This window comes from Klebsiella sp. CB_Kp196 (assembly GCF_040061575.1).
Taxonomy (GTDB): Bacteria; Pseudomonadota; Gammaproteobacteria; order Enterobacterales; family Enterobacteriaceae; genus Klebsiella; species Klebsiella michiganensis.
In genome coordinates this window covers 115343-229367 of record NZ_JBEAFH010000034.1, presented here as the reverse complement: position 1 = coordinate 229367, position 114025 = coordinate 115343, and the positions used below count along the sequence as shown (strand labels likewise).

The following is a 114025-nucleotide window of genomic DNA, read 5'->3' as shown; positions in this document are numbered from 1 at the left end:
CAGCGGAAGCAGCGTGGAATCGGGCACCACGACCGCTGCCATAAACAGGCTCAACCAGCCATCACGCGTCACTACCAGCGTCAGTCCGAGGATGGCGCAGGAAACGGTGATGGCTGCCGGCACGGCATCCACGTGCGCGTGAAGCATCAGGCCTAGCGCGACGCCGACGAACACCGCCGGAAAAATTCGACCGCCGCGAAAACCACAGGCGGCCGCCAGTACCAGCGCCGCCAGCTTCACCAAAGCAATAAGCATGTAATCGCTGGCGGTTAAGGTCTGGCTGAAGGCTAATTGCTGCATTTCATCCAGGCCTTTAAACAGCGTGATATGCCCGCCGACGACGCCCAGGATCCCCAATAAAAATCCGCCAATACCGAGGGTTAAGATCGGATTTTTCAGCCGCTGCATCAGCGCGTATAGGCGCGGTAGGCACCAAACGCCAACCATGCCGACGGCAATAGCAATCAGCGTCACGATAGCCCCGCTAAAGATATCGACAAGCTGCCACCGCTCGTAGTGCGCAATAGGTAACGAAAAGTTAGGATGGAAAAACAGCCCGGTGGTCAGAGAGCCCGCCGCCGCGGCAAGTAAGGGAGCGAAGAGTCGGTCCCAAAGCGGGACATCGTTACTGCTGTTCAGCGTTTGCGAAAAGATCAGCGCCGCGGCAACAGGCGTGCCAAATAGCGCCCCGATAGTGCCGGAGGACGCCAGGATCGTCCAGTCCAGCGCGCTGACTCGCGGGAAAAGGCGGGAGCCAAGCGCCACCGTGAGGGCGATATTAATCACCATGATAGGATGCTCCGGCCCGAGGCTAACGCCGCCCGCCAGGCCGACGATCAGCGCAGCGAGCAGGCCGGGCAGAGCGCCGGGACTCACCGGTGCGCCAATGAGTGACTCGGTGGCCGGATCGGGTCCGGCGTGACCAGGACTAAAACGTACGACCAGGCCCACGGCGATGCCGGTGCCGGTGAGGATAGCTATCGTCCAGAAAGGGCCGCTGGCGTTCATACCCAGCAATCCTGGCAGGCTACTCCAGAGAATATTCTGCAGCATGGCTGCCGTTTTCATCGCCACAATCAAGACCAGGCTGGCAGCAATACCAATCACGATTGCGGGTATCGATAACAACAGCATCGTTCTGGCGCGCGGGTGCAGCATGAAAATATCCTTCTGAAGGTTTCGACGCACTACTTTGCCCGGGGGCGTTAAGGTCGTTGGCGCAAATGGTGCTGAAACGATAAAGTAAAGAGCTGGCCTGACAATCGGCCGCACAATAATTTCATAAATTACAGCCTAACTGTGACGTAGGTCGCTAAACAAAGGGCGCTTATGCGTTGGTCGTTGTTGTTAGGACGTCATGAATTTAGAGTGTGCCAAAGAATCATTTTGACTTTAGCGGAGCCGTAACGGAATGACAAAATTTGCTTTAGTAGGGGACGTTGGCGGAACGAATGCTCGTCTGGCGTTATGCGATCTGGCAAGCGGGGAGATCTCCCGTGCTAAGACCTATTCCGGGCTCGATTATCCCAGTCTTGAAGCCGTTGTTCAGGTCTATCTGGAAGAGCATAACGTCCAGGTAGAAGACGGCTGTATTGCCATCGCCTGTCCGATTACCGGTGACTGGGTGGCGATGACCAACCACACCTGGGCATTTTCTATCGCTGAGATGAAAAAGAACCTGGGTTTCTCGCATCTGGAAATCATTAACGATTTTACCGCAGTATCGATGGCGATCCCCATGCTAAAAGCTGAACATCTGATTCAGTTTGGCGGCGCGGAACCGGTGGAAGGCAAGCCGATTGCCGTCTACGGCGCCGGTACCGGGCTGGGCGTTGCTCATCTGGTACACGTTGATAAGCGCTGGGTGAGCCTGCCGGGTGAGGGCGGCCATGTGGATTTCGCCCCCAATAGCGAAGAGGAAGGCATTATTCTCGAAGAGCTGCGCAGCGAGCTGGGGCACGTCTCCGCTGAACGCGTCTTATCTGGGCCGGGGTTGGTTAATCTTTACCATGCGATCGTGAAGTCTGACGGGCGTCTACCGGAAAATCTGCAGCCTAAAGATGTGACCGAACGCGCGCTGGCCGATACCTGCATCGATTGCCGCCGCGCGCTGTCGCTGTTTTGCGTCATTATGGGCCGATTTGGCGGTAACCTGGCGCTGACCCTCGGCACCTTTGGCGGCGTGTATATTGCTGGCGGTATCGTGCCGCGCTTCCTTGAATTCTTCAAAGCCTCCGGCTTTCGCGGCGGTTTTGAAGATAAAGGCCGATTTAAAGCCTTCGTCCAGGATATTCCGGTCTATCTGATTGTCCACGACAATCCGGGACTGCTGGGCTCCGGCGCGCACCTGCGTCAGACTCTGGGACAGATTCTGTAAGCCCCGTCTCTTACCCGAATAAAATGATTATTCGGGTAAATCCTCTACAGATGCATGAGCTGGCGAAACTCTTTCACCTTGCTGCGGCTTACCGGAACCTGAAACTCAAGGTCGCGTAGCCGCAGAATATAGGTGTTGTTGAACCAGGGTTCGATTTCGCGAATTTTGTTCAGGTTGACGCAGTACGAGCGGTGACAGCGGAAAAAGTGCGCCGGCGGTAGCTTGTTGCAGAACTCCGTGATATTCATCGGCATCACGAAGGACTCCTTGCGGGTATAAACGAACGTCATCTTTTCATGCGCTTCCGCGTAGTAAATATCGTGGATGCTGGTGACGATAATCCGTTCATCTTTAACCAGATTAATCGTGTCGTTTTCCCTGGCTGGATTGGCCGCTGCCCCGCTACCGGCGCTGACCTGCTGCTGTTGCTGCCAGGCGCCGGTCAGCTTTTGCAGCATGTTGATAATGCGCGATTCCTGGTAGGGCTTGAGAATATAATCAAACGCCTCCAGCTCAAAGGCTTCCACCGCATGCTCTTTCCACGCGGTAATAAAAACGATAAAGGGCTTATGCGCGAACTGGCTGATGTTTTGCGCCAGCAGTACGCCATCCAGAGATGGAATATTGATATCGAGAAAAATGGCGTCGACTTTGTTGTGCTGTAAAAACTTCAGCACATCCAGACCGTCGTCAAAGGTGCCGACAATCTCCATTTCGCTATGGGTGTTAATCAACCAGGTGAGCTCTTGCTGCGCGAGGAACTCATCCTCCACAATGATGACCTTCATTTTATCTCCGCTCATGACAGCAGCGACTCCGTAGCCACCTGGGGCGCGTGTTGGGTTGGCACATAGAAGGCAATTTCGGTCCCCGGCGTCAGGCGTCGGATATGCAGTCCTTCCCCGTACAGTAGCTTGACCCGGTGATGAACATTGAGTAAACCGATTTTATTTCCCGGCATTTCGTCAGCCTCTACCCTCGCTACTACCGCAGGGTCGATACCGTTCCCCGTATCGCGAACGCTAATTCGTACCCGATTCCCGCACTCATTGATGCTAATGGTCACCACGCCTTTTCCTTTGCAGGGCTGAATCCCGTGGACGATAGCATTCTCCACCAGCGGCTGAATTAGCAGGCTGGGGATCATAAAGCTGACTTCATCATCAATATCATAAATCACCGTCAGCTTGTCGCCGAAGCGAGCCTGTTCAATCGCGATGTAATCCTTGATTTGATACAGCTCCCTTTTGATATCTATCTGTTCATCATCTTTTAATTCAATGTTGTAGCGTAAATAGCGCGACAAATTAAAAATTAACTGACGCGCGGTGTCCGGATTCATGCGAATCGACGATGAAATGGCGTTCAGCGCATTAAATAAGAAATGGGGATTGATTTTGCTTTGCAGCGCCCGCAGCTCGGCTTTATTGGCCATTTCACGCAGCTGTTCAGCGCGGGAAACCTCCAGCTGCGTAGAGATGATTTGCGACAGGCCTACCGCCATTTCCTGCAATGAGGAGGTGATGCGGTGTGCGTGGCAGTAATAGATTTTTAGCGTACCGGTGACGACGCCTTTTTCCCACAGCGGAATGACCAGCATAGAGTGTATTTCCGGCGTGCGATGAGCTTCATCATTGTTTTTAATAATGATTTTCCCATAGCGGATCGCCTGTTGCGTCGTTGGGCTGATAAAGTCATCGTTATCGCGGTAGTTGATTTCCCCGACGCCGACGTAGGCCATCACGTGCTGGGTATTGGTAATCGCGACGGCATCGGCACTGATATCGCGGCGGATAATGTCGCATACCTGACGCAGGGACTCGCTGTTGACGTGGCGAAATAGCGGGAGAGTTTTGTTGGCGATGTCGAGCGCCAGTTTTGCCTGACGGGCGGCGCTGGCTTCCTTTTCCCCCTCAACGCTCTGCACCAGCAAAACGATAAAGCCGATACATACGCTGCCAAGGATCATCGGAATACCAATCTTAGACACGATGTCTATCCCCAGCGCGAATGAAGGCGCCCACACGATCACGAGAATCATGGTTAAGGTTTCGCATAGCATCCCGGCGAGGATCCCCGCTTTCCAGCGCTGGGCTTTCGGCACTTTACGACCAATAAAACCAGAGAGCAGACCGGCGACAATGCTGGTAATAAAGCAGGGGACGGCGGTGACGCCATCAATATCAATCAGGTAGCGATGTACGCCGGCGATCGCGCCGACAATAGCCCCAACCCACGGGCCGAACAGGATCCCGCCGGACATGACCGCGATAATACGCACGTTGACCAGCGATCCCTCGACCGGTACGCCTGACCAGGTGCTAAAGAGGGCAAAGAGAGAGAAGATCGCGGTAACGGCCAGCAATTCTTTAGGGGTGTGCGCGGATTTATGCAGAAGTTCACGAAACAGGCGCAGGCGAATGAGGAAAAAGAGACAAATCAGCATTAATGCCGCGCGGTCAAAAACCGCCAGCAGCATAGTAAATATTTCGTGCATGTGTGCGCCGTGTTAATCGCGAGAAAGCAACATGATAGAAAACCTCGCGGCAGAAGGCCAGCTGAAGGCATGAATAGGGAAAAGTCTTACAAATAAAAGGGGATTAATAACAAACACCCGCGATTCAATAGCGTCTACGGATGAGCAAGCATTTAAGTAAAATTAAAGATATCAGCATGTTAATTTTGATGTAGTAGGCGAGGAGGGGAAAGAACGTTGCTGCCGTATTTAGTCGTACTGATGCCCGTTTTTATCGCCAGAAATTATTTTTCTCTGCCCCTCTCGACAGCAGGAAAATTTTCGGGTTATTTTCTAAACGTGCTGCACAGGCAGCAGCGTCGCTCGGACGGTCCGGGCGCTAACGTTAATCCGAGGAATCTATGGCTGAATTCAGTCCTGAACGCCGTTTTACGCGTATCGATCGTCTCCCCCCTTACGTTTTTAATATCACTGCTGAACTAAAAATGGCTGCGCGACGCCGCGGCGAAGATATTATTGATTTCAGCATGGGTAACCCCGATGGCGCCACCCCGCCGCATATCGTTGAGAAACTCTGCACCGTTGCCCAGCGTCCCGATACCCACGGCTATTCTACTTCCCGCGGCATTCCGCGCCTGCGCCGGGCGATTTCTCGCTGGTATCAAGAGCGCTATAACGTTGAGATCGATCCGGAATCAGAAGCGATAGTCACCATTGGTTCAAAAGAGGGGCTCGCGCATCTGATGCTGGCGACGCTTGACCATGGCGATACCGTACTGGTGCCAAATCCCAGCTATCCCATCCATATTTACGGTGCGGTGATTGCCGGAGCCCAGGTACGTTCGGTACCTCTGGTCGAAGGCGTGGATTTCTTCAACGAGCTTGAGCGCGCGATTCGTGAGAGTTACCCGAAGCCGAAAATGATGATCCTCGGTTTCCCCTCCAACCCGACCGCACAGTGCGTCGAACTGGAGTTCTTTGAGAAAGTCGTGGCGCTGGCGAAGCGTTATGACGTGCTGGTGGTGCACGATCTGGCCTATGCCGATATTGTTTACGATGGCTGGAAAGCGCCCTCTATCATGCAGGTCCCCGGCGCGCGCGATGTCGCCGTCGAATTCTTTACGCTCTCTAAAAGCTATAATATGGCGGGCTGGCGTATCGGCTTTATGGTCGGTAACAAAACGTTGGTTAATGCGCTGGCGCGCATTAAAAGCTATCACGATTACGGCACTTTCACCCCTCTACAGGTTGCGGCGATTGCCGCGCTTGAAGGCGATCAGCAGTGCGTTCGCGACATTGCCGAGCAGTATAAACGTCGTCGCGATGTGCTGGTGAAAGGGTTGCATGAGGCCGGATGGATGGTGGAATGTCCGAAGGCGTCAATGTATGTCTGGGCGAAGATCCCAGAGCAGTATGCGGCGATGGGCTCACTGGAGTTTGCTAAAAAGCTGCTGCAGGATGCAAAAGTCTGCGTTTCTCCGGGCATTGGCTTTGGAGACTATGGCGATACCCATGTACGCTTCGCGTTAATTGAGAACCGCGATCGTATCCGCCAGGCGGTGCGCGGCATAAAATCGATGTTCCGTGCCGACGGGCTGCTTCCCGCGTCGGCTAAGTTAACCAGCGAAAGCCACGAATAAAAAAAGGAGCCGAGAGGCTCCTTTTTTTAACACCGTTAAAGCTAGATCATCAGGGCGAAAGTACCGGCCCAAACGATGACCATAAAAGAAATGCCCATTAAGAAATATTTCACGACTCATCACTCCGCGCTCTCGGCGAGACGCCTTAAATGAATTTGCTCTTCATTGCCTGCTCAGCTATCGCTCACGAAAACGACGCTTTATCAGCGGGCGGTAGCTGTAAATTCTGAGCGTAAACGGCTCCAGATGGCGCTAATGTACGCCTAAAAAATGAGGGAAACAAGAGCCATTTTTTTATTAATTTTTAGTTACTTACGAGTGTCGTGATTCGGCGACACATTAATTTCATTCGGTATTAAATTTCATTCTGGCGACGGTCATTAACAACAGTTTTTGTACTGATATAGTTGTTTGATTTTGTGCTTTTTTCTGCCTGAATGCGGGAGGAGTTAACTATCCCGCATGAGGAGATAACGGGTTTAGCGAGCGGCTGAATCCTGATGTTGCCACTCTTGCGGGTAGCGTGCGGGAGCGAAACGCAGCGTTATGGCCATTAAGGCCAGGACGCAGGCGTCGTGAAGCATCCAGTCGAGCTGGTAATTGCCGCTTAAACTCCGCAGCAGTCCCGACAGCAAGGGGGAAAGCCCGGCGACAATAAAGCCCACTCCCTGCATAAACGCGACCAGTCGGCCCGCAATGGCGGGGTGCCTGGCGTGATCGAGCGCCAGGACCAGACACAGCGGAAATGCGCCGCCAAGCCCAATACCGCAGCAGATGGCCCAGACAAGCGGTACCTGCTGCGGTAGCCAGATAAAACCGCAGAAGCCGACAAGCTGTAAGGCCAATGCCAGCATCAGAAGCGTCCGTCGATCCTCATGTCTGGCCAGGATGGGCAGCAGGAGCGCTCCGCCGGTCTGGCCGATGGTCATTAACGCCAGCAGGGTACCGCTGAACTGCGCGCTGTAGCCCGACTGCATATAGTAAGGCGGCAGCCAGGCAATCAGGCTGGCATAGCCGCCGTTGATCAAACCAAAATAGAGGCTAAGCGTCCACGCGCGACGATGGCGAAAAAGCGTGACCCGGGTTGTTGATGGCGTCCGGGCGGGTAACGTTCGGCTTAGCGGCCACCAGCAGAGGAGCGCGGCGGCGGCGGGTAACGCCCACCACGCAAGCGCGTGATACCAGATAGCGCTATGCTGCGCCAGCCACGGCGTGAATGCGGCGCCCAGGCCGCCGCCGCCCATCAGCGCCGCGGACCAGAGCCCCATCACCTGCGGCGTCTGACGATGAAAAAGACGCTTTATCACCGCGGGAATGAGCGCCTGAATAATACCAATGCCGATTCCGCCAAGGAGCGCGCTGCTGAGTAATAGCGCGCTCTGCGGCGCCAGTTCGCGAAGTAAAGCCCCGGCGACGATCGTTAACAGGCTGAGGGAGATACTTTGGCGCTCGCTGAAATGACGGTTAATCCAGCCGCCGGCTAGCGCCAGCAGACCCATGGCGATCACCGGTAGCGCGGTGAGCAGAGAGGCAAGCGTGAAGCTCATGCCGCTTGCCTGCTGGATCTGCGGAAGGAGCGGTCCAACGGAGGTCAGCAGCGGACGCATATTGATACCGATAAGCACCAGCACCAGCACCAGCAGCATCGTGCCATTACGTTGCGTCAGGTTCATCGTTGAGTAGCCGGCGTTTGTTTCGCTGTGGGGAAGGTATTGAGGCAACTCATGCCGATCTCCTGTGGCGTTTGGTAAAGAATCGCGAGCAGAGTACGTAACTTATTTCATAAGTTAAAATACTTAATTATGATTGAATTCATTTGAATTTCTTATGGATGAATTCATGCTGCCGCGACACCTCAACTACTTTATTGCCGTTGCTGAACACGGCGGCTTTACGCGAGCGGCAGCCATCCTGCATGTTTCACAGCCGGCTTTGTCGCAGCAGATTCGACAGCTGGAAGAGACGCTGGGAGTACGGCTTTTTGATCGCAGCGGGCGCAACACTTGCCTGACGGACGCCGGCAAGGTCTGGTTAATTTATGCGTGCCGGGCTTTACGGGAACTGGCCGAGGGGCAGCGCGCGCTCCATGACGTTGAAGATTTGCAGCGCGGTACCCTACGTGTAGCGATGATGCCAACCTTTACCCATTATTTTATGGGGCCGCTGGTGGCTTCGTTTTATCAACGTTACCCGAATATAACGCTGGATATACAAGAGCTGGCGCAGAATCGAATGGAGACTCTGCTGCTCAATGATGAGCTGGATATCGGGATCGCTTTCGACGGTAGCGATTCACGGGATATTGTGTCTCAGCCGCTGCTCTCTGAAACCCTGGCGCTGGTGGTTGGCCGCTCTCATCCTCTGGCGGCGACCCGCCGTGTGGCGCTGACGGCGCTCAATCAGGCGTCACTGATTCTGCTAAGCAGCGCTTTTGCTACTCGCGAGCAAATCGATCGCGACTGCCGACAGCGCGGTATTCAACCGAAAGTGCAGATGGAGGCCAACTCGATTAGCGCAGTGCTGACCGTGGTTGAACGCACGTCGTTGGCAACCTTGCTTCCTGCAGCCATTGTTCAGGGGCGTGACGATTTAACCGCGATCGAACTCGCGCCATCATTACTGGAAAGAACCGCGTGTTTGATACAGCGAAAGGGGGCCTGGCAAAGCGCCGCGACCCGAGAGTTTATACTAATGGCACATCAGGCTGCGTCAATATTGAGCGCAGGACAGGAATTTAACGAATCGACTGAGAGAGATTTAACGTTACGTTGATTCGCTGTATATAAAGTATTTCATATACATCAGGAGCGTTTATAGAGAACGATTTTATTATGAAGCCAGATTCATCTCTGAATTCATATTGAAATGCATTTCACATTTGCTACTGCATTGCGCGCCCTGTACCTATGGCGTTGTAATGATTCATTCTGATTTAATTAAATTAAAGAAGTATTATTCGAACGTATATTCTGACGCCGGAAGATTAATGCTGCCGTAGCTGGAAACCACGCCTTCAGACCTGAGTTTATCCATAGCTCTATTAAATATTTTACTTTTTTTGTTTTCAGTCGCGTTAAGCATGTTATCGCCAAAATGGGGATTGGATTGAATGATGTGATTGATAAATTCAATGAGCAACTTATTTTGCATAATCGTTGAGGGCGTCGCTATATCTTGCTCCTCAGATAAATGTAAGGTTTTTTCAGAAAGTTCGAGAGGGCGACTGCTGATGGTATGTTCATAAATTTTCTCAATCGCCTGACTCGTGATGTAAAGCTTACTCAGCGTGATGGTTGGCCTCTCATCCTCGTCGGGTATGAAGTGGCAGAAGAGGACATTGGTGGCCGGTGATATGATGCTTATCCTCTGCTCAGTAATAATGTCTTCAGGTGTTTCTAAGATCTCCATCAAATTTCTCGTGTGGCAGTACCATAAGCCAGAGACGGAAACCCGGAGTTTTAGCTGGGTAACAGGTATACCATATTGGGCTTCCTGATTTGCTTCACTATCATTAAATTTAAAAATTTTGTTAATTTTTGAATGCCGTGACCACGATCTTTCGCTTATGCTCAACTCATCAATATTGGGGGCGTTAAGAAAATAGAGATTATTACTGCTCTGGTCATGTTGGAACGCACCTTTTAATGTTCCGTTAGTTTTACCTACTTTTATGCACAGGCTTATCGCGCCAATATCATGCCAATGAAGCAGATCTTCTATTTCACAATTCAATAGTTTTTTAGCGCGAGATATTGAACAGTATTCCAGGGGGGGAAGATTGTTTAGTTTCCATATGTTTCTTTCTTTTCTTTCCATGGTCTATATCATCTTATGAAAAATAGGGGGTTATGGTTTTCTTAAATTGACCTCTATCGACGCTGCGACGATTTAGATTCATACAAAATATTTATCAAAACAGATATTCTATATCAATTGTTGATAGCGGAGTGCTATGTTGAATCCGGTCAGGATATTATCTCTCCTGTATGCTATCAGCTTTCCTGTAATAATTAAATGTATCGCTGCTAAAAAATTAGCATGCTCATTCATCTTGCTGCGGATTGATTGTTTTTGATTATTTTATTGATGAATTAAATTCGCGGTGATTATGTGAATTACTAATAATTCAGGAGGCGGGTAGTGAATTAATAAGCAGGTGATTTATCGAACGCGAAACCTGCTCGAAAAACGTCTGTTAGCCGATGTGACTGTCGATCGGACAGACGAGGGAGCGCCGCCATGGGTCAGGCTTGTATCGTGTAACTGCTTGTTTTGATGCGGGCTCGTGCGAAAAGAATCCTGCTATATCTGCCATAAGCAAAACAGAATCTGCCCTGCGGGATTCACGCTGGCGTACGGTGGGGAGCATATTTTGAAAGTACGGTGGGGTTATACCCCACCGTACTGTTGTTACTTTTTCACTGCGTTTTTGGCCGCAGTTTTTGCGTTGTCGCATGCAGCCTGGTTTTTAGCACAGGCGTCTTTGGCTGCTTTTGCTTCTTTTTGCGCATCCGCTTTCGCCGTGGATTTTGCCTGGGCGCACTGCGTTGCGTTGTTCTGGCAGGCTGACTTAGCCTTTGAAACGACCTGACCATTTGCCGCGCTGGCAGCGCCACAAGCCATAAGCGCACAGATACCCAGTGCCATTGCGAGTTTTTTCATCATATCTATCCGTATAACCTATTTAGGTAAGGCAACAGGCTGTCCGCAAGTCCTGTACAGAACCCGATTCTTGTCGCAGACATCCTGCCGCAATATGAAGCGGATGGCTGAGAAGATAGCCTTTCATCCGCCATAAACCGCCGGACGCGCTGCTTTTAAGCAACGCTGATACTGAAAGAACAGCAGTTCAGCGCATCCGGCAGCGGCAAGAATACGTGACGGTGGGGATTTATCTACCGGCATTGTTTTGCGAATCGTAACGCAAGGAAACAATCAACAATGATAACTACTGTGAATGATAAGGTTTAATTTATTACATTGATTTTAAATGAATTTATATTTATTGATGGGAAGTCAGGCCAGGCAAAAATATGAAAATCGCTGCGCGAGAAAAATATTCCCCCTCGCTGGCAAGCAATGCCGCGACCCGCGTTGATGCAATTCTGACCAATAATTCAGCCCGGCTGTAGGGCGCATCAGCGTCGGCGAAAAAGATATTGCGGAAGGCGCGCGGTTCACTCAATGGGAGCCTTAAGGTGGATTAACTATAATTATCGACAGCACGGATAGTTCAGAGCGTCAGTGTGTCAAAAGCTTACGCTGGGCTTCGTAGCGAAGGCCACTCGTAATAAACGGGTAGCACAAATGGCGGAAGTGCGGAAATGGAGCGCATATGAAGATAAGAGAAGTACTGATGACTATTGCTGTGCTGTATCCGATAGCGGGGTATTCCGCGAGTTTTGATTGTCAGAAAGCGACGCAGGCGGATGAAAAGGCTATCTGCGCTAACCGGAGCCTGAACGATATGGACGTGGTGATGGCGACGAAGTATCAGTTTCTGCGGGGGCTTTTTCCAATGGGGACGCGTGGCGAGATGATGGATGCACAAAAAACATGGCTCCATAGCCGGCAGAAATGCGGCAGCGACAGCCGTTGTTTGACGAAATCATATGAAGACCGCTTACGGCAACTTGATGAGATCTATGCAGGGATCGATAAACCTCTGTGATTCATCTGCTTCGGGGCTGGCGTTGTTCTGCGGTGGTGATGATTAAACGAATGCTGTAAACGGAGGTGAATAATTTAAAAGTGTCCCCTGCAGGAATCGAACCTGCAACTAGCCCTTAGGAGGGGCTCGTTATATCCATTTAACTAAGGGGACGAAGCGCCGGGATTATAGCGTTATTTTCGGCGCTCGTTAAGCTTGTACGGGCCAACTGCTTAATCTATAGCCATTTAGCGCTTTTTTGCCTCCTCGGCTGCATGAGCCTTCTTCTCGTGACTCATGTCATTGCGAATCTGGGCATGGCTTAATAAAGCGAAAATAAAGGTCCCGCCGCATATGTTGCCGGCAAGCGTTGGCAGAGCAAAAGGCCAGATAAATTCCTGCCACGGTAGCGTCCCGTTAAATACCAGGTAGAAAATCTCGACGCTGCCAACCACAATATGCGTGGTGTCCGCGAGGGCGATAAGCCAGGTCATCAGAATGATGACGACAATCTTTGCAGAACCTGCGGCAGGAAACATCCACACCATGGTGGCGACCAGCCAGCCGGAGATAATCGCATTGGCAAACATCTCCAGCGGCGGGTTTTGCATGACCTTCAGGCTAATTTTAAGAAAGGCTTCGCGAGTGGGCTCATCGAACACAGGCATAACATCGAACGCCCAGGCCGCGATAGCGGTCCCGATTAAGTTACCTGCCAGCACAATCCCCCATAAACGTAACAGCAGGCCGATGTTGCCTGGCGTGGGTTTATGCATGATAGGCAGGACGGCGGTGACGGTGTTCTCGGTAAACAGCTGTTGGCGAGCGAGAATGACGATCACAAAACCAAAGGTATAACCAAGATTTTCCAGCAAGAAGCCGCCGGGAAGTTCGTTCAGATGGACATGGAAGATACCTTTGGCGACCAGCGAGGCCCCCATTGAAAGCCCGGCGGCAATCGCTGACCATAATAGCGCCATGGCATCGCGTTCGAGCTCTTTCTCGCCCTCCTGGCGAATCACTTCATGAGTGGCCATCGCCTGTGAAGGCAGGCGTTCTTCATCAACCTCAATTTCTTCACCATTCTGCTTTTCTTCACTCTCTACTTCAACATCCTCATTATCATGGTGAGTTTGCGGTTTCATAACTTTTCCTCAACGGCGGGTCTTTATTATAATCCTAGAGCGGTTTCGGCTGTTCGGGTCGGATAAGCTCCTAAATTCTTCACAATGACAAGATTAGCAATACGGAAATTGCAAAATGTGTATAGAATCGGGACACCAACAATGATGCTAAAAAAGGCTATGCTGAAAGCAGGCACATGCTTACGGGCGATATCTTTATGGAGGCTGCTGTCCCCCGATAACCCCCAGCGATAGCTTAAATTAACAGGGAGACACCTATGAATTTTCGCCTGTCGGCGCTTGCGCTTGGCGCCACATTGCTGGTGGGATGCGCCAGTTCTAGTTCTGGCGATCGGCCGCAGGGGCGTTCAGATCCGCTTGAAGGCTTTAACCGTACCATGTTCAACTTCAACTTCAACGTTGTCGATCCCTATGTCCTTCGCCCCGTCGCGGTGGCGTGGCGTGATTACGTTCCGCAGCCGGCGCGTAACGGGCTGAGTAATTTTACCAGCAACCTCGAAGAGCCGGCGGTAATGGTGAACTCCTTCCTGAAAGGCGATCCCTATAAAGGAATGGTGCATTTTACGCGTTTCTTCCTGAACACCATCCTTGGTATGGGTGGCCTGGTTGATGTGGCCGGGATGGCGAATCCGAAACTACAGCGCGTTGAGCCTGCCCGCTTCGGTAGCACGCTGGGTCACTATGGCGTCGGCTATGGTCCATATGTGCAACTGCCTTTCTACGGCAGCTTCACCCTGCGTGATGAGGGTGGCGATATGGCTGATGACCTGTATCCGGTTCTTTCCTGGCTGACATGGCCGATGTCTATCGGCAAATGGATGGTTGAGGGCGTTGAAACGCGCGCGCAGCTGCTGGATTCAGACGGCTTGCTCCGTCAGTCCTCCGATCCGTATATCTTAATGCGTGAAGCCTACTTCCAGCGTCACGACTTTATCGCCAACGGCGGTAAACTTTCCCCGAATGAAAACCCGAACGCGCAGGCGATTGAGGGCGATCTCAAAGATATCGATTCACAGTAACAGATGGGTAGAAAGTAAAAAGGGTGAACATGATGTTCACCCTTTTTTGTGGCTTCACATTATCAGAAACGGTAGTTGAAGTTCGCGCCGTACAGCCAGGCTTTACCTTCTGATTTAAAGGTATACGGCCCTTCTGTAAATTCAACGTGCTGACCGTGCATATAAGACACACCGACGTCGACTGAGGCATCTTTATTAAAGGCGTAAGTCGTACCGGCGCTGAGCCACAGGCGATCCTGGTCCGGAATAGAGATAGAGCGATTGGAAGCCGGGACCGGGCTATCATCAAAGGCGATACCGGTACGGAAGGTCCAGTTATCGTCGTGGTAATAGGTCGTACCCAGCGCGATACGGTAGGAATCTTTAAAACCTTCGTCCTTGTAGAACAGCGTTTCCCCACCGCTGGTTTTGGTCGCTTTCAGCTCCTGGAACTGGCTCCAGCTGGTGTATGCCAGGCTGTAGTGAACGGCCCATTTTGGCGCCACGCGGTTATAACCTGATACTTCCCACATTTCTGGCAGATTCAACGTCAGAGAACCGCCAATCGTGGAGCCGCCGGTGCCGTACGGCAGGCCCAGGCCCAGAGCGGAGTTGATGGGGTTGAGGGAAGACGGCAGGCTGCTCTTGTAATCCCCGTCAAAATCAACTTTGACTTCAGAGCGGTAGGTTAAGCCGTAGCGGTTGTTTTTATCGACTTCATATAAAATACCGGCATTCCAGCCAAAGCCCCATTCATCACCCTTCAGACGAGCAATTTGGGTGTCGCGGCTGATACCGCCGGCCTGTTGACCGATGGCCGCAGCCTGAGCCGGGGAGAGTTTGCCGGCTTTCACCATTCCCGGTAGCTGTGCGCCGATAATTTCCGGTAAATCACCCGCATAGCGCTCTAATTTTGCTCGAGCGTACACGGCGTCAAAGCCCAGACCAAAACTCCAGTGGTCGTTGAGACGATAAGCACCGCTCAGGTTCAGGTTGAGCGTTTCGAGATCGGTGGTACCGCCCATCGAGCCCGCGGCAAAATCGTTGTTGAACTCGGTGGCTAAACCATAGTTAGAGGTCAGGGAAGCTCCCCAACCGAACTGGTCGTTAATCGGCGCCACGAAGTGCAGATTTGGCACCCATGCGGTAGGCGCAATATTGTCCTGACTGGCGTCATTACCGATAACTGAACTACCGGTGACGTTGACATCAGGATCGACGAAAATAGCGCCGCCGGAGAAGGTTGGACGGTCGAACATCATGATTAACGCCGGGTTACGACTGGCGTTTCCCGCATCATCAGCAATAGCGCCTTCACCTGAATAGGCGCGACCAAGGCCCGATGAAGAGAATTCGTTTAGCTGAAAGCCTGCTGACCAGGCCTGGGTTGAAACGAGTGCTACAGCCACTGCAAGGGCAGATTGGGTAAGGCGGGTTTTCTGGCTCATGCCCATAACCTCATAGAGTTATTTTTATTTAAACAATGTTACATGCTGTAACAGGAGCGCGAAGTGTAGGGTCTGCTTTACGACAGAGAAATCAGACCAGTGCGCTGAGTATAGGTCTGACCAGATGATATGTTGCAAGTTTGTTTATAAGTTTTTTCAATTGTGATCTAAGAAACGCGATCCAGTTGGCAAATTTGCCCGGGTACCTGTTACCCAAAGTAGGCGCTTTTTGTTTTGGATCATTTTTAAGTGTGATTTCGGTCACTTATCCCGTTTGTCGCCATTAACGACTGGAGGCAGGCATGCCCGGGGCGTAAAATACGCACATTATTTGTCTGGCACCTTGAGTGCATATACAGAGGAAATCTACGATGAGTAAATGCAGTGCTGATGAAACCCCGGTTTGCTGCTGTATGGATGTTGGCACCATTATGGACAACACCGATTGCACCGCCTCTTATAGCCGCGTGTTTGCGAACCGTGCCGAAGCCGAAGAAACGCTCGCCGCATTAAGCGAAAGAGCGCGTAACGTTGAATCAGAGCCGTGCAAAATCACCCCGACCTTTACCGACGTTGATGGCGGCGTGAAGCTGGATATCGATTTCGTGTTCAGCTGTGAAGCTGAAACCCTGATTTTCCAGCTCGGCTTGCGTTAATCCTTCCCTTAATGCCCCTCATGGCAGGGGCGTTACCTTTTCTAATCAATGTGTTTTGGCTCCCACTTTTTCGGTTCCCCGATTGGCTTAATGTAAAATATTAGTTAAAACTGTTATCAGGTCAGACCACTTTGTTTTATCGGTTAACAGGGGAGCGTTATGAGTCAGGCATTACCGCTAGTCACCCGCCAGGGCGATCGTATCGCGATAGTCAGCGGTTTACGTACTCCGTTTGCCCGACAGGCGACGGCTTTTCACGGCGTGCCGGCCGTTGATTTAGGTAAGCTGGTGGTCGGCGAAATGCTGGCTCGCAGCAATATCCCCGCGGACATAATAGACCAGCTGGTATTTGGCCAGGTGGTGCAGATGCCGGAAGCGCCGAACATCGCCCGGGAAATTGTGCTGGGGACCGGCATGAGCGTGCATACCGATGCCTACAGCGTCAGCCGCGCCTGTGCGACCAGCTTTCAGGCGGTGGCCAACGTCGCGGAAAGCCTGATGGCAGGCACTATTCGCGCGGGTATCGCCGGCGGAGCCGACTCCTCTTCCGTATTACCTATTGGCGTCAGCAAAAAACTCGCCCGAACGCTTGTTGATGCCAACAAAGCTCGCACCCTGGGACAGCGTCTGAAGCTATTTTCTCGGCTGCGTTTTCGCGACCTTCTGCCCGTACCGCCAGCGGTTGCCGAATACTCAACCGGCCTGCGGATGGGCGATACCGCCGAGCAGATGGCGAAAACGTGGGCTATCACGCGCGAACGGCAGGATGCGCTGGCGCTGCGTTCACACCAGCTTGCGGCCAGAGCCTGGGAGGAAGGTAAGCTCTCGGCAGAAGTGATGACGGCGTACACGCCGCCGTTCCGTGAGCCGCTGGAACAGGATAATAATATTCGTAAAAATTCAACCCTAGCGGATTACCAAAAGTTACGCCCGGCCTTCGATCGTCAACACGGGAGCGTAACCGCCGCGAACAGTACGCCGCTAACCGATGGGGCGGCGGCGGTGATCCTGATGACCGAATCCCGGGCTAAAGAGCTGGGCCTTGTTCCGCTGGGCTATCTGCGAAGCTACGCTTTCACCGCGATTGATGTTCGCCAGGATATGCTGCTGGGCCCGGCGTGGTCGACGCCGCTGGCGCTGGAAAGAGCGGGGCTGACGCTGGCTGATTTGACCCTGATTGATATGCATGAAGCTTTTGCCGCGCAAACGCTGGCCAACCTGCAATGTATGGCCAGCGATCGCTTTGCCCGCGAAGTGCTTGGCCGCTCTCAGGCTACCGGGGAAGTGGACGAGAGCAAATTTAATGTGCTTGGCGGCTCGATTGCCTACGGTCATCCCTTTGCCGCCACCGGCGCGCGGATGATTACCCAAACGCTGCATGAACTGCGGCGGCGCGGCGGCGGATTTGGTCTGGTCACCGCCTGCGCGGCGGGTGGGTTGGGTTCAGCGATGGTTCTGGAGGCCGAATAATGGAAACCGTATCGGCATTTACGCTTGAGGTTCGCCCGGACAATATCGCCGTCATCACCATTGACGCGCCCGGTGAAAAAATGAATACCCTGAAAGCTGAGTTCGCCAGCGAGGTACGGGGGATCATCCGCCAGATCCGCGACAATAAGGAGCTGCGCGGCGCGGTGTTTATCTCGGCAAAAGCGGATAACTTTATCGCCGGGGCGGATATCAATATGATTGCCCGCTGCCATTCCGCGCAGGAAGCGGAGGCGCTTGCCCGTCAGGGCCAGCAAATCATGGCCGAGATCCACGGTCTGTCGATTCCGGTGATTGCCGCTATCCACGGCGCATGCCTGGGCGGCGGCCTTGAACTGGCGCTGGCCTGCCACGGGCGGGTATGCAGCGATGACGATAAAACCCGGCTTGGCCTCCCGGAAGTACAGCTGGGGCTGCTGCCCGGCTCTGGCGGAACTCAGCGTCTACCACGATTAATTGGCGTCAGCGGCGCGCTGGAGATGATCCTGACCGGTAAGCAGCTTCGCCCGCGTCAGGCCCTGAAGGCAGGGCTGGTTGATGAGGTGGTGCCGCAGACTATCCTGCTGCAAACCGCGATTGAACTGGCGCTCAAAGGTCGCCCGGCAAGCCGCGCTGTTCCGGCGCGCGAACGTATTCTCGCAGGCCCGTTTGGCCGCAGCCTGCTGTTTCGTCTGGTCGCGAAAAAGACGCATCACAAAACCCAGGGGAACTACCCGGCAACTGAGCGCATTCTGCAGGTGATTGAAACCGGACTGGCGCAGGGCTGCAGCAGCGGATACGCCGAGGAGGCCCGCGCTTTTGGCGAGCTGGCGATGACGCCGCAATCGCAGGCGCTACGGTCGATTTTTTTCGCCAGCACCGATCTGAAAAAAGATCGCGGCGCGGATGCTGATCCCGTCGCGCTGCGCAGCGTGGGCATTCTGGGCGGAGGACTTATGGGGGGCGGTATTGCTTACGTCACCGCCTGCAAAGGCGGATTACCGGTACGCATAAAGGACATCCAGCCGCGCGGGATAAATCACGCGCTGAAGTACAGCTGGGAGCTGCTCGATAAACAGGTGCGTCGCCGCTATCTGCGCGCCAGCGAGCGCGATCGCCAGATGGGGTTAATATCCGGTTCGCTGGATTATCAGGGATTCGCACATCGCGATGTGGTGATCGAAGCGGTGTTTGAAGATCTTGCGCTCAAGCAGAAGATGGTCAGCGAAGTTGAACAGCACTGCCGCCCGGAGACGATCTTTGCTTCTAATACGTCGTCTTTACCGATCGGCGAGATCGCGGCGCATGCAAGCAGGCCGCAGCGGGTCATCGGGCTTCACTTCTTTAGCCCGGTAGACAAAATGCCGCTGGTGGAGGTGATTCCGCATAGTGGTACGGATCGGCAAACAATTGCGACGGCGGTTAAGCTGGCGAAACTGCAGGGTAAAACGCCGATTGTCGTCGCCGATAAAGCGGGCTTTTATGTTAACCGCATTCTGGCCCCCTACATAAATGAAGCCATGCGCCTGTTGATGGAAGGCGAGCCGGTAGAGCATATTGATAACGCTTTGGTTAAATTCGGTTTTCCGGTTGGCCCTATTCAGCTCCTTGATGAAGTGGGAATCGATACCGGTACCAAAATTATCCCGGTGCTGGAGGCCGCATGGGGAGATCGTTTTAGCCCGCCTGCAAACATCATTAGTTCGATTCTGAATGACGATCGCAAAGGGAGAAAAAATAACCGGGGTTTCTATCTTTATGCGGCAAAAGGGCGTAAAAGCAAAAAACGGCCCGATCCTGCGATCTACGCTTTACTGGGTATTTCCTCACCGCAGGCGCGCTTGTCCGCGCAGCAGGTGGCGGAACGCTGCGTGATGATGATGCTTAACGAAGCGGCGCGCTGCTTCGATGAGCGAGTGGTTCGCAGCGCCCGCGATGGTGATATCGGCGCCGTATTTGGCATTGGTTTTCCGCCGTTTCTTGGCGGCCCGTTCCGCTATATGGATACCCTGGGAGCGGGGGAGGTCGCCGCGATATTGCAGCGCCTGGCTGCTCAGTACGGCCCGCGCTTTACACCATGTGACACTTTGTTACACATGGCCGAGCAGGGGGCGACCTTTTGGCCCGCTGAGGAACGTACGACCTAAGTTGTGGTCAAAGAAGGTAAATCCGGTAATGAACGGCGCTGCGCTTTGGCGATTTTGTAAGCAATAGTTGACTATACTTACGCCATTGAGGTAAAAAACAGCGTTTCATTCGTTGAATGGATCAGGCACAATGCCCGGCCACCGGGTCACCTGCGTATCGTCTACGTGGGTAAGACCGCGGTGCTTCTGGTTAACAAAAGCGGTGCAATATGCAAGTTTTTATCATGCGTCACGGCGACGCTGCCCTCGATGCAGCCAGTGACTCGGTTCGTCCATTAACCGTCTGCGGTTGCGATGAGTCTCGTCAGATGGCTACCTGGCTGAAAGGTCAAAAAGTGGATATTGAGCGGGTTCTTGTGAGTCCCTACCTGCGTGCAGAACAGACGCTGGAAATTGTTGGGGAGTGCATGAATCTGCCAAAAGATGTCGACGTGATGCCGGAACTCACGCCGTGCGGCGACGTTGGCATGGTTAGCGCTTATCTGCAGGCGCTGGCGAATGAAGGTGTGGCGACGGCGCTGGTCGTGTCTCACCTCCCTCTGGTGGGGTACCTCGTCTCAGAGCTGTGCCCGGGGGAAACTCCCCCGATGTTCACCACTTCGGCGATTGCCTGCGTCACGCTTGATGCCAGCGGCAAAGGCGAATTCAACTGGCAAATGAGCCCCTGCAATTTGAAGATGGCGAAGGCTATCTGATTCCCTCCGGGGCTGACGTTTACGGAAGCTCCGGCGGTTGCCACTCTTCAACTTCAATCAGAACCAGCAGTGCGGCGTCTCCGCCGTACTCTTTTGGTGCCTGATGAAACGCCATAATATGCGGGTGCTGGGCCAGCCACAGCGGCGTTTGCTGTTTGAGAATATGCTTTCCATGCCCGTGCATCACGCAGGCGCAGAATACGTGCTCGCGACGGCAGGCGGCAATCAAGGCTCCCAGTTCCTGCTTGGCCTGCTGCTGGGTTAAACCGTGCAGGTCGAGAAACAGCTCCGGCGAATAATCACCCCGACGCAGTTTTTTCAGCTCAAAATGGCTGACGTCCGAACGCACATACTTAACCGACCCTTCGGTATTCAGCAGCGGCTGAAACTCATCGGAAAAATAGTGGCTGTTATCCGCCTGCTCCTGGAGCAGCCGCTTGGGCGGTACTTCAGCGATTTTTTTACGCTGCGGGCGATGAACGATGGTGTCCTGCTTAATCTGACGCGTGCCGGTCATCAGCTGCCGGAACAATGCCTGATCCTCCTCGCTTAGCGATGTTTTCTTTTTCATTACCTGATCTCATTTTTTCTTTGCCGGTAGTTTACCCGACTCGCCACGCATCCAGGCAAGGAAAACCTATTTTTCCCCCTCAGCCTGACGTAAGAATGCTGATTTATCCCCGTCTTCGTGGCAAACTAGCCGCCGAATTTATAGCAGAGCGTGCCCTGGGGGATAGCGTGGATAAAATTTTTGTTGATGAAGCCGTTAATGAGCTTCATACCATTCAGGACATGCTGCGTTGGGCGGTAAGCCGCTTCAGCGCTGCAAATATCTGGTACGGACACGGCACCGATAACCCGTGGGATGAAGCCGTACAGCTGGTGATGCCTTCACTGTATCTGCCGCTTGATATTCCGGAAGATATGCGTACCGCGCGTCTGACTTCCAGCGAAAAACATCGCATCGTTGAGCGCGTCATTCGTCGTATTAACGAGCGCATTCCGGTCGCTTATTTGACCAACAAAGCCTGGTTCTGCGGCCATGAGTTTTACGTCGATGAACGCGTGCTGGTACCGCGCTCGCCGATTGGCGAACTCATTAACAACCATTTTTCCGGCCTGATTGACCACTATCCGCAGCACATCCTTGATATGTGCACCGGCAGCGGCTGTATCGCTATCGCCTGCGCTTACGCTTTCCCGGAAGCGGAAGTCGATGCGGTGGATATTTCCCCTGACGCACTGGCCGTTACCGAGCAGAACGTGGAAGATCACGGCTTAATTCATAACGTTACGCCGATTCGCTCCGATCTGTTCCGCGATCTGCCGAAGGTGCAATACGATCTGATCGTGACCAATCCGCCGTACGTCGATGAAGAAGATATGTCCGACCTGCCGGGTGAATATCGCCATGAACCGGTCCTGGGGCTGGCTTCCGGTAGCGATGGTCTGAAGTTAACCCGCCGGATCCTCGCCTGCGCGCCGGATTATCTCAGCGATGACGGTATCCTGATTTGTGAAGTCGGTAACAGCATGGTACATCTGATGGAGCAATATCCTGACGTGCCATTTACCTGGCTGGAGTTTGAAAACGGCGGCGATGGCGTCTTTATGCTGACTAAACCGCAGCTGATTGCCGCCCGCGCGCATTTCGGTATTTATAAAGACTAAAACAACACGCAAACATAACGACAAAAACGGAGCCGTGATGGCAGGAAACACAATTGGACAACTCTTTCGCGTCACGACGTTCGGCGAGTCGCATGGCCTGGCGCTGGGCTGCATCGTTGACGGCGTGCCGCCAGGCATTCCGCTAACCGAAGCCGATCTCCAGCACGATCTCGATCGCCGTCGTCCGGGAACCTCACGCTATACCACCCAGCGCCGCGAGCCGGACCAGGTGAAGATCCTTTCCGGCGTATTCGAGGGGGTGACCACCGGGACCAGCATTGGCCTGCTGATTGAGAATACCGACCAGCGTTCTCAGGACTACGGCGCCATTAAGGACGTTTTCCGCCCGGGACACGCTGACTACACCTACGAGCAGAAATATGGCCTGCGCGACTATCGCGGCGGCGGTCGTTCCTCTGCGCGTGAAACCGCCATGCGCGTGGCCGCAGGGGCGATTGCCAAGAAATTCCTCGCCGCGAAATTTGGTATTGTGATTCGCGGTTGCCTGACCCAGATGGGCGATATCCCGCTGGCGATAAAAGCGTGGGATCAGGTAGAGCAGAACCCGTTCTTCTGCCCGGATCCGGACAAAATCGAAGCGCTTGATGAACTGATGCGCGGCCTGAAAAAAGAGGGCGACTCCATCGGGGCGAAGGTCACCGTGGTGGCCGATGGCGTACCGCCGGGACTGGGCGAGCCGGTATTCGACCGTCTCGATGCCGATATCGCGCACGCGCTGATGAGCATCAATGCGGTGAAGGGCGTGGAAATTGGCGATGGTTTTGAGGTGGTGAAGCTGCGCGGCAGCGAAAACCGCGATGAAATTACCAAAGCGGGCTTCCAGAGCAACCACGCGGGCGGCATTCTCGGCGGCATTAGCAGCGGTCAGCAGATCGTGGCGAATATCGCGCTGAAGCCGACCTCCAGCATCACCGTCCCGGGTCACACGATCAATCGCTTTGGCGAAGAAGTTGAGATGATCACCAAAGGGCGTCACGATCCTTGCGTCGGTATTCGTGCGGTACCTATTGCCGAAGCGATGCTGGCGATCGTGTTAATGGATCACTTTATGCGTCAGCGCGCGCAAAATGGCGACGTGACGACATCAATTCCACGCTGGTCATAGATGAAAAACACCGTTATCGCACTGCTGGCGCTCCTCGCCAGCGGTACCAGCCTGGCGGCGACGCCGTGGCAGAAAATCACGCAGCCCGTTAGCGGCAGCCCGCAGTCCATCGGCGCGTTTGCCAATGGCTGTATAGTTGGCGCGCAGGCGCTGCCGTTAAACGCCACCGGCTATCAGGTGATGCGTACCGATCAGAACCGCTACTTCGGCCATCCGGACCTCGTGCAGTTTATTCAGCGTCTGAGCAATCAGGCGCACAATAAAGGCATGGGAACGGTGCTGATTGGCGACATGGGTATGCCGGCCGGTGGACGCTTTAACGGCGGCCACGCCAGCCATCAGTCCGGACTGGACGTCGATATTTTTCTTCAGCTGCCGCAGGCGCGCTGGAGTTCAGCTCAACTGCTGAAGCCGCAGGCGCTGGACCTGGTGGCCCGCGACGGCAAACGCGTAGTGCCGTCGCTGTGGAGCCCGCAAATCAGCCAGCTGATTAAGATGGCGGCGCAAGATAGCGACGTTACGCGTATTTTCGTCAACCCGGCGATTAAGCAGCAGCTGTGCCTGGATGCCGGTAGCGATCGCGACTGGCTACGCAAAGTTCGCCCATGGTTCCAGCACCGAGCGCATATGCACGTGCGCCTGCGCTGCCCGGCCGGCAGCCTCGAGTGTGAAGACCAGGCCCCGCCTCCGGCGGGCGATGGCTGCGGTGCGGAATTGCAAAGCTGGTTTGAACCCCCTAAGCCAGGATCAACCCCTCCTGTGAAGAAGACGCCGCCTCCGCTGCCGCCTTCCTGCCAGGCGCTACTGGATGAGCATATTCTTTAATGGATAGTTTTATCGACGTTTTTATGGTGTCACCGACGGTACTGGTCGTACTGTTTTTCGTGGCCATTCTGGCGGGATTTATCGATTCACTGGCGGGCGGCGGCGGGTTATTGACCGTCCCGGCCCTGATGGCGGCGGGTCTTCCCCCTGCGCAGGCGCTGGCAACGAATAAGCTGCAGGCCTGCGGCGGGTCGCTGTCCGCCTCGCTTTATTTCATCCGCCGCAAGGTGGTGAATCTGGCCGACCAGAAGCTCAATATTCTGATGACCTTTCTCGGCTCGACGGGCGGCGCGCTGCTGGTCCAGCACGTCCAGTCCGATATTCTCAAGCAGATACTGCCAATCCTGGTTATCGGCATTGGCCTCTATTTTCTGCTGATGCCGAAGCTCGGCGAAGAGGACCGGCAGCGACGTCTGTATGGTCTGCCGTTTGCCCTGGTGGCTGGTGGCTGCGTCGGTTTTTACGACGGTTTCTTTGGTCCGGGCGCCGGATCTTTTTACGCGCTGGCTTTCGTCACCCTCGCGGGGTTCAATCTGGCGAAATCGACCGCGCATGCAAAATTGCTTAACGCGACGTCTAACGTTGGCGGCCTGCTGTTGTTTATTATTGGCGGCAAGGTGATATGGGCTACCGGCTTTGTGATGCTGGCCGGGCAATTTATCGGCGCCCGCGCGGGATCGCGGCTGGTACTGAGCAAAGGACAGTCACTGATTCGACCGATGATCGTCGTGGTGTCGGCGGTGATGAGTGCAAAACTGCTTTATGACAGCCATGGACAGGAGTTCCTCCAGTGGCTGGGGATGAACTAATGAACAGCACGCATAAATATGAACAGCTGATCGAAATCTTCGACGGCTGTTTTGCTGAAGATTTTAATACCCGTCTGATTAAAGGCGATGACGAACCGATCTATCTTCCGGCAGATGATGACGTGCCTTACAACCGTATCGTCTTTGCCCACGGCTTTTACGCCAGCGGACTGCACGAGATATCGCACTGGTGCATTGCCGGGAAGGCGCGACGTGAGCTGGTAGATTTCGGTTACTGGTACTGCCCGGACGGTCGCGACGCGATGACCCAGTCTCAATTTGAAGACGTTGAGGTGAAGCCTCAGGCGTTTGACTGGCTGTTTTGCGTGGCGGCGGGATACCCATTTAACGTCAGCTGCGACAACCTGGAAGGGGATTTTGAGCCCGACCGGATCGCTTTTCAGCGGCGCGTGCATGCCCAGGTGATGACCTATCTGGAGCAGGGGATCCCTGAGCGTCCCGCGCGTTTCATTCAGGCGCTGCAAGAATATTACCAAACGCCGCCCTTGACGGCAGAACAGTTCCCGTGGCCGGAAGACCTGCACTAAGGCCACACTTTACATACTATGAGGAAAGAAGATGATCGCGGAGTTTGAATCACGCATTCTGGCGTTAATTGATGATATGGTCGACCACGCCAGTGATGACGAACTGTTTGCCGGCGGTTATCTGCGCGGCCACCTGACGCTGGCGGTGGCCGAGCTGGAAGGAGAGGGCGAGCATACTGCGCAAGCGGTACATGACAAGGTATCCCGGAGCCTGGAAAAAGCCATCAGCGCGGGCGAACTGTCGCCGCCGGATCAGGTTCTGGTGCAGGAAATGTGGAACAGTTTGTACCAGAAGGCGATGCAGAAATAGTTCTGCCCTCCGCCAAAGCCCGGCATTCGCTCAGCCGGGCTCTATTTCCCGCAATTATTTCACCGCTTTCCCTTTCAGCAGTTTTCTTACCCACAGCCGGTTAGGATTCAGCGCCGCCAGCGTTTCTTTATCCATAGGTAATGGCTCATTGCTCATTTGCGACGCCAGAATTTCAGCCGCCAGCGGCGCGGAGCACAGGCCGCGCGAGCCCAGAGCTCCCAGCATATACAGGTTGCGGTAAACCGGCGCTTCTCCGGCCTGCTCCTGACGTTCAGCCAGAGAGGCATATTCGCGTAAGGTGGCCTCATAATCAGGTACGCTGCCGACCATCGGCAAATGATCGCGGGTTGCGCAGCGCACGCCGCTGCGGGCCTGATTAGCGCTCACGTCTACCTCCCGCGTCCATTCCGCCTGCGGGAAACAGTCAATCAGGCGCTGGCGATTCTGCTGCTGATCCTCGGCGCTAAACGCGGCCTCTGCCTGTCCGCGGTGGTAGCTTGCGCCAATGCAGTGTTGCTGATTATGCGGGTTTTGCGGCGTCAGGTAGCCGTTGTAGCACAGGACCTGGCGCAATTTCGATAGCCCTGGCGTCGTCGGAATATGGCTAACCTGACCGGCAACCGGATACATGGGAAGATGCTCCGTCTGGCTAAAGCGGGTCAGCTGATGGCCGTTGGCCAGCACCACGACCTCGTGGTACTGCCGCTGGTTTAATTGCCAGCCGTTGTTGTCTGCGCTGAGCTCCGTGACCGGATAATCGTAGCGCACGCGCAATCCGCGAGTGGCGGCGAGGGCCAGCAGTTCAGCGGTTAACTGCTGCGGACAAAGCCAGCCGCCGGCAGGATAGGCGATGCCCCCGCAGCCGGTTTCCACACCGGTTTGTTGCGCAGTGGTTCGGGCGTCCACGGCGACGGCGATTTCCGGCGGCAGGTTAAGCGCAATCATCTGGGCGATTTTCTGCGCGCTTTTCGTATCCCAGCCCAGCTGCGTCACGCCGCACCAGTCATGATCGAACATCACCGGCAGAGCGTCATACACGCGGCGGGCGAAAGTAAATGCCGCCGGGAAGAAGCGGGCCAGGGCGGGATCGTGCTGGCTGAGCAGCGGATAGAGCGCGCCCTGGCGGTTTCCGGATGCGCCTTCAGCCGGCGCGCTGTCGGCGCAGTATAACGTTACCTGCCATCCGCGGCGCAGCAGCGCCAGCGCGAGCAGGGCGCTGGCGATCCCCCCGCCGATAATCGCGGCATCGCGCTGTTCCGTACCGCTGCGGGCAAACCACGGCGCGCGCGCGGGGATCTCCGGCGTTTCACGCATTTCGCCGGTCAGCATTTCGCGCTTGCGGCCAAAACCCTTGCGCTTCTGCATGCTGAAACCGGCCTCCTGCAGGCCGCGGCGCACAAAGCCGGCGGAGGTGAATGTGGCCAGGGTACCGCCGGGTCTTGCCAGACGAGCCATCGCCGCAAACAGCTCCGCCGTCCACATGTCCGGGTTTTTTGCCGGGGCAAAGCCATCAAGAAACCAGGCGTCCACCTGCTGATTAAGCGAATCATCGAGCTCGTTGGTCAGTTCATTAATATCGCCAAACCACAAATCCAGCGTGACCCGCCCTTCATCCAGCAGCAGACGATGGCAGCCCGCGATGGGCAGAGGCCACTGCGCCTGCAGCTGCTCGGCCCAGGTTGCAAGCTCCGGCCAGCGCTGGTGGGCAAGGCGCAGGTCCTCCGCTTTCAGCGGAAATTTTTCGAAACTGATGAAATGTAATCTTTGCAGGGTAGCTTCTGGATTATCGCGGTGAAAAACGTCAAACGCCTGCCACAGCGTGAGGAAATTCAGGCCGGTACCGAACCCGCTTTCGGCAACCACAAAGAACGGCCGTGCATGCTCAGGGAAGCGTTCCCTGAGCTGGTTTCCGTCGAGGAAAACGTAGCGCGTCTCTTCCAGACCGTTGTCATTGGAAAAGTAGACATCGTCAAAATCTCGGGAAACAGGTGTACCCTCAGCGTTGAATTCCAGGTTGGCGGGTTGTATGGCGTTTTGTTTCACGTAAGTTACTCGAATCACAAGGCGTAGAACGATCTTAACGATGTGTGCCTGAGGGCGCAAATTTATACACAAATTGGCTGATCGGACTTGTTCGGCGTACAAGTGTACGCTATTGTGCGACTCGAAACTTAATATAGTGCGACTTACAGAGGTATTGAATGAAACGTGCAGTGATTACTGGCCTGGGCATCGTTTCCAGTATTGGTAATAACCAGCAGGAAGTCCTGGCATCTCTGCGTGAAGGACGCTCCGGGATCACTTTCTCTGAAGAGTTTAAAGATTCAGGAATGCGCAGCCACGTATGGGGCAACGTCAAACTGGACACCACCGGCTTGATCGACCGTAAAGTGGTTCGTTTCATGAACGATGCCTCTATCTATTCCTATCTTTCCATGCAGCAGGCAATTGAAGATGCTGGCCTGAAAGATGAAGTCTATCAGCAAAACCCGCGCGTGGGCCTGATTGCCGGTTCTGGCGGTTCTTCTAAATCTCAGGTTTTCGGCGCTGATGCAATGCGCAGCCCGCGCGGTCTGAAAGCGGTTGGCCCCTACGTGGTGACCAAAGCGATGGCGTCCGCGGTATCCGCTTGCCTTGCAACACCGTTCAAAATCTACGGCGTGAACTACTCCATCAGCTCCGCCTGTGCGACTTCCGCACACTGCATCGGTAACGCTGTTGAACAAATCCAGCTGGGCAAACAGGACATCGTGTTTGCCGGCGGCGGCGAAGAGCTGTGCTGGGAAATGGCGTGTGAATTCGACGCGATGGGCGCGCTGTCCACCAAATACAACGAAACGCCAGAAAAAGCGTCTCGTACCTATGACACCCACCGTGATGGTTTCGTTATCGCGGGCGGCGGCGGTATGGTTGTGGTTGAAGAGCTGGAACATGCTCTGGCGCGCGGCGCGCACATCTATGCTGAAATCGTTGGCTACGGCGCAACGTCCGATGGCGCAGACATGGTTGCCCCGTCCGGTGAAGGCGCGGTTCGCTGCATGAAGATGGCGATGGACGGCGTTGATACGCCGATTGACTACCTGAACTCCCACGGTACTTCTACCCCGGTAGGCGATGTGAAGGAGCTGGGGGCGATTCGTGAAGTCTTCGGTGATAACAGCCCGGCGATCTCCGCGACCAAAGCGATGACCGGCCACTCCCTGGGCGCCGCTGGCGTACAGGAAGCTATCTACTCCCTGCTGATGCTGGAACACGGCTTTATTGCGCCGAGCATCAACATCGAAGAGATGGACGAGCAGGCAGCCGGCCTGAATATCGTGACCGAGCCGACCGAACGCGCGCTGACGACCGTGATGTCTAACAGCTTCGGCTTTGGCGGGACTAACGCCACGCTGGTCATGCGCAAATACCGCGCATAACGAACACGCTTTACAAGGGGAGCCAACGGGCTCCCTTTTTTGTATTCTTGACAGACCCCCGGGAGAAAAGGCAAACTCCTGGCACAACATTATTCTCTCAGATAATGCGTAAGCGTTTAACGTCATCCAACGCGCCTTAACCCTGATAATCAGGTGGAGAGGGCGTGGTCTCACCTCGCCTTACTCTGCGAACTGGAGTAAAGCATGTCCGCAGTCACTGAAACAAAACGCACTCCTTCAGCGAATGGTTCGCTGTTTCGGATCACGTTCGCCGTTTTTCTCACCTATATGACCGTCGGCCTGCCGCTACCGGTTATCCCTTTGTTTGTCCATCAGGAACTGGGATTTGGCAATACCATGGTTGGCGTCGCCGTCGGTATCCAGTTTCTGGCGACCGTATTAACCCGCGGCTATGCCGGCCGCCTTGCCGATCAGTACGGCGCCAAACGCTCTGTCCTGCAGGGGATGTTGGCCTGCGCGCTGGCGGGGGGCGCCTGGCTGTGCGCCGCGCTGCTGCCGGTGCCGGTCATGGCGAAGTTTGGCCTGCTGGTGCTTGGCCGTCTGATCCTGGGTTTTGGTGAAAGCCAGCTGCTCACCGGTAATTTAAGCTGGGGGATGGGGCTGGTGGGGCCCATGCGCTCCGGTAAAGTCATGTCGTGGAACGGTATGGCGATATACGGCTCTCTGGCGGCCGGGGCGCCGCTGGGGCTGCTGATCTACAGCCATTACGGCGTCGCGGCGCTGGCCTGCGTCACCATGGTGCTGCCGTTAGTGGCCTGGGCGATTAACGGCACGGTGCGTAAAATTCCTGCTCACGGCGGCGAGCGGCCGTCGCTGTGGGGCGTGGTGGGAATGATCTGGCGGCCCGGTATCGGTCTTGGCCTTCAGGGCGTCGGCTTCGCGGTAATTGGCACATTTGTCTCTTTGTATTTCGCCAGCAACGGCTGGGCGATGGCCGGTTTTACGCTGACCGCGTTTGGCGGGGCGTTTGTCCTGATGCGCGTACTGTTTGGCTGGATGCCGGACCGCTTCGGTGGGGTGAAAGTGGCCATCGTTTCGCTGCTGATTGAAGCGATAGGCCTGGCGCTGCTCTGGCAGGCGCCCAATGCCTGGATCGCGCTGGCGGGGGCGGCGCTCACCGGCTGCGGATGCTCGCTTATCTTCCCGGCGCTGGGCGTCGAGGTCGTGAAGCGGGTACCGCCGCAGGTACGAGGAACGGCGCTTGGCGGCTATGCCGCGTTTCAGGATATCTCTTACGGCGTCACCGGCCCGCTTACCGGGCTGCTGGCGACGTCGTTAGGCTACTCTTCCGTCTTCCTGGCCGCGGCAATATGCGCCGTGCTGGGGATCCTGGTTAGCCTGGTGTCGCTGCGTAAGTAGCGCTTCATTCGGCCCGGCATGCGGGCCGATGATATCTCCTTAAATCACCAGCCACAGCAGGGCAAGCACCACGATAGCTGCCAGCGCGATAACCCACGGTTTTTTCAATACCAGCCACGGTGAGGCGGGAGGCGCCTGAACCGGCGGGATCGCCAGCGTCTCCTGGGCTCTGGCGACCCTGAGCACGAAAATTTTGTTGAGCAGCGTCAGCAACTGCGCCGCGCTGAGCGGCGTTTGCGCCGTCGCGTGCCAGTGGGTTTGGGCAAAATCCATCACTCTTTGCCATTCCGCGGCTTCAAGCGGCTGTTTTAATGCGGCCTGCAGCGAGGTTAGCGTCGGTGCAGCCTGCGAACTGAGCGTTTGCCGGGCATGTAGCCAGTACGAGAGGGGAGTGAAGTGGGTCGCCGGGATCAGCTCTCCGCTCTTGACGCCGCTTAGCTCCAGCATGGATTGCCAGATAAGCTTGCTGGACTCGCCGGTGGCCGCCGCGAGTTTGGTCACCTGCTGATTGAGCGTGTTGTGCTCCGCGGGCAGCAGCGGACGATGCGTTGGCGGGCGCTGCTGCGGCTGAGGAATCGAGAGCTGGCCGCTTTGCAGGAGCTGCAGAACATTCTCCAGCTGCGGCTGGGACAAGGCATGCAGGGCGGTTTGACCGTCATGCTGACGAATATAATCGCTGACCGCCTGGCGATTGTTGCCCTGATTCAGCAGCTCGCTCAGCTGCGCCAGGATTTGCCGACGGTGATGATTTTGCTGGGCGAGGATTAGGCGCTGGTTCAGGCTGTTCTCGGCGGCGGCAAAATGGCTTGCCAGCAGCGGCGCGTCGTTTTTCAGGCTCAGATCGTGTTTTACGCAGGCCCACACTTCCGCATTTTGCTGGGATGTTAAAGCCACCAGGCGCGTAATGAGCCGCTCAAGCGCGGTACGCTGCTGAGTGGTGAGCGGAGGTTCGCCTGAGCCCGGAGGGCGATCGGACATACCTGAAACGGGTTGCGTCATGATTAATCCTTTGCGTATTGCTGTACTAAATTACTGTACTAAGGGCCGGGTGGTGATGTTCCTGGCGGGCAGATTATGGCACACTTCCCCGGTTTACTCTCGCTCTCAGACAGGTACTGAACCGTGAAAATCCTCGTTGATGAAAATATGCCCTATGCGCGCGAGCTTTTTAGCCGCCTGGGGGAAGTGAAGGCCGTTGCAGGTCGCCCTGTCCCGGTTGAAGCGCTAAATGACGCCGATGCGCTGATGGTGCGATCCGTCACCAAAGTTAACGAAGCGCTACTTTCTGGCAAAGCGATCAAATTTGTTGGCACCGCGACGGCGGGTACCGATCATGTCGATCAGGCGTGGCTACAGCAGGCGGGAATCGGTTTTTCCGCGGCGCCGGGCTGCAACGCTATCGCGGTGGTGGAATATGTGTTTTCCGCGCTGCTCATGCTGGCCGAGCGTGACGGTTTTGCGCTGGCCGACCGTACCGTCGGGATCGTGGGCGTCGGCAACGTGGGCGGGCGTCTGCAAAAACGCCTTGAGGCGCTGGGAATCAAAACGCTGCTCTGCGATCCGCCGCGCGCCGATCGCGGCGACGAGGGGGATTTCCGCTCTCTTGACGAGCTGGTGCAGGACGCGGACATTTTGACGTTCCATACCCCGCTCTATAAGGAAGGGCAGTACAAGACGCTGCACCTGGCGGATGAGGCGCTGATTCGCCGCCTGAAGCCGGGGACGATTTTAATCAACGCCTGCCGTGGTCCGGTGGTGGATAACGCCGCGCTGCTGCAGCAGCTGCAGGCCGGGCAGGCATTAAGCGTGGTGCTGGATGTCTGGGAGCCGGAGCCGGATCTGAATACCGAATTGCTCAAGCGGGTGGATATTGGTACGCCGCATATTGCCGGCTATACCCTTGAAGGCAAAGCGCGCGGTACGACGCAGGTTTTTGAGGCCTACAGCGCGTTTATTGGTCATCCACAGCAGGTGGCGCTGGACACGTTGCTACCGGCGCCGGAGTTTGGCCGCATTACGCTGCACGGGCCGCTCGATCAGGCAACGCTAAAACGGCTGGCGCATTTGGTGTATGATGTGCGCCGCGATGATGCGCCGCTGCGAAAAGTCGCGGGCGCTGCGGGCGAGTTCGACAAACTGCGCAAAAATTATCAGGAACGCCGTGAATGGTCTTCGCTGTACGTACAGTGCAGCGATGCGCAGGCGGCGACGCTGTTGCGCCAGCTGGGCTTTAACGCCGTTCATCATCCTGTTCGTTAATATCATCTTAATGCTCCTGCTGGATAATCCGGCAGGGCCGCTTTTTTCTGGAGTACACCACCATGTCTGAAGGCTGGAATATTGCCGTACTGGGCGCAACGGGCGCCGTAGGCGAAGCCCTGTTCGAAACGCTTGCCGATCGTCAGTTCCCGGTGGGGGATATTTATGCGCTGGCGCGTAGCGATAGCGCCGGTGAACATCTGCGTTTTTCGGGCAAGTCGGTTATCGTTCAGGATGCGGCGGAATTTGACTGGACCCAGGCCCAGCTGGCCTTTTTTGCCGCCGGTGTAGAGGCCTCCGCCGCGTATATCGAAGACGCCACTAACGCGGGCTGCCTGGTGATTGATTTAAGCGGTCTGTTTGCGCTGGAGCCGGACGTGCCGCTGGTGGTGCCGGATGTTAACCCGTTCGTACTGGCGGATTACCGCAATCGCAACGTTATCTCGGTCGCGAATAGCCTGACCAGCCAGCTGCTGTCGGCGTTGAAACCGTTGATCGATCGGGGCGGCCTGGCGCGTATCAGCGTGACCAGCCTGCTTTCCGCTTCCGCTCACGGTAAAAAAGCGGTCGATGCCCTCGCGGGGCAGAGCGCCAAATTGCTTAACGGTATTCCGATCGACGAAGATGATTTCTTCGGTCGTCAGCTGGCGTTCAATATGCTGCCGCTGCTGCCCGATCGTGAAGGAAGCGTGCGTGAAGAGCGCCGTATCGTCGATGAGGTCCGCAAAATCCTGCAGGATGATGGCCTGATGATCTCCGCAAACGTCGTTCAGTCGCCGGTGTTTTACGGCCATGCGCAGATGGTGAGTTTTGAAGCGCAGCGTCCGCTGGCCGCCGAAGAAGCGCGCGATGCCTTTAGCCTTGGCGAAGATATCGAACTGTCCGAAGAGGGCGAGTTCCCGACGCAGGTCGGCGATGCTTCCGGTAACGCCCGCCTCTCCGTCGGCTGCGTGCATAACGACTACGGTATGCCTGAGCAGGTGCAGTTCTGGTCCGTCGCCGATAACGTCCGTTTTGGCGGCGCGCTGATGGCGGTGAAAATCGCTGAGAAGCTGGTTCAGGAGTATTTGTACTGATGTCTGAGATGGAGCAGCCGCCGGTCTACAAAATCGCGCTGGGCATCGAATACGATGGCAGCAAGTACTACGGCTGGCAGCGGCAGAACGAAGTCCGCAGCGTACAGGAGAAGCTGGAAAAGGCGCTCTCGCAGGTAGCGAACGAGCCTGTTAACGTTTTTTGCGCGGGCCGTACGGATGCCGGCGTTCACGGTACCGGTCAGGTCGTGCATTTTGAAACCCGCGCGCAGCGTCAGGATGCCGCATGGACGCTGGGCGTAAATGCGAATTTGCCCGGCGACATTGCGGTGCGCTGGGTAAAGCCGGTTCCACCGGATTTTCATGCCCGCTTCAGCGCCACGGCGCGTCGCTATCGTTATGTTATCTATAATCATCGTCTGCGGCCGGCGGTATTGAGCCGCGGCGTAACCCATTATTACCTCCCGCTGGATGCGGAGCGGATGCAGCGCGCCGCTCAGTGTCTGCTGGGAGAGAATGATTTCACCTCGTTTCGTGCGGTACAGTGCCAGTCGCGCACGCCGTGGCGCAACGTGATGCATATTAACGTCACCCGTTATGGTGCATATGTGGTGGTGGACATCAAAGCGAATGCCTTTGTACATCATATGGTAAGGAACATTGTCGGCAGTCTGATGGAAGTAGGTGCCGGTAACCAGCCAGAGAGCTGGATTGCAGAACTTCTGGCGGCAAAAGACAGGACGCTTGCCGCCGCAACGGCAAAGGCGGAAGGATTGTATCTGGTGTCGGTGGACTATCCGGCCCGCTACGACCTCCCGGTCATGCCGATGGGCCCGCTGTTTCTGGCGGACTAACCGGGTTATTAAGGGCTAACGCAAACTATGGACCTGATTCACTTTTTAATTGATTTTATCCTGCATATTGATGTGCATCTGGCTGAGCTGGTCGCGGAGTACGGCATTTGGGTATACGCGATTTTATTCTTGATTCTGTTCTGCGAAACCGGCCTGGTGGTCACGCCGTTCCTGCCGGGGGATTCGCTGCTGTTTGTGGCAGGCGCGCTCTCCGCGCTGCCGACCAACGATCTCAACGTGCATTTAATGGTGCTGCTGATGGTCATTGCCGCGATTGTTGGCGATGCCTTGAACTACACGATTGGCCGGCTGTTTGGCGAAAAGCTCTTCAGTAATCCCAATTCGAAAATTTTCCGCCGCAGCTACCTGGATAAGACCCATAGCTTCTACGAACGCCACGGCGGTAAGACCATCATCCTGGCCCGTTTCGTGCCGATCGTCAGAACGTTTGCGCCGTTTGTGGCGGGAATGGGGCATATGTCCTATCGTCATTTTGCGATGTATAACGTTGTTGGCGCGCTGCTGTGGGTACTGTTATTTACCTACGCGGGTTATCTGTTCGGCGATTTGCCGATCGTCCAGGAAAACCTTAAGCTGCTGATCGTGGCGATTATCGTCCTGTCCGTATTGCCGGGCGTGATTGAAGTCATCCGCCACAAGCGGGCGGCGGCGAAACAGGCGAAATAACGCGGCGACGATCTTCGGGCGGTATGCCGCCGCCCGAAGAGTGAAGTGTGAGCGGTTCGACCACTTTTTTATCCCATGTTACGGGATGTTATGATTTAATGTGCAACATTCATGGTCTGTGAGGGGCAAAAATGGCATTATGCGCCCCTTGCGACAAAACTGGCATCGACCAGGTTCAGGTAGAAAGGTTATCAATGAGCTGGATTGAACGAATTAAAAGCAATATAACCCCCACCCGTAAGGCAAGTATCCCTGAAGGTGTATGGACCAAGTGCGACAGCTGCGGTCAGGTATTGTACCGCGCAGAGCTGGAGCGCAACCTGGAGGTTTGCCCTAAGTGCGATCACCACATGCGTATGTCGGCGCGCAACCGCCTGCATAGCCTGCTGGACGAAGGTTCCCTCGTGGAGCTGGGAAGCGAGCTCGAGCCGAAAGATGTGCTGAAGTTCCGCGATTCGAAAAAGTATAAAGACCGTCTGGCGTCCGCCCAGAAAGAGACCGGCGAAAAAGACGCGCTGGTGGTCATGAAAGGCACCCTGCATGATATGCCGGTTGTTGCCGCCGCTTTCGAATTCTCCTTTATGGGTGGGTCGATGGGCTCCGTGGTCGGCGCGCGCTTTGTTCGCGCGGTTGAGCAGGCTCTGGAAGACAACTGCCCGCTGATTTGCTTCTCCGCATCCGGCGGCGCCCGTATGCAGGAAGCGCTGATGTCGCTGATGCAGATGGCGAAAACCTCCGCTGCGCTGGCGAAAATGCAGGAGCGCGGCTTGCCGTATATCTCCGTGCTGACCGACCCAACCATGGGCGGCGTGTCTGCGAGCTTTGCGATGCTGGGCGATCTCAACATCGCTGAGCCAAAAGCGCTGATCGGCTTTGCCGGCCCCCGCGTTATCGAGCAGACCGTTCGCGAGAAGCTGCCGCCGGGATTCCAGCGCAGCGAGTTCCTGATTGAGAAAGGGGCGATCGACATGATCGTACGCCGCCCGGAAATGCGTCTGAAGCTGGCCAGCATTCTGGCGAAGCTGATGAACCTTCCGGCGCCAAATCCGGAACCTGCTCACGAAGGTGAGGTGGTGCCACCGGTACCGGATCAGGAACCAGAGGCCTGATAATGCAGAGGGCAGGCCTGACGGCGCTGCCCTTTTTTTTACGCGTAGTTATCCTAACTCTTGCCGGACATCATGGAAAAACAACCTATTCCTCAGGCCACGTCGCCCCTGGCTACGTGGCTTTCTTATCTGGAACATCTGCACAGCAAAACTATCGATCTCGGGCTGGCGCGCGTCAGCGAGGTCGCGCAGCGGATGGCGGTAATGAAACCTGCGCCGTTTGTCTTTACGGTGGCGGGGACCAACGGCAAAGGCACCACCTGCCGTACCCTGGAGTCGGTGCTGATGGCGGCGGGCTATAAGGTTGGCGTTTACAGTTCGCCGCATCTGGTGCGCTACACAGAGCGGGTGCGGGTGCAGGGCGAAGAACTGGCGGAGCTCGCGCATACGACCTCTTTTGCCGAAATTGAAGCCGCGCGCGGCGAGATTTCCCTGAGCTATTTCGAGTTTGGCACCCTCTCCGCGCTGTGGCTGTTTCAGCAGGCGCGGCTGGATGTGGTGATTCTTGAGGTGGGCCTGGGCGGTCGCCTGGATGCGACCAATATCGTCGATGCTGACGTGGCGGTGGTGACCAGTATTGCCCTCGACCATACCGACTGGCTGGGGCCCGATCGCGAAAGCATCGGCCGCGAAAAGGCGGGGATTTTCCGCCCTGGTAAACCGGCTGTCGTCGGCGAACCCGATATGCCGTTGACCATTGCTGAGGTGGCGAGCGAAAAAGGGGCGCGGCTCCTGCGCCGTGACGTTGACTGGCAGTATGACGCCAGTGAACAAGGCTGGTCTTTCCGCGATCGTCAGGGGGCGTTAAGCGATCTGCCGCTGCCGCAGATCCCGCTGCCGAATGCGGCAACGGCGATTGCGGCCTTGCGCGCCAGCGGGCTTAAGGTAAGCGAGCAGGCGTTGCGCGATGGCGTTCAAAACGCGATGCTGCCGGGGCGTTTCCAGATAATCAGCGATGCTCCCCGGACGATCCTGGATGTTGCCCATAATCCGCATGCGGCGGCCTATCTCGCCGGGCGTCTCAAAACCTTATCGAAAACGGGGCGCGTGCTGGCGGTTATTGGTATGCTGCATGACAAGGATATTGCAGGAACGCTGGCAAATTTGCAGGCCGAAGTTGACGACTGGTACTGCGCGCCGCTGGAAGGGCCGCGCGGAGCCACGGCGGAGCAGCTGCTGGAACATTTGCGCGCAGGTAAAGTCTATACTAGCGTCGCTGAGGCGTGGCATGCCGCGATGGCGGACGCCGGGCCTGAAGATACGGTGCTGGTGTGTGGTTCATTCCATACGGTGGCGCATGTAATGGAAGAAATAGACGCGGGGAGAATCGGTGGCGAGTAAGTTTCAGAACCGTTTAGTCGGGACGATTGTGCTGGTGGCGCTGGGGGTGATTATCCTGCCAGGGCTGCTGGATGGTCAGAAAAAACATTATCAGGATGAGTTTGCCGCCATTCCGCTGGTGCCAAAACCGGGGGATCGCGATGAGCCGGATATGCTGCCAGCGGCGACCCAGGCGCTGCCTTCGCAGCCTCCTGAAGGGGCGGCGGAAGAGGTGAGGGCCGGCGATGCCGCTGCGCCATCGCTGGATCCGTCGCGGATACCGGTGAACAACAACAGTTTTGATGTGGTGCAGGAGCCGGTGGTCGCACCGAAACCACAGCCGAAACCTCAGCCGAAGCCGGTAGAGAAGCCGCAACCGCAACCACAGCAGCAGGTTGCGGCGCAGACGCCGCCGCCTAAACCGCAGCAGCAGGCTGAAATTCCGGCACCGACCGGTAAAGCCTATGTGGTGCAGCTTGGGGCGCTGAAGAACGCCGATAAGGTCAACGAGATTGTCGGTAAGCTGCGCGCTTCCGGCTTTAAAGTTTACACGTCGCCTTCGACGCCGGTGCAGGGTAAAATTACCCGTATTCTCGTGGGGCCGGATACCTCGAAGGATAAGCTGAAAGGTCAGCTTGGTGAGCTGAAGCAGCTTTCGGGACTTAGCGGCGTGGTCATGGGCTACAGCCCGAACTAACTCTCTCTTTTTTAAAGGAGTAGAGTGCTGAAACCCCTGTCTGACGCGCTCTGAAGAGGCGAAAGACAGTATGGCGTTGAATGTTTTTTCAGCGCCATTTTTATTTCTGTAGGGCACGGAAATCCCTACGCAAACGTTTTCTTTTTCTGTTAGAATGCGCCCCGAACCGGACGACAGGGCGTAAAATCGTGGGACGTATATGGTCTGGATTGATTACGCCATAATTGCGGTGATTGGTTTTTCCTCACTGGTTAGCCTGATCCGCGGCTTTGTTCGTGAAGCTTTATCGCTGGTAACCTGGGGATGCGCTTTCTTTGTTGCCAGTCATTACTACACTTACCTGGCTGTCTGGTTCACGGGCTTTGAAGACGAACTGGTCCGAAATGGGATTGCTATCGCGATACTGTTTATCGCAACGCTTATCGTCGGCGCTATCGTTAACTTTGTGATAGGTCAGCTGGTGGAAAAAACCGGCCTGTCGGGAACCGACAGGGTGTTAGGGATCTGCTTTGGCGCCCTGCGCGGGGTGCTAATCGTCTCGGCGATTCTGTTCTTTCTCGATAGCTTTACCGGTATGGCGAAAAGCGAAGACTGGCAAAAGTCTGAGCTTATCCCGCAGTTCAGTTTCGTTATCAGATGGTTCTTTGACTATCTGCAGAGCTCGTCAAGTTTCTTGCCCAAAGCATAAGCGTTGGGATGTAGCTTAACGAGGAAAAGACGTATGTGCGGTATTGTCGGTATCGCCGGTGTTATGCCGGTAAACCAGTCGATTTATGACGCGTTAACGGTGCTTCAGCATCGTGGCCAGGATGCCGCAGGCATCATCACCATTGATGCGAACAACTGTTTCCGTTTGCGTAAGGCGAACGGTCTGGTGAGCGACGTTTTTGAAGCTCGCCATATGCAGCGTATGCAGGGCAATATGGGTATTGGTCACGTTCGTTACCCGACGGCTGGCAGCTCCAGCGCCTCCGAGGCACAGCCTTTCTACGTCAACTCGCCGTACGGCATTACGTTGGCGCACAACGGTAACCTGACTAACGCTCACGAGCTGCGTAAAAAGCTGTTTGAAGAAAAACGCCGCCACATCAACACCACCTCTGATTCCGAAATCCTGCTCAATATCTTCGCCAGCGAGCTGGACAACTTCCGCCACTATCCGCTGGAAGCAGACAACATTTTTGCGGCGATCGCCGCCACCAACCGCCAGATTCGCGGCGCTTATGCCTGCGTGGCGATGATTATCGGTCACGGCATGGTCGCTTTCCGCGACCCGAACGGCATTCGTCCGCTGGTGCTGGGCAAGCGCGATATCGGCGATGGCCGCACCGAGTATATGGTCGCTTCGGAAAGCGTGGCGCTGGATACGCTGGGCTTTGAGTTCCTGCGCGACGTGGCGCCTGGTGAAGCGGTATATATCACCGAAAAAGGCCAGCTGTTTACTCGCCAGTGTGCGGAAAACCCGGTCAGCAACCCGTGCCTGTTCGAGTACGTCTATTTTGCGCGTCCAGACTCCTTCATCGACAAAATTTCCGTTTACAGCGCCCGCGTCAATATGGGCACGAAGCTGGGCGAGAAAATTGCCCGCGAGTGGGAAGATCTGGATATCGATGTGGTCATTCCCATTCCGGAAACCTCCTGCGATATCGCGCTGGAAATTGCCCGCATCCTCGATAAGCCGTATCGCCAGGGGTTTGTTAAAAACCGCTACGTTGGCCGTACCTTTATCATGCCGGGCCAGCAGCTGCGCCGTAAGTCCGTGCGCCGTAAGCTTAACGCCAACCGCGCCGAGTTCCGGGATAAGAACGTGCTGCTGGTGGATGACTCCATCGTGCGCGGCACCACCTCTGAGCAGATTATCGAGATGGCGCGCGAAGCCGGGGCGAAGAAAGTGTATCTGGCCTCCGCTGCGCCGGAAATTCGCTTCCCGAACGTGTATGGCATCGATATGCCAACCGCCAATGAGCTGATAGCCCACGGGCGTGAGGTAGATGAGATCCGCCAGATCATCGGCGCCGATGGCCTGATTTTCCAGGATCTGGACGATCTGATTGACGCGGTGCGCGCGGAGAATCCGGATATTCAGCAGTTTGAATGCTCGGTGTTCAACGGTATCTACGTCACTAAAGATGTCGATCAGCAGTATCTGGACTATCTCGACTCTCTGCGTAACGACGACGCGAAAGCGGTTCAGCTGCAGAATGAAGTTGAAAACTTAGAGATGCACAACGAAGGGTAATCCTCTGTTTTGCTGAGAGCCCGCGGTCTGACGGCCGCGGGCTTTTTTATTTTCTCGCGCCAAATGCGGGTCCGCGGTTGCGTCGGAGACTATAATCCGGCAAAGTCTGCGCCATTGTGTGAAAGGGGCAATCATCGTGAAGCGACTCATTATCGGTATTTCTGGCGCCAGCGGCGCGATTTACGGCGTACGCTTGCTCCAGGTTTTGCGCGAAGTTTCGGATGTCGAAACCCATCTTATTTTAAGCCAGGCCGCGCGCCAGACGCTGGCGCTGGAGACGGATTTCTCCCTGCGCGAGGTGCAGGCGTTAGCCGACGTGGTGCACGATGCCCGCGATATCGCCGCCAGCATCTCTTCCGGCTCTTTTAAAACCGCCGGGATGGTGATTTTGCCATGCTCAATGAAGACCCTCTCCGGCATCGTTCATAGCTATACCGACGGGCTGCTGACCAGGGCGGCGGACGTGGTGCTTAAAGAGCGCCGGCCGCTGGTGCTGTGCGTACGGGAAACGCCGTTCCACCTTGGCCATTTACGGCTGCTGGTCCAGGCGGCGGAAATGGGCGCGGTGATTATGCCGCCGGTTCCGGCGTTTTATCATCGCCCGAAAAGCCTGGACGATGTGATCAATCAGACGGTCAATCGCGTGATCGATCAGTTCGATATCTCTCTTCCGCAAGACCTCTTTTCCCGCTGGCAGGGCGCGTAGGGCGCACTAAGATAGTGCGCTTTGTTCACATCCGCCTCCCTGCAGTGCAATTTTGTCGCCTCGATCAAATCCTCAACATTTAATTTGTTTTTTTGCGCTGCGGCACTGCGGTTTATCCGTTATTGCTGGTATCTTCCCTTTTAAGACAAACTTGCAACCTTTATTTAACATATTTAACGCCATTTCCAGCACGCACTGAGAAAATGGCATAAAACGTGCAAGATTTTGCCGGCAGTACAAATAACAAGATAACGCATCGCATAACAACATCACGACACTTAAGGGTAACCTATGAAGAAGACGGTCCTGGCTCTCTCTTTAATGATGGGAATTTGCAGCGCCTCCAGCGCGTTCGCCGCGCTGCCGCAGAATATCCGCATTGGCACCGATGCCACCTACGCGCCTTTCTCTTCAAAGGATGCGAAAGGGGATTTCGTGGGTTTTGACATTGATTTGGGTAACGAGCTCTGTTCGCGCATCAAAGTAAAATGCACCTGGGTCGGCAGCGATTTCGACTCCCTGATCCCGTCGCTGAAGGCCAAGAAAATCGACGCCATTATCTCTTCGCTGTCGATTACGGAAAAACGCCAGCAGGAAATCGCCTTCTCTGACAAGCTCTACGCGGCCGACTCCCGCCTGATCGCCGCCAAAGGCTCGCCGATTCAACCGACGCTGGAATCCCTCAAAGGCAAGCATGTTGGCGTACTGCAGGGCTCCACCCAGGAGGCCTATGGTAATGAACGCTGGCGCAGCCACGGCGTGGACGTTGTGGCCTATCAGAATCAGGATTTGATCTACTCAGACCTTGCTGCGGGTCGCCTGGACGCCGCGTTGCAGGATGAAGTGGCCGCCAGCGAGGGCTTCCTCAAGCAACCTGCCGGTAAAGATTTTGCCTTTGCCGGTCCTTCCGTTAAAGACAAAAAGTTCTTCGGTGATGGTACCGGCATCGGCCTGCGTAAGGACGATAGCGAGCTGAAGGCCGCGTTTGATAAAGCGCTGGCCGACATGCGTAAAGACGGCACCTACGACAAAATGGCGAAGAAATACTTCGACTTCAACGTTTACGGTGATTAAGACGCCCGCTGGCCCGGACGCCGGGCCATGCGCATCCCTTTCTGTCTGATTTTGGTGCAGCTGCGCTTTTAGCGGATCAATTTGGTGCAGGAAATTGCGCACGCGATGTTAAAAAGTGCATAGTTAAGCGTTTCCGATGCGAAAAAATTTGCTTTCCGGCGCAGAATGCTTTGCCTTACCGGGGCGAATAATGGCACGATAACTGCCGTAAGTACTTCTAATAAATCCGTTAGAATGACAGTCTGTTGAGGATAGTTATGAAAAAACTGGCGTTGTCTCTCTCTTTAGCGCTGGCCCTTTCCAGCGTTTCCACTGTATTCGCAGCCATTCCGCAAAAAGTCCGCATCGGCACCGATCCTACTTATGCCCCGTTCGAATCGAAGAATGCGCAGGGTGAACTGGTGGGTTTTGACATCGATCTGGCAAAAGAGCTCTGTAAGCGTATCAATACGCAATGTACCTTCATTGAGAACCCGCTGGACGCGCTGATCCCTTCTTTAAAAGCGAAGAAAATCGACGCCATCATGTCTTCGCTTTCGATCACCGAAAAACGCCAGCAGGAAATTGCCTTCACCGACAAACTGTACGCGGCTGATTCGCGCCTGGTCGTGAAAAAAGGCAGCGATATTACGCCAGACCTCGCGAAGCTGAAAGGCAAGCGCGTTGGTGTTCTCCAGGGTACCACCCAGGAAACCTACGGCAACGAGCACTGGGCGCCAAAAGGCATTGAAATCGTTTCCTATCAGGGACAGGACAATATTTATTCCGACCTGACTGCCGGACGCATTGACGCGGCGTTTCAGGATGAAGTCGCCGCCAGCGAAGGCTTCCTCAAACAGCCTATCGGCAAGGATTATCAGTTCGGCGGTCCGTCGATTAAAGACGAGAAGCTGTTCGGCGTCGGCACCGGTATGGGGCTGCGCAAAGAGGATAACGAACTACGTGAAGCACTGAATAAAGCCTTTGCCGAGATGCGCCAGGATGGCACCTACGACAAGCTGGCGAAGAAATATTTCGATTTTAACGTGTACGGCGACTAACCATCCCGCGTACCCCGTCGCGCGTTATTTTGCGCGCGATGGTTGATGACAGACAGGGCAGACAGCATGCTGTACGGGTTTTCACAGGTTATTTTTCAGGGCGCGCTGGTCACCCTTGAGCTGGCGTTAAGCTCGGTCGTTCTGGCGGTGCTTATCGGTCTGGCGGGCGCCGGGGCGAAACTTTCCAACAATCGTCCGTTGGCGTTGATTTTTGAAGGCTATACCACCTTAATCCGCGGCGTGCCCGATCTGGTGCTGATGCTGCTGATTTTCTACGGGCTACAGATTGCGCTCAACGGCGTAACCGATGCGCTTGGCCTGGCGCAGTTTGATATCGACCCCATGGTGGCGGGGATCATCACGCTGGGCTTTATTTACGGGGCCTACTTCACCGAAACCTTTCGCGGCGCCTTCCTGGCGGTGCCAAAGGGACATATTGAAGCGGCGACGGCCTTCGGCTTTAGCGGTGGGCAAACCTTTCGTCGTATTCTGTTTCCGGCAATGATGCGCTACGCGCTGCCCGGAATCGGCAACAACTGGCAGGTTATCCTCAAAGCGACCGCGCTGGTCTCACTGCTGGGACTGGAAGATGTGGTCAAGGCAACCCAGCTGGCGGGTAAAAGCACCTGGGAGCCGTTCTACTTTGCCATCGTCTGTGGCCTGATTTATCTGGTATTTACAACGGTTTCCAATGGTGTGCTGCTGATGCTCGAACGCCGTTATTCTGTGGGCGTGAAGAGGGCCGACCTGTGATTGATATTATTCAGGAGTACTGGAAATCCCTGCTGTGGACCGACGGCTATCGCTTTACCGGCGTGGCGATTACGCTCTGGCTGCTGATCTCTTCCGTGGTGATGGGCGGCATCCTGGCGGTTTTCCTCGCCATTGGCCGAGTGTCGAGCAATAAATTTATCCAGTTCCCCATCTGGCTGTTCACCTATATCTTTCGCGGCACGCCGCTGTACGTCCAGCTGCTGGTGTTCTATTCCGGAATGTACACGCTTGAGGTCGTCAAAGGCACAGAACTGCTGAACGCCTTCTTTCGCAGCGGCCTGAACTGTACGGTGCTGGCGCTGACGTTGAATACCTGCGCCTACACCACGGAGATTTTCGCCGGGGCGATTCGTTCAGTGCCGGCAGGCGAGATAGAAGCCGCCCGGGCGTACGGTTTTTCTTCGGTCAAAATGTATCGCTGCATTATTTTGCCTTCCGCGCTGCGTATTGCGCTGCCTGCATACAGCAACGAAGTGATTCTGATGCTGCATTCCACCGCGCTGGCTTTTACCGCCACGGTGCCGGATCTGCTGAAAATTGCCCGCGATATTAACTCGGCAACCTACCAGCCGTTTACCGCCTTCGGTATTGCCGCAGTACTGTATTTAATTATCTCGTATGTGTTGATTAGCCTGTTCCGCAGGGCGGAAAAGCGCTGGCTCCAGCATATCAAACCTTCTTCGACGCACTGAGAACGCCATGTCCGACAATAAATTAAATGTAATCGATCTGCATAAACGTTACGGCGAGCATGAAGTACTGAAGGGCGTCTCACTGCGGGCGAAAGCCGGAGACGTGATCAGTATTATTGGCTCATCCGGTTCCGGGAAAAGTACCTTTTTGCGCTGTATTAACTTTCTTGAGAAGCCCAGCGAAGGGACGATCGTTGTTAACGGGCAAAACATTGGCCTGGTTCGCGATAAAGACGGCCAGTTAAAGGTTTCTGATAAAAATCAGCTACGTTTGCTACGTACTCGCCTGACGATGGTATTCCAGCATTTTAACCTGTGGAGCCATATGACGGTGCTGGAAAACGTGATGGAGGCGCCGATTCAGGTGCTGGGCCTGAGTAAACAGGAAGCGCGCGATCGGGCGGTAAAATACCTGGCGAAAGTCGGTATTGATGAACGCCAGCAGATTAAATATCCGGTTCATCTCTCCGGCGGCCAGCAGCAGCGCGTTTCCATTGCCCGCGCGCTGGCGATGGAGCCCGACGTACTGCTGTTTGATGAACCGACGTCGGCGCTTGACCCTGAACTGGTGGGCGAAGTGCTGCGGATCATGCAGCAGCTGGCGGAAGAGGGGAAAACCATGGTCGTGGTCACCCATGAAATGGGCTTTGCACGCCACGTCTCCTCGCACGTGATCTTCCTGCATCAGGGCAAAATTGAAGAAGAAGGGCATCCTGACGAGGTTTTCGGCAACCCGAAAAGCCAGCGTCTGCAGCAGTTCCTGAAGGGCTCTTTGAAGTAAACACTGTCCAGCCCCCGGCGGAACACTCTCCGTCGGGGCGGCTAACGCTCCAGCCGATACACCCAGTCGTCATAGTCAATGCCGTTCAGATGATACGCTTTTTCGAGCACCTGAATGCGGATAAAGCCGTGTTTTTCCAGCAGACGGGAAGAGCCCGCGTTACTGCCCAGCACCCAGGCATTTATTGCGTGAACGCCGAGCTGCTGAAATCCGTAGTCGCAAATCGCTTTTAGCGCTTCACTGGCGTAACCCTTCCCCTGAGCATCAGGCAGGAGAGCGTATCCGACATCCGCTTCGTGCGGATTTTTACCGCTGATGCGCAGGCCAATATCGCCAACCGCCGCGCCGCTGGCGTCGCGCAGTACGAATACGCCCGGGTCAGCGCAGCGTGATGCAAACAGCGTCCGCAGCGCCGGCTCCTCAAGAATCTCGCCCATATAGCGCATCACTTCCGGGTCTCGCCTTAAGCGCAGGAAAAAAGGCCAGTCGGATGAGTGAAACGGAGAGAGGCGCAGGCGCGGAGTGGTGAGTATTCTCATAAAGCGGTCCATAGCGGTGGATTATTCCGCCACCTTAACATCATAAAGCGCCGGAAGGGCAATGCGTCTAAGCAACCGTCGGACAAGCCCGGGGCTGATTTCCGAAGCCGCGCAGATAGCGCAGCACGGTGGTGCTCTCCGGCGTCGCCCTCAGTTGTAGCGCCAGGTTAAGGTTATCCAGAACTGTCGCGTGGGCGACCAGCGGTGAATCTTCGGCAAGCCGTCCTTCCATCACCAGCCAGCCCACGACGGTTTTCCAGCGCCACAGCGGGGAATTGCCTTTAACCCGCTGTACCGGCCCGGGAAACTGACCTGAGCCTCGTGCGCCATCTTTTAATAAGGCGACGGCCTGTCGCGTCAGGCCGGTAAGTTCGGCAATATCGCTTAAACCGACCAGCGCGGAATCGACGGATTCAACCCGCGCGTTCAGAGCCGATGCGGATTCGATATCGGCAATCGCTGACAGAATAGCCTGCTCAAGAGAGTCTCTTTCGCGATCGAACTCCAGATAGACCGCCGTTCCGTAAAAACAGACCAGGGCGTCAGCGCAGCCTGCGGCATGCAGCGCATCTTCCAGACCCACGGTACGAGCAGTTACGCCGGAGAGGGTGAGCGTAAAATTATACAGCGCCATGGTTTAATCCTTCTTGTGGTTAATCTGACCCGAGGCAGGCGGCTGGCAGCGGTCGACCATTCTGATAATTTGCCTGGCGTGGTTAATGGGTACCGCAGGCGTTGACCAGATGCTCATCATATGTTCCCGGTGCCGGGCTGTCCCACACATCAACCTGCCAAAACAGTGAGCGCTTTTGCCGCCAGTGATAAAAATCCAGTCTCGTGCCAGCGCGTAGTCAATAGCTGCTCTGATATGTTTATCCGGATGTTCCTTCATCAATTCGTCCTGGTAATGCTGAATAAGTTGTTGACGAATGTCAACGGTGTGATGGTGTTAAATTACACACAGGGGTTATGGCAGAGTGAAAGGCATATCACTGGAATGAGATTCACAGTTAAGGCGACACAGGACGGGTGATTTTTGCGCGCTGCGAGGCGGATTCCATAAATTAATCAGGGAGAGCGATACTCTCCCTGATGGACCTGGACTACCGCAGCACGTTGGCCAGCGCTTCTTCCAGATCGTACCAACGAAAGCCAAATCCGGCGGCTTCCAGGCGTTTAGGCAGCGCGCGCTGGCCGCCGAGTACCAGAACGGAAGATTCACCCATCAGCAGGCGAATGGCCGCCGCCGGGACGCGGAAAATGGCAGGGCGATTTAGCGCATGCCCCAGCGCGTGGGCGAACTGCTCGTTGCGCACAGGGTAAGGGGAAACCATATTAAACGGCCCCCGCAGGTCGTTATCCAGCAGCCAGAGAATACCGTTGACCATGTCGTCGATGTGGATCCACGCCAGATATTGCCTTCCGCTACCGATAGGGCCGCCGAGGCCAAGCTTAAAGGCCGGCGTCATTTTGGCCAGAATACCGCCTCGCGGCGCCAGCACCACGCCGGTACGCAGCAGGCAGACGCGGGTGCGATCGCTCTGCGCTTCGCAGGCGATTTGCTCCCAGCGGGCGCAAAGCTTGTGGGTAAACTCGTTGTGCGGCGGCTCCTCTTCGGTTACCACGACTTCACCGAGGTCGCCATAATAACCGGCGGCGGAGCCGCTAATCAGCACCGAGGGCGGCGTATCGCTGGCGTTGAATAGCGTGACCAGCTTTTGGGTGGTATCCCAGCGGCTGTGGCAGAGACGCTGTTTCTGCTCCGCCGTCCAGCGCTTATCGGCGATCGGCTCGCCGGCCAGATTAATGACGGCATCAATGCCGTTGAGGTTCGCCTGATGCTCGAAATCGCGCCACAGGGTGACGCGCGAATCGAGGCGGCTTTTGGCCTTTTCAGGGCTGCGCGTAGAAACCGTTACGTGATGTCCAAGCTCCAGTAGCCGGGGGATCAGATGGCGGCCAATCAGGCCGGTACCGCCAGTAAGCAGAACGTTCATAGCGCCTCCCTAAGATGCGTCTAGCGCCGCCAGCTCATCGTCATGGATACCGAATCGGCGTAGCGCAGCGCATGCAGTTTATCGATCTCTACTTCAGCATATGTGACCCAGTGATGTTCGCGTGCGATGTCGAGCACATCCTGAGTTAATTTTTCCAGCAGAGAGAAGCGGTTATTCTCAATATGGCTAATAATGCGCTTGGTGATGGTGCGGTAGTTCAGCGCATCGTTAATATCTTCGCTGTTGCGTGATTTTTCCGCCGGGTAGTGGATCGCGACGTTAACCACCACGTCCTGGCGGTTGGCGATCTCTTCCTCTTTAATTCCGATAAAAGTACGCAGGCGCAGGTTCTTAATTCGAATAATGGCGTCTGGTTGAGACATGGCAGGCTTCCTCCGTGTAGTAATTTCCGCAATCATACATCAAAGCTTCCCGGGCGAGCAGGGGGTTAATGGGCTTCTGTTTTCAGAAGCGCTTCAACGGTGGCCGGGCGCTGGCGAATGCGTTCAAACCAGTTATGCACCGCCGGGTAATTGGCAAGGTCGATACGCTGGCGCTGATGGGCATTCACCCACGGCCAGCAGGCGATATCGGCGATGCTGTAGTGATTGCCGCCAAGCCAGGGACTCTCGCCAAGGCGCCGATTGAGCACGCCATACAGGCGCTGCGTTTCCACCTGATAGCGCTCAATGGCGTAGGGCACCGCCTGCGGAGCAAAGTGGTTGAAGTGATGATTTTGTCCGAGCATCGGCCCCAACCCGCCGACCTGCCAGAATAACCACTGTAGGGTGACGTGGCGCTCGCGGAGCTCGCCGCTCAGTAATTTTCCAGTTTTTTCAGCCAGATAGAGCAGGATGGCGCCGGATTCAAACAGGCTTAATGGGCCACCACCGTCGGCGGGAGCGTGGTCAACGATCGCTGGGATCTTGTTGTTGGGTGAGATCGCGAGAAACTGCGGATGAAACTGTTCCCCCTTGCCGATATCCACCCGGATGAGGCGATATGCCAGCTGCGCTTCTTCGAGGAATAACGTGATTTTGTGGCCATTAGGAGTGGGTGCGTAGTAAAAATCGATCATGAAAATTCCTCGCCGTCACAGGTCGCAAACTTTTCGAGTATAGGTGAACTGGCATCATCCGACAGGTTTGCCTCATCCTGGATGACTTTCGCCGATCGCGTTCACCCCCTGAGAAGTATGTAAGATCCTCAGCGTGGCGGTCAGTGACATCCTCTGAAAGACAGGATATGTTGGCGTATCGCCCCATTACATTAGCCATTGAGGATGCTATGAGCCAGCCCGCGATTACCCTGTGGTCCGACGCCGATTTTTTCTCGCCATATGTGATGTCCGTATACGTTGCCCTGCAGGAAAAGAGCCTGCCTTTTACCCTGAAAACCGTTAACCTCGACAGCGGCGAACATTTGCAAAGCGGCTGGAAAGGCTACAGCGCGACGCGTCGCGTACCGCTGCTGGAGATCGGGGAATTCTTCCTGAGCGAATCCTCCGCGATTACCGAATATCTGGATGAGCGCTTTGCGCCCCCGGAATGGGAGCGGCTTTACCCGCATGACCTGCAAAAGTGCGCGCGGGCGCGTCAGGTGCAGGCCTGGCTGCGTAGCGATTTAATGCCGATTCGCGAAGAGCGCTCCACGGACGTGGTCTTTGCCGCAGCAAAGAAACCTCCGCTCAGCGAAGCCGGGAAAAAAAGCGCCGACAAGCTGTTTGCAACGGCTGGCGTTCTGCTGTCCCATGGCGGGCAGAATCTATTTGGCGAATGGTCCATTGCCGATACCGACCTGGCGCTGATGCTCAATCGCCTGGTCCTGAACGGCGATGAGGTTCCCGCCGCGCTGGTGGATTACGCCACCTTCCAGTGGCAGCGGGCGTCGGTTCAGCGCTACGTCGCACTCTCAGCCAAACGCGCGGGCTGATAAGCGCCAGCGGTTCCGTTATCATAGCGGCATCGTAATGCGTGGAGATGAAATGTATGAAGCTGATGTTTGCCTCGGATATCCACGGCTCTCTGCCTGCCGCTGAACGCGTGCTTGCGCTGTTCGCGCGCAGTGGGGCGCAGTGGCTGGTTATCCTCGGCGATGTGCTCAATCACGGGCCGCGTAACGCCCTTCCCGAAGGCTATGCGCCGGCCCTGGTCGCGGAGGCGCTAAATAGCGTGGCGGAGCGGGTGATTGCCGTACGCGGCAACTGCGACAGCGAAGTCGATCAAATGCTGCTGCGGTTCCCCATTACCGCCCCCTGGCAGCAGGTTTTGAGCGCGCGAACCCGTCTGTTTCTGACCCACGGGCATCTGTATAGCCCCGAAAATTTGCCTCCTCTCGCCGCTGGCGATGTGCTGGCTTATGGCCATACTCATATTCCGGTTGCCGAGAAACGCGGCGAGATTTTTCTCTACAATCCCGGCTCGGTCAGCATCCCTAAAGGGGGATTTACCGCCAGCTACGGTCTTCTGAACGAGGGGCAATTGCAGGTTTTAGCACTCGATGATAATCAGGTTATTGCAGAGGTCGCAATTTACCCGTAATTTACCCCTCAACCGTATAGACGCGCCGCAAGAGCGCTTTAAAAAGTAAGGTTTCCTGATGGCGGAACAGAATCATTTGGCAAGCACAGAATGGGTCGATATTGTTAATGAAAACAATGAGGTGATAGCACAGTCCAGCCGCGAACAAATGCGTGCGGAGTGCCTGCGTCATCGAGCGACCTACATTGTTGTTCATGATGGGATGGGCAAAATCCTGGTGCAGCGTCGTACCGAAACAAAAGATTTCCAGCCGGGTATGCTGGACGCCACCGCCGGCGGCGTGGTGCAGGCTGACGAGCAAATGCTGGAATCCGCGCGCCGTGAGGCGGAAGAAGAGCTCGGTATTGCCGGCGTGCCTTTTGCTGACCACGGGCAGTTCTACTACGAAGATAAACACTGCCGCGTCTGGGGCGGCCTGTTTAGCTGCGTATCGCACGGCCCGTTCGCGCTGCAGGAAGAAGAAGTGAGCGAAGTGTGCTGGCTGACGCCGGAAGAGATCACCGCCCGCTGCGATGAGTTCACTCCGGACTCATTAAAAGCGCTGGCGCTGTGGATGACCCGCAATGCGAATAATGAGTCAGCAAAAAGCGAAAAGCAGGAAGAGGCTGAGTAGTTTTCTAACAGCTGTCCCTCATGCATAAACTGGACGCGATGGGCTTTCTGTCGCTCCAGTTTCCCTCCGTAAGACGCTCCAGAAGGACGCGCCCGGCTTCTATACCAATCTTATGGTGCGGTACCGCCATGGTCGTTAACGGCGGCTGGCAGACCCGGCTCACGTCGCTGTCGCCAAAACCGACGACGGCTAAATCATCCGGTACCTTTATGCGCCGACGCTGACATTCATACAGCGCTCCGCATGCCAGCTCATCGGAAACGCAAACCAGCGCATCCAGCTCCGGCCATGCCAGCAAAAACTCCGGCAGCTGTGAAGCGCCGGTGGAAAAGTTGGCGGGCAGCGCGGCGTTAATTACCCGGTTAGGCGACATATGATGGCGCAGCATGGCTTTATACCACCCCTGCAAATGCTGCTGAAAAATCCACTGTTCCTGATTGGCGCACAGCAGACCGATATTCTGATAGCCGCGGTGGATAAGCATCTCCGTCAGCTCGAACATCGCCGCTACGTTATCAATGCCAATATTCATGTCGATCGGATCGGCGCGCATTGCGCCCATCTCCACCACAGGAATCGAGGCGTTCTTCAGCCAGTGGCGTACGGTATCGCTGTGTTCAACGCTAAGCAGAATGGCGGCGGCGATGTTAGAGGCCAGCAGCGTTTCCAGCAGCTTTTCTTCCTGCTCCAGACGGTGCAGCGATTCTGCCAGCATGATTTGATACCCTGCCGGCTGTAATACCTGCTGAAGCCCGGCAAACATCGCCGAACAGCCCGCCTCTGCAAGATTTGGCACCACCATCGCAATGGTTCTTGAGGAGGCAGACGCCAGCGCGCTGGCGGCGAGATTAGGCATGTACCCTAGCTCTTGCACCGCCGCTTCGATTTTTTCACGTAGCTTATCGGAAACCTGTTCCGGCGTGCGAAGGGCGCGGGACACGGTCATGGTTCCCACACCAGCCAGCTGAGCAACATCGGCGATCGTGACTTTACCGGTACTACGCCGTTTTCGGGTTAGAGACATACATATTCCTGCTAAACAGACGTTTTTATTATCATCCATTACTTCATGTGTCAGGGAGTATACGCCTTAAACGGGCCTTTTTGCTGCGTTTTGATGGGATGATTACGAATTGATAGCGCTATCACAAATCTGAATGTTCAGCATTGGTAGCGCTATCTTTGTGATCGTTCTCGCAGATAACTATTGGCTGCTTGCATAAAGTTTGCCCATCTTTTGCTAAAAGAGGCGGGACAAAATGCTCACGACTTGGCTCTCTGATGCCACCATCGCGCTGCGGCAAAGCGTAGAGACCTGGCCACAGGCGCTGGACATCTGCGCCCGGCCGCTGCTGAAGGCCGACGTTATCGAACCTGCCTACGTGACGGCCATCGTGGAGCAGCATCAGCGGCTCGGGCCGTACTACGTGCTGGCCCCGGGACTAGCGATGCCGCATGCGCGGCCTGAGGAGGGCGCGAAGGGCCTGGGGCTGTCGCTGTTGAAACTGCAACAAGGGGTATCGTTTGGCTCTGAGGAGTTCGACCCGGTTGATATTATTATTATGCTTGCGGCGCCGGATAAACATAGCCATATCGAAATGATTTCTGCCCTGGCGGAATTATTTTCCAGCGATGAAGATATGAATAAATTACATCAGACAACCAATATTGAGGAGATAAAAACGATCATCGCGCGCTACTGATTCAATTTTATTATCCGGCTTATAACCCATTACGCGCCTGCGTGATGCGGACGTACTCTACCCAAAAAAGGTGATAACAATGAAAATTATGGCAATTTGCGGCTCTGGCCTGGGCAGTAGTTTTATGGTTGAGATGAATATAAAAAAAGTGCTTAAAAAACTCGATATCGAGGCCGAGGTAGAGCACTCCGATCTGTCGTCGGCAACGCCGGGCGCGGCGGATTTATTCGTGATGGCAAAAGACATTGCCGCCAGCGCCAGCGTGCCGGAAAGCCAGCTGGTGGTGATTACCAACATCATCGATATTAACGAACTCGAAGCGCAGCTGCGCGCGTGGTTCGCCAGACAATAATTATTGATAGCGAGGTGGATATGTTTATCCTTGAAACGCTGAATTTTGTTGTTGATATTCTAAAAGTACCCTCGGTGCTGGTCGGTTTAATTGCGTTAATTGGTCTGGTAGCGCAAAAGAAATCTTTCTCAGATGTCGTCAAGGGAACCATTAAAACAATTCTGGGTTTTATTGTTCTTGGCGGCGGTGCGACGGTATTAGTCGGTTCGCTGAATCCGCTGGGGGGCATGTTTGAACATGCTTTTAATATTCAGGGCATTATTCCTAATAACGAGGCGATTGTTTCTATTGCCCTGGAAAAATACGGTGCTTCAACCGCGCTGATTATGGCGTTCGGGATGGTAGCGAATATTGTGGTCGCCCGGTTTACGCGTCTGAAGTATATCTTCCTGACCGGTCACCACACTTTCTATATGGCCTGTATGATCGGCGTGATTCTTACCGTGGCGGGTTTCGAAGGCGTCGGGCTGGTCTTTACCGGCTCTCTGATCCTCGGGCTGGTGATGGCGTTCTTCCCGGCGCTGGCCCAGCGCTATATGAAGCGTATTACCGGTACGGATGATATCGCTTTCGGCCATTTCGGCACCCTCGGCTATGTGCTGTCGGGTTGGATCGGTAGCGTCTGCGGTAAAGGATCGCGTTCAACTGAAGAGATGAACCTGCCGAAAAACCTGAGCTTCCTGCGCGACAGCTCCATCTCCATTTCGCTGACCATGATGATTATTTATCTGATTATGGCGGTGAGCGCGGGGCGCGAGTACGTGGAAAGCACCTTTAGCGGAGGCCAGAACTACCTGGTTTACGCCATCATTATGGCGATTACCTTCGCCGCCGGGGTGTTCATCATCCTGCAAGGGGTACGTCTGATCCTCGCGGAAATCGTGCCGGCCTTTACCGGATTTTCAGAAAAGCTGGTGCCCAACGCCCGTCCGGCGCTGGACTGCCCGGTCGTTTACCCCTACGCGCCCAACGCGGTGCTGATTGGCTTCCTGTTTAGCTTCCTCGGCGGTCTGGTCGGGCTGTTCCTCTGCGGGCAGTTTAAATGGGTGCTGATCCTGCCCGGCGTGGTGCCGCATTTCTTTACCGGCGCGACCGCAGGCGTCTTTGGCAACGCCACCGGCGGGCGGCGCGGGGCGATGATTGGCGCGTTTGCCAACGGCCTGCTGATCACCTTCCTGCCGGTGCTGCTGCTGCCGGTACTGGGGGCGATTGGCTTTGCCAACACCACTTTCTCGGATGCGGATTTCGGCGCCGTGGGTATCGTGCTGGGTAACCTGGCCCGCTACCTGTCGCCGTTTGCGATTACCGGCCTAGTTGTGGCGTTGTTTGTGCTGCTGGTGGCGTACAACGTTTTTGTGAAAAAGAAACCTGTGGGCGGCGGCGCGCAGGAGAACAGCGGAGCGAAATCATGAATGTGCAAGAAGTGACTAACCTGGCGCGGGACATTCGCGTCGCTACCCTGAAATCGCTGACGGACCTCGGTTTCGGCCACTACGGCGGCAGTATGTCGGTCGTGGAGACGCTGGCGGTACTGTACGGCGCGGTGATGAAAATTGATCCCGCGGACCCGGACTGGCCAGAGCGCGACTACTTTGTGTTATCAAAAGGTCATGCCGGCCCCGCGCTGTACAGTACGTTAGCGATTAAGGGGTATTTCCCGATGGAGGAGCTGAGCACGCTAAACCAGAACGGTACGCGGCTGCCAAGCCATCCGGACCGGCTGAAAACGCGTGGGGTGGACGCCACTACGGGCTCGCTGGGGCAGGGGATTTCCATCGCCGGCGGCATGGCGCTGTCGCATAAGCTGGCGGGGCGGGCGAATCGCGTGTTCTGTATCGTTGGCGACGGCGAGCTGAATGAAGGCCAGTGCTGGGAAGCCTTTCAGTTTATTGCCCATCACCGTTTGAATAATCTGACCGTGTTTGTTGACTGGAACAAGCTACAGCTTGACGGCAGGCTGGATGAAATCATTTGCGCTTTCAACCTGGAGGATAAATTCCGCGCCTTTGGTTTTGATGTTGTCACCGTCAAAGGCGATGACATCCCCGGGCTGCTGGCCGCGGTTCAACCCGTACCTCCCGTCGATGCGCGCCCGCGCGTGGTTATTCTCGATAGCGTGAAAGGCCAGGGCGTGCCGTATCTCGAGAATCTCAGTAATAACCACCATTTACGCCTGACGGCGGAGATGAAAGAGACGCTAAACGAGACGATTCGCCAACTGGAGGCTGAACATGATTAAGGTTGTACCCGCAGGGCAAAAAGATGCCGTAGAGATGCGTAAAGTCTATGCCGGATTCGTCGCGCAGCAAATTGAAGCCAGGAGCCCGATTATCGCGCTGGAAGCGGATCTGATGAGCTCCATGGCGATGGATGGCGTCGCGCGGCAGCATCCGCAGCACGTCATCAACTGCGGCATTATGGAAGCCAACGTGATCGGCACCGCCGCCGGGCTATCGTTGACCGGACGCAAGCCGTTTGTCCATACCTTTACCGCTTTCGCCAGCCGCCGCTGCTTCGACCAGCTGTTTATGTCGCTCGATTATCAGCGGAATAACGTCAAGGTGATCGCCTCTGACGCCGGGGTGACCGCCTGCCATAACGGCGGAACCCATATGTCGTTTGAAGATATGGGGATCGTGCGCGGTCTGGCGCATTCGGTGGTACTGGAAGTGACCGATGCGGTGATGTTTGAGGATATTCTGCGGCAGCTTATCGATCTCGACGGTTTTTACTGGGTACGCACGATCCGCAAACAGGCGCCGAGCGTCTATGCGCCGGGTTCGACGTTTACCATCGGCAAAGGGAATGTGCTGCGCGAAGGCGACGACATTACCCTGATTGCCAACGGGATCATGGTGGCGGAAGCCCTTGAGGCGGCGCGTCAGCTTGAGCAGGAAGGGGTCAGCGCGGCGGTGATTGATATGTTTACCCTGAAGCCCATCGACCGCATGCTGGTGAAAAATTATGCCGAGAAAACCGGACGTATCGTGACCTGTGAAAACCACAGTATTCATAACGGACTGGGATCGGCGGTGGCGGAAGTGCTGGTGGAGACCTGCCCGGTTCCGATGCGTCGCGTGGGGGTGAAAGAGCGCTACGGCCAGGTGGGAACGCAGGATTTCTTGCAGAAGGAGTATGGCCTGACGGCGCATGATATTGTCTCGGCGGCGCGAGAGCTGCTGTAAATAAAAAGGCGACCATCCGGTCGCCTTTTTTCATGCAGCGGGCAGATTATGCTTGCTGCTGGGACGACTGAATCGCGGTCAGGGCGATGGTATAGACGATATCGTCAACCAGCGCGCCACGGGACAGGTCGTTCACCGGCTTACGCATCCCCTGCAGCATCGGCCCGATGGAGATCAGGTCGGCAGAACGCTGTACGGCTTTGTAAGTGGTGTTACCGGTGTTCAGATCCGGGAAGATGAACACGGTAGCGCGGCCGGCAACCGGGGAGTTCGGCGCTTTGGATTTCGCAACGTCAGCCATGACCGCCGCATCGTACTGCAGCGGGCCGTCGATCATCAGGTCAGGACGTTTTTCCTGCGCCAGACGCGTGGCTTCGCGTACTTTCTCTACATCGCTGCCTGCGCCAGAGGTGCCGGTGGAGTAGGAGAGCATGGCCACGCGCGGTTCGATGCCGAAGGCAATTGCGGAGTCTGCGGACTGGATGGCGATTTCAGCCAGCTGTTCAGCGGTGGGATCCGGGTTGATCGCGCAGTCGCCGTAAACGTAAACCTGTTCCGGCAGCAGCATGAAGAATACGGAGGAGACCAGGGAGCTGCCCGGCGCCGTTTTGATCAGCTGCAGCGGCGGACGGATGGTGTTGGCGGTGGTGTGAACCGCGCCGGATACCAGACCGTCGACTTCGTCCTGCTCCAGCATCAGGGTGCCGAGAACCACGTTGTCTTCCAGCTGCTCGCGGGCAACCGCTTCGGTCATCCCCTTGCTCTTACGCAGCTCGACCAGGCGAGCAACGTAGCTTTCGCGAACCACTTCCGGGTCAACGATTTCAATACCGGCGCCCAGCTCTACGCCCTGAGAGGCGGCCACGCGGGTGATTTCATCCGGGTTACCCAGCAGTACGCAGGTGGCGATACCGCGCTCGGCGCAGATAGCCGCGGCTTTAACGGTACGCGGCTCGTTGCCTTCCGGCAGCACGACGCGCTTGCCTGCTTTACGCGCCAGCTCGGTAAGCTGATAGCGGAAGGCTGGCGGAGAGAGGCGACGGCTGCGCTCGGAAGTTGCGGTCAGCGATTCAATCCAGTCGGCGTTGATATAGTTAGCCACGTATTCCTGAACTTTCTCGATGCGCTCGTGATCGTCAACCGGAACTTCCAGGTTGAAGCTCTGCAGGCTCAGAGAGGTTTGCCAGGTGTTGGTGTTAACCATGAATACCGGCAGGCCGGTTGCAAACGCGCGTTCGCACAGTTTGCTGATGCGGGCGTCCATTTCGTAGCCGCCGGTCAGCAGGATAGCGCCGATTTCCACGCCGTTCATCGCGGCCAGGCAGGCGGCGACCAGAACGTCAGGACGGTCTGCGGAAGTGACCAGCAGGGAACCTGCGCGGAAGTGTTCCAGCATGTGCGGAATGCTACGCGCACAGAAGGTGACGGACTTCACGCGACGGGTATTGATATCGCCTTCGTTGATGATGGTGGCGTTCAGGTGATGCGCCATATCAATCGCGCGGGTGGCGATCAGATCGAAGCTCCACGGCACCGCGCCCAGAACCGGTAATGGGCTACCGCTCTGCAGCTGAGCCGGATCGATCTTCACGACTTTTGCTTTGGAAGAGTCGTCGAAGATTTCCGACAGGTCAGGGCGAGTACGGCCCTGTTCGTCAACCGGCGCATTCAGCTTGTTGACGATCACGCCGGTGACGCTGGTGTTTTTCGCGCCGCCGAAGCTGCTGCGAGTCAGCTCAATGCGCTCTTTCAGCTGTTCCGGAGTATCGGTACCCTGGGACATCACAAAAACGATTTCAGCGTTCAGCGTTTTCGCGATTTCGTAGTTCAGAGACTGGGCAAACTGATGTTTGCGGGTCGGGACCAGACCTTCAACCAGCACCACTTCCGCATCTTGCGCGTTGGCGTGGTAGTTGGCGATGATCTCTTCCATCAGCACGTCTTTCTGATTGCTGGAGAGCAGCGACTCAACGTGGCTCATCTTCAGCGGTTCTGCGGCCGGAAGGTCGGAGTTCGCGCGAATAATAGTGGTAGTCTGGTCTGGCGCATCGCCACCGGCACGCGGTTGAGCGATAGGTTTAAAGACGCTCAGACGAACGCCTTTACGTTCCATAGCACGGATAACACCGAGGCTGACGCTGGTCAGGCCTACGCTGGTTCCGGTAGGGATCAGCATGATTGTACGGGACACGATATATCCTCTTTCGTTACCGCCAGTATCAGGCGGGATACAAAACTGCACCACCAGCTTCCCGTCATACTTCAAGTTGCATGTGCGTTGGCTTTACTCGCTCACCCCAGTTACGTACTACTCGTACGCTCCTGGGGGATTCTCTGCGTCGCCGCCTTCCTGCAACTCGAATTATTTAGGGTTATGGCTGGCGGTGTGGAATCAGGCGGTCAGACGGTTGGCGTCTTGCGCGATGACCAGCTCTTCGTTGGTCGGAATGACGATAGCCGGGCGAGTGCCTTCTTTGTTGATGAAGCCAGACTTGCCGAAACGGGCTGCCAGGTTACGCTCGTGATCAACTTCAAAGCCCAGTACGCCCAGTTTGCCCAGAGACAGTTCGCGAACCATCGCGGCGTTCTCACCGATACCACCGGTGAATACGACGGCGTCCAGACGACCGTCCATCAGCGCGGTGTAGGAGCCGATATATTTCGCCAGGCGGTGGCAGTAAACGTCCATGGCACGTTTAGCGTCAGCTTTTTCCTGGTAGTTGTCTTCAACGTAGCGGCAGTCGCTGGTCACTTCGGTCAGACCGAGCAGACCGGACTCTTTGGTCAGCATTTTGTTGATGGCGTCTACGCTCATGCCCAAGGCATCGTGCAGATGGAAAATGATTGCCGGGTCGATATCGCCAGAACGCGTACCCATAACCAGACCTTCCAGCGGAGTCAGCCCCATGGAAGTGTCAACGCATTTACCGTTGCGGATAGCGGAAACGGAACCACCGTTGCCCAGATGGCAGGTGATGATGTTCAGTTCTTCAACCGGTTTGTTCAGAACTTTCGCGGCTTCCTGAGTCACATAGAAGTGGCTGGTGCCGTGCGCGCCGTAGCGACGTACGCCGTGTTCTTTGTACAGGCTGTACGGCAGGGCATAGAGGTAAGATTCTTCCGGCATGGTCTGATGGAACGCGGTGTCGAACACGGCAACGTTCTTGTCTTTCAGATTAGGGAAAGATTTCAGCGCCTCAGCGATACCGATCAGGTGCGCCGGGTTGTGCAGCGGAGCGAAAGAGGCGGAGTCTTTGATTCCCTGAATCACGGAGTCATCGATAACGACGGAGCTGGTGTATTTTTCACCACCGTGAACGATGCGGTGGCCGATTGCGGTCAGCTGAGCAGACAGTTCTGGTTTTTGTGCCAGAATAGTGTTAACGATAAAGTTCAGCGCTTCACTGTGAGCAGCGCCAGCGCCTAATTCGGCTTCTTGCTTGCTGCCGTCCATTTTCCATTTGATACGGGCTTCAGGAAGATGGAAACATTCTGCTAAACCAGACAGGTATTCGTCACCGTTGACGGCATCAAGGATAGCGAATTTCAGAGAGGAGCTACCGCAGTTCAGAACCAGTACTAACTTACTCGACATGGAAGTACCTTTTATGATACGTGGCTAAAAAAACGTCAATGTGTCACAAAGCGTAGCGCAGGATGACATCGACATTTATGATTAACATCATGCCTTGTACTGTTTTCGGGCACGATGAGAGAAGTACATTTGATTTTATGTCATTTTGCATAATTTTCAGCCGGTGGCAGAATATGCGATAATTTGACTAACCTGGTAAAAGGGTCTAACCGCCCCTCAGGTGCGCACAGAATACCTGATTGAGGCCGTCATTGCCAAAATCTTTTGAACGTTGTCATGCACAGTTGGTGTTTTGCACAAATTTTTTAAGTTTTATATGTAAAGTTGAGGTAAGCCATGTCCGGTCCCGAGAATCGCCCTGTGAGTTTTTTTGGCTTGTTTCGCCACGGGCAGCACTATGCAAAGACCTGGCCTCTGGATAAGCGCCTTGCCCCGGTGTTTATTGAAAACCGTATTATTCGCGCCACGCGCTATGCGATTCGCATCATGCCGCCGGTGGCGATTTTCACGCTGTGCTGGCAAATCGCCCTCGGCGGCCAGCTGGGCCCTGCCGTGGCTACCGCGCTGTTCGCGCTGAGTCTGCCGATGCAAGGCTTATGGTGGCTGGGTAAGCGTTCGGTAACGCCGCTGCCGCCGTCGATACTGAACTGGTTTTATGAAGTACGGGGTAAACTCCAGGAGGCGGGACAAGCGCTGACGCCGGTTGACGGCAAGCCGGATTATCAGGCTTTAGCTGACACGCTTAAGCGCGCCTTCAAACAACTGGATAAAACTTTCCTTGATGATTTGTAATTGTATCGGGAAAACGCATATAAAAGAAGGCGCATAATTGATGCGCCTTCTTTTTTCACGTCGTAAAAGTGCCACAGGAGTCAAAAATGGAAATGACCAATGCGCAGCGTCTGATTCTGTCGAATCAATACAAAATGATGACGATGCTCGATCCGGACAACGCTGAACGTTACCGCCGCCTGCAGACCATCATTGAGCGTGGATACGGGCTGCAGATGCGTGAGCTGGACCGCGAGTTTGGCCAGCTTACCGAGGAAACGTGTCGTACCATCATTGATATCATGGAGATGTATCACGCGCTGCATGTCTCTTGGACGAACCTGAAGGATGCCAGCGGAATTGACGAGCGTCGGGTCACCTTCCTCGGCTTTGACGTAGCGACCGAAGCCCGCTATCTCGGCTATGTCCGCTTTATGGTTAACGTTGAAGGGCGCTATAGCCACTTTGACGCCGGCACTCACGGCTTTAACGCCCAGACCCCGATGTGGGAAAAATACCAGCGCATGCTGAGCACCTGGCACTCCTGCCCGCGTCAGTACCATTTAAGCAGTAACGAAATTAACCAAATTATCAACGCCTGATGGAGGTTCCCGTGCAGTGTAAAGGTTTCCTGTTTGATCTTGACGGGACATTGGTCGATTCGTTGCCGGTAGTGGAGCGTTCGTGGTGCAAATGGGCGGATCGGTTCAGTATCCCTCATGATGAAGTGCTGAACTTCATTCATGGCAAACAGGCGATAACCTCGTTGCGTCATTTTCTCCCCGGCCGCAGCGAAGAGGAGATTCAGGCAGAGTTCACCCTGCTGGAAACGGTAGAAGCAACGGATACGGATGGCGTAACGGCGCTGCCGGGCGCGGTGGCGTTGCTCAGGACGCTCGATCGCGCGGGGATTCCGTGGGCGATCGTGACGTCGGGTTCGATACCCGTCGCCCACGCTCGTCATCGTGCCGCGGGGCTGCCTGAGGCGAAGGTTTTTGTTACCGCCGAGCGCGTAAAGCACGGGAAACCCGCACCGGACGCCTACCTGCTGGGGGCTGAACTGTTGGGGCTGGCGCCGGGGGATTGCGCCGTCGTGGAGGATGCGCCTGCCGGTCTGCTCGCCGGGCTGAATGCCGGCTGTCGCACCATCGCGGTCAATGTGCCCGCCGATGCGCCGCGTCTTGATGAAGCGGATTTAGTATTAACGACGCTGGAGAGCCTGCAGGTTGAACGCCTGCCTGACGGCAACGTGAATATTATCCTTAAAGATTAATCTCATGATTTAGCCCCGCGCCGGCGGGGCTTTTTTATGCCAGACTTCCAACTCCATCTTCTGACAAGGATAAGTTGTGAACGGTGAATTGATTTGGGTGTTATCTCTTCTTGCCGTAGCCGTCGTGCTCTTTGCCACCGGAAAAGTGCGCATGGACGCTATCGCATTGCTGGTGATTGTCGCTTTCGTCCTCAGCGACACTTTAACGCTCAGCGAGGCCTTCTCCGGCTTTAGCGATCCTAACGTTATTCTTATTGCCGCGCTTTTTATTATTGGCGATGGGCTGGTGCGCACCGGGGTCGCCACCAAAATGGGCTCCTGGCTGGTGAAGGTTGCCGGGAACAGCGAAACCAAAATGCTGGTCTATTTGATGTTAACCGTTGCCGGATTAGGGGCGTTTATGAGCTCGACCGGCGTGGTGGCCATTTTTATCCCCGTGGTGCTCAGCGTGTCGATGCGCATGAACACCTCCCCTTCGCGGTTGATGATGCCGCTCAGTTTTGCCGGACTTATCAGCGGGATGATGACCCTGGTGGCCACACCGCCCAACCTGGTCGTTAACAGCGAACTTTTACGCGAAGGGCTGCAAGGATTCAGCTTTTTTAGCGTTACGCCGATAGGTCTGGTGGTGCTGGTTCTGGGCGTTTTCTATATGCTGGTGATGCGCTTTATGCTCAAAGGGGAAGAGGGCGAGCAAGCGCGAGATGGCCGAAAAAGAAGCACCTTCCGCGATCTCATTAAAGATTATCATCTCACGGGACGCGCGCGCCGCCTGGCCATACGCCCCGGCTCGCCGATGATTGGCCAGCGCCTGGACGACCTGAAGCTACGCGAGCGCTACGGGGCGAACGTTATCGGCGTTGAGCGCTGGCGGCGCTTTCGACGGGTTATCGTTAACGTTAACGGCGTATCGGAATTCCGCGCCCGCGACGTCTTGCTGATCGATATGTCGGCCTCAGACGTGGATTTACGCCAGTTCTGCGGCGAGCAGATGCTCGAACCGATGGTGCTGCGCGGCGAATATTTTTCCGATCAGGCGCTGGACGTGGGGATGGCGGAAGTCTCTCTGATCCCGGATTCAGAACTGATTGGCAAGTCGGTGCGCGAAATCGCCTTTCGTACCCGTTTTGATTTGAACATCGTGGGGCTGAAACGCGATGGCAAAGCCCTTGACGGCGCGGTGACCGATGAAGCCTTGCAGCTTGGCGATATCATGCTGGTGGTGGGCAACTGGCGGCAGATAGCGCTGCTGGCTAAGCGGGGCCGTGACTTTGTGGTGCTGAATATGCCCATCGAGGTCAACGACGCCTCGCCGGCGCACAGCCAGGCGCCGCACGCGATTTTCTGTCTGGTGCTGATGGTCGCGCTGATGCTGACTGACGAAATTCCTAACCCTATAGCGGCCATCATTGCCTGCCTGCTGATGGGGAAATTCCGCTGTATTAACGCCGAGAGCGCCTATAAAGCTATCCACTGGCCGAGCATTATCTTGATTGTCGGAATGATGCCTTTTGCTCTGGCGCTGCAGAAAACCGGCGGCGTGGATCTGGTGGTTCAGGGACTCATGGATGTGGCGGGGAGCAAAGGACCGTACCTGATGCTTGGCTGTCTGTTTGTGATGTGCGCGGCTATCGGCCTGTTTATTTCCAATACCGCCACCGCGGTGCTGATGGCGCCCATTGCGCTGGCCGCGGCAAAGTCGATGGGCGTTTCGCCTTATCCCTTTGCGATGGTGGTCGCCATGGCGGCCTCGGCGGCGTTTATGACCCCGGTATCGTCGCCGGTGAACACCCTGGTGCTGGGGCCGGGGAAATATTCATTCAGCGATTTTGTCAAAATCGGCGTGCCGTTCACCCTCCTGGTGATGGTGGTGTGCGTCCTGCTGATCCCGGTGCTGTTTCCGTTCTGATTCAGCGGCATCCTTCCCCGGTCAGGCTGACGCTGGCCGGGGAAGTGTGGGTTCTATAAAGGCGAATCCTGGCTGATTTCATCGAGGGAAAGATGGAAGCTCGGGACAAACACCTGCATAAAGTAGTCCATCTCTGCGCTGCGGCGCGATTCCAGCGTTTTCTCAAGCCGGCCTTTGGCCAGCAGAAATTCATTGTTCCCCGCCGATAGCTCTTCCAGACACTTCAGGTAGGCGCAAAGCGCATCCGCCTGCTTGACAAGGGATTTTTCCTCTTCGCTGTAGTGATGCTCATCGATCAGCGGTTCAAAAATGTCGCGCAGTTCATCAGGAACCATATCGACCAGCTTCTGCTGGGCGATTTTTTCGATGGCTTTGTACTCTTGCGCGATCTGCGAATTGAAATATTTTACCGGCGTCGGCAGGTCGCCGGTCAGGACTTCCGAGGCATCGTGATACATCGCCAGCAGCGCGATGCGTTCGGCGTTAACCCGCCCGCCGAATTTACGATTTTTGATCGCCGCCAGCGCATGGGCCACCATCGCGACCTGTAAGCTGTGTTCGGAGACGTTTTCGGTGCGCACATTACGCATCAGCGGCCAGCGGTTGATCAGTTTCAGGCGGGAGAGGTGGGCAAAGAAATGACTCTGACTCATAGGAACCCTTAATCAGTTACGACGTCGGGTGTCATTGTGCGCAGGGATTGCCGCCGGATGCAAATCCCGGCGGCTGGACAGATAAAATCAGAGCTGGTGGTAGCCGGAAAGGAAACGCCCGAAACGGGTAATTGCCATTTCAAGATCGTCTTCGCGCGGAAGGGTCACAATACGCACGTGGTCCGGCCACGGCCAGTTAAAGGCGGTACCCTGAACCAGCAGGACTTTCTCCTGCAGCAGAAAATCGAGCACCATCTTCTGGTCATCGTGAATATTAAAGCGTTTAGCGTCTATTTTCGGGAACATATACAGCGCGCCTTTCGGCTTAGTGCACGAGACGCCCGGAATGTCGTTAATCAGCTCCCAGGCGCGATTACGCTGTTCATACAAGCGTCCGCCGGGAACAATAAATTCGCTGATGCTCTGATAGCCGCCGAGAGCGGTTTGGATCGCATGCTGGGCCGGGACGTTGGCGCACAGGCGCATAGAGGCCAGCATCTCCAGGCCTTCGATATAGCCTTTTGCGTGTTTCTTCGGCCCGTTCAGCACCATCCAGCCCTGGCGGAAGCCGGCAACGCGGTAGGTTTTTGACAGGCCGTTAAAGGTAACGGTGAGTAGATCCGGGGCCAGCGGCGCAATTGAGTGGTGCTGCGCTTCATCGTAGAGGATCTTATCGTAGATCTCATCGGCGAAAATAATCAGGTTATGCTGGCGGGCGATCTCGACGATCTCCATCAGCAGCTCTTTTGAGTACACCGCGCCGGTTGGGTTATTCGGGTTGATAATCACGATGCCGCGGGTACGCGGGGTGATTTTCGCGCGGATATCGTCGAGGTCCGGGAACCAGTCGGAAGACTCATCGCAAAGATAGTGCACCGCTTTACCGCTGGAAAGCGCGACCGCGGCGGTCCACAGCGGATAATCCGGCGCCGGGACCAGCATTTCATCGCCGCTGTTCAGCAGCGCCTGCATGGCCTGGACGATAAGCTCCGAAACGCCGTTACCGATATAGATATCTTCGACCGTCACATCACGCATACCGCGGGCCTGGTAATGCTGCATGATGGCCTTACGGGCGGAATAGAGGCCCTTTGAATCACTGTAGCCCTGCGAGGTAGGGAGGTTGCGGATAACGTCAACGAGGATCTCGTCAGGCGCGTCAAAGCCAAACGGCGCTGGGTTGCCGATGTTCAGCTTCAGGACTTTATTGCCTTCTTCTTCAAGGCGTTTCGCCTCTTTCAGAACCGGGCCGCGGATGTCGTAACAGACGTTATCTAACTTGCTGGATTTTTCGATGGGGGACATGAACCTTGACCTTTTAGCTGTTATCGCCACTCCCTGCCGTGGAAGTCAGCACGGAATAATGTACTCCGCCTCCCCGCTGTTTTGAAGGGTTAACAGGAGAAGATTTTGCTATTCATCGCTTTTTGGTTTAATCAATTTGTCTGGTGAGCTGCGCTTTTGTTTATACATTACACCTTTAATACTTTTATTGATGGTCTTATATTGTGCCTGGTGGTGTTTTGGCGAACGTTTATCTGGTTTGTTGATTTAAAGAGGACCGGCGCTTGTTTTTTGCGCGTAAAACGAATCATCGTCTGGTGAACGTTTAATTCACAATACGCTGAAGGTTGTAACAACTTTGCTAGATATTTTTAATGAAAGTATTTAATAGCTAAATGAGTTTTATTTTATGCAAGGAATATTCTTAGATCTGTTAATTTAATTAAAGTGCTGACCAGCATTTAAAGTGGCCTGAGATAATACTGATTAACGCTTATAAATATTGTGGTTTTCGGTTAGAATATCGCCGTTAATACCGACATATGGCTATGCCAGGTAGCTTATTTCTTTATTAATACATTGTTATTGCAGGTTTTTGTTCTGCCTGAGCCCGATGGCAAGGTTTGTCGCCGGTGAGGATGCAGACAATGGTCATTGACGGCTATTTTTTGCGTCACATCACAAAAACAAATGCGTCGTAATTAAAAGCGCTTAGGCGTACGAGCAAAATATTACTCTGAAATTCCGCGCATTTGCTGCGGATGAGTGCTTTCTAATGCAATAACGTTCGTCCAGTTGTTCATCCGTCCGTCTCTGGCGGGTAACGCGAAGCTTAAGGATTAGCCGGAAGCCTGGAGCACAGCATCAACAAGGCAGGTAAGCATTAGCCGCCTGAATGTGAAGCAAATATGATAAATGAAAATCGTTCGATACTAAATTTAGACCTCGATCTCTTGAGAACCTTTGTTGCCGTCGCCGATCTCAGTACCTTTGCCGCTGCCGCCGTCGCGGTGCGCCGGACCCAGTCAGCGGTGAGCCAGCAGATGCAGCGGCTGGAGCAGCTGGTTGGCAAAGAGCTTTTTGCTCGCCACGGACGCAATAAGCTTCTGACCGAGCAGGGCATTCAGCTGCTGGGCTATGCGCGGAAAATTCTGCGCTTTAATGATGAAGCCTGTATGTCGCTCATGTTTGGCAGCCTGCAGGGAACGCTGACCGTCGGAGCCTCTGATGAGACGGCGGATACCATTTTACCGTGCCTGTTAAACCGGATTGGTAGTTTTTATCCCAGGCTGACGCTGGAAATCAAAGTCCTCAAACACCTTGATATCGTCGATATGCTGAAGAGCGGGGCAATCGATCTTGCGCTGACGACCCGACAAACCAAGGGTTCTGACATGCTGACGCTGCGCACGTCGCCAACGCTGTGGTACTGCGCAGCGGATTATGTCCTCCCTCAGGGCGAGTCTGTCCCGCTTGTTTTGCTGGATGCCCCGGATCCGTTTCGGGAAGAGATCGTTGAGGTACTCAACGCCGCCGGCGTTGCGTGGCATCTTTCCCATGCGGCAAGCTCAATGGCGGGGGTGAAGGCGGCGGTGAAAGCCGGGCTTGGCGTGACCGCGCAGCCGGTAGAGATGATGAGCCCCGAATTTCGCGTACCGGGCCGGAGTGACGGTTTACCCGTACTGCCGGATACTCGCTACATGCTGAACTGCAATCCGCAGAAGGCAAGCGAGCTGACGCAGGCCATTTTTCAGTCGTTGAGCGCAGAGTACCAGCCGTGGTCAACACAACGCGTTTATACTCCCGAAGGGGGAGATAATTCCCTTATTTCCTGAGCGGGAAAAGCTAACAAACATCACAAAAACTGGTAACAAAATGTAAGTGTAAAAACGAACCCCAGACGTGTGAAATTGCCGCTGCGGTTCGTTTTTTTCAAATTTTATTGATTAATAGAAACTTTTGTTGATTTCTTTTGAGCTAAATCAGTAGGTTAGATCCGCTCCTCCTCTCATTTCTCGACTTTTCTCTGCACTTTCAATACTTCCTGCTAATGTTAAAAAACCATCTGGTTTGTTGCTGTTTTCTTGGTTGAATTAACAAAAGCGTGTCGCAGATCAAGAAAATACCCCTCCTTAGGGGGAGGAATCGTGTCTGAATCCTGTCAAAATAGGCGGGCCATTTTGATTTACGGCGGAAACGGACACGATTCAACAACACTAAAGCCGAACAGTATGCAAGGTTATTCCGCATGAAAGGGCATTTAATGTTAATGAAAAAAATCCAATGTAAATTAATGTTGTGAAAACTTTTGTTAAAGTTGACAAAAGGTTAATGAAAGGAGTAAAAAGCCACCGCAACTGGCCTTCCACATCACCCAGGGACGCTTTTTTGCACGGCTATTTTTTTATTCCTCCCCGTGAAACGCTGTGGCGTTCATCTGCCAGTAAGAGCAGAGGGTTTTAGCGCTACACTTTTTTGGTTAAGCAATGCGTATGTCAACATCCACTGAAGTCATCGCTCATCATTGGGCATTCGCTATATTTCTCATCATCGCTATCGGCCTGTGCTGCCTGATGCTCGTCGGCGGCTGGTACCTTGGCGGACGCGCGCGCGCGCGAAGCAAGAACACGCCGTTTGAATCCGGGATCGACTCCGTCGGTTCGGCTCGCTTACGTCTTTCTGCGAAGTTTTATCTGGTTGCCATGTTCTTCGTTATCTTCGACGTGGAAGCCCTGTATCTCTACGCATGGTCGACTTCTATCCGTGAAAGCGGCTGGGTCGGCTTTGTGGAAGCCGCAATTTTCATTTTAGTGCTACTGGCTGGTCTGGTTTACCTCGTTCGTATCGGCGCACTGGACTGGACGCCTGCGCGCTCCCGTCGCACGCTGGTTAACCCGGAAACAGACAGTCCCACTAACCGTCATACGCAGTAAAAGCGAGGCAATAAGATGGATTATACGCTCACCCGCATCGATCCTAACGGTGAGAACGACCGTTACCCCCTGCAAAAACAGGAGATCGTAACCGACCCCCTGGAGCAAGAAGTCAATAAAAGCGTGTATATGGGGAAACTCGAACACGCCTTGCATGACATGGTGAACTGGGGCCGTAAGAACTCAATCTGGCCTTACAACTTCGGCCTTTCTTGCTGCTACGTGGAAATGGTGACGTCATTCACCGCGGTGCATGACGTTGCGCGCTTTGGTGCAGAAGTATTACGTGCCTCCCCGCGTCAGGCTGACCTGATGGTGGTTGCCGGCACCTGCTTTACCAAAATGGCGCCGGTCATTCAGCGTCTTTATGACCAGATGCTGGAGCCGAAGTGGGTTATCTCGATGGGCGCATGCGCCAACTCCGGCGGAATGTACGATATTTACTCTGTCGTCCAGGGCGTGGATAAGTTTATTCCGGTCGATGTTTACATCCCGGGCTGCCCGCCGCGTCCGGAAGCTTATATGCAGGCGCTGATGCTGCTGCAGGAATCCATTGGTAAAGAACGCCGTCCGCTCTCGTGGGTGGTTGGCGATCAGGGCGTGTACCGCGCCAATATGCAGTCGGAACGCGAGCGTAAACGCGGCGAACGTATTGCAGTGACCAATCTGCGGACTCCGGACGAGATTTAACTTGCGCCTGCGGGCGGGATAAAAACTTCGCAAATCAATCTACTACAGCGCGAAGCCTCGCCGGCAGTCACCACGGACCTTTTGCAATGGTGAACAATATGACCGATTTAACCGCGCATGACGCCGCACCAGCCTGGCAAACCCGCGATCACCTTGATGACCCGGTGATCGGCGAACTGCGCAACCGTTTTGGGCCGGATGCCTTTACCGTTCAGCCAACCCGCACCGGCGTTCCGGTGGTTTGGGTGAAGCGTGAACAGCTGCTTGAGGTGGGTGATTTCCTGAGGAAATTGCCGAAGCCTTACGTGATGCTGTTTGACCTGCACGGCATGGATGAACGTCTGCGCACGCACCGCGACGGTTTACCCGCCGCGGATTTTTCCGTTTTCTATCATCTGATTTCCATAGACCGCAACCGCGACATCATGCTCAAGGTTGCCTTGTCTGAAAACGATCTGCATCTGCCGACCTTCACCAAACTGTTCCCTAACGCCAACTGGTATGAGCGTGAAACCTGGGAGATGTTTGGCGTGACCTTCGATGGTCACCCGAACCTGCGCCGCATCATGATGCCGCCGACCTGGGAAGGTCACCCGCTGCGTAAAGACTACCCGGCGCGCGCCACCGAATTTGACCCGTTTGAGCTGACCAAAGCCAAACAGGATCTGGAAATGGAAGCGCTGACCTTCAAACCGGAAGAGTGGGGCATGAAGCGCGGGACCGAAAACGAGGACTTCATGTTCCTTAACCTCGGCCCGAACCACCCCTCCGCTCACGGTGCGTTCCGTATTATTCTGCAGCTTGATGGCGAAGAGATCATCGACTGCGTGCCAGATATCGGCTACCACCACCGCGGCGCCGAGAAAATGGGCGAGCGCCAGTCCTGGCACAGCTACATTCCGTATACCGACCGTATTGAATATCTCGGCGGCTGCGTTAACGAAATGCCTTACGTGCTGGCGGTTGAGAAACTGGCGGGGATAACCGTGCCGGATCGCGTCAATGTGATCCGCGTGATGCTCTCCGAGCTGTTCCGTATCAACAGCCATCTGCTGTACATCTCCACCTTTATTCAGGACGTCGGGGCGATGACGCCGGTGTTCTTTGCCTTTACCGACCGTCAAAAGATCTACGATCTGGTGGAAGCGATCACCGGTTTCCGTATGCACCCGGCCTGGTTCCGCATCGGCGGCGTCGCGCACGACCTGCCCCGCGGCTGGGATCGCCTGCTGCGCGAATTCCTCGAGTGGATGCCGAAGCGTCTGGATTCCTATGAGAAAGCCGCGCTGCGCAACACCATCCTGATCGGTCGTTCGAAAGGGGTTGCCGCCTACAACGCCAAAGAAGCGCTGGAGTGGGGCACCACCGGCGCGGGCCTGCGCGCGACCGGCATCGGCTTCGACGTACGTAAATGGCGTCCCTATTCTGGCTATGAAAACTTCGACTTTGAGATCCCGACCGGCGGTGGCGTCTCCGACTGCTACACCCGCGTGATGCTGAAAGTGGAAGAGCTGCGCCAGAGCCTGCGCATTCTTCAGCAGTGCCTCGATAACATGCCGGAAGGCCCGTTCAAGGCGGATCATCCGCTGACGACGCCGCCGCCAAAAGAGCGCACGCTGCAGCATATCGAAACCCTGATTACGCACTTCCTGCAGGTTTCCTGGGGCCCGGTCATGCCGGCGCAAGAATCCTTCCAGATGATTGAAGCGACCAAGGGTATTAACAGTTACTACCTGACCAGCGACGGCAGCACCATGAGCTACCGCACCCGCGTGCGCACGCCAAGCTTCGCGCACCTGCAGCAGATCCCGGCCGCTATTCGCGGCAGTCTGGTCTCCGACCTGATTGTCTATCTGGGTAGTATCGATTTTGTTATGTCAGACGTGGACCGCTAATTATGCACGAGAATCAACAACCACAAACCGAGGCTTTTGAGCTGAGTGCGGCAGAGCGTGAGGCGATTGAGCACGAGAAGCACCACTACGAAGACCCGCGTGCGGCGTCCATTGAAGCGCTGAAGATCGTTCAGAAGCAGCGCGGCTGGGTGCCGGACGGCGCAATCTACGCTATCGCCGATGTGCTGGGGATCCCGGCCAGCGACGTAGAAGGCGTTGCGACCTTCTACAGCCAGATTTTCCGCCAGCCGGTGGGCCGTCACGTGATTCGCTACTGCGACAGCGTGGTGTGCCACATCACCGGGTTCCAGGGCATTCAGTCGGCGATTGAGAAGAAGCTGGATATCAAACCGGGTCAAACCACCTTTGATGGCCGCTTCACCCTGCTGCCGACCTGCTGCCTGGGCAACTGTGACAAGGGGCCGACCATGATGATTGATGAGGACACTCACAGTTATCTGACGCCGGAAGCGATTCCTGACCTCCTGGAGCGGTATAAATGAAAACCATTATTCGTACTGCCGAAACCCATCCGTTAACCTGGCGTCTGCGCGACGACAAACAGCCGGTATGGCTGGATGAATACCAGAGTAAAAACGGCTACGCCGGGGCGCGTAAAGCGCTCTCCGGCATGGCGCCGGATGAAATCGTCACTGCGGTAAAAGACGCTGGCCTGAAAGGGCGCGGCGGCGCGGGCTTTTCCACCGGTCTGAAGTGGAGCCTGATGCCGAAAGACGAGTCCATGAACATCCGTTACCTGCTGTGTAACGCTGATGAAATGGAGCCGGGCACCTATAAAGACCGCCTGCTGATGGAACAGCTGCCGCACCTGCTGGTGGAAGGCATGCTGATCTCCGCGTTCGCGCTGAAAGCCTGGCGCGGCTATATCTTCCTGCGCGGCGAATATATCGAAGCGGCGCAGCATCTGCGCCGGGCCATTGCCGAAGCGACCGAAGCGGGCCTGTTGGGTAAAAATATCCTTGGTACCGGTTTTGACTTCGAACTGTTTGTGCACACCGGGGCAGGGCGCTATATCTGCGGCGAAGAAACCGCACTGATTAACTCCCTCGAAGGCCGCCGCGCCAACCCACGTTCGAAGCCGCCGTTCCCGGCCAGCTCGGGCGTCTGGGGCAAACCGACCTGCGTAAACAACGTTGAAACCCTGTGCAACGTCCCGGCGATTCTGGCCAACGGCGTCGAGTGGTATCAGAACATTTCGACCAGTAAAGACGCCGGCACCAAGCTGATGGGTTTCTCCGGCCGCGTGAAGAATCCGGGCGTCTGGGAGCTGCCGTTCGGCACCACCGCGCGCGAGATCCTCGAAGAGTACGCGGGCGGCATGCGCGATGGCCTGAAGTTCAAAGCCTGGCAGCCGGGCGGCGCGGGCACCGACTTCCTGACCGAAGCGCATCTCGACCTGCCGATGGAGTTCGAAAGCATTGGTAAAGCGGGCAGCCGTCTGGGCACCGCGCTGGCGATGGCGGTTGACCATGAGATTGGCATGGTGCCGCTGGTACGCAACCTGGAAGAGTTCTTTGCCCGTGAGTCCTGCGGCTGGTGTACGCCTTGCCGTGACGGTCTGCCGTGGAGCGTGAAAATTCTGCGCGCTCTCGAGCGCGGCGAAGGCCAGCCGGGTGATATCGAGACGCTTGAGCAACTGTGTCGATTCCTCGGTCCGGGTAAAACCTTCTGCGCGCACGCGCCGGGTGCGGTTGAGCCGCTACAGAGCGCGATTAAATATTTCCGCGAAGAATTCGAAGCTGGCATTAAACAGCAGTTCAGCAATACCCATGCAATCAACGGGATTCAGCCGAACCTGCTTAAGACGCGCTGGTAATCTAAAGGTTTTTTTATTTTGGAAGCACGCTAATGGCTACGATTCATGTAGACGGCAAAGAGTACGAGGTCAACGGAGCGGACAACCTGTTAGAAGCTTGTCTCTCTCTGGGTCTTGATATTCCTTACTTTTGCTGGCATCCGGCGCTGGGAAGCGTTGGTGCTTGCCGCCAGTGTGCGGTGAAGCAATATCAGAACGCGGAAGACACGCGTGGCCGCCTGGTGATGTCCTGTATGACACCGGCATCCGACGGCACTTTTATTTCCATCGACGACGCAGAAGCGAAGCAGTTCCGCGAAAGCGTAGTTGAGTGGCTGATGACCAACCACCCGCACGACTGTCCGGTATGCGAAGAGGGCGGCAACTGCCACTTACAGGATATGACCGTAATGACCGGTCATAGCTTCCGTCGCTACCGCTTTACCAAGCGTACCCACCGCAACCAGGATCTGGGGCCGTTCATCTCTCACGAAATGAACCGCTGCATCGCCTGCTACCGCTGCGTTCGCTACTACAAAGACTATGCCGACGGTACCGACCTGGGCGTCTACGGCGCTCACGACAACGTCTACTTTGGCCGTCCGGAAGACGGTACGCTGGAAAGCGAGTTCTCCGGTAACCTGGTGGAAGTCTGTCCGACCGGCGTCTTTACCGATAAAACGCACTCCGAGCGCTATAACCGTAAGTGGGACATGCAGTTTGCGCCAAGCATCTGCCAGCAGTGTTCCATCGGCTGTAACATCAGCCCCGGCGAGCGCTACGGCGAACTGCGTCGTATCGAAAACCGTTATAACGGTACTGTTAACCGCTACTTCCTCTGCGACCGCGGTCGTTTCGGCTATGGCTATGTCAATCTGAAAGATCGTCCGCGTCAGCCGGTTCAGCGCCGCGGCGACGATCTGATCACCCTCAACGCCGAACAGGCGATGCAGGGGGCGGCAGATATCCTGCGCCAGTCGAAGAAGGTGATTGGTATCGGCTCCCCGCGCGCCAGCATTGAAAGCAACTTTGCGCTGCGCGAGCTGGTCGGCGCCGAAAACTTCTATACCGGCATCGCGAAGGGCGAACAAGCGCGCCTGCAGATGATGCTGAAAGTGCTGCGCGAAGGCGGTATTCATACCCCGGCGCTGCGCGAGATCGAATCCTACGATGCGGTGCTGATCCTCGGTGAGGACATCACCCAGACCGGCGCGCGTATCGCGCTGGCGGTGCGTCAGGCGGTGAAAGGCAAAGCGCGTGAAATGGCGGCGGCGCAGAAAGTCGCCGACTGGCAGATCGCCGCGATCCTTAACATCGGCCAGCGCGCGAAGCATCCGCTGTTCGTGACCAATATCGACGACACGCGTCTTGATGATATCGCCGCATGGACCTACCGCGCGCCGGTGGAAGATCAGGCGCGTCTAGGCTTCGCCATCGCCCACGCGCTGGACGATAGCGCGCCGGCGGTCGAAGGGCTGAGCAGCGAGCTGAAAGGCAAAATCGACGTGATCGTTCAGGCGTTAGCCGGAGCGAAAAAACCGCTGATTGTTTCCGGAACCAACGCCGGCAGCATCGAGGTGATTCAGGCCGCCGCCAACGTGGCGAAAGCCCTGAAAGGCCGCGGCGCTGACGTTGGCGTGACCATGGTCGCCCGGGCAGTGAACAGCGTAGGACTCGGGATGATCGGCGGCGGCTCGCTTGAAGAGGCGCTGAGCGAACTGGAGACCGGTAACGCCGATGCGGTTATCGTGCTGGAAAACGACCTGCACCGCCACGCTTCAGCCGCCCGCGTTGACGCGGCGCTGGCGAAAGCGCCGCTGGTCATGGTGGTTGACCATCAGCGTACCGCGATTATGGAAAAAGCGCATCTGGTGCTCTCCGCGGCAAGCTTCGCGGAAAGCGACGGTACCGTGGTCAACAACGAAGGTCGCGCCCAGCGCTTCTTCCAGGTTTACGACCCGGCCTACTACGACGCGAAAACCGTGATGCTGGAAAGCTGGCGCTGGCTGCACTCATTGCACAGCACCGTTAACAATCGCCAGGTTGACTGGACGCAGCTGGACCACGTGATTGACGCCGCCATTGCCGCGCTACCGCAGCTGGCCGGTATCAAAGACGCCGCGCCGGATGCAACCTTCCGCATTCGCGGTCAGAAGCTGGCCCGTGAACCGCACCGCTATAGCGGTCGTACGGCGATGCGCGCCAACATCAGCGTGCATGAACCCCGTCAACCGCAGGATAAAGACACCATGTTTGCCTTCTCCATGGAAGGGAACAACCAGCCGTCCGCGCCGCGCTCGCAAATTCCCTTTGCCTGGGCTCCGGGCTGGAACTCCCCGCAGGCGTGGAACAAGTTCCAGGATGAAGTGGGCGGTAAACTGCGCCACGGCGATCCGGGCGTGCGTCTGATTGAAGCCTCCGCCAGCGGTCTTGAGTACTTTACCGCGGTACCGGCAAGCTTCCAGGCTGAAGAAGGGAAATGGCGTATCGCGCCTTACTACCATCTGTTCGGCAGCGACGAGCTGTCGCAGCGTGCTCCGGTATTCCAGAGCCGCATGCCGCAGCCGTACGTTAAGCTGAACCCGGCAGATGCCGCGAAGCTTGGCGTGAACGAAGGGGCGATGGTTTCCTTCAGCGTTGATGGCCAGGCGCTTAGCCTGCCGCTGGTAATCTCGGCGGGGCTGACGGCAGGGCAGGTTGGCTTACCGATGGGCATGCCAGGGATTGCGCCGGTGCTGACCGGAGCGCGTATTGATACTCTGCAGGAGGCGAAAGCATGAGTTGGTTAACTCCCGATCTCATCGACATTCTGTTAGGCATCCTTAAAGCGGTGGTGATTCTGCTGGTGGTGGTGACCTGCGGCGCGTTTATGAGCTTTGGCGAACGTCGTCTGCTGGGCCTGTTCCAGAACCGTTACGGGCCTAACCGCGTGGGCTGGGGCGGTTCGCTGCAGCTCGTCGCCGACATGATCAAAATGTTCTTTAAAGAGGACTGGGTTCCGCGCTTCTCGGATCGCGTGATCTTTACTCTGGCGCCGGTGATTGCCTTTACTTCGCTGCTGCTGGCCTTCGCCATTGTGCCGGTCAGCCCGACGTGGGTGGTGGCCGATCTGAACATCGGGATCCTGTTCTTCCTGATGATGGCAGGTCTGGCGGTCTATGCGGTGCTGTTCGCCGGCTGGTCGAGCAACAACAAATACTCGCTGCTTGGCGCGATGCGTGCTTCTGCCCAGACCCTGAGCTACGAAGTGTTCCTCGGGCTTTCCCTGATGGGCGTGGTGGCGCAGGCCGGTTCATTCAACATGACCGATATCGTCAACAACCAGGCGCATCTGTGGAACGTCATCCCTCAGTTCTTTGGCTTCGTGACCTTTGCGATTGCGGGCGTAGCGGTATGTCACCGTCACCCGTTTGACCAACCGGAAGCGGAACAGGAGCTGGCTGACGGTTATCACATCGAATACTCCGGCATGAAGTTCGGTCTGTTCTTCGTCGGTGAATATATCGGGATTGTTACCGTATCGGCGCTGATTGTGACGCTGTTCTTCGGCGGCTGGAATGGCCCATGGTTACCTCCTTTCATCTGGTTCGCGCTGAAAACCGCGTTCTTCATGATGATGTTCATTTTGATCCGCGCATCATTACCGCGTCCGCGCTATGACCAGGTAATGTCCTTTGGCTGGAAGGTATGCCTGCCGTTAACGCTGATCAACTTGTTGGTAACGGCGGCTGTCATTCTCTGGCAGGCGCAATAAGGGGTGAATTGACCATGACCTTAAAAGAATTATTGGTAGGGTTTGGCACCCAGGTCCGCAGTATCTGCATGATCGGGATGCACGCCTTTGCCAAACGTGAAACTCGGATGTACCCGGAAGAGCCGGTATATCTGCCGCCGCGCTACCGTGGCCGCATCGTGCTGACGCGCGATCCGGACGGCGAAGAGCGCTGCGTTGCCTGTAACCTGTGTGCGGTAGCCTGTCCGGTAGGCTGTATCTCTCTGCAAAAAGCGGAGACCAAAGACGGCCGCTGGTACCCGGAGTTTTTCCGCATCAACTTCTCGCGCTGCATTTTCTGCGGCCTGTGCGAAGAAGCGTGCCCGACCACGGCGATTCAGTTGACCCCGGACTTTGAGCTGGGCGAATACAAACGTCAGGATCTGGTGTACGAAAAAGAGGATCTGCTGATTTCCGGTCCGGGTAAATACCCGGAATATAACTTCTACCGGATGGCGGGTATGGCAATCGACGGCAAAGATAAGGGCGAAGCAGAGAACGAAGCTAAGCCTATCGACGTCAAGAGCCTGTTACCGTAAGGAGAGGGCAATGGAATTCGCTTTTTATATCTGTGGCCTGATAGCCATCCTCGCAACCCTGCGGGTGATCACCCACACCAATCCGGTGCACGCGCTGCTGTACCTGATCATTTCGCTGTTGGCGATCGCCGGGGTGTTCTTCTCCTTAGGGGCTTATTTCGCCGGTGCGCTGGAAATTATCGTCTACGCCGGGGCCATCATGGTGCTGTTCGTGTTCGTGGTGATGATGCTCAACCTGGGCGGCAGCGAAATCGAGCAGGAGCGCCAGTGGCTGAAACCTGGGATCTGGATCGGTCCGGCCATTCTCGCAGCGGTACTGCTGGTGGTTATCGTTTACGCCATCCTTGGTATTAACGATCAGGGTATCGACGGCGCGGCGATTAACGCCAAAGAGGTCGGTATTGCGCTGTTTGGTCCGTACGTTCTGGCGGTGGAGCTGGCCTCCATGCTGCTGCTCGCGGGCCTGGTTGTTGCCTTCCATATCGGCCGTGAAGAGCGCGTCGGGGAAGTGCTGAGCAACCGTCCGAACGACAGCGATAAAAGAAAAACGGAGGAACACGCATGATCCCCTTAACACATGGACTGATCCTCGCCTCTGTCCTGTTTGTCCTCGGCCTGACGGGGCTGGTCATCCGCCGCAATCTGCTGTTTATGCTGATTAGCCTGGAGATCATGATCAATGCCGCGGCGCTGGCTTTCGTGGTTGCAGGGAGCTACTGGGGCCAGACCGATGGCCAGATAATGTATATCCTCGCCATCACCCTCGCCGCCGCGGAAGCGAGTATCGGCCTGGCGCTGCTGCTGCAGCTCCATCGTCGTCGCCAAAACCTGAACATCGATTCAGTAAGTGAGTTGCGCGGATGAACATGCTTGCCTTAACCATTCTTTTGCCATTGATTGGCTTTGTTTTGCTGGCCTTCTCTCGCGGCCGCTGGTCGGAAAACTTATCCGCCACCGTGGGGGTAGGCTCGGTAGGCCTGGCGGCGCTGGTCACGGCCTTTGTCGGCGTTGACTTCTTCGCCAACGGCAAACAGGCGGTCAGCGTGCCGCTGTGGACCTGGATGTCGGTGGGCGACTTCAACGTCGGCTTCAACCTGGTGCTGGACGGTCTCTCTCTGACCATGCTGTCCGTGGTGACCGGCGTCGGCTTCCTGATCCATATGTTCGCCTCCTGGTACATGCGCGGCGAAGAGGGCTACTCTCGCTTCTTCGCCTATACCAACCTGTTTATCGCCAGCATGGTGGTTCTGGTGCTCGCTGATAACCTGCTGCTGATGTATCTCGGCTGGGAAGGCGTGGGGCTGTGCTCCTATCTGCTGATCGGCTTCTACTACACCGATCCGAAGAACGGCGCGGCGGCGATGAAAGCCTTTGTGGTGACCCGCGTCGGCGACGTGTTCCTGGCGTTCGCGCTGTTCATTCTCTACAACGAGCTGGGCACCCTGAACTTCCGCGAAATGGTCGAACTGGCGCCTGCGCACTTCGAAGCCGGTAATAACATGCTGTGGTGGGCAACCCTGATGCTGCTGGGCGGCGCGGTGGGTAAATCTGCGCAGTTGCCGTTGCAGACCTGGCTTGCGGACGCGATGGCCGGTCCAACCCCGGTCTCCGCGCTGATCCACGCCGCCACCATGGTGACCGCCGGCGTCTACCTGATTGCGCGTACCCATGGCCTGTTCCTGATGACCCCGGAAATTCTGCATCTGGTGGGTATCGTCGGAGCGGTAACGCTGGTGCTGGCAGGCTTCGCCGCGCTGGTGCAGACCGATATCAAACGCGTGCTCGCGTATTCCACCATGAGCCAGATTGGCTACATGTTCCTCGCGCTCGGCGTGCAGGCGTGGGATGCGGCGATTTTCCATCTGATGACCCATGCGTTCTTTAAAGCGCTGCTGTTCCTGTCGTCCGGTTCGGTGATTCTGGCCTGCCACCACGAACAGAATATCTTCAAGATGGGCGGCCTGCGTAAGTCTATTCCGCTGGTATACGTCTGCTTCCTGGTGGGGGGCGCGGCGCTGTCCGCGCTGCCGCTGGTGACGGCAGGCTTCTTCAGTAAGGATGAGATTCTGGCGGGCGCGATGGCGAACGGTCATCTGAATCTGATGGTTGCCGGCCTGGTCGGGGCGTTTATGACTTCCCTGTACACCTTCCGTATGATTTTCATCGTGTTCCACGGCAAAGAACAAATTCACGCTCACGCAGGGAAGGGGATTACCCATCATCTGCCGCTGATTGTGCTGCTGGTGCTCTCGACCTTCGTTGGCGCGCTGATTGTGCCGCCGCTGGAAGGCGTACTGCCGCAGACCACCGAGCTTGAACACGGACGCGTCATGACGCTGGAAATTGCCTCCGGGGTGATTGCTATCGCCGGTATTCTGATTGCCGCCTGGCTGTGGCTGGGTAAACGCACGCTGGTGACGTCGATTGCCAACAGCGCGCCGGGTCGTCTGCTCGGTACCTGGTGGTACAACGCCTGGGGCTTTGACTGGCTGTATGACAAAGTGTTCGTTAAGCCGTTCCTCGGCGTGGCGTGGCTGCTGAAGAGCGACCCGCTGAATGCCCTGATGAACATTCCGGCGATCCTTTCCCGCTTCGCAGGCAAAGGCCTGGTGGTGAGCGAGAACGGCTATCTGCGCTGGTACGTTGCTTCTATGGGCATCGGCGCTGTCGTGGTGCTGGCGCTGCTGATGGTATTGCGTTGAGTTTGAGGATTGTGGGCGTTGTCGGTTAACCCGACTTACAAGCAGTAGGCCCGGCAAGCATAGCGCTGCCGGGCAATAACACCCGCAATCCGAAGTGAATTTTCTGTGAGAATTCGTTGAAAATCGGTCCTGAACGGGACTTTAACAAGGAATAAAGATCGCCATGTTATTACCCTGGCTAATATTAATTCCCTTCATCGGCGGCTTCCTGTGCTGGCAGACTGAACGCTTTGGCGTGAAGATGCCGCGCTGGATCGCGCTGATCACTATGGGATTGACGTTTCTGCTTGGCCTGCAGTTGTGGATGCAGGGCGGCTATTCTCTCACGCAATCTACCGGTATTCCGCAGTGGCAGTCGGAATTCGTGATGCCGTGGATCCCGCGATTCGGGATTAGCATTCATCTGGCTATCGACGGTCTGTCGCTGCTGATGGTGGTGCTGACCGGGCTGCTGGGCGTGCTGGCGGTGCTCTGTTCATGGCGCGAAATCGAGAAATATCAGGGGTTTTTCCATCTTAACCTGATGTGGATCCTGGGCGGCGTGATCGGCGTATTCCTGGCTATCGACCTGTTCCTGTTCTTCTTCTTCTGGGAAATGATGCTGGTGCCGATGTACTTCCTGATCGCGCTGTGGGGCCATAAGGCTTCCGACGGTAAAACGCGTATCACGGCGGCAACCAAGTTCTTCATTTATACCCAGGCGAGCGGTCTGGTGATGCTGATATCCATCCTGGCGCTGGCGTTTGTGCACTTCAACGCTACCGGCGTATGGACCTTCAACTATGAAGAGCTGCTGAAGACGCCGATGTCCCACGGCGTGGAATACCTGCTGATGCTGGGCTTCTTTATCGCTTTCGCGGTAAAAATGCCGGTGGTTCCGCTGCACGGCTGGCTGCCGGATGCGCACTCTCAGGCGCCGACCGCGGGTTCCGTTGACCTCGCGGGGATCCTGTTGAAAACCGCGGCCTACGGCCTGCTGCGCTTTGCGCTGCCGCTGTTCCCGAACGCTTCCGCCGAATTTGCCCCCATCGCGATGTGGCTGGGCGTCATCGGTATCTTCTACGGCGCGTGGATGGCCTTCAGCCAGTACGATATCAAGCGTCTGATTGCTTACACCTCCGTTTCCCACATGGGCTTCGTGCTGATTGCTATCTACACCGGCAGCCAGCTGGCTTATCAGGGCGCGGTGATTCAGATGATTGCTCACGGTCTGTCCGCTGCCGGCCTGTTTATTCTTTGCGGTCAGCTTTACGAGCGTCTGCATACGCGCGATATGCGTCAGATGGGCGGTCTGTGGAGCAAGATCAAGTGGCTGCCTGCGCTGTCGATGTTCTTTGCGGTCGCGACCCTCGGGATGCCGGGTACCGGTAACTTCGTCGGCGAATTTATGATTCTGTTCGGCAGCTATAAAACCGTGCCGGTGATTACCGTTATTTCGACCTTTGGTCTGGTGTTCGCTTCCGTGTACTCGCTGTCGATGCTGCATCGCGCGTACTTTGGTAAAGCAAAAAGCGAAATCGCCGCGAAAGCGCTGCCGGGAATGTCCCTGCGTGAACTGTCGATCATCCTGCTGCTGGTCGTTCTGCTGGTGCTGCTGGGCTTCTTCCCGCAGCCGATTCTGGACACCTCGCACTCTGCGATGAGCAACATTCAGCAGTGGTTTGTTAATTCTGTTTCTACTACAAGGCCGTAATTCGCCATGACAATAACTCCACAACAACTGATCGCACTGCTACCGCTGCTGATCGTCGGCTTGACGGTGGTGGTTGTGATGCTCTCCATTGCGTGGCGACGCAATCATTTCCTCAATGCCACGCTGTCGGTTCTCGGCCTGAACGCCGCGCTGATATCACTCTGGTTCGTGGGTCAGAACGGAGCGATGGACGTCACGCCGCTGATTCGCGTTGACGGTTACGCGATGCTCTATACCGGGCTGGTGCTGCTGGCGAGCCTCGCCACCTGTACTTTCGCCTACCCGTGGCTTGAGGGTTACAAGGACAACAAAGAAGAGTTCTATCTTCTGGTGCTGATCGCCGCGCTGGGCGGTATTCTGCTGGCGGGCGCTAACCATCTGGCGGCGCTGTTCCTCGGCATTGAGCTGATTTCGCTGCCGCTGTTCGGCCTGGTGGGCTACGCCTTCCGCCAGAAACGTTCGCTGGAAGCCAGTATCAAATATACGATTCTGTCCGCCGTTGCCTCTTCGTTTCTGCTGTTCGGTATGGCGCTGGTGTATGCCAACTCCGGTAACCTCTCCTTCCTGGCGCTCGGTAAGAGCCTGACGGATGGCATGCTGCACGAGCCGCTGCTGCTGGCTGGTCTCGGTCTGATGATTGTCGGTCTCGGCTTTAAGCTGTCGCTGGTGCCGTTCCATCTGTGGACGCCGGACGTATACCAGGGCGCGCCTGCTCCGGTTTCCACCTTCCTGGCGACCGCCAGTAAAATCGCCATCTTTGGCGTGGTCATGCGCCTGTTCCTCTATATGCCGGTGGGCGACAGCGAGGCGGTACGCGTGGTGCTGGGCCTGATCGCCTTTGCTTCGATTATCTTCGGGAACCTGATGGCCCTGAGCCAGACCAATATTAAACGTCTGCTCGGCTACTCTTCCATTTCTCATCTTGGCTATCTGCTGGTGGCGCTGATTGCTCTGCAGAGCGGTGAGATGTCGATGGAAGCGGTGGGCGTTTATCTGGCAGGGTACCTGTTCAGCAGCCTCGGCGCGTTCGGCGTGGTGAGCCTGATGTCCAGCCCGTACCGCGGCCCGGATGCCGATTCGCTCTACTCCTACCGTGGCCTGTTCTGGCATCGTCCGATTCTGTCGGCGGTAATGACGGTGATGATGCTGTCTCTTGCCGGTATTCCGATGACGCTGGGCTTTATCGGTAAGTTCTACGTGCTGGCGGTGGGTGTGCATGCGCACCTGTGGTGGCTGGTCGGCGCGGTAGTGGTGGGTTCAGCGATTGGCCTCTACTACTACCTGCGCGTGGCGGTAAGCCTCTATCTGAGCGCGCCGGAGAAACTGAATCGCGATGCGCCGTCTAACTGGCAGTACAGCGCCGGAGGCATCGTGGTGCTCATCTCCGCGCTGCTGGTGCTGGTGCTGGGCGTTTGGCCGCAGCCGCTCATCAGCATCGTACAATTGGCTACGCCGCTGATGTAATGCTATCTTTAGCCAGAGAAAAGGATCGCTTCGGCGGTCCTTTTTTTATCTACGCAAAAGCGCCAGGCGCTTTCTTTACTCTTTTTCGTATTATTCATGCTTTTTATCATATTAATCTCACTTTACGTTTCCACTCATCCTCTTATTTTCCGTACTATTATTACTACGCACGCTATTGTGTTTTGTAGATGGAGAAAGTGAATGAAAACAAGACGTAAGCATTTGACTGTCGGGGAGGTTCAGCGTTTGGTTGAAGCGGCCAGGCGGGGAGCAAACCCGGAGCGCGATGTCTGTTTACTGTGGATGTGTTTTAATCATGGTTGTCGAGTGAGCGAAATTCGTCACTGGAAGCTCTCTGATATCGATATTCAAAGCGGGGTCATTTATATTCGTCGACTGAAGAACGGCTTTTCAACCACTCATCCTATTTATAAACAAGAGGTAAAGGTACTCAACGAATGGCTGCGCGTGCGTGATAATTATCCCGGAAATAATTCTGGCTGGCTCTTTCTGTCACGAAATGGCCAGCCTTTATCCCGGCAGAGAATATACCAGATGATGAAGAACCTGAGCCTCGTCGCCCAGCTGGAAATCAACGCGCATCCGCATATGCTGCGCCACGCATGCGGTTTCGCGCTGGCTAATAAGGGGGTGGATACGCGATTAATTCAGGACTTTCTTGGACACCGGAATATTCAGCACACGGTTATCTATACAGCCAGTAACGATGCGAGGTTTAGAGAAGTTTGGTAAACGGAATAGTCATTTTGTATCAAACTGACTCCTATGCTATCCACAGGTAGTAACAATGTCAATTTATGATTAACAATATTTTTTACTATTATTTTCATATAGTTATATTAACTATAGGTGTCATTTATTTTTTAATTGTTTTAATTGGCTTTATGTATGGTTTGTTCCGCCTCTCATTCTTTAGCTTTTTATCGTGTTTATTGGGATTTTTCCTGATAAATATGAAATCAAAAACGCCTTCCCTGGCAATTTATATTCTAATTAATTGAAGTGGTCATATTGATACATAATGACCACTTCAAAATATTATATCCATTTCATGGGTCAATGTTTTGTTGCGTTATTAATATCAAACGTAAATAAAAGGATGCGCAGGGTATTGCGCTTATAAGTTAATGCATCGACTGCATTGAAAAGGATAAATCATGAAAAAAACATTACTTGCTGCTGTTGTCGCCGGTTGCGCGGCGTTCTCTGGTGCTGCGCTGGCGGATGACGGTCAGGTGAAGTTTATCGGCGATATTATCGATGCGGGCTGCGACGTGGTGAACGACCTGTCCAACCCGCTGGAAGTTCAGATGGGGCAGATTGCCAAGACCGCGTTTAGCGGTACGGGGTCTACTGCGGCTGAACAGAATTTCGCGATTAAACTGGAAAACTGCCCGACTACCGTCACCAAAGCATCGGTACTGTTCTCCGGCGCTAACGTCAACGGTGATAATGATAAACTGCAGCTGACCGGAGCGGGTACCGATCCTGCCGTTGCCGAAGGCGTGGCCCTGCAGCTGGTTGACGCCAGCAGCAACGCGACGCTGCCGCTCTATACGCGTTCTGCCAGCCTGACCATCCCCGCTACCGGCAATATCGATCTGCCGTTCCGCGTCCGTTATATCCAGACTGAAAGCACTATCGTTGCGGGTAAAGCTGACGGTACAGCCAACTTTACCATCAGCTATAACTAATTTTCCGTCTAAATGACAGTGTTAGCGAGCCCTATGTGGCTCGCTTTTCCAGGGAGCTGGAGATGCAAAAATACCTGAAAGTGCTAATAGCTGGATGGCTGTTGGTCGGCGCTGCGGCGCATGCGGGCGTGGTGACCGGCGGTACTCGTCTGATTTATCCCGGCGGTAAAAAAGAGTCCTCACTGAGCGTAACTAATAATGATGCTACGCCTTATCTCATTCAAAGCTGGGTTGAAAGTAATAAGGGCGCAGCCCCTTTTCTGTTAACGCCGCCTTTATTTCGCCTTGAGGGCGAGCAGCAAACCCGACTGCGGGTAATTTACAGCGGCGGCTTACCGGAAAATAAAGAAAGTATGTTCTGGATGAACATCAAAGCGATTCCCTCCTCGCAGGCTAAAGCCGGCGCCAATACCCTACAGATCGCTATCAAAACGCGCATCAAATTAATTTATCGACCTAAATCCGTTGAGGGAACGCCGGAGATGGTGACGGAGCAGCTTCGCTGGACGCGCAGCGGCAATACGCTACAGGTCATGAATCCCACCGCCTTTTATATGAATTTTGCCGAGGTCAAAGTGGCGGGCGCCGAAGTTAAAGAGGCCAATTGGGTGGGGCCAGGGGAAACGGCGCGCTTTCAACTGCCGGGCGTCAGCGCGGGCGCTTTGCAGTGGAAACTGATTAACGATTATGGCGGTACCGGCGCGCTGCACCACGCGAATTTGTAGAGGCTTTCAGGCCAGGGAGTTCCAGGGAAAATGAAAAATAATCATAATAAATGGCGGCTTAACCGGATAGCCGGCGCTCTGGCCGTTGCGCTGCTACCGCTGTGTGAAGATGTCCTGGCGCGGGAGGTTTTTAACCCGGCCCTGTTGGAAATGGACGGCCCGCATACGGGCGTCAGGGATTTATCCGCTTACGAGCAGGCTGGCGGACAGCTGCCGGGGACCTATCGGGTAGATATTTATCTTAATAATGTTTTTATGGACACCCGCGATGTGGTTTTTCAGCAGAGCAAAGGGCCGGGAATAACGGAATTACAGCCTTGCCTGACGGTAGACGATTTGGCCGAATGGGGCGTGCGCGTCTCCCAATTTCCAGAGCTGGGCCGCAGATCGCCCGGCTGCGCGGATATCAGCGTGATACCGCAGGCAAAATCTGATTTTCGCTTCAGCCAGCAGCGCCTGCTATTGAGCTTCCCGCAGGCGGCGGTGACCAGCGCCGCCCGCGGCTGGGTGGATCCGAAACAGTGGGATGAGGGGGTGCCGGCGATCCTGCTGAATTACTCCTTTAGCGGGGCAAATAACTGGTCACGTCAGAACGATACGCCGGACAGCGATAATCAATACGTTAACCTGCGCCCCGGTATCAACGTCGGGCCGTGGCGTTTACGTAACTACACGACCTGGTCGCGCAGCAGCAGCGGGGGAGAGTCCAGTAATAGTTGGGACACGGTTTATACTTATGCGCAGCGCAACATCAAATCGCTACAGGGGGTGATGACGCTGGGCGATAGCAGCACGGACGCCGACGTTTTTGAGGGTGTTCCCTTTCGCGGGGCGATGCTGGCTTCCGATGACGATATGCTGCCGGAAAGCCTGCGCGGCTACGCGCCCGTCGTTCGCGGGATTGCGCGCACTAATGCTCAGGTCATTATTCGCCAGAACGGCTATGAGATTTACCAGACCTACGTCGCGCCTGGCGCTTTTGAAATCACCGATATGTACCCGACCGGCGGCTCGGGTGATTTAGCCGTCACCATCAAAGAGGCGGACGGCAGCGAGCAGAACCTGATCGTACCTTACGCTTCGCTCCCTGTCCTGCAGCGCGAAGGGCGGCTGAAATATAGCATGACCTCCGGCGTGTATCGCGCCTACGACAACAGCATTGACGAAACGCCCCTCACGCAGGCGACGGCAATCTACGGCTTGCCCTGGGGGTTAACCCTGTACGGCGGCGGCCAGTTTAGCAGTAAGTACCAGTCGGTGGCGCTGGGAATGGGGAAAAACCTCGGTGAACTGGGCGCCGTATCGACCGATATCATCCAGGCCTGGTCGACCCGACAGGATAAAGATAAAGAGAGCGGGCAGTCGGTACGTCTGCGTTACAGCAAAGACCTCCCGGGCCTGGGGACTAACGTAAGCCTGGCGGGATATCGCTATGCGACCAGCGGTTACTGGGATATGCAGGAAGTGCTGGATACCTATCGGGATGACAACTACACGCCTTCTATTGAACGGCGGCGCAACCGCGGGGAGGTGACGATCAGCCAGAGCCTTGGCGAAGAAATGGGGTCGCTGTCGCTGAGCTATATTCGCGAAGATTACTGGAATACCGGCCGCACTATGGAGTCAGTGGGCGTCGGATACAACAATAGCTGGCGCGGCATCAGCTATAGCATGAACTACAGCTATAACCGCAATACGACCGACCAGAACACCGGTAAGCGTAATGATGAAGACCACCTTTTTGCCCTGAGCATCAGCGTGCCTTTGGGGGAATGGCTACCGAAGCCGGTTTATGCCAACTACTCCCTGAACAGCAGCAAAAATGGCTCCACCAGCAACAATCTGGGCCTCTCCGGCACCTTGCTGGAGCGTAATAACCTGAGCTGGAGCGTGCAGGAAGGCTACACCAGCCAGGGAAGAGGGGAGAGCGGCAGCGTCAATGCGGACTGGCGTGCAACCTATGCTGAACTTACCGGCGGCTACAGCCATGATAAATACAGCCATCGGCTGAACTACGCCCTGCGCGGCGGAGCGCTGGTACATGAAAACGGCCTGACGCTGGGGCAGCCTTTCGGCGAAACCGTCGCTCTCATCAAGGCGCCCGGCGCCGCCGGCGTCGGCGTGAATAGCCAAACAGGGGTCAGAACCGACTGGCGAGGCTATACCGTCGTGCCTTACGCCTCGCCGTATCGTAAGAATATCCTGACGCTCGATACCACGACGATGCCGGACGATGTCGACCTCGAGTTGGCGACGCAGACGGTTGTGCCTACCCGTGGGGCGGTGGTTCGCGCAAATTATGCCACCAGCGTGGGTAACCGGGTACTGATGACGGTACGCCAGGAGAACGGGCAACCCCTGCCTTTCGGGGCCATGGTCAGCGTCCCCGGGGCGGCATCCTCTGAGCAGGCGTTTATCGTTGGCGATGGCGGACAGGTCTACCTGACCGGACTGGAATCTAACGGCGTACTCAACGTGAAGTGGGGCTCCGGGACGCAAGACCGCTGCCAGATCCACTATGCGCTGCCGTCAGCAAAAGAACTTACCGGCATTATTGTGGCCCAGGCGCAATGCCGATAATCGAAAGGATGCAGAGACAATGAAACGATTTTCATGGGGAATATTAGCGGGCCTGACGGCGCTGGCGATCTCGCCGCAGGCGATGGCGGCAACCGGGTGGTGTCAGAATACCGGTAATGGCGGGGCGCCTTTTCAGGACAGCTTTTCATTTATTGAAAGCTTTACTAATCCCTCACAAAATCAGGCCGGAATGGAGTTTTCCCGTTTGTACCACTGGAGTACCGGGGGAACCTACAAGGCAAAGTGTGACTGTGATAACGCCAGCGGGGTGACGTATTTTAAAGCCACGGTGCCAGGCCTTACCGCGACGCAAAGCCGCAATGGATTAAATTATTACCAGCTAAATAAATACCTGGAAATTGCCACCGAGTTATTTATTGCAGGGGGCGTGAATAAGTATATTCCTACGCCGATTGAGGATAAGAGTAATCAGAATAATCAAGGTTTTGCCTGTAATCCCGGCGGCTCCATTTTTGACACAGGGTCACTGGGATATATTTCGCTTTATTTTACCCGGCCTTTTGTTGGCCAGGTGACGATCCCTCCGACGGTTATCCTGAGTGTTTACGGGACGCGAAAAACGGGCAGCTACAGCGGTATCCCCCTGACGCAAATTTCAATGAGCGGGTCGGTAACGGTTCCGCAGTCCTGCGAGATTAATACCGGTAAAGCGATTAATATTGATTTTGAGGATATTGCCGCCAACCATTTTAAAACCGCGGGCCAGATGCCGAAGGACTTCTCTCCACATGTTGTTAATATGACGGTGGCCTGTACCAATATTTCCGCCGGGGTAAAAATCGCGCTGTCGTTCCAGGGGATGGCGGATACTAACGATAGCACTGCGCTGGCGACCACCAATCGCGATATTGCGGTGCGCATTGAAAATATTACCGGCGTCAAAATACCGGTCATTTCAGGTCTGCTGCCGGTCAATTTTAATTACCCGAGTCAGACCGGGGACACCACTATGAAAATTTATCCGATTAATACCACCGGGAATTTACCCAGCGGCGGAGGCTTTACCGCTACGGCAACCATTCAGGCAGAAATTGAATAGCAGGAGTAGATAATGAAAAAGACGCTATGGCTGGCATTATTGCTGCCTGTTTTTTCATCCTCGGGCGGGATCCCTTTGAATATTACCGGCAATATTTATTATCTCCCCTGTGACGTCAGTACCGACACGAAGTATCAAGAGGTTAATTTTGGCCCGCTCCTGAATATTGACTTTCAAACGGCCGGCAACGCTTCAGAGTGGAAATCCTTTTACCTGAATGTCGAAAACTGCCCGGCGGGGACAACAAAAGCAACGGTAAAATTTGACGGCGTTATCGACGTTGATGATGCCAGACATTTTGCCAATATGGCCGCCAGCGATGCGGCGCAGAATATCGCACTGCAAATCACCAGTAGCGATCACTCTACTCTTTATAAAAATCAGGACCAGATGAGTATTGCTATCGACGGCAGTACCGGGAAAGGCGTATTCCCGCTGGCTGCCCGTTTATATTCAACCCGGGGTGGAGCAACGGTGGGTAAATTTGAGTCTATTGTACAGCTGACATTTACCTATCAGTAATTTTATAGTCAAATGGATGAAAAGGAATAACGTATGCAGGTAGATACGGAATATCTTAGCGTCAAGGACGTTGAGCGTCTGGTACTTGCTGCACATTATTGTGCGCACCCGGAAAGAAATAGCTGCATGATCCAGATGTGTTTTTTGCACGGTTGTCGGATTAACGAAATTACCGCCTTGACCTTGCGGGATGTCGACCTGTCGCGAAAGCGGGTTTATATTCGCCGGGCGCGTCACGGTATCTCTGGGTATCATCCCTTACAACCCAAAGAAATTATCTCATTACAGCGCTGGCTACTGGCCAGAGAGTGTTACCCGGCTCATAACGATTTGCTGTTTATCTCTTCCCGGGGCAATCAGATGACGCGCCAGCGTTTTTATCAAATTATTCGCGAGTGCTGCGAGCTGGCGAAGCTGAAGCAAAATATTCATCCCAGGATGCTGCGCCACGCGTGCGGCTATGAGCTGGGAAAAAAAGGAATTGATGACGACTCGATCCAGGATTACCTGGGCTATCGCAATTTAAAATCTATTCTGCGTTATAACAGCTACGCTGAAGAGTAATGGCTGGCGTATTCGCGGCGTCTCTCTGCCGCGGTACGCCGCTTTTTTATTCTACGCTATACGCCATGAAATCTTCCGCCAGCACGGTAGACGGAAATATCTCTCTGCACTCTGCCAGCAGACGCTGGCAGCCTTCAGCGTCATAGCGAGAGCTAAAGTGGGTGGCGATAAGCGTGCCGACGCCCGCGTCGCGCGCCAGCGCCGCCGTTTGCTGGCTGGTTGAATGCCCGCGGCTGTTCGCTTTTTCCGCCATCGCCTGTTCGAGCGTCACCTCGTGAACCATGACATCCACGCCGCAGGCCAGCTCCCGCGCCGCCTCGCAGGGGGCGGTATCGCCGAAAATAGCCAGCTTCTTACCCGGCGTTGCCGGGCCAAGGTAGCGGCTGCCGTCAATCCGCCTTCCATCTTCCAGCTCAACCGTTAATCCCTGTTTTAAGCGCTGAAATAACGGACCGGGAGGCACGCCTTCGGCGATAAGCTGCGCGGCGTCAAGGGTGCCCGGCTTATCATGCTGTTCGATACGATAGCCGTAGCATTCGACCGGGTGGTTGAGCGGCCAGGCGGTGACCCGGAAGCCGGCTTCATCGAGCACCAGTCCCGGCCCGACTTCGATAATCGTCAGCGGGTAATCGGTCCAGGAACCGCTGAGGCGCAGCGCGGTTTCCACGAACGCTTTAAGTCCTTTCGGTCCGTACAGCGTCAGCGGCAGAGAATTACCCTGCATCGAGCGGCTGCACAGCAGGCCGGGGAGACCGAAGAGATGATCGCCATGTAAATGCGTAATAAAAATCTTATTCAGCTTGCCGGGATGGTAAGGGGTGCGCAGAAACTGATGCTGAGTTCCCTCCCCGCAGTCGAACAGCCACATCTCAGCCATTGTTGGCTGTTGCAAATTCAGTACTATCGACGTCATATTACGCGTACGGGTAGGCACGCCAGCGGATGTCCCCAAAAAGAGTAATTCCATCGTCCAGTGTCCTTAGGGCGTGAGTCAAAAAACAAAGTATACCCGTCATACTTCAAGTTGCATGTGTGTTGGCTGCACTCGTTCACCCCAGTCACTTACTCATGTAAGCTCCTGGGGATTCGCTCGCTGGCCGCCTTCATGCCACTTGAATTATTTAGGGTTAAAATTAATTAAGGAAGCGCAGATGATTACATGGCAGGATCTTCACCACGGTGAACTGACCGTCCCACAGCTCTACGCCGTGTTGAAATTACGCTGTGCGGTGTTCGTTGTCGAACAAACCTGCGCCTATCAGGACGTCGACGGCGACGATCTGGTGGGGGAGAATCGCCATCTTCTCGGCTGGCGCGGCGATGAGCTGGTAGCCTACGCGCGCATTCTCAAGAGCGATGATGAGTTTGAACCGGTGGTGATTGGCCGGGTGATTGTCAGCCAGGCGGTGCGCGGCGAGAAGCTGGGCTATCAGCTGATGGAACAGGCGCTGGCCAGCTGCCGGCAACACTGGCCGCAAAAGGCTATCTATCTTGGCGCCCAGGCGCACCTGCAAAAATTCTACGCCAGCTTCGGTTTTGTGCCGGTGACCGAGGTTTACGACGAGGACGGCATCGACCATATCGGCATGGCGTTCGAAATCGCCACCCACTAACCGCCGCGCTAATTAAAAACCGCTCCCTCATCGTGGGTACTGCTATTCCTCAGTAGTACCCCGTATAATGTGGGGTTTTTACTCCGTGGAGGTTTGCGTGCTGTCTGTATCCACCGCGTTGGAAAGCCTGTATCGCTGCCTGGATGAAGCGTTCCCGCCATCGCCCGGCACGCGAATTTTCGATGTCCCCTTCGCGCTGAATGACGCATTTGATCCCCTTCTGTGGTGCACGCATCAGCCGCAGTGGCCGCAGTTCTACTGGCAGCAGCGCAGCGGCGATGAAGAGCTGGCCGCGCTGGGGGCGGTGCAAATCTTTGCTTCCCTTGAGCAGGCGCACGCTTTTTTGCGCCAGCAGGGGCGTGAAGATCTGCGAATTTGCGGCCTTAACGCCTTTCATCCTCAGCAGGGTCTGTTGATCTTGCCGAGGCTGGAGTGGCGTCGGCTGGGCGGCAGCGCCACGCTACGCCTGGTGTTATATAGCGAGACCTCGCTCCGTGACGATGCCCGTGCGGCACGTGAATTTCTCGATTCGCTGGTGGCGAAACAGGCGCAGGCTACCGCGATGCCCTCTCTGCTGAGCGAACAGCATTTCCCGGCTTATCCGCAGTGGAGAGAGCTGATTGCGCAGGCGACGCAGGCGATAGCGGCGGGGGAGATGGATAAAGTGGTGCTGGCTCGCGCCACCGATTTGCACTTCGTCGCTCCGTTAAACGCCGGAGCGATTATGGCGGCCAGCCGCCGCAGCAACCTTAACTGCTTCCACTTCCTGATGGTCTTTAACGCGCAAGAGGCCTTTATGGGCTCTACGCCGGAACGGCTGTGGCGGCGTCGCGGGGCGCTGCTGCGTACCGAAGCGCTGGCGGGAACCGTTGCCAGTCATGCGGACGATCGCCAGGCGCAGCGTTTGGGTAACTGGCTGATGGCCGACGATAAGAACCAGCGCGAAAATATGCTGGTGGTGGAGGATATCTGTCAGCGGATGCAAGGGGAGACCCGCGCGCTGGAAGTCCTGCCGCCGCAGATTGTCCGTTTGCGGAAAGTACAGCATCTCCGGCGCTGTATTTGGGCCGAGCTGGAGAAGCCTGACGATGCCCGCTGCCTTCATCAGCTCCAGCCCACGGCGGCGGTTGCTGGTTTACCGCGCCGGGTTGCGCTGGATTTTATCACCCGTAATGAGCTTTTTACCCGCGGCTGGTATGCAGGCTCCGCCGGCTATCTGTCGCTGGCGCAAAGCGAATTTTGCGTTTCTCTGCGTTCGGCGAAAATCGAACAGCGTACGCTCAGACTCTACGCCGGTGCGGGGATCGTCAGCGGTTCCGACCCGGAGCAGGAGTGGCAGGAAATTGAAAATAAAGCCGCGGGATTGCGTTCGTTACTGCTGTCAGAAGTATAGAGAAAACGATACATATCAAAACGGCAACAGTTTGCTTTATCTATACTTAGCCTCAATATTTGATACTGGACAAATTCATGTCTGTAAGCGCATTTAACCGACGCTGGGCGGCGGTGATCCTTGAAGCATTGACGCGCCACGGCGTGCAGCATATCTGCATTGCGCCCGGATCGCGCTCGACACCTTTAACCCTGGCGGCGGCGGAAAACCGCGCATTGATTCACCATACCCACTTTGATGAACGCGGCCTCGGCCATCTGGCGTTAGGGCTGGCGAAAGCCAGCGGTCAGCCGGTGGCGGTGATTGTGACCTCCGGTACCGCGACGGCCAACCTCTATCCGGCGCTGATTGAGGCCGGGCTGACCGGTGAAAAACTCATTTTACTGACCGCCGACCGGCCGCCGGAGCTGATTGACTGCGGCGCGAATCAGGCGATTCGCCAGCCGGGCATGTTTGCTTCGCACCCGTCGCAGACGCTATCCCTGCCGCGTCCGTCGCAGGATATCTCCGCCCGCTGGCTGGTCTCGACCCTCGACCAGGCGCTCGGCGCGCTGCACTGCGGCGGCGTTCATATTAACTGTCCGTTTGCCGAACCGCTGTATGGCGATATGGACGACACCGGCGCCGAGTGGCAGCAGCAGCTCGGCGATTGGTGGCAGAGCGACAAGCCCTGGCTGCGTCACTCTCTGCATCTGGAAAGTGAAAAGCAGCGCGACTGGTTTTTCTGGCGGCAGAAACGCGGCGTGGTGGTCGCCGGACGGATGAGCGCGGAAGAGGGCGTCAAGGTGGCCGAGTGGGCGAAGACCCTCGGCTGGCCGCTGATTGGCGATGTGCTCTCGCAAACCGGGCAGCCGCTCCCCTGCGCCGACCTGTGGCTGGGTAACGGCAAGGCGGTCAGTGAACTGGCGCAGGCGCAAATCGTTGTTCAACTGGGCAGCAGCCTGACCAGCAAACGCGTTTTGCAGTGGCAGGCCACCTGCGAACCCGAAGAGTACTGGCTGGTGGATAATCTGCCGGGGCGACTGGATCCCGCCCAGCATCGCGGTCGCCGGCTGGTGTGCGCCATCGACCGCTGGCTTGAACAGCATCCGGCGGAAAAACGACAGCCGTGGCCCACCGTCATTCCCGAGCTTTCGCGCCAGGCATGGCAGGCGGCGGTCGCCAGCAGCGAGGATTTCGGCGAAGCCCAGCTGGCGCAGCGAATCCGGCGCTATCTGCCGGAACAGGGGCAGCTGTTTGTCGGCAACAGCCTGGTGGTGCGCTTAATTGACGCGCTGTCGCAGCTACCGGCAGGTTACCCGGTCTACAGCAATCGCGGGGCCAGCGGAATAGACGGCCTGCTGGCGACGGCGGCCGGGGTGCAGCGCGCCAGCGCGCGTCCGACGCTGGCTATCGTCGGCGATCTTTCGGCGCTTTACGATCTCAACTCGCTGGCCCTGCTGCATCAGGCCTCCGCGCCGCTGGTGCTGATTGTCGTCAACAATAACGGCGGGCAGATTTTTTCCCTGCTGCCCACGCCGCAGGAGCAGCGCAGCCAGTTCTATCTGATGCCGCAGAATATCCATTTCGCGCACGCGGCGGCGATGTTCAATCTGACTTACCATCGCCCTGCGGACTGGAATGAGCTGGAGCAGGCGCTGGACGTTGCCTGGCGAGGACCCGGCGCGACGTTGATTGAACTGGCGGTTAATGAAACCGACGGTACGCAAACGCTTCAGCAGCTGCTGGCGCAGGTGAGTCAGCTATGACGCTGCACGCGGTGGCTGAAAGCGGCCTGCCGGGCTATCCCTGGCTGGTCTTTTTGCACGGTTTTGCCGGGGATAGTCATGAGTGGCGCACGGTGGGGCAGGCGTTTGGCGCGTATCCGCGTCTCTATATTGACCTGCCTGGCCACGGCGGATCGGCGCATATCGCCGTAAACCATTTTGCCGATGTCAGCGAGTTGATTAAGAATACGCTTAATAGTTACAACATACTTAAGTACTGGCTGGTGGGATACTCCCTCGGCGGACGGGTGGCGATGTTCTATGTCAGCCAGCCGCGCGAAGGGCTCTGCGGGCTGGTCGTCGAGGGGGGGCATCCGGGCCTGGGGGATGATAACCAGCGTAGGCTGCGCCGGCGCAGCGATGCCGCCTGGGCTGAACGCTTTCGCCGCGAGCCGCTGACCCAGGTCTTTGCCGACTGGTATCAGCAGCCGGTCTTCGCTTCCCTGGACGCAGCGCAGCGGGCGGCGCTGGTTGCGCTACGCAGCCGCAATAAAGGCGGAGCGTTGGCGGCGATGCTGCAGGCCAGCTCGCTGGCGGAACAACCCGATCTGCGCGCGTCGTTACGGGCGCGCGATTTCCCTTTTCATTATCTTTGCGGAGAACGCGACGGCAAGTTTCGCGCCATCGCGGGTGAACTCTCCGCCACCGCGCACGTGATTAATCATGCCGGACACAACGCGCATCGGGAAAACCCCGATGCTGTCGTGGCTTGTCTGGCGCAGTTTTTAGCGAGTTAACCGAAGGACACTTTATGATCTCTCTTGATGAAGCCATGCTTTACGCCCCGATTGAATGGCAGGACTGCTCCGAAGGCTACACCGACATTCGTTACCAAAAATCGGCGGACGGGATTGCCAAAATTACTATCAACCGCCCGCAGGTACGCAACGCTTTCCGCCCGCTGACCGTCAAAGAGATGATTCAGGCGCTGGCGGATGCCCGCTATGACGACAATATTGGCGTCATCGTTCTGACCGGTGAAGGCGATAAAGCGTTTTGCGCCGGCGGCGATCAGAAAGTCCGCGGCGACTACGGCGGCTACCAGGATGATTCCGGCGTTCATCACCTCAACGTTCTCGATTTTCAGCGCCAGATCCGCACCTGCCCGAAACCGGTGGTGGCGATGGTGGCGGGGTACTCCATCGGCGGCGGCCACGTCCTGCATATGATGTGCGATCTGACTATCGCGGCGGAAAATGCCATCTTCGGCCAGACCGGCCCGAAAGTCGGCTCTTTCGACGGCGGCTGGGGCGCCTCCTATATGGCGCGCATCGTCGGGCAGAAAAAAGCCCGTGAGATCTGGTTCCTGTGCCGGCAGTACGACGCGCAGCAGGCGCTGGATATGGGGCTGGTGAATACCGTGGTGCCGCTGGCGGACCTGGAAAAAGAGACCGTGCGCTGGTGCCGGGAAATGCTGCAGAACAGCCCGATGGCGCTGCGCTGCCTGAAGGCGGCGCTGAACGCCGACTGCGACGGCCAGGCGGGACTGCAGGAGCTGGCGGGTAACGCCACCATGCTGTTTTACATGACCGAAGAGGGTCAGGAAGGGCGCAACGCTTTCAATCAGAAGCGCCAGCCGGACTTCAGCAAATTTAAACGGAATCCGTAATGCGGCAGGCGCAGGTCTACCGCTGGCAGCTACCGATGGACGCGGGAGTGGTGCTGCGTGAACGGCGGTTAAAAACCCGCGATGGTTTGCTTCTGCGCCTGCGCGACGGCGAGCGCGAAGGCTGGGGGGAAATATCTCCCCTGCCCGGATTCAGCCTGGAAACGCTGGATGAGGCGCAGGCTGCGCTGCTGGCGTGGGCGAGCGCCTGGCGCGATGGCGAAGAGGGCGCGTTGCCAACGCCGCCGTCGGCGGCTTTCGGGGCGAGCTGCGCAATGGCGGAACTGTGCGGCGAGCTGCCGCAGGCGGCGGACTATCGCGCGGCGCCGCTCTGCGCCGGCGATCCGGACGAGCTGTTCGCCAGGCTTTCGCTGATGCCCGGCGAAAAAGTCGCCAAGGTCAAAGTCGGCCTGTATGAGGCGGTGCGCGACGGCATGGTGGTCAACCTGCTGCTGGAGGCGATTCCCGATCTGACGCTACGCCTCGACGCTAATCGCGCCTGGACGCCGCTGAAAGCGCAGCAGTTTGCCAAATACGTGAATCCACACTATCGCAGCCGCATCGCCTTTCTCGAAGAACCCTGTAAAAACCGCGATGATTCGCGCGCTTTTGCCCAACAAACGGGTATCGCTATCGCCTGGGATGAGAGCCTGCGCGAGGCGGACTTTACCTTTTCCGCCGAGCCGGGGCTGCGGGCGGTGGTGATTAAACCGACGTTGACCGGCAGTCTGCAAAAAGTGCGGCAGCAGGTGGCGCAGGCGCATGCCCTGGGGCTGACGGCGGTCATCAGTTCCGCCATTGAGTCGAGCCTTGGCCTGACGCAGCTGGCGCGAATCGCCGCCTGGCTGACCCCGGACACGATCCCCGGTCTGGACACGCTGAGCCTGATGCGTGCCCAGCTGGTGCGCCGTTGGCCGGAAAGCGAGCTGCCGTGTCTGCACGTTGATGAGCTGGAGCCGCTGCTGTGACCTTTAGCGACTGGCCCTGGCGCCACTGGCGGCGGCTGCGAGAAGAGGCTCAGGCGCTGCGCCTGAACGAGCGGCGGCTAAGCTGGCGGGAACTGTGCGCGCAAATTGATGCGCTGGCGGTGGAATTCCACGCCCAGGGCGTTCGCGACGGCGATGGCGTGCTGCTTCGCGCTTACAACCAGCCCGATGCTCTGCTGGCGTGGCTGGCCCTCCTGCAGTGCGGCGCGCGCGTCCTGCCGCTGAATCCGCAGCTGCCTGCTCCTCTGTTGGTGGAACTGCTGCCGTCTCTGGGACTGCGCCACGCGCTGGTGCTAAACGGCGGCGACCTTCCGGTGGCGCTTAATTCATTAGCGTTGTGCGCCGGCGACGGCGTGCACGCGGTCGCCTGGCGAGAAGATCGTATCGCGTCCATGACGCTAACCTCGGGGTCGACGGGACTACCGAAAGCGGCGGTGCACGCTTTTCGCGCCCATCTTGCCAGCGCAGAAGGCGTGCTGGCGATGATACCCTTTGCGCCGCAGGACGACTGGCTGCTGTCGCTGCCGCTGTTTCACGTTTCCGGCCAGGGGATTCTCTGGCGCTGGCTGTTAGCTGGCGCAGGCCTGACGGTACGCGACAAGCAGCCGCTGGAACAGGCGTTACGCGGCTGTACCCATGCCTCTCTGGTGCCGACCCAGCTCTGGCGCCTGCTCAGCGGCGACGTCGAGGTGTCGTTGAAAGCGGTTCTGCTCGGCGGCGCGGCGATCCCGGTGGCGCTAACCGAGCAGGCCGGTAAGCGCGGTATTCGCTGCTGGTGCGGCTACGGCCTCACCGAGTTTGCCTCCACGGTATGCGCCAAGGAGGCGGACGGCCTGGCGGATGTCGGGCAGCCGCTGCCGGGGCGCGAAGTGCGGATTGTCGATGGCGAAGTGTGGCTGCGGTCGGACAGCATCGCCGCAGGCTACTGGCGCGATGGGCAAATGGTCCCCCTCGCTAATGCCGACGGCTGGTTCGCCACTCGCGATCGGGGCCGGCTGGAGCACGGCAGGCTGACTATCCTCGGACGAGTGGACAACCTCTTTTTTAGCGGCGGAGAAGGTATTCAGCCGGAAGAAGTGGAGCGGGTGATTGGCGCTCATCCGTGGATTACGCAAGTTTTCATCGTGCCGCAGGATGATGCGGAGTTTGGCCAGCGGCCGGTGGCGGTGGTGGAGTGCGGCGAGCATGACGACCCGTCCGCGCTGGCGGGCTGGTGCGCCGATAAGCTGGCGCGCTTTCAGCAGCCGGTGCGCTGGCTGCGGCTGCCTGAATCGCTGAAAACCGGCGGAATTAAAATTTCCCGCCGGGCGCTACGTGACTGGGTCAACCAGCAGGCGATGCCCGACTCAGACGCGCTGGACGTTCAGTAGCTGCTTCGTATGCCAGCGGCCCAGCGCTAAAACGGTGGTCAGCGCGCCGAGCAGGGCGCAAAACATATCCGACTGGGTATCCCAGGGATCGCCCTGGGTGCCGAGAAACTCATCCGCGCCCTGTCCCAGCGCCAGCGCCGCCCACCATTCGATCAGTTCATAGACGGCGCTAATCGCCAGCGCAATACAGCAGACCACGAAACCGAGCATTTTACGCCCGTGAACGTAGCCGCCGCGCAGCAGAATCTCCCGCGCCGCCAGCGCCGGCACCAGCCCCTGGAAAAAGTGCCCCAGCTTGTCATAGGGGTTACGGCTCAGTCCCAACCACGCCTGGACGTCAAAGCCGATGGGCACTTTCGCGTAGGTGTACATACCCCCGACCATCAAAATGATGGCATGGAAGAAAATCAGCGTGTAAAGCAGCGGCGTCAGCGGATAGCGCGAGCGTGTGGCCAGCAAAAGCGGAACGATGATAATCACCGGCGTCACTTCCATCAGCCAGGTGAGCTTATCCCCTGCGCTGATACCGGTGTAAACAAGCATCAGGGCCAGCGCCAGCGCGGCGAATGTTAACCCCGAACGGGATGCGGCGACGGTCATAACGGATCACCAGAAAGTTAAAACGATAACTATCAGGCAGATGTGGTGGAAATTCAACGTATAGCGTCATTGGCGGCGCTGAGCGACCGCCAATGACGTTGAGCATCAGGAAGAGGGCAGGTCGCCCTGCGTAAGCTGGCGCTTCCGCCAGTACCGCAGCAGCGGAGGGACAACAATCACCGCGATGGCCAGAAACAGAAGCGTTTTCGTTACGCCGCTTTGCCAGAGAATCGCCACGTTGCCGTTGCTGATGGACAGCGCGCGGCGCAGGTTCTGCTCCAGCATCTCTCCCAGCACAAACCCTAAGATCAGCGGCGACATCGGGAAGTGCATTTTACGCATAATGTAGCCCAGCACGCCCAGCCCAACCATCAACAGCAGGTCGAAGGTGGTGCTGTGCACCGCGTAGACGCCGACCGCGGACACAGCGGCGATGGCCGGGGCCAGAAACCATAGCGGAATCGTCAGCATGCGGGTGAACAGGCCGATCAGCGGAATGTTCATAATCAGCAGCATCACGTTGGCGATGAGCAGCGCGGCAATTAACCCCCAGACGATATCCGGCTGTTCGGTAAACATCGCCGGTCCCGGCGTGATGTTGTAGAGGGTCAGGGCGCCCATCATCACCGCGGTGGTCCCGGAGCCGGGGACGCCGAGCGTGAGCATCGGAATAAACGAGCCGCAGGCGGAGGCGTTGTTCGCCGCTTCCGGCGCCGCGACGCCGCGAATATCGCCCTTGCCGAAGGTAGCGCTATTGCCGCTGAGCTTTTTCTCGGTCATATAGGTGATGGCGCTGGCAATGGTCGCCCCTGCGCCCGGCAGAATGCCGACAAAGAAACCCACCACCGATGAGCGCAGGGTCGCGCCCACGCACTGGCCCGCCTCTTTGGCGTTAAACAGCATGCGTCCGGTTTTCCGTACCAGCTTCTGCCCGCCGCTGGTGCTCTCCAGCATCAGCAAAATCTCCGAAACCGAAAAGAGCCCAATCACCACCACGATAAACTGCACGCCGTCGGAAAGATGAACGCTGTCGAACGTGAAGCGGTACACGCCGGTATTGGCATCAACGCCCACCGTCGCCAGCCCCAAGCCGATTAACGCGGCGAGAAATGACTTCAGCGGATTTTCCGCCATCATGCTGCCAAGGCAGGCGATGGCAAAAATCATCAGGGCGAAATATTCCGCCGGGCCGAACGCCAGCGACCACTGCGCCAGCACCGGGGCGAACAGGATGATCCCGCCGATAGCGATCGTTGAACCAACAAAGGAGCTCACGGCAGAGATCGACAGCGCTACGCCGCCGCGCCCCTGCTGCGCCATCGGATAACCGTCGAGAGCGGTCATAATAGCGGCGGCATCACCGGGTACGTTAAGCAGGATAGACGAAATGCGCCCGCCGTATTCACAACCAATATAGACCGTAGCCAGCAGGATTAGCGCTGATTCCGCGGGCAGGTGCAGAGCAAAGGCCAGCGGCAGTAAGATCGCGACACCGTTAATCGGACCCAGACCCGGCAGGAGGCCGACGATAGTGCCAACAAAGCAGCCAATTAGCGCGATGGTCAGGTTGCCCGGCGTCATGGCAACGGCGAAGCCCTGTGATAAATAAATCCAGATATCCATAACCTTCTCCGTTAACTCAACCAAACGCCGAGCGGCAGGGTGACATCAAGCAGGGCGTCAAAGACGTACCACAGCGCGATGCCCATCGCGACGCCGGCTACCCCGGCGGCGGGCAGGGTGGCGCCAAACAGCAGGCCAAACGCGGCGGTCAGCAGCGCGGTGGCCAGAGGAAAACCCAGCCATTCAAAACCCCACGCATAGATCCCCAGCGCAACCACCATGGTTAATAGACGTTGTAAAACCCGGCGCCCGGGCCACGTGATGGCGTCGGGCCGACGCAGAAGCAGCAAGACAGAGCACACCAGCATCAGGCCGATAATGCCGACCGGGAAAGGGCGTGGGCCGACGGGCTCATAGGCGTATTCGCTGTGAATTTGCCAGGCGATAAACATTCCACCCGCGCAGAGCAGCAGCCACACTCCGGCAAAAATACGATCGCTCATCGCAACCTCCGTAAATTATTTGGCCAGGCCAAAGGATTTCGCCTGCAGGCGATACGCTTCCACCTGTTGTTTAACGTAGGCGTCCAGTTCCTTACCGTTCATATTGAATTCGAACAGGCCGCGCAGCTCGCGCTGCTTTTTGAACGCGTCGGTCTGCTGCAATTTCGTGAACTCATCCACCCACCACTGATAGTCGGCGTCGCTAACTTTCGGACCCACGAAGAAGCCGCGAATAATCGGCCAGACCAGGTCATAGCCCTGCTCTTTGGCGGTCGGCACATCGGCGAGGTCACCCGGCAGCCTTTCGTTAGCGAACACCGCCAGCACGCGGATTTTATTGCCCTGGAGATAAGGCACCATTTCGCTGAGATCGCCGGAGACCGCCTGTACGTGATTGCCCAGCAGCGCGGTGACCGGTTCGCCGCCGCCCTCAAACGCCACGTAGCGCATTTTGTGCGGATCGACGTTGGCTTTTTGCGCCAGCAGCGCTGCTTTCATCCAGTCCTGGCTACCAATGGAGGCGCCGGCGCCGATGACGATACTGGCGGGATTTTTTTCCATCGCCGCCATAAACGACGGCAGGTCTTTCCACGGCGAGTCGGCGCGGACTGCGATCATGCCGTAATCGGTGCCGACGCTGGCCAGCCAGCGCACATCATCCACGCCGTAGCGGCCAAACTTGCCCTGCGCCAGGTTGAGCAGCGAGCCGCCGGAGAAGGCGACTACGGTACCGGGTTCGCCGGGGCGCTGGGCGACGATCGCGTTGTAGGCCACAGCGCCTACGCCGCCGGGCATGTAGGTGACGCGCATCGGTTTTTCGATGGCGCCGGTTTCCATCAGGCTGACCTGGATCAGCTTGCAGGTGAGGTCGAAGCCGCCGCCGGGCTTGGCGGGCGCGATACATTCGGTACGGGAAGGCGCCTCGGCGGCCAGGGCAGAGGCGGTTAAAAGGCATAATGCAATGGCGCCAGCACGGCGCAGGAATGGCATATTCATAAGCTTCCTCAGTCAGATACAGGAGACGTTTTTTTAATTATGTGAACCGGCATGTGGCTATTCGGTTGCGTGATTGTTAAAACAATTACCTTTCATTTCCCTTTCAATGCGGCAGCAACTTTTCAGGATGTGATATGCGTCTCTTACTGGCAGAAGATAACCGTGAGCTGGCTCACTGGCTGGAGAAAGCGCTGGTGCAGGGCGGGTTTGCCGTGGACTGCGTATTGGATGGTCGCGCGGCCGATCATCTGCTGCAAAGCGAAAAATATGCGCTGGCGGTGCTGGATATTGGCATGCCGGGACTCGACGGTCTGGAGGTGGTGCAGCGCCTGCGAAAGCGCGGGCAGACCCTTCCCGTCTTGCTACTCACTGCCCGCAGCGCGGTGGCGGATCGGGTTAAAGGGCTGAACGTCGGCGCCGATGACTATTTGCCGAAACCTTTTGAGCTTGAAGAGCTGGATGCCAGGCTGCGCGCGCTGCTGCGGCGTAGCGAAGGCCAGGTGCATGAGGTTCAGCAGATCGGCGCGCTGGAATATCGCGATGAAGGCTATTTTTTACTCTGCGGACAAACGCTGTCGTTGACGCCGCGCGAGCAGGCGCTGCTGACGGTGCTGATGTTTCGCCGTACGCGGCCGGTGTCGCGCCAGCAGCTGTTTGAACAGGTTTTCAGCCTGAACGATGACGTCAGCCCGGAAAGCATCGAGCTGTATATCCATCGTCTGCGTAAGAAACTTCAGGAGAGCAACGTGCGTATCGTGACCCTGCGCGGCCTGGGCTACGTGCTGGAGCTCGCTCATGAGGTGGGGTAAACCGCAGTCGTTATTCGCTCAACTGTTGCTGTTTCTCGGCCTGCCGCTGGTTTTGCTATGGGGGCTGTCGGCGTTCAATAGCTACGTCAGCGCTCTGCAGGCGGCAACCCAGGCTTACGATCGCACGCTGCTTTCATCCGCCCGCACGGTGGCGGAACGCCTGGTGGTTCGCCGCGGTAGGCTGGAGGTGAATGTCCCCTGGGTGGTGCTGGACAGCTTCGAGCTGAATATGAACGATCGGCTGTACTATAAGGTACTCGATCCCGAGAAGCGGGTGATTTCCGGTTTTGACGACCTGCCATCGATGCCGCCATCGACCTCTCGAACCGAGCTCTATCCGGCGCTGGCGTGGTTTTATCATACTGAATATCGCGGTCAGGCTATCCGCGTGGCGCGCCTGCTGCAGCCGGTTAACGAAGGCGGCGTTGTCGGCATGGCGGAAATCTACATCGCCGAAACGCTGCAGTCGCGGCGCTGGCTGGCGGGACAGCTGCTGTTTTCATCATGGATCTCGCAGGGGCTATTAGTGCTGTTGACGCTGGTGCTCACCGGCTGGCTGCTGCGCCGCGTGCTGCGGCCGATGCGCCGGCTTTCGGCGCTCATGGTGCGGCGCGAACCCGGCCTGCTGACGCCGCTGCCGGAGCTGCTGCCGTGGTCGGAAACCCGTCTGCTGATCGTGGCCTTTAACCGCTATATCGACCGGTTACGGGTGATGATCTCCCGCCAGGAGCGCTTTAGCGCCGACGCGTCGCATCAGCTCAAAACGCCGTTAGCGGTGTTGAAAACGCAGGCCTCAGTGGCGCTGGCGAGCGGCGATCCCCGGCTGTGGCGAGAGAGCCTGGAGGCGATGAGCGGCACGCTTGACAGTACGATTCTGCTTACCGAACGCCTGCTGCAGCTGGCTACCATCAAACGGAAAGAGCAGGGCGAGCACGCGTTCCCGCCGGTGGACCTGCATGAGATCGTCCACAACAGCTGTTTTTCGCGTCTTCAGCAGGCGCGGAGCAAGTCTATCGATCTCGGCTATGAGGGGGAACCCTCGACGGTGACCATTGCCGGCGATGGCGTGCTGTTGAGCGAGCTGTGCGCGAATCTGCTGGATAACGCGATTCGCTATACGCCGCAGGGCGGTATCGTCACGGTCAGCCTGCATCGTGACGGAGAGGCGGTGCTGCTGGATGTCGAAGACAGCGGGCCGGGGATCGATGATGCGCAGATTCAGCAGGCGCTCATGCCGTTCCATCGTCTGGAAAACGTGGGTGATAACCCCGGCGCCGGGCTCGGACTGGCGCTGGTCAGCGATATTGCGCGCCTGCACCGCAGCCATCCGCAGCTGCTGCGTAGCGAAACGCTGGGCGGGCTGAAGGTCAGGCTGCGCTTTTTGCGCGCTTGTTCAGAGTAGGCCTTTCAGGGTGAGCGTCCTGCGGGTCGCCGCGTTCAAATCATAGTGGGGAAGATCTTCTGCCTTCACCCAGGCGTAGTCCTGAAACTCCTCGTTGATCGTCACTTCGCGATTGGCGCTGATGCAGTCGAAGATCAGGTAAATCATATAAATCTCTTCCCGGCGGCCATCGGCGTAGGTTTTAACCCGGATATCGTCGCTAAAGGTCCACGGCGTAATCTGGGTCAGCTGCAGTTTTTCGCCCAGCTCCTCGCGAATTTCTCGCCGCAGCGCTTCTTCAATGCGCTCGCCTGGCTCGACGCCGCCGCCGGAGAGCGCCCACTGGCCGGGAAATACGCCGCGATCGTCGGCCATTTTGCACAGCAGATAGTGTCCTTCATGTTGAATGAGCGGGCAGACGATAGTCCTTTGACGCATGATTTCTCCTTACTGATGACAGGGATAACTAACGGGAAGGCCCAGTTTGCGAGCCGCCTCGGCAAACCGCAAGCGAAAACGCGCGGCGAACGCGTGCGGTGGTAGGCTGAGCGTAGGTTAACGGGTCAGGGGCCATCATGGAACAGATAGCAAGCCACTCACCGCACGATGCGGTGTTTAAACACCTTTTGTCCCAACGGGCAACGGCGCGCGATTTTTTGTCTATTCATTTGCCGAAGCATTTGCGGGAACAGTGCGATCTGCGAACGCTGCAGCTGGAATCCGGCAGTTTTATTGAAGAGGACCTACGCGCAAGCCATTCGGATATTCTTTATTCGCTAAAAACCCAGCACGGAGAGGGGTACATCTACATTCTTATAGAGCATCAAAGCTCTCCCGACAGGCATATGGCGTTTCGCCTGATGCGATACGCCATCGCGGCCATGCAGCGCCACCTTGATAAAGGGCATCATCAGCTGCCGCTGGTTATTCCTCTGCTATTTTATCACGGCAGGATCGCTCCTTACCCGTACTCGACGCGCTGGCTGGATGATTTCCCTCAGCCAGAGGTGGCCGAGCGGCTGTATAGCCAGCGTTTTCCACTGATAGACGTCACGGTGATTCCTGACGATCGGCTTGTACAGCACCGCCGTGTCGCTATGCTGGAACTGCTGCAAAAACATATCCGCCAGCGGGATTTGATGGACATTTCTGAGCAACTGGTCAGGATATTATCCTTGGGATACACTACGCGTCGGCAGTTTAAAACTTTGCTGAATTATATGCTTCAGGCGGGCAACGCCGCCGATCCGGTGGCCTTTTTACGCAAGCTCGCGCAAAAGACGCCACTCAAGCCGCATAAGGAGACGCTGATGAATATTGCTCATTTTCTGGAAGAGCGTGGCCGTAAAGAGGGGGTCCTTCAGGGAATGAAGGCGGGGATAGAAAAAGGTTTACGAAAGGGTCGACAGGAAGGCCGGAATGAAGGCCGTCATCAAGGACGGCAGGAGGCGACGCAACGCATTGCTCAGGCGATGCTGGATGATGGGCTTGAGCCCTCTCAGGTCGCAAAGCTAACCGGTTTGTCGCTGCGTCAGCTCGCTAAGCTTCGGCACTAGGCGCGTTTAAAAACCGTAAAATGGCAGCCGCAAGGGCTGCCATCAGCATTACTCTCCGTGCTTTAAGGCTTTCAGCGCCGCAGCCACGCCCGCGCCGTAGTCGGGGTGGACTTCACTGAACAGGCCAATTTGTCGCTGCTGAATAAACTCAGGGATATCCCGCATATCATTGGCGATACGCTGGAACATACGCTGATGTTCCTCTTCGCTTAATAGCTCAAACAGCCTGCGCGGCTGGCTGAAGTAGTCGTTATCTTCCCGATGATTCCAGTGGGCCGCCGCGCCTTCAAGGCTTAAAGGCGGCTCGCTAAAGTCCGGCTGTTCCTGAAACGCGCCAAAGCTGTTGGGTTCATAGGTGACGCCGTTGCCGCTATTGCCGTCAACGCGCATCGCGCCGTCGCGGTGGTAGTTATGGAACGGGCAGCGCGGCGCATTGACCGGAATTTGATGATGGTTGACGCCCAGACGATAGCGCTGGGTATCGCCGTAGGAGAACAGCCGTCCCTGCAGCATGCGATCCGGAGAGAAGCCGATCCCGGGCACCACGTTGGCCGGATTCATCGCGACCTGCTCAACTTCTGCGAAGTAGTTGTCCGGGTTGCGGTTGAGCTCCAGCACGCCGACTTCCATCAGCGGATAATCAGCGTGCGGCCAGATTTTGGTCAGATCGAAGGGGTTATAAGGGACCCGGCTGGCGTCCGCTTCCGGCATGATCTGCACGTAGAAGGTCCAGCGCGGGAAATCGCCTTTTTCAATCGACTCATAGAGATCGCGCTGTGAACTCTCGCGGTCCTCTGCCACCAGGCGTTTCGCTTCATCATCCATCAGGTTGGCGATCCCCTGCTGGGATTTGAAGTGGAATTTCACCCAAAAACGTTCGTTATCGGCATTAATAAAGCTGAACGCGTGGCTGCCGAAACCGTGCATATGGCGATAGGAACGCGGGAGGCCGCGGTCGCTGAAATCAATCGTTAACTGATGCAGCGTTTCCGGCAGCAGGGAGAAAAAGTCCCATTTCCAGGTGGGGTTACGCAGGTTGGTGCGCGGGTCGCGCTTCACGACGTGGTTAAGGTCGGGAAACTTCAGCGGGTCGCGAAGGTAGAAAATGGGCGTATTGTTGCCCACCAGATCCCAGTTGCCTTCTTCGGTATAAAACTTGATCGAGAAACCGCGAATATCGCGCTCGGCGTCAGCGGCGCCGCGTTCTCCGGCGACGGTTGAGAAGCGCAGGAACAGATCGGTGGTTTTACCGATTTCGGCAAACAGTTTTGCGCGGGTATAGCGGGTGATATCGCGGGTAATGGTCAGTTTACCGTAAGCGCCGGAGCCTTTAGCGTGCATTCGGCGTTCCGGGATAACCTCACGGTCGAAGTGGGCCAGTTTTTCCAGAAACCAGACATCCTGCAGCAGCATCGGGCCGCGCGGGCCTGCGGTGACGACATTGTTATTATCGACAACCGGGGCGCCGGCGGCGGTGGTTAATCCTTTTTTGCTCATCTTTATCTCCTGACAAAGTTTTATGTAACTTATTCATCTCTTTGCGACGACGAAATAAGCTGGAGCCTATTTGTATAATAAAGGCTGAGACCCAGCAATTTGACCCTGACTATTGAATTGATATCTGAGACCGTTAACAAGGCTCCCGAAGCAACTGGTTACAATCACGCGGTAAAAGCGCGCTATAACGCATTGATTCCTTAAAACGGAGCAGTACAATTTCGCGGTTTTTTGGGATTTTCTTATTATTATTTTCTGGATAGATAAAAATGAAAAAAAGCATATTTATGGCCCTGGCCGGCATGATGTTCGTCTCGACGGCGGCAAATGCGATCAGCGTCAGCGGGCAGGCCGGCGAGCACTACACTAACCTTGGCGTCGGATTCGGTACGGAATCGACCGGCCTGGCGGTAACCGGCAACTGGCTGCACAATGATGACGACGGCGATGCGGCGGGGCTGGGATTGGGCCTGAACATTCCCCTGGGGCCATTCCTGGCCACCGTGGGCGGAAAAGGCGTTTACACCAACCCGAACAATGGCGATGAGGGCTACGCGGCGGCGGTTGGCGGCGGTCTGCAGTGGAAAATCGGCGACAGCTTCCGCCTGTTCGGCGAATACTATTACTCTCCCGATTCACTCTCCAGCGGTATCGACAGCTATCAGGAAGCCAATGCCGGCGCGCGCTTTACCATTATGCGCCCTCTGAGCATCGAAGCCGGTTACCGCTACCTTAACCTGGCGGGTAAAGACGGCAACCGCGATAACGCGGTCGCGGACGGTCCGTACGTCGGCGTCAACGCCAGCTTCTAATCTCTCCGGCGCGGTATTCCGCCGCGCCTGATTTTCAGGCTTTTTCACCAGCCGCTTTGCGATATAGTATTTCTACTTATCAGGCTGGAGTTCACAATGTTAAACGTGGAAATGCTGTCCACCGGCGATGAAGTGCTGCATGGGCAAATCATCGACACCAATGCCGCGTGGCTGGCGGATTTCTTTTTTAATCAAGGATTACCCTTAACGCGTCGCCATACCGTGGGTGACGACCTCGACTCCCTGGTGGCGATTTTACGCGAGCGCAGCGAACACGCTGACGTGCTGATCGTTAACGGCGGCCTGGGGCCGACCAGCGACGATTTGAGCGCGCTGGCCGCGGCGACGGCCAAAGGCGAAGGGTTAATTCTGCACGAAGATTGGCTGGAAACCATGACCCGTTTCTTTGCCGAGCGCGGAAGACCCATGGCCGCCAGCAATCGTAAACAGGCGGAAATTCCGCAAAGCGCCGAGATGATCAACAACCCGGTCGGGACCGCCTGCGGTTTTGCCGTGCAGCTAAACCGCTGCCTGATGTTTTTCACTCCCGGCGTGCCTTCCGAATTTAAGGTGATGGTTGAACAGGAAATCTTACCGCGCCTGCGCGAACGTTTCCCGCTATCCGCTGCGCCGCTGTGTTTGCGCCTGACCACCTTCGGCCGTTCCGAAAGCGAACTGGCGCAGAGCCTCGACCATCTGCAGCTGCCGCCGGGCGTCGTGATGGGCTATCGCTCCTCGATGCCGATTATCGAACTGAAGCTGACCGGGCCTGCCGAACAGCGCGAGGCGATGCTGGCGCTGTGGCCGGAAGTGCAGAAGGTGGCCGGAGAGAGCATGATTTTCGAAGGTACCGAAGGCCTGCCTGCGCAGATCGCCCGTCGCCTGCAGCAGCGTCAGCTAAGCCTGACGCTGAGCGAGCAGTTCACCGGTGGTCTGCTGGCGCTTCAGCTTTCTCGCGTCAACGCTCCGCTGTTGGCCAGCGAAGTCATTCCGGCGCAGGAGGAGACCCTGGCGCAGTCTGCGCGCTGGGCGGCGGAACGGCGCGAAAAACACTTTGCCGGTCTGGCGCTGGCGGTGAGTGGTCAGGAGAGCGATCACCTGAACTTTGCGCTTTCCACGCCGGACGGCACCCACGCGCTGCGGGTGAAATTCACCACCAACCGCCACAGCCTCCAGGTGCGTCAGGAAGTGTGCGCGATGATGGCCCTCAACATGCTGCGCCGCTGGCTGAACGGCCAGCCGGTGGCCGGTGAACACGGCTGGATTAACGTCGTCGAATCTCTCTCAGCGTAAACCCACCTCCGCGTCGGGAGCCCCTCCCGGCGCGCGATGAGTCCAGCCTGTTGTACTTGCTTTAAAAAATTCTGTGCACTATCTCGCATTTTTCTCCCTCTGAACGTCCACCCGGCTGGAATAGCGTCGTCATTTGAAGTCGCTCACAATTTACACGCCCGACAACCGCAACACTGATTCCAGTATTCAGGATTGGAGTCCAGTATGTTGGAATCAAGCAAAGTCCCGGCGCTGACCCGCGCCATTGATATTCTCAATCTGATCGCCCGCATCGGCCCCTGCAGCGCGGCGACCATTATTGACGAACTGGGTATTCCGAAAAGCACCGCCTATCTGCTGCTGGGAGAGCTGAAAAAACAGCGCTTCCTCAGCATGGATAATCAGGATAACTACTGCCTGTGGACCAAGCTGGTTGAGCTGGCCGGGCAGGCGCTGAGCAAAATGGACCTGCGCGAACTGGCGCGCCCGCGCCTGACGCAGCTGATGGATCAGTGCGGGCTGCTCTGCCACCTGGGCATCATCGACAGCGGCAACGCCTACTACATTCTGAAGATTGAATCCCCGGCCACCATCAGCGTGCGTTCGCACGAAGGTAAGAGCCTGTCGTTATATCGTTCCGGCATTGGTAAATGCCTGCTGGCCTGGCAGCCCGAGCGGGTTCAGGAGTCGATTATCAGCGAGCTGCAGTGGGAGCGGGCGACGCCAACCACCATCACCAGCGCCCAACAGCTTCGCGATGAACTGGGCCGTATTCGCGCCCGCGGCTGGAGCTTCGATAACGGCGAAGACTATCCCGACGTTCGCTGCGTGGCGGCGCCGGTTTTTAATGCCAATAACGAGCTGACCGCCGCCATTTCCGTGGTGGGTACCCGTCTGCAAATCAATGAAGACAATCGCGATTACCTCGCCGGTAGGGCGATTGCCTGCGCCAAAGATATTTCCCGTCTGCTGGGGTGGAAAAGCCCCTTCGAACAACAAGCCTCATAATAAGGAGAAGATCATGACCCTACCGAAAATTAAACACGTCCGCGCCTGGTTTATTGGCGGTGCTACCGCAGAGAAAGGCGCTGGCGGCGGCGATTATCATGACCAGGGGGCAAATCACTGGATTGACGATCATATCGCCACGCCTATGAGCAAATATAAACAGTATGAACAGTCCCGCCAGTCGTTTGGCATCAACGTTCTCGGCACGCTGATCGTTGAGGCCGAAGCCGAAAACGGGCAGACCGGCTTTGCGGTATCGACCGCCGGCGAGATGGGCTGCTTTATCGTGGAAAAACACCTCAACCGCTTTATCGAAGGCAAATGCGTCAGCGATATCAAACTGATCCATGACCAGATGCTCAACGCCACCCTGTACTACTCCGGATCCGGCGGCCTGGTGATGAATACGATTTCCTGCGTCGACCTGGCGCTGTGGGATCTGTTCGGCAAAGTGGTTGGGCTGCCGGTTTACAAACTGCTGGGCGGCGCGGTGCGCGATGAAATTCAGTTCTACGCCACCGGGGCGCGTCCGGACCTGGCGAAAGAGATGGGCTTTATTGGCGGCAAAATGCCGACCCACTGGGGGCCGCACGATGGCGACGCGGGGATCCGCAAAGATGCTGCGATGGTGGCCGATATGCGCGAAAAGTGCGGCCCGGACTTCTGGCTGATGCTGGACTGCTGGATGAGCCAGGACGTTAACTACGCCACTAAACTGGCCCACGCCTGCGCGCCCTCTAACCTTAAGTGGATCGAGGAGTGCCTGCCGCCGCAGCAGTATGAAGGCTATCGCGAGCTTAAACGCAATGCGCCAGCCGGCATGATGGTCACCAGCGGCGAGCACCACGGTACGCTGCAATCCTTCCGCACGCTGTCGGAAACCGGCATCGATATTATGCAGCCTGACGTGGGCTGGTGCGGCGGCCTGACCACGCTGGTGGAGATTGCGGCGATCGCCAAATCGCGCGGCCAGCTGGTGGTGCCGCACGGCTCGTCGGTCTATTCGCACCATGCGGTCATTACCTTTACCAACACGCCTTTCAGTGAGTTCCTGATGACCAGCCCCGACTGCTCAACGATGCGTCCGCAGTTTGACCCGATTCTGGTTGATGAGCCGGTACCGGTGAACGGGCGCATTCATAAAACCGTGCTGGACAAACCGGGCTTCGGCGTGGAGCTGAACCGCGACTGTAATCTGAAACGTCCTTATAGCCACTGATCCCGTCGTGCCGCACAGCGCAGATGTGCGGCCTATTGTTGAGGATATTACGATGAGCAACGCCTTGCTTGAGAGCGTGGTGAAGAAAAACCGCGCCCGTTTGATCCCCTTTATGCTGGCGCTGTACGTGCTGGCGTTTCTTGACCGTTCGAATATCGGCTTTGCCAAAGAGACCTATCAGCTGGATACCGGCCTTAGCAACGAAGCCTATGCGCTGGGGGCGGGGATTTTCTTTGTGGTCTACGCCTTTCTCGGGGTGCCCGCTAACCTGCTGATGCGCAAATTCGGCGCAAGAAAGTGGATCGGCTGCACCACCTTGCTGTGGGGGCTTCTCTCCGCGGCGATGGCGTGGGCGGATACCGAAGCGAAGTTTCTGCTGGTGCGCACCCTGCTGGGCGCCGCGGAAGCGGGTTTTTTCCCGGGCATGATCTACCTGACGTCCCAGTGGTTTCCGCAGCAGAACCGCGCCAGCATTATGGGGCTGTTTTATATGGGCGCGCCGCTGGCGCTGACCCTCGGGTCGCCGCTCTCTGGCGCGCTGCTGGAAATGCATGGTTTTATGGGGCATCCCGGCTGGTTCTGGATGTTTATCATTGAGGGGCTGCTGGCGGTCGGCGCGGGGTTCTTCACCTTCTTCTGGCTCGACGATACGCCGCAAAAGGCGCGCTTCCTGAGCGCTGCCGAAAAACAGGCGTTAATCAGCGAGCTGGCCAGCGAAGAGCAGAAAAAGGTGACCTCGCGTTTGTCCGATGCGCTGCGTAACGGCCGCGTCTGGCAGCTGGCGATTATCTATCTCACCATTCAGGTGGCGGTTTACGGCCTGATCTTCTTCCTGCCAACCCAGGTTGCCGCGCTGCTCGGCACCAAGGTGGGGTTCGTGGCGTCGGTGGTGACCGCGATCCCGTGGGTGGCGGCGCTGTTCGGTACCTGGCTGATTC

The 114025-nt window shown here is 56.3% G+C and carries 110 protein-coding genes and 1 tRNA gene (2 of these 111 cut by a window edge); 80 read left to right on the top strand and 31 right to left on the bottom strand.

Going from position 1 to position 114025, the window contains the following annotated elements:
* Positions 1-1158, bottom strand: partial view of an ion channel protein gene (locus ABLU87_RS09010; RefSeq protein WP_122116649.1) — the 5' portion only. Its footprint begins 78 nt before the window's first position; 1158 of the gene's 1236 nt are visible here — the first part of the coding sequence; its start codon is at positions 1156-1158; its stop codon lies beyond the left edge, outside the window.
* A gap of 253 nt (positions 1159-1411) precedes the next feature.
* Between ABLU87_RS09010 and glk the strand changes: the two genes are divergently transcribed.
* A complete protein-coding gene (gene glk, locus ABLU87_RS09005) occupies positions 1412-2377 on the top strand; it encodes a glucokinase (protein WP_004852938.1) in 966 nt (321 codons plus the stop codon).
* Positions 2378-2421: 44 nt separating this feature from the next.
* On the opposite strand, the gene ABLU87_RS09000 is transcribed toward glk, so the two are convergent.
* Positions 2422-3165, bottom strand: a complete 744-nt coding sequence (locus ABLU87_RS09000) for a LytTR family DNA-binding domain-containing protein (protein WP_025106647.1) — start codon at positions 3163-3165, stop codon at positions 2422-2424.
* A gap of 11 nt (positions 3166-3176) precedes the next feature.
* Positions 3177-4856, bottom strand: a complete 1680-nt coding sequence (locus ABLU87_RS08995; protein ID WP_183129307.1) for a sensor histidine kinase — start codon at positions 4854-4856, stop codon at positions 3177-3179.
* A gap of 398 nt (positions 4857-5254) precedes the next feature.
* Here ABLU87_RS08995 and alaC point away from each other — a divergent pair, with 398 nt between their 5' ends.
* Positions 5255-6493, top strand: a complete 1239-nt coding sequence (gene alaC, locus ABLU87_RS08990) for an alanine transaminase (protein WP_009654875.1) — start codon at positions 5255-5257, stop codon at positions 6491-6493.
* A 41-nt stretch (positions 6494-6534) separates the two neighbouring features.
* Here alaC and ypdK read toward each other — a convergent pair whose 3' ends face one another.
* Both ypdK and ABLU87_RS08980 read right to left on the bottom strand, forming a co-directional pair.
* The gene (gene ypdK, locus ABLU87_RS08985; RefSeq protein ID WP_077777854.1) at positions 6535-6606 is read right to left on the bottom strand and encodes a membrane protein YpdK; all 72 of its coding nucleotides are present in this window, start codon (positions 6604-6606) and stop codon (positions 6535-6537) included.
* A 366-nt stretch (positions 6607-6972) separates the two neighbouring features.
* The gene (locus ABLU87_RS08980) at positions 6973-8166 is read right to left on the bottom strand and encodes a cyanate transporter (RefSeq protein WP_122116650.1); all 1194 of its coding nucleotides are present in this window, start codon (positions 8164-8166) and stop codon (positions 6973-6975) included.
* Between the two features lie 166 nt (positions 8167-8332).
* Between ABLU87_RS08980 and cynR the strand changes: the two genes are divergently transcribed.
* Entirely contained in the window at positions 8333-9265 is a 933-nt protein-coding gene (gene cynR / locus ABLU87_RS08975) for a transcriptional regulator CynR (protein ID WP_122116651.1), read from the top strand.
* Positions 9266-9445: 180 nt separating this feature from the next.
* Here cynR and ABLU87_RS08970 read toward each other — a convergent pair whose 3' ends face one another.
* Positions 9446-10309: a hypothetical protein gene (locus ABLU87_RS08970; protein WP_025106650.1), complete on the bottom strand. Its 864-nt coding sequence runs from the start codon at positions 10307-10309 to the stop codon at positions 9446-9448.
* Positions 10310-10903: 594 nt separating this feature from the next.
* A complete protein-coding gene (locus ABLU87_RS08965) occupies positions 10904-11158 on the bottom strand; it encodes a hypothetical protein (protein WP_004852922.1) in 255 nt (84 codons plus the stop codon).
* 670 nt (positions 11159-11828) lie between these two features.
* Here ABLU87_RS08965 and ABLU87_RS08960 point away from each other — a divergent pair.
* Positions 11829-12164, top strand: coding sequence for a lysozyme inhibitor LprI family protein (locus tag ABLU87_RS08960; RefSeq protein ID WP_122116652.1), 336 nt, complete (start codon positions 11829-11831; stop codon positions 12162-12164).
* An 81-nt stretch (positions 12165-12245) separates the two neighbouring features.
* On the opposite strand, the gene ABLU87_RS08955 is transcribed toward ABLU87_RS08960, so the two are convergent.
* Both ABLU87_RS08955 and ABLU87_RS08950 read right to left on the bottom strand, forming a co-directional pair.
* Positions 12246-12317, bottom strand: a tRNA-Arg gene (locus ABLU87_RS08955).
* A gap of 74 nt (positions 12318-12391) precedes the next feature.
* The gene (locus ABLU87_RS08950) at positions 12392-13288 is read right to left on the bottom strand and encodes a formate/nitrite transporter family protein (protein ID WP_122116653.1); all 897 of its coding nucleotides are present in this window, start codon (positions 13286-13288) and stop codon (positions 12392-12394) included.
* Positions 13289-13545: 257 nt separating this feature from the next.
* Here ABLU87_RS08950 and mlaA point away from each other — a divergent pair, with 257 nt between their 5' ends.
* Complete coding sequence (gene mlaA, locus ABLU87_RS08945; protein ID WP_014230289.1) at positions 13546-14307, top strand: phospholipid-binding lipoprotein MlaA; 762 nt, start codon at positions 13546-13548, stop codon at positions 14305-14307.
* A 62-nt stretch (positions 14308-14369) separates the two neighbouring features.
* Here the strand turns inward: mlaA and fadL are convergent, their stop codons facing one another.
* Positions 14370-15734: a long-chain fatty acid transporter FadL gene (gene fadL, locus ABLU87_RS08940; RefSeq protein WP_014839142.1), complete on the bottom strand. Its 1365-nt coding sequence runs from the start codon at positions 15732-15734 to the stop codon at positions 14370-14372.
* Between the two features lie 371 nt (positions 15735-16105).
* On the opposite strand from fadL, the gene ABLU87_RS08935 reads away from it, so the two are divergent.
* The 4 genes from ABLU87_RS08935 (at position 16106) to sixA (ending at position 20699) form a co-directional block, all read left to right on the top strand.
* On the top strand, positions 16106-16390 hold the full coding sequence (locus ABLU87_RS08935; protein ID WP_014230287.1) for a DUF406 family protein: 285 nt from the start codon (positions 16106-16108) through the stop codon (positions 16388-16390).
* Between the two features lie 159 nt (positions 16391-16549).
* Positions 16550-17860: an acetyl-CoA C-acyltransferase FadI gene (gene fadI / locus ABLU87_RS08930; RefSeq protein WP_025106653.1), complete on the top strand. Its 1311-nt coding sequence runs from the start codon at positions 16550-16552 to the stop codon at positions 17858-17860.
* Positions 17860-20004 carry a fatty acid oxidation complex subunit alpha FadJ gene (gene fadJ / locus ABLU87_RS08925; protein ID WP_128334606.1) on the top strand — a complete coding sequence of 715 codons (2145 nt, stop codon included), beginning with the start codon at positions 17860-17862 and terminating at the stop codon, positions 20002-20004. Before fadI ends, fadJ begins: the two co-directional genes overlap by 1 nt.
* Before the next feature lie 209 nt (positions 20005-20213).
* Positions 20214-20699 (top strand): phosphohistidine phosphatase SixA, encoded by a 486-nt coding sequence (gene sixA / locus ABLU87_RS08920; RefSeq protein WP_014230284.1) that lies wholly within the window; start codon positions 20214-20216, stop codon positions 20697-20699.
* A 19-nt stretch (positions 20700-20718) separates the two neighbouring features.
* On the opposite strand, the gene smrB is transcribed toward sixA, so the two are convergent.
* A complete protein-coding gene (gene smrB / locus ABLU87_RS08915) occupies positions 20719-21270 on the bottom strand; it encodes an endonuclease SmrB (protein WP_004123257.1) in 552 nt (183 codons plus the stop codon).
* A gap of 167 nt (positions 21271-21437) precedes the next feature.
* Between smrB and prmB the strand changes: the two genes are divergently transcribed.
* The 6 genes from prmB to ABLU87_RS08885 are packed head-to-tail and all read left to right on the top strand — an operon-like array spanning position 21438 to position 25988.
* Positions 21438-22370: a 50S ribosomal protein L3 N(5)-glutamine methyltransferase gene (prmB, locus tag ABLU87_RS08910; protein WP_009652591.1), complete on the top strand. Its 933-nt coding sequence runs from the start codon at positions 21438-21440 to the stop codon at positions 22368-22370.
* 37 nt (positions 22371-22407) lie between these two features.
* The gene (aroC, locus tag ABLU87_RS08905; RefSeq protein ID WP_014230282.1) at positions 22408-23496 is read left to right on the top strand and encodes a chorismate synthase; all 1089 of its coding nucleotides are present in this window, start codon (positions 22408-22410) and stop codon (positions 23494-23496) included.
* Positions 23497-24321 carry a penicillin-insensitive murein endopeptidase gene (gene mepA, locus ABLU87_RS08900; protein WP_032750757.1) on the top strand — a complete coding sequence of 275 codons (825 nt, stop codon included), beginning with the start codon at positions 23497-23499 and terminating at the stop codon, positions 24319-24321.
* Positions 24321-25130, top strand: coding sequence for a sulfite exporter TauE/SafE family protein (locus ABLU87_RS08895; RefSeq protein ID WP_014230280.1), 810 nt, complete (start codon positions 24321-24323; stop codon positions 25128-25130). Before mepA ends, ABLU87_RS08895 begins: the two co-directional genes overlap by 1 nt.
* Positions 25130-25678: an elongation factor P hydroxylase gene (locus ABLU87_RS08890; RefSeq protein ID WP_014230279.1), complete on the top strand. Its 549-nt coding sequence runs from the start codon at positions 25130-25132 to the stop codon at positions 25676-25678. The genes ABLU87_RS08895 and ABLU87_RS08890 overlap by 1 nt, the downstream gene beginning before the upstream one ends.
* Positions 25679-25709: 31 nt before the next feature.
* Complete coding sequence (locus ABLU87_RS08885; RefSeq protein WP_014230278.1) at positions 25710-25988, top strand: YfcL family protein; 279 nt, start codon at positions 25710-25712, stop codon at positions 25986-25988.
* A gap of 54 nt (positions 25989-26042) precedes the next feature.
* Here the strand turns inward: ABLU87_RS08885 and mnmC are convergent, their stop codons facing one another.
* Positions 26043-28031: a bifunctional tRNA (5-methylaminomethyl-2-thiouridine)(34)-methyltransferase MnmD/FAD-dependent 5-carboxymethylaminomethyl-2-thiouridine(34) oxidoreductase MnmC gene (mnmC, locus tag ABLU87_RS08880; RefSeq protein WP_049082448.1), complete on the bottom strand. Its 1989-nt coding sequence runs from the start codon at positions 28029-28031 to the stop codon at positions 26043-26045.
* Positions 28032-28189: 158 nt separating this feature from the next.
* On the opposite strand from mnmC, the gene fabB reads away from it, so the two are divergent.
* Together fabB and ABLU87_RS08870 are read left to right on the top strand one after the other, a co-directional pair.
* The gene (gene fabB, locus ABLU87_RS08875; protein WP_014230276.1) at positions 28190-29407 is read left to right on the top strand and encodes a beta-ketoacyl-ACP synthase I; all 1218 of its coding nucleotides are present in this window, start codon (positions 28190-28192) and stop codon (positions 29405-29407) included.
* A 204-nt stretch (positions 29408-29611) separates the two neighbouring features.
* Positions 29612-30787, top strand: a complete 1176-nt coding sequence (locus tag ABLU87_RS08870) for an MFS transporter (RefSeq protein ID WP_032750755.1) — start codon at positions 29612-29614, stop codon at positions 30785-30787.
* 39 nt (positions 30788-30826) lie between these two features.
* On the opposite strand, the gene flk is transcribed toward ABLU87_RS08870, so the two are convergent.
* Positions 30827-31786 (bottom strand): flagella biosynthesis regulator Flk, encoded by a 960-nt coding sequence (flk, locus tag ABLU87_RS08865; protein ID WP_025106658.1) that lies wholly within the window; start codon positions 31784-31786, stop codon positions 30827-30829.
* Between the two features lie 123 nt (positions 31787-31909).
* Between flk and pdxB the strand changes: the two genes are divergently transcribed.
* The 15 genes from pdxB to hisP all read left to right on the top strand — a co-directional run bounded on the left by pdxB (position 31910) and on the right by hisP (position 46053).
* Positions 31910-33046 (top strand): 4-phosphoerythronate dehydrogenase PdxB, encoded by a 1137-nt coding sequence (gene pdxB, locus ABLU87_RS08860; protein WP_047723153.1) that lies wholly within the window; start codon positions 31910-31912, stop codon positions 33044-33046.
* A gap of 62 nt (positions 33047-33108) precedes the next feature.
* Complete coding sequence (locus ABLU87_RS08855) at positions 33109-34122, top strand: aspartate-semialdehyde dehydrogenase (protein WP_004852895.1); 1014 nt, start codon at positions 33109-33111, stop codon at positions 34120-34122.
* On the top strand, positions 34122-34934 hold the full coding sequence (gene truA, locus ABLU87_RS08850; protein WP_064374504.1) for a tRNA pseudouridine(38-40) synthase TruA: 813 nt from the start codon (positions 34122-34124) through the stop codon (positions 34932-34934). Before ABLU87_RS08855 ends, truA begins: the two co-directional genes overlap by 1 nt.
* A gap of 27 nt (positions 34935-34961) precedes the next feature.
* Positions 34962-35621, top strand: a complete 660-nt coding sequence (locus ABLU87_RS08845) for a DedA family protein (protein WP_004123217.1) — start codon at positions 34962-34964, stop codon at positions 35619-35621.
* A 194-nt stretch (positions 35622-35815) separates the two neighbouring features.
* Complete coding sequence (gene accD, locus ABLU87_RS08840; protein WP_004870882.1) at positions 35816-36730, top strand: acetyl-CoA carboxylase, carboxyltransferase subunit beta; 915 nt, start codon at positions 35816-35818, stop codon at positions 36728-36730.
* A 72-nt stretch (positions 36731-36802) separates the two neighbouring features.
* Positions 36803-38071 carry a bifunctional tetrahydrofolate synthase/dihydrofolate synthase gene (gene folC, locus ABLU87_RS08835; protein ID WP_128334604.1) on the top strand — a complete coding sequence of 423 codons (1269 nt, stop codon included), beginning with the start codon at positions 36803-36805 and terminating at the stop codon, positions 38069-38071.
* Positions 38061-38747, top strand: a complete 687-nt coding sequence (gene dedD, locus ABLU87_RS08830; RefSeq protein WP_014839134.1) for a cell division protein DedD — start codon at positions 38061-38063, stop codon at positions 38745-38747. The genes folC and dedD overlap by 11 nt, the downstream gene beginning before the upstream one ends.
* Before the next feature lie 199 nt (positions 38748-38946).
* Entirely contained in the window at positions 38947-39435 is a 489-nt protein-coding gene (cvpA, locus tag ABLU87_RS08825) for a colicin V production protein (RefSeq protein WP_004104143.1), read from the top strand.
* A gap of 33 nt (positions 39436-39468) precedes the next feature.
* On the top strand, positions 39469-40986 hold the full coding sequence (gene purF, locus ABLU87_RS08820) for an amidophosphoribosyltransferase (RefSeq protein ID WP_004123211.1): 1518 nt from the start codon (positions 39469-39471) through the stop codon (positions 40984-40986).
* Positions 40987-41122: 136 nt separating this feature from the next.
* Positions 41123-41692, top strand: a complete 570-nt coding sequence (locus ABLU87_RS08815; protein ID WP_004852887.1) for a UbiX family flavin prenyltransferase — start codon at positions 41123-41125, stop codon at positions 41690-41692.
* 291 nt (positions 41693-41983) lie between these two features.
* Positions 41984-42766, top strand: coding sequence for a lysine/arginine/ornithine ABC transporter substrate-binding protein ArgT (argT, locus tag ABLU87_RS08810; protein WP_025106663.1), 783 nt, complete (start codon positions 41984-41986; stop codon positions 42764-42766).
* A gap of 257 nt (positions 42767-43023) precedes the next feature.
* Positions 43024-43806 (top strand): histidine ABC transporter substrate-binding protein HisJ, encoded by a 783-nt coding sequence (gene hisJ / locus ABLU87_RS08805; RefSeq protein ID WP_004123203.1) that lies wholly within the window; start codon positions 43024-43026, stop codon positions 43804-43806.
* A gap of 66 nt (positions 43807-43872) precedes the next feature.
* Positions 43873-44559 (top strand): histidine ABC transporter permease HisQ, encoded by a 687-nt coding sequence (locus ABLU87_RS08800; protein WP_014230269.1) that lies wholly within the window; start codon positions 43873-43875, stop codon positions 44557-44559.
* Positions 44556-45272, top strand: coding sequence for a histidine ABC transporter permease HisM (hisM, locus tag ABLU87_RS08795; RefSeq protein WP_004852883.1), 717 nt, complete (start codon positions 44556-44558; stop codon positions 45270-45272). Before ABLU87_RS08800 ends, hisM begins: the two co-directional genes overlap by 4 nt.
* A 7-nt stretch (positions 45273-45279) precedes the next feature.
* Positions 45280-46053 (top strand): histidine ABC transporter ATP-binding protein HisP, encoded by a 774-nt coding sequence (gene hisP, locus ABLU87_RS08790; protein ID WP_004852881.1) that lies wholly within the window; start codon positions 45280-45282, stop codon positions 46051-46053.
* 41 nt (positions 46054-46094) lie between these two features.
* On the opposite strand, the gene ABLU87_RS08785 is transcribed toward hisP, so the two are convergent.
* From ABLU87_RS08785 to yfcG, 6 genes are all read right to left on the bottom strand, one after another.
* Positions 46095-46592: a GNAT family N-acetyltransferase gene (locus tag ABLU87_RS08785; RefSeq protein ID WP_071957318.1), complete on the bottom strand. Its 498-nt coding sequence runs from the start codon at positions 46590-46592 to the stop codon at positions 46095-46097.
* 67 nt (positions 46593-46659) lie between these two features.
* Positions 46660-47226 carry a hypothetical protein gene (locus ABLU87_RS08780; protein ID WP_032750748.1) on the bottom strand — a complete coding sequence of 189 codons (567 nt, stop codon included), beginning with the start codon at positions 47224-47226 and terminating at the stop codon, positions 46660-46662.
* 3 nt (positions 47227-47229) lie between these two features.
* The gene (locus tag ABLU87_RS08775; RefSeq protein ID WP_032720494.1) at positions 47230-47484 is read right to left on the bottom strand and encodes a hypothetical protein; all 255 of its coding nucleotides are present in this window, start codon (positions 47482-47484) and stop codon (positions 47230-47232) included.
* A 211-nt stretch (positions 47485-47695) separates the two neighbouring features.
* Positions 47696-48589: a TIGR01777 family oxidoreductase gene (locus tag ABLU87_RS08770; RefSeq protein ID WP_025106667.1), complete on the bottom strand. Its 894-nt coding sequence runs from the start codon at positions 48587-48589 to the stop codon at positions 47696-47698.
* 20 nt (positions 48590-48609) lie between these two features.
* The gene (gene folX, locus ABLU87_RS08765) at positions 48610-48972 is read right to left on the bottom strand and encodes a dihydroneopterin triphosphate 2'-epimerase (protein ID WP_004104107.1); all 363 of its coding nucleotides are present in this window, start codon (positions 48970-48972) and stop codon (positions 48610-48612) included.
* Between the two features lie 65 nt (positions 48973-49037).
* A complete protein-coding gene (gene yfcG / locus ABLU87_RS08760; RefSeq protein ID WP_014230264.1) occupies positions 49038-49667 on the bottom strand; it encodes a GSH-dependent disulfide bond oxidoreductase in 630 nt (209 codons plus the stop codon).
* Between the two features lie 209 nt (positions 49668-49876).
* Here yfcG and yfcF point away from each other — a divergent pair, with 209 nt between their 5' ends.
* The 3 genes from yfcF to yfcD are packed head-to-tail and all read left to right on the top strand — an operon-like array spanning position 49877 to position 51742.
* Positions 49877-50521 carry a glutathione transferase gene (gene yfcF, locus ABLU87_RS08755; RefSeq protein WP_128334603.1) on the top strand — a complete coding sequence of 215 codons (645 nt, stop codon included), beginning with the start codon at positions 49877-49879 and terminating at the stop codon, positions 50519-50521.
* Between the two features lie 56 nt (positions 50522-50577).
* On the top strand, positions 50578-51129 hold the full coding sequence (yfcE, locus tag ABLU87_RS08750; protein WP_128334602.1) for a phosphodiesterase: 552 nt from the start codon (positions 50578-50580) through the stop codon (positions 51127-51129).
* 58 nt (positions 51130-51187) lie between these two features.
* The gene (yfcD, locus tag ABLU87_RS08745; protein ID WP_004852867.1) at positions 51188-51742 is read left to right on the top strand and encodes an NUDIX hydrolase YfcD; all 555 of its coding nucleotides are present in this window, start codon (positions 51188-51190) and stop codon (positions 51740-51742) included.
* A 4-nt stretch (positions 51743-51746) separates the two neighbouring features.
* Here yfcD and ABLU87_RS08740 read toward each other — a convergent pair whose 3' ends face one another.
* Complete coding sequence (locus ABLU87_RS08740; protein ID WP_128334601.1) at positions 51747-52766, bottom strand: LacI family DNA-binding transcriptional regulator; 1020 nt, start codon at positions 52764-52766, stop codon at positions 51747-51749.
* A gap of 235 nt (positions 52767-53001) precedes the next feature.
* Here ABLU87_RS08740 and ABLU87_RS08735 point away from each other — a divergent pair, with 235 nt between their 5' ends.
* From ABLU87_RS08735 to ABLU87_RS08715, 5 genes are all read left to right on the top strand, one after another.
* Complete coding sequence (locus ABLU87_RS08735) at positions 53002-53445, top strand: PTS sugar transporter subunit IIA (RefSeq protein ID WP_128334600.1); 444 nt, start codon at positions 53002-53004, stop codon at positions 53443-53445.
* A gap of 79 nt (positions 53446-53524) precedes the next feature.
* Positions 53525-53797: a PTS sugar transporter subunit IIB gene (locus tag ABLU87_RS08730; protein ID WP_004870916.1), complete on the top strand. Its 273-nt coding sequence runs from the start codon at positions 53525-53527 to the stop codon at positions 53795-53797.
* A 20-nt stretch (positions 53798-53817) separates the two neighbouring features.
* On the top strand, positions 53818-55209 hold the full coding sequence (locus ABLU87_RS08725; RefSeq protein ID WP_004852862.1) for a PTS ascorbate transporter subunit IIC: 1392 nt from the start codon (positions 53818-53820) through the stop codon (positions 55207-55209).
* Positions 55206-56036 (top strand): transketolase, encoded by an 831-nt coding sequence (locus ABLU87_RS08720; protein WP_014230259.1) that lies wholly within the window; start codon positions 55206-55208, stop codon positions 56034-56036. The genes ABLU87_RS08725 and ABLU87_RS08720 overlap by 4 nt, the downstream gene beginning before the upstream one ends.
* Entirely contained in the window at positions 56029-56982 is a 954-nt protein-coding gene (locus ABLU87_RS08715) for a transketolase family protein (RefSeq protein ID WP_128334599.1), read from the top strand. The genes ABLU87_RS08720 and ABLU87_RS08715 overlap by 8 nt, the downstream gene beginning before the upstream one ends.
* Positions 56983-57028: 46 nt before the next feature.
* On the opposite strand, the gene pta is transcribed toward ABLU87_RS08715, so the two are convergent.
* Positions 57029-59173, bottom strand: coding sequence for a phosphate acetyltransferase (pta, locus tag ABLU87_RS08710; protein ID WP_014230257.1), 2145 nt, complete (start codon positions 59171-59173; stop codon positions 57029-57031).
* Positions 59174-59374: 201 nt separating this feature from the next.
* Entirely contained in the window at positions 59375-60577 is a 1203-nt protein-coding gene (gene ackA, locus ABLU87_RS08705) for an acetate kinase (protein WP_004123156.1), read from the bottom strand.
* A gap of 336 nt (positions 60578-60913) precedes the next feature.
* Here ackA and yfbV point away from each other — a divergent pair, with 336 nt between their 5' ends.
* The 4 genes from yfbV (at position 60914) to ABLU87_RS08685 (ending at position 64530) form a co-directional block, all read left to right on the top strand.
* A complete protein-coding gene (gene yfbV, locus ABLU87_RS08700; RefSeq protein ID WP_004104090.1) occupies positions 60914-61369 on the top strand; it encodes a terminus macrodomain insulation protein YfbV in 456 nt (151 codons plus the stop codon).
* 86 nt (positions 61370-61455) lie between these two features.
* Positions 61456-61950 (top strand): YfbU family protein, encoded by a 495-nt coding sequence (locus ABLU87_RS08695; protein ID WP_004852855.1) that lies wholly within the window; start codon positions 61456-61458, stop codon positions 61948-61950.
* Between the two features lie 11 nt (positions 61951-61961).
* Positions 61962-62621, top strand: a complete 660-nt coding sequence (locus ABLU87_RS08690) for a sugar phosphatase (RefSeq protein WP_009654668.1) — start codon at positions 61962-61964, stop codon at positions 62619-62621.
* Between the two features lie 76 nt (positions 62622-62697).
* Complete coding sequence (locus ABLU87_RS08685; RefSeq protein ID WP_014230256.1) at positions 62698-64530, top strand: SLC13 family permease; 1833 nt, start codon at positions 62698-62700, stop codon at positions 64528-64530.
* Positions 64531-64583: 53 nt separating this feature from the next.
* On the opposite strand, the gene yfbR is transcribed toward ABLU87_RS08685, so the two are convergent.
* Together yfbR and alaA are read right to left on the bottom strand one after the other, a co-directional pair.
* A complete protein-coding gene (gene yfbR, locus ABLU87_RS08680) occupies positions 64584-65183 on the bottom strand; it encodes a 5'-deoxynucleotidase (RefSeq protein ID WP_004852850.1) in 600 nt (199 codons plus the stop codon).
* Between the two features lie 87 nt (positions 65184-65270).
* A complete protein-coding gene (gene alaA, locus ABLU87_RS08675) occupies positions 65271-66488 on the bottom strand; it encodes an alanine transaminase AlaA (RefSeq protein ID WP_004852849.1) in 1218 nt (405 codons plus the stop codon).
* A gap of 887 nt (positions 66489-67375) precedes the next feature.
* Here alaA and ABLU87_RS08670 point away from each other — a divergent pair.
* The 21 genes from ABLU87_RS08670 to ABLU87_RS08570 all read left to right on the top strand — a co-directional run bounded on the left by ABLU87_RS08670 (position 67376) and on the right by ABLU87_RS08570 (position 91137).
* Entirely contained in the window at positions 67376-68302 is a 927-nt protein-coding gene (locus tag ABLU87_RS08670) for a LysR family transcriptional regulator (RefSeq protein WP_014839121.1), read from the top strand.
* Positions 68303-68953: 651 nt separating this feature from the next.
* Positions 68954-69400, top strand: a complete 447-nt coding sequence (gene nuoA / locus ABLU87_RS08665; RefSeq protein WP_004123140.1) for an NADH-quinone oxidoreductase subunit NuoA — start codon at positions 68954-68956, stop codon at positions 69398-69400.
* A gap of 15 nt (positions 69401-69415) precedes the next feature.
* The gene (gene nuoB, locus ABLU87_RS08660; RefSeq protein ID WP_002913178.1) at positions 69416-70090 is read left to right on the top strand and encodes an NADH-quinone oxidoreductase subunit NuoB; all 675 of its coding nucleotides are present in this window, start codon (positions 69416-69418) and stop codon (positions 70088-70090) included.
* 86 nt (positions 70091-70176) lie between these two features.
* A complete protein-coding gene (gene nuoC / locus ABLU87_RS08655) occupies positions 70177-71985 on the top strand; it encodes an NADH-quinone oxidoreductase subunit C/D (RefSeq protein ID WP_025106676.1) in 1809 nt (602 codons plus the stop codon).
* Between the two features lie 2 nt (positions 71986-71987).
* Positions 71988-72488 (top strand): NADH-quinone oxidoreductase subunit NuoE, encoded by a 501-nt coding sequence (gene nuoE / locus ABLU87_RS08650; RefSeq protein ID WP_004104075.1) that lies wholly within the window; start codon positions 71988-71990, stop codon positions 72486-72488.
* Positions 72485-73822 (top strand): NADH-quinone oxidoreductase subunit NuoF, encoded by a 1338-nt coding sequence (gene nuoF / locus ABLU87_RS08645; protein WP_004852841.1) that lies wholly within the window; start codon positions 72485-72487, stop codon positions 73820-73822. Before nuoE ends, nuoF begins: the two co-directional genes overlap by 4 nt.
* A 32-nt stretch (positions 73823-73854) precedes the next feature.
* On the top strand, positions 73855-76581 hold the full coding sequence (gene nuoG / locus ABLU87_RS08640; protein WP_025106677.1) for an NADH-quinone oxidoreductase subunit NuoG: 2727 nt from the start codon (positions 73855-73857) through the stop codon (positions 76579-76581).
* Positions 76578-77555: an NADH-quinone oxidoreductase subunit NuoH gene (gene nuoH, locus ABLU87_RS08635; protein WP_004104068.1), complete on the top strand. Its 978-nt coding sequence runs from the start codon at positions 76578-76580 to the stop codon at positions 77553-77555. The genes nuoG and nuoH overlap by 4 nt, the downstream gene beginning before the upstream one ends.
* Positions 77556-77569: 14 nt before the next feature.
* Positions 77570-78112 (top strand): NADH-quinone oxidoreductase subunit NuoI, encoded by a 543-nt coding sequence (nuoI, locus tag ABLU87_RS08630; protein WP_004104066.1) that lies wholly within the window; start codon positions 77570-77572, stop codon positions 78110-78112.
* Between the two features lie 10 nt (positions 78113-78122).
* Entirely contained in the window at positions 78123-78677 is a 555-nt protein-coding gene (nuoJ, locus tag ABLU87_RS08625) for an NADH-quinone oxidoreductase subunit J (protein ID WP_014230252.1), read from the top strand.
* Positions 78674-78976 (top strand): NADH-quinone oxidoreductase subunit NuoK, encoded by a 303-nt coding sequence (gene nuoK, locus ABLU87_RS08620; RefSeq protein WP_004104062.1) that lies wholly within the window; start codon positions 78674-78676, stop codon positions 78974-78976. The genes nuoJ and nuoK overlap by 4 nt, the downstream gene beginning before the upstream one ends.
* Positions 78973-80814, top strand: coding sequence for an NADH-quinone oxidoreductase subunit L (gene nuoL, locus ABLU87_RS08615; protein ID WP_025106678.1), 1842 nt, complete (start codon positions 78973-78975; stop codon positions 80812-80814). Before nuoK ends, nuoL begins: the two co-directional genes overlap by 4 nt.
* 163 nt (positions 80815-80977) lie before the next feature.
* Entirely contained in the window at positions 80978-82507 is a 1530-nt protein-coding gene (gene nuoM / locus ABLU87_RS08610; protein WP_004104059.1) for an NADH-quinone oxidoreductase subunit M, read from the top strand.
* Between the two features lie 6 nt (positions 82508-82513).
* Positions 82514-83971 (top strand): NADH-quinone oxidoreductase subunit NuoN, encoded by a 1458-nt coding sequence (gene nuoN / locus ABLU87_RS08605; RefSeq protein WP_004852828.1) that lies wholly within the window; start codon positions 82514-82516, stop codon positions 83969-83971.
* Between the two features lie 201 nt (positions 83972-84172).
* The gene (locus ABLU87_RS08600) at positions 84173-84724 is read left to right on the top strand and encodes a tyrosine-type DNA invertase (RefSeq protein ID WP_025106679.1); all 552 of its coding nucleotides are present in this window, start codon (positions 84173-84175) and stop codon (positions 84722-84724) included.
* 425 nt (positions 84725-85149) lie between these two features.
* Positions 85150-85686, top strand: a complete 537-nt coding sequence (locus ABLU87_RS08595; RefSeq protein ID WP_014230249.1) for a fimbrial protein — start codon at positions 85150-85152, stop codon at positions 85684-85686.
* Between the two features lie 62 nt (positions 85687-85748).
* Positions 85749-86411, top strand: coding sequence for a molecular chaperone (locus tag ABLU87_RS08590; RefSeq protein ID WP_064357792.1), 663 nt, complete (start codon positions 85749-85751; stop codon positions 86409-86411).
* Between the two features lie 30 nt (positions 86412-86441).
* Positions 86442-88991: a fimbria/pilus outer membrane usher protein gene (locus ABLU87_RS08585; RefSeq protein ID WP_048260673.1), complete on the top strand. Its 2550-nt coding sequence runs from the start codon at positions 86442-86444 to the stop codon at positions 88989-88991.
* A gap of 19 nt (positions 88992-89010) precedes the next feature.
* Complete coding sequence (locus ABLU87_RS08580) at positions 89011-90051, top strand: fimbrial protein (RefSeq protein WP_047723164.1); 1041 nt, start codon at positions 89011-89013, stop codon at positions 90049-90051.
* 12 nt (positions 90052-90063) lie between these two features.
* A complete protein-coding gene (locus tag ABLU87_RS08575) occupies positions 90064-90573 on the top strand; it encodes a fimbrial protein (RefSeq protein WP_025106683.1) in 510 nt (169 codons plus the stop codon).
* Between the two features lie 33 nt (positions 90574-90606).
* A complete protein-coding gene (locus ABLU87_RS08570) occupies positions 90607-91137 on the top strand; it encodes a tyrosine-type recombinase/integrase (protein WP_025106684.1) in 531 nt (176 codons plus the stop codon).
* 46 nt (positions 91138-91183) lie between these two features.
* Here ABLU87_RS08570 and rnz read toward each other — a convergent pair whose 3' ends face one another.
* Positions 91184-92104: a ribonuclease Z gene (gene rnz, locus ABLU87_RS08565; protein ID WP_014230243.1), complete on the bottom strand. Its 921-nt coding sequence runs from the start codon at positions 92102-92104 to the stop codon at positions 91184-91186.
* A 184-nt stretch (positions 92105-92288) separates the two neighbouring features.
* Here rnz and ABLU87_RS08560 point away from each other — a divergent pair, with 184 nt between their 5' ends.
* The 7 genes from ABLU87_RS08560 (at position 92289) to menE (ending at position 99871) form a co-directional block, all read left to right on the top strand.
* Positions 92289-92750: a GNAT family N-acetyltransferase gene (locus ABLU87_RS08560; RefSeq protein ID WP_004852808.1), complete on the top strand. Its 462-nt coding sequence runs from the start codon at positions 92289-92291 to the stop codon at positions 92748-92750.
* A gap of 97 nt (positions 92751-92847) precedes the next feature.
* Positions 92848-94143, top strand: coding sequence for an isochorismate synthase MenF (menF, locus tag ABLU87_RS08555; RefSeq protein WP_049079435.1), 1296 nt, complete (start codon positions 92848-92850; stop codon positions 94141-94143).
* Between the two features lie 77 nt (positions 94144-94220).
* Entirely contained in the window at positions 94221-95891 is a 1671-nt protein-coding gene (menD, locus tag ABLU87_RS08550; protein WP_128334789.1) for a 2-succinyl-5-enolpyruvyl-6-hydroxy-3-cyclohexene-1-carboxylic-acid synthase, read from the top strand.
* Complete coding sequence (menH, locus tag ABLU87_RS08545) at positions 95888-96646, top strand: 2-succinyl-6-hydroxy-2,4-cyclohexadiene-1-carboxylate synthase (RefSeq protein WP_128334788.1); 759 nt, start codon at positions 95888-95890, stop codon at positions 96644-96646. The genes menD and menH overlap by 4 nt, the downstream gene beginning before the upstream one ends.
* Positions 96647-96660: 14 nt before the next feature.
* The gene (menB, locus tag ABLU87_RS08540; RefSeq protein WP_004123101.1) at positions 96661-97518 is read left to right on the top strand and encodes a 1,4-dihydroxy-2-naphthoyl-CoA synthase; all 858 of its coding nucleotides are present in this window, start codon (positions 96661-96663) and stop codon (positions 97516-97518) included.
* Positions 97518-98483 carry an o-succinylbenzoate synthase gene (gene menC, locus ABLU87_RS08535; RefSeq protein WP_049083371.1) on the top strand — a complete coding sequence of 322 codons (966 nt, stop codon included), beginning with the start codon at positions 97518-97520 and terminating at the stop codon, positions 98481-98483. The genes menB and menC overlap by 1 nt, the downstream gene beginning before the upstream one ends.
* On the top strand, positions 98480-99871 hold the full coding sequence (gene menE, locus ABLU87_RS08530) for an o-succinylbenzoate--CoA ligase (RefSeq protein WP_128334787.1): 1392 nt from the start codon (positions 98480-98482) through the stop codon (positions 99869-99871). The genes menC and menE overlap by 4 nt, the downstream gene beginning before the upstream one ends.
* Here the strand turns inward: menE and ABLU87_RS08525 are convergent.
* The 4 genes from ABLU87_RS08525 to ABLU87_RS08510 form a co-directional block, all read right to left on the bottom strand.
* On the bottom strand, positions 99848-100471 hold the full coding sequence (locus tag ABLU87_RS08525) for a DUF2238 domain-containing protein (RefSeq protein WP_014839104.1): 624 nt from the start codon (positions 100469-100471) through the stop codon (positions 99848-99850). The two genes, menE and ABLU87_RS08525, sit on opposite strands and share 24 nt — an antisense overlap.
* 105 nt (positions 100472-100576) lie before the next feature.
* On the bottom strand, positions 100577-102094 hold the full coding sequence (locus ABLU87_RS08520) for a tripartite tricarboxylate transporter permease (protein WP_046877170.1): 1518 nt from the start codon (positions 102092-102094) through the stop codon (positions 100577-100579).
* Between the two features lie 11 nt (positions 102095-102105).
* Complete coding sequence (locus ABLU87_RS08515) at positions 102106-102537, bottom strand: tripartite tricarboxylate transporter TctB family protein (protein ID WP_128334786.1); 432 nt, start codon at positions 102535-102537, stop codon at positions 102106-102108.
* Positions 102538-102552: 15 nt separating this feature from the next.
* Positions 102553-103527, bottom strand: coding sequence for a tripartite tricarboxylate transporter substrate binding protein (locus ABLU87_RS08510; protein WP_181919001.1), 975 nt, complete (start codon positions 103525-103527; stop codon positions 102553-102555).
* 140 nt (positions 103528-103667) lie between these two features.
* Here ABLU87_RS08510 and tctD point away from each other — a divergent pair, with 140 nt between their 5' ends.
* The gene (gene tctD / locus ABLU87_RS08505) at positions 103668-104342 is read left to right on the top strand and encodes a transcriptional regulator TctD (protein WP_014230233.1); all 675 of its coding nucleotides are present in this window, start codon (positions 103668-103670) and stop codon (positions 104340-104342) included.
* Positions 104329-105744 (top strand): sensor histidine kinase, encoded by a 1416-nt coding sequence (locus ABLU87_RS08500; protein ID WP_128334785.1) that lies wholly within the window; start codon positions 104329-104331, stop codon positions 105742-105744. The genes tctD and ABLU87_RS08500 overlap by 14 nt, the downstream gene beginning before the upstream one ends.
* Here ABLU87_RS08500 and nudI read toward each other — a convergent pair.
* On the bottom strand, positions 105736-106161 hold the full coding sequence (nudI, locus tag ABLU87_RS08495; RefSeq protein WP_014230231.1) for a nucleoside triphosphatase NudI: 426 nt from the start codon (positions 106159-106161) through the stop codon (positions 105736-105738). The genes ABLU87_RS08500 and nudI overlap by 9 nt on opposite strands.
* A 137-nt stretch (positions 106162-106298) precedes the next feature.
* On the opposite strand from nudI, the gene ABLU87_RS08490 reads away from it, so the two are divergent.
* Entirely contained in the window at positions 106299-107279 is a 981-nt protein-coding gene (locus ABLU87_RS08490) for an Rpn family recombination-promoting nuclease/putative transposase (protein WP_025106695.1), read from the top strand.
* A gap of 48 nt (positions 107280-107327) precedes the next feature.
* On the opposite strand, the gene ABLU87_RS08485 is transcribed toward ABLU87_RS08490, so the two are convergent.
* A complete protein-coding gene (locus ABLU87_RS08485; RefSeq protein WP_032750700.1) occupies positions 107328-108776 on the bottom strand; it encodes a catalase in 1449 nt (482 codons plus the stop codon).
* 269 nt (positions 108777-109045) lie between these two features.
* Here ABLU87_RS08485 and ABLU87_RS08480 point away from each other — a divergent pair, with 269 nt between their 5' ends.
* From ABLU87_RS08480 to ABLU87_RS08460, 5 genes are all read left to right on the top strand, one after another.
* Positions 109046-109588 (top strand): YfaZ family outer membrane protein, encoded by a 543-nt coding sequence (locus ABLU87_RS08480; RefSeq protein WP_004123076.1) that lies wholly within the window; start codon positions 109046-109048, stop codon positions 109586-109588.
* A gap of 96 nt (positions 109589-109684) precedes the next feature.
* Complete coding sequence (locus ABLU87_RS08475; RefSeq protein WP_014230228.1) at positions 109685-110881, top strand: nicotinamide mononucleotide deamidase-related protein YfaY; 1197 nt, start codon at positions 109685-109687, stop codon at positions 110879-110881.
* Positions 110882-111085: 204 nt separating this feature from the next.
* A complete protein-coding gene (locus ABLU87_RS08470) occupies positions 111086-111868 on the top strand; it encodes an IclR family transcriptional regulator (protein WP_004852774.1) in 783 nt (260 codons plus the stop codon).
* Positions 111869-111881: 13 nt separating this feature from the next.
* Positions 111882-113087 carry an L-rhamnonate dehydratase gene (rhmD, locus tag ABLU87_RS08465; protein ID WP_014230227.1) on the top strand — a complete coding sequence of 402 codons (1206 nt, stop codon included), beginning with the start codon at positions 111882-111884 and terminating at the stop codon, positions 113085-113087.
* 52 nt (positions 113088-113139) lie between these two features.
* Positions 113140-114025, top strand: partial view of an MFS transporter gene (locus tag ABLU87_RS08460; protein WP_348865982.1) — the 5' portion only. 404 nt of this gene lie beyond the right edge of the window; only the first 886 of its 1290 coding nucleotides appear in the window; its start codon is at positions 113140-113142; the stop codon falls past the right edge of the window.

Bases quoted from the DNA above. Each gene is read 5' to 3' on its own strand.
- ABLU87_RS08740 (WP_128334601.1), bottom strand. From the start codon at position 52,766: ATGTCTCTAACCCGAAAACGGCGTAGTACCGGTAAAGTCACGATCGCC.
- sixA (WP_014230284.1), top strand. From the start codon at position 20,214: ATGCAAGTTTTTATCATGCGTCACGGCGACGCTGCCCTCGATGCAGCC.
- nuoM (WP_004104059.1), top strand. From the start codon at position 80,978: ATGTTATTACCCTGGCTAATATTAATTCCCTTCATCGGCGGCTTCCTG.
- yfcF (WP_128334603.1), top strand. From the start codon at position 49,877: ATGAGCCAGCCCGCGATTACCCTGTGGTCCGACGCCGATTTTTTCTCG.
- ABLU87_RS08600 (WP_025106679.1), top strand. From the start codon at position 84,173: ATGAAAACAAGACGTAAGCATTTGACTGTCGGGGAGGTTCAGCGTTTG.
- nuoI (WP_004104066.1), top strand. From the start codon at position 77,570: ATGACCTTAAAAGAATTATTGGTAGGGTTTGGCACCCAGGTCCGCAGT.
- nuoJ (WP_014230252.1), top strand. From the start codon at position 78,123: ATGGAATTCGCTTTTTATATCTGTGGCCTGATAGCCATCCTCGCAACC.
- menD (WP_128334789.1), top strand. From the start codon at position 94,221: ATGTCTGTAAGCGCATTTAACCGACGCTGGGCGGCGGTGATCCTTGAA.
- ABLU87_RS08770 (WP_025106667.1), bottom strand. From the start codon at position 48,589: ATGAACGTTCTGCTTACTGGCGGTACCGGCCTGATTGGCCGCCATCTG.
- flk (WP_025106658.1), bottom strand. From the start codon at position 31,786: ATGACGCAACCCGTTTCAGGTATGTCCGATCGCCCTCCGGGCTCAGGC.
- ABLU87_RS08960 (WP_122116652.1), top strand. From the start codon at position 11,829: ATGAAGATAAGAGAAGTACTGATGACTATTGCTGTGCTGTATCCGATA.
- ABLU87_RS08480 (WP_004123076.1), top strand. From the start codon at position 109,046: ATGAAAAAAAGCATATTTATGGCCCTGGCCGGCATGATGTTCGTCTCG.
- ABLU87_RS08695 (WP_004852855.1), top strand. From the start codon at position 61,456: ATGGAAATGACCAATGCGCAGCGTCTGATTCTGTCGAATCAATACAAA.
- ABLU87_RS08970 (WP_025106650.1), bottom strand. From the start codon at position 10,309: ATGGAAAGAAAAGAAAGAAACATATGGAAACTAAACAATCTTCCCCCC.
- cvpA (WP_004104143.1), top strand. From the start codon at position 38,947: ATGGTCTGGATTGATTACGCCATAATTGCGGTGATTGGTTTTTCCTCA.
- cynR (WP_122116651.1), top strand. From the start codon at position 8,333: ATGCTGCCGCGACACCTCAACTACTTTATTGCCGTTGCTGAACACGGC.
- accD (WP_004870882.1), top strand. From the start codon at position 35,816: ATGAGCTGGATTGAACGAATTAAAAGCAATATAACCCCCACCCGTAAG.
- aroC (WP_014230282.1), top strand. From the start codon at position 22,408: ATGGCAGGAAACACAATTGGACAACTCTTTCGCGTCACGACGTTCGGC.
- ABLU87_RS08715 (WP_128334599.1), top strand. From the start codon at position 56,029: ATGATTAAGGTTGTACCCGCAGGGCAAAAAGATGCCGTAGAGATGCGT.
- ABLU87_RS08560 (WP_004852808.1), top strand. From the start codon at position 92,289: ATGATTACATGGCAGGATCTTCACCACGGTGAACTGACCGTCCCACAG.
- nuoH (WP_004104068.1), top strand. From the start codon at position 76,578: ATGAGTTGGTTAACTCCCGATCTCATCGACATTCTGTTAGGCATCCTT.
- fadJ (WP_128334606.1), top strand. From the start codon at position 17,860: ATGGAAACCGTATCGGCATTTACGCTTGAGGTTCGCCCGGACAATATC.
- glk (WP_004852938.1), top strand. From the start codon at position 1,412: ATGACAAAATTTGCTTTAGTAGGGGACGTTGGCGGAACGAATGCTCGT.
- ABLU87_RS08895 (WP_014230280.1), top strand. From the start codon at position 24,321: ATGGATAGTTTTATCGACGTTTTTATGGTGTCACCGACGGTACTGGTC.
- nuoK (WP_004104062.1), top strand. From the start codon at position 78,674: ATGATCCCCTTAACACATGGACTGATCCTCGCCTCTGTCCTGTTTGTC.
- ABLU87_RS08870 (WP_032750755.1), top strand. From the start codon at position 29,612: ATGTCCGCAGTCACTGAAACAAAACGCACTCCTTCAGCGAATGGTTCG.
- ABLU87_RS08475 (WP_014230228.1), top strand. From the start codon at position 109,685: ATGTTAAACGTGGAAATGCTGTCCACCGGCGATGAAGTGCTGCATGGG.
- ABLU87_RS08845 (WP_004123217.1), top strand. From the start codon at position 34,962: ATGGACCTGATTCACTTTTTAATTGATTTTATCCTGCATATTGATGTG.
- ABLU87_RS08935 (WP_014230287.1), top strand. From the start codon at position 16,106: ATGAGTAAATGCAGTGCTGATGAAACCCCGGTTTGCTGCTGTATGGAT.
- hisP (WP_004852881.1), top strand. From the start codon at position 45,280: ATGTCCGACAATAAATTAAATGTAATCGATCTGCATAAACGTTACGGC.
- ABLU87_RS08585 (WP_048260673.1), top strand. From the start codon at position 86,442: ATGAAAAATAATCATAATAAATGGCGGCTTAACCGGATAGCCGGCGCT.
- ABLU87_RS08515 (WP_128334786.1), bottom strand. From the start codon at position 102,537: ATGAGCGATCGTATTTTTGCCGGAGTGTGGCTGCTGCTCTGCGCGGGT.
- ABLU87_RS08720 (WP_014230259.1), top strand. From the start codon at position 55,206: ATGAATGTGCAAGAAGTGACTAACCTGGCGCGGGACATTCGCGTCGCT.
- ABLU87_RS08500 (WP_128334785.1), top strand. From the start codon at position 104,329: ATGAGGTGGGGTAAACCGCAGTCGTTATTCGCTCAACTGTTGCTGTTT.
- rhmD (WP_014230227.1), top strand. From the start codon at position 111,882: ATGACCCTACCGAAAATTAAACACGTCCGCGCCTGGTTTATTGGCGGT.
- ABLU87_RS08525 (WP_014839104.1), bottom strand. From the start codon at position 100,471: ATGACCGTCGCCGCATCCCGTTCGGGGTTAACATTCGCCGCGCTGGCG.
- ABLU87_RS08890 (WP_014230279.1), top strand. From the start codon at position 25,130: ATGAACAGCACGCATAAATATGAACAGCTGATCGAAATCTTCGACGGC.
- menH (WP_128334788.1), top strand. From the start codon at position 95,888: ATGACGCTGCACGCGGTGGCTGAAAGCGGCCTGCCGGGCTATCCCTGG.
- fadL (WP_014839142.1), bottom strand. From the start codon at position 15,734: ATGAGCCAGAAAACCCGCCTTACCCAATCTGCCCTTGCAGTGGCTGTA.
- yfbV (WP_004104090.1), top strand. From the start codon at position 60,914: ATGTCCGGTCCCGAGAATCGCCCTGTGAGTTTTTTTGGCTTGTTTCGC.
- nuoC (WP_025106676.1), top strand. From the start codon at position 70,177: ATGGTGAACAATATGACCGATTTAACCGCGCATGACGCCGCACCAGCC.
- ABLU87_RS08490 (WP_025106695.1), top strand. From the start codon at position 106,299: ATGGAACAGATAGCAAGCCACTCACCGCACGATGCGGTGTTTAAACAC.
- ABLU87_RS08965 (WP_004852922.1), bottom strand. From the start codon at position 11,158: ATGATGAAAAAACTCGCAATGGCACTGGGTATCTGTGCGCTTATGGCT.
- nuoB (WP_002913178.1), top strand. From the start codon at position 69,416: ATGGATTATACGCTCACCCGCATCGATCCTAACGGTGAGAACGACCGT.
- nudI (WP_014230231.1), bottom strand. From the start codon at position 106,161: ATGCGTCAAAGGACTATCGTCTGCCCGCTCATTCAACATGAAGGACAC.
- folC (WP_128334604.1), top strand. From the start codon at position 36,803: ATGGAAAAACAACCTATTCCTCAGGCCACGTCGCCCCTGGCTACGTGG.
- smrB (WP_004123257.1), bottom strand. From the start codon at position 21,270: ATGAAAAAGAAAACATCGCTAAGCGAGGAGGATCAGGCATTGTTCCGG.
- alaC (WP_009654875.1), top strand. From the start codon at position 5,255: ATGGCTGAATTCAGTCCTGAACGCCGTTTTACGCGTATCGATCGTCTC.
- ABLU87_RS08855 (WP_004852895.1), top strand. From the start codon at position 33,109: ATGTCTGAAGGCTGGAATATTGCCGTACTGGGCGCAACGGGCGCCGTA.
- nuoN (WP_004852828.1), top strand. From the start codon at position 82,514: ATGACAATAACTCCACAACAACTGATCGCACTGCTACCGCTGCTGATC.
- ABLU87_RS08800 (WP_014230269.1), top strand. From the start codon at position 43,873: ATGCTGTACGGGTTTTCACAGGTTATTTTTCAGGGCGCGCTGGTCACC.
- menB (WP_004123101.1), top strand. From the start codon at position 96,661: ATGATCTCTCTTGATGAAGCCATGCTTTACGCCCCGATTGAATGGCAG.
- mepA (WP_032750757.1), top strand. From the start codon at position 23,497: ATGAAAAACACCGTTATCGCACTGCTGGCGCTCCTCGCCAGCGGTACC.
- ABLU87_RS09000 (WP_025106647.1), bottom strand. From the start codon at position 3,165: ATGAAGGTCATCATTGTGGAGGATGAGTTCCTCGCGCAGCAAGAGCTC.
- ABLU87_RS08730 (WP_004870916.1), top strand. From the start codon at position 53,525: ATGAAAATTATGGCAATTTGCGGCTCTGGCCTGGGCAGTAGTTTTATG.
- yfcE (WP_128334602.1), top strand. From the start codon at position 50,578: ATGAAGCTGATGTTTGCCTCGGATATCCACGGCTCTCTGCCTGCCGCT.
- yfcG (WP_014230264.1), bottom strand. From the start codon at position 49,667: ATGATCGATTTTTACTACGCACCCACTCCTAATGGCCACAAAATCACG.
- ABLU87_RS08485 (WP_032750700.1), bottom strand. From the start codon at position 108,776: ATGAGCAAAAAAGGATTAACCACCGCCGCCGGCGCCCCGGTTGTCGAT.
- nuoG (WP_025106677.1), top strand. From the start codon at position 73,855: ATGGCTACGATTCATGTAGACGGCAAAGAGTACGAGGTCAACGGAGCG.
- nuoA (WP_004123140.1), top strand. From the start codon at position 68,954: ATGCGTATGTCAACATCCACTGAAGTCATCGCTCATCATTGGGCATTC.
- ABLU87_RS08735 (WP_128334600.1), top strand. From the start codon at position 53,002: ATGCTCACGACTTGGCTCTCTGATGCCACCATCGCGCTGCGGCAAAGC.
- ABLU87_RS08775 (WP_032720494.1), bottom strand. From the start codon at position 47,484: ATGAAGGAACATCCGGATAAACATATCAGAGCAGCTATTGACTACGCG.
- fadI (WP_025106653.1), top strand. From the start codon at position 16,550: ATGAGTCAGGCATTACCGCTAGTCACCCGCCAGGGCGATCGTATCGCG.
- ABLU87_RS08725 (WP_004852862.1), top strand. From the start codon at position 53,818: ATGTTTATCCTTGAAACGCTGAATTTTGTTGTTGATATTCTAAAAGTA.
- ABLU87_RS08590 (WP_064357792.1), top strand. From the start codon at position 85,749: ATGCAAAAATACCTGAAAGTGCTAATAGCTGGATGGCTGTTGGTCGGC.
- hisJ (WP_004123203.1), top strand. From the start codon at position 43,024: ATGAAAAAACTGGCGTTGTCTCTCTCTTTAGCGCTGGCCCTTTCCAGC.
- nuoE (WP_004104075.1), top strand. From the start codon at position 71,988: ATGCACGAGAATCAACAACCACAAACCGAGGCTTTTGAGCTGAGTGCG.
- ABLU87_RS08780 (WP_032750748.1), bottom strand. From the start codon at position 47,226: ATGGCGCTGTATAATTTTACGCTCACCCTCTCCGGCGTAACTGCTCGT.
- yfbR (WP_004852850.1), bottom strand. From the start codon at position 65,183: ATGAGTCAGAGTCATTTCTTTGCCCACCTCTCCCGCCTGAAACTGATC.
- yfcD (WP_004852867.1), top strand. From the start codon at position 51,188: ATGGCGGAACAGAATCATTTGGCAAGCACAGAATGGGTCGATATTGTT.
- ABLU87_RS08510 (WP_181919001.1), bottom strand. From the start codon at position 103,527: ATGCCATTCCTGCGCCGTGCTGGCGCCATTGCATTATGCCTTTTAACC.
- alaA (WP_004852849.1), bottom strand. From the start codon at position 66,488: ATGTCCCCCATCGAAAAATCCAGCAAGTTAGATAACGTCTGTTACGAC.
- ackA (WP_004123156.1), bottom strand. From the start codon at position 60,577: ATGTCGAGTAAGTTAGTACTGGTTCTGAACTGCGGTAGCTCCTCTCTG.
- ABLU87_RS08885 (WP_014230278.1), top strand. From the start codon at position 25,710: ATGATCGCGGAGTTTGAATCACGCATTCTGGCGTTAATTGATGATATG.
- rnz (WP_014230243.1), bottom strand. From the start codon at position 92,104: ATGGAATTACTCTTTTTGGGGACATCCGCTGGCGTGCCTACCCGTACG.
- nuoF (WP_004852841.1), top strand. From the start codon at position 72,485: ATGAAAACCATTATTCGTACTGCCGAAACCCATCCGTTAACCTGGCGT.
- fabB (WP_014230276.1), top strand. From the start codon at position 28,190: ATGAAACGTGCAGTGATTACTGGCCTGGGCATCGTTTCCAGTATTGGT.
- mlaA (WP_014230289.1), top strand. From the start codon at position 13,546: ATGAATTTTCGCCTGTCGGCGCTTGCGCTTGGCGCCACATTGCTGGTG.
- argT (WP_025106663.1), top strand. From the start codon at position 41,984: ATGAAGAAGACGGTCCTGGCTCTCTCTTTAATGATGGGAATTTGCAGC.
- ABLU87_RS08575 (WP_025106683.1), top strand. From the start codon at position 90,064: ATGAAAAAGACGCTATGGCTGGCATTATTGCTGCCTGTTTTTTCATCC.
- ABLU87_RS08470 (WP_004852774.1), top strand. From the start codon at position 111,086: ATGTTGGAATCAAGCAAAGTCCCGGCGCTGACCCGCGCCATTGATATT.
- ABLU87_RS08670 (WP_014839121.1), top strand. From the start codon at position 67,376: ATGATAAATGAAAATCGTTCGATACTAAATTTAGACCTCGATCTCTTG.
- truA (WP_064374504.1), top strand. From the start codon at position 34,122: ATGTCTGAGATGGAGCAGCCGCCGGTCTACAAAATCGCGCTGGGCATC.
- ABLU87_RS08520 (WP_046877170.1), bottom strand. From the start codon at position 102,094: ATGGATATCTGGATTTATTTATCACAGGGCTTCGCCGTTGCCATGACG.
- ABLU87_RS08580 (WP_047723164.1), top strand. From the start codon at position 89,011: ATGAAACGATTTTCATGGGGAATATTAGCGGGCCTGACGGCGCTGGCG.
- menC (WP_049083371.1), top strand. From the start codon at position 97,518: ATGCGGCAGGCGCAGGTCTACCGCTGGCAGCTACCGATGGACGCGGGA.
- ABLU87_RS08570 (WP_025106684.1), top strand. From the start codon at position 90,607: ATGCAGGTAGATACGGAATATCTTAGCGTCAAGGACGTTGAGCGTCTG.
- nuoL (WP_025106678.1), top strand. From the start codon at position 78,973: ATGAACATGCTTGCCTTAACCATTCTTTTGCCATTGATTGGCTTTGTT.
- folX (WP_004104107.1), bottom strand. From the start codon at position 48,972: ATGTCTCAACCAGACGCCATTATTCGAATTAAGAACCTGCGCCTGCGT.
- ABLU87_RS08950 (WP_122116653.1), bottom strand. From the start codon at position 13,288: ATGAAACCGCAAACTCACCATGATAATGAGGATGTTGAAGTAGAGAGT.
- ABLU87_RS08595 (WP_014230249.1), top strand. From the start codon at position 85,150: ATGAAAAAAACATTACTTGCTGCTGTTGTCGCCGGTTGCGCGGCGTTC.
- purF (WP_004123211.1), top strand. From the start codon at position 39,469: ATGTGCGGTATTGTCGGTATCGCCGGTGTTATGCCGGTAAACCAGTCG.
- ABLU87_RS08995 (WP_183129307.1), bottom strand. From the start codon at position 4,856: ATGCTGCTGGCGGTTTTTGACCGCGCGGCATTAATGCTGATTTGTCTC.
- ABLU87_RS08785 (WP_071957318.1), bottom strand. From the start codon at position 46,592: ATGAGAATACTCACCACTCCGCGCCTGCGCCTCTCTCCGTTTCACTCA.
- tctD (WP_014230233.1), top strand. From the start codon at position 103,668: ATGCGTCTCTTACTGGCAGAAGATAACCGTGAGCTGGCTCACTGGCTG.
- ABLU87_RS08980 (WP_122116650.1), bottom strand. From the start codon at position 8,166: ATGAACCTGACGCAACGTAATGGCACGATGCTGCTGGTGCTGGTGCTG.